The following is a 115,343-nucleotide window of genomic DNA, read 5'->3' as shown; positions in this document are numbered from 1 at the left end:
TCGCTCATGAGAAATGTCGGCAAACATGGGGCTCTCCCCTCAACCTGCAAGCAGGCGGCAGTGGGAAGGCGGCGTCGCCTTGAGCCCGAGAATTCCGGCCGGCAGATACCAATATGCGGCATGGGCTACCCAGGAGCTGGCGCGTCCTGCTTTTGCCTTTCGCAGCGCGAACCAGGCGCCGAAAGCAACGATAATGCCGATAAAGATATGCTGGCTGAGAATGCCCCAGGTGAAGGGGATGATCATCCCGGCAAACTCGTCGATGGTCCAGAAGCCGATCAGCTCCGGATCGTCGAGCCTGCGCGGGATGATATAGGGGTCCTTCATGGCGATGCTGCCTTCCCGTGCCCGATGCGTCAGATGACCGCAGTCACGACCGAGGTGACGATCGGAACACCAGTGCCGACACCGATGCCGACGCCCACCGGGACAGCGACCTGCCCGAGCGAGAAGCGCCCCGAGGCAAGGCCGATGAGGCCGCCCGCCAGGCTGAGGACGGTGATGATCTTGCCGCCCGAGCCTTCGAGGAAGTTGGTGAACTGGGTGAGGGCAGGATCGAAGGTGGTGTCGGCGCCGGCATAGGCTGCGCCTGCCGCGAGGCAGGCGATGAGCGCAGGGATGCCAAGTGCCATGGCCCGGTCGAACTTCGATGCGCGCTGAGCGGGTGCGGCAGCGCGCCGGGGGAGGGTGAGGGACTGCATAAGAGAACTCCGTCTGGGAGGGTGGATCAGCGTTCTTGCGTTCGCTGTGTGTTCTCTATGCATCTAGGAAATGCGTGTAGGAAGTCTGGCGTGCTCAGACTGATCTGCTCCGGACATATATGGACGCTTCGAACTGGGCCTGGCCAGATTCTCCAACAGGATCAGTGGCTATGATGTGGACGATGGTCGATACACATCGTTCAAGCTGTCGGCATCCATCGACGAATCGTGTCCTATGATGAGCTATCCTAGAAACGAGATGTTCTATCTATGTTCTTATTTCTTTCTTATGCGCCGCGTGCACGATATGCCTTCGACTCACATGCTCAAAGACAGGAGTCGTCGCCATGCATCAGTCTGCCCATGATACGAATGCCAGCCTTGCGCGCGTCATCACGCACGCCATCGAAACTGCCGACAAGCCGAAGCACCAGATCGCGAGCGAGGCCGGGATCCACCGCGAAACCATGTTGAAGGTCATGCGCGGTGAGCGCGCGATCAGCATTGACCGCGCTGTGCGTCTATTCGAGGCCTGCGGGGTTTCGCCCCATGCCGTCATCCTGCTAACCTTGGTAGGCGAGGAGGCGCTGGCCTGTGAGTGGATGCACCGTGAAATGGGAGCTTTCCTCGATGAGTTCATCACCAGCCTGCCCGGGCAGCTCGATCGTACTCTCGGACGCCGGGTGGATGACCTGAGGCCGCGTTGGGCTAGCGGCACCTCGCAGCTGGTGGCCAAGCTGCTTTCCCGGCATATCGACGACCTCGCCAATCGAGATATTGCCATGTCACTGACGCGCTAAAGCGGTTCAACTCGGAGGGGGCCAGGCAGACAATTTGACAGGACAGGTCAACGACCGTGAATACTGAACAATCAGCAGGCCAGCCCCCGCGCCTCTTGCGGCTTCCTGAAGTCATGGACAGGGTCGGCTTGCGCCGGTCCGCAATTTATCAGCGCATGAGTGAAGGACGCTTTCCCAGGTGCCGGTCTCTCGGGGCTAAATGTTCTGTCTGGGTAGAGTCCGAGATTAACGAATGGATTGGGTCTGTTGTCGGGACTGAAGATTAGCAGTAATCTGTCAGTGGGCTATAGGATCGCATGTTAATCACTATCCCGCCGACCAAGTTTCTTGGTCGATCACGCGGCGGCTTTACAAGCAAAGCATAAACCCGCCGCGACAGTCAGTGACTGCTTCTCGGCTCCGTCCCGACCGGCAGGAAGACTTTAGATTACGCCGCAGCCGAGCCGCCGATGAGATCCCGGTCGCATTACGCAAGGCGACGCCGGCTGACAAAAGCGATCACGGTAACCGCTTCCGTAAGAGCCTTCTGATCCCGGGCATTCTGCCGATCGTCGAACTCCGCTCAAGCGGCAACGCGCCCGGGCATGCCGATTGTCGCCGCTACCGGGGCCGCAATCGCTTCGTGCGGATTTTCGGCAAGCTCAAGCAATAGGGCCATATAGCTACTCGCTCCGACCTGCCCATCTTCCTTTCAGAGCGTCGTCGACATCGCCGGCCCGCGCCTATGGCTGAAGCCCATGTACACAGCCTGCCCGTGTGAGCACGAAAATCTAACTAGTTCAATATTGGTATGGCCCGAGTTGTGCTGGCCCGCCATTGTCCTGATACGCCATCCTAAAGCAATCTGAGGCATCGATGCACCTGACACGACACCTGCTGTTGCGCCTCGGCATGCTGGCGTTGGGAATGCTTGCGCTCGCGGAGGGGCCCGCTGCCCACGCTGACAGCGCCTGCGGGGCTGGCCAACGAATGGTTGGCGAACAGACACTGGTCAGCGCGGCTGGAACCACCCGTATCCCCGTTTGCGCGCCAGACGAGACGAGCATGCCTGCCGGACAGGCAGCCGCTCCCGAGATTCCCAATATGCCGCTAAATGCCGCGCTGGCCTGGGGCAATTTGCCCGATGGAACTCCGGCCTATTTCTATGTCACGGCACGGCTCAATTCATGGGGTGCAATGAAAGAGGCGGTCGCTGGTTGCGAAGCCTATGGCGCGCTCAACTGCCGCGAAGGGCTGACCGTTGCCAATGGCTGGCTTGGTGTCAGCAAAGCGGCAGACGGCAGCTACTTCGCCGCCTTCGCGCGCAAGAAATCGGAAGCTCATAAGGCCGCCATCGCCCGCTGCGCCCGTGAAGCGAGCGGCTGCTCCGTTTCAGAAATAATCCGAACGAGTTGATGGGGTGAGCGTTTTTCCTGAGAAGTTCATGCGAAGTCTCGGCCTTGGGCTGGCATTGTTAGCCATGCCGGCCATGGCACGCGCTGATATTGGGTGGGTCGAAATCGATGTGACCGGGGCCGCGCCTGAACGGGTTGTGACTTACATGGATCTCGGTAGTCTCAGGCTGCAGCACACGATCCAGCAGGCAGATCTGCTCGCTAATGCTCCGGCTGACAGTAACACCGCCGCGCTGAGCCGGGAACTCTCGAAGACCAACATCTGGGTCTTCAACGTCATGCGTGTGTTCGAAGGCAATCAGCGTACTGTCGAGCTGCGCGACATACATGACATGCGGATGACGATTGATTGCGCCAGCGGCGCGCTTTTCACAATTCGTACTGATCGGATCCGCAAGGAATCGGACTCCTCGAAGCCACCTGCCAATCGGGCGGAAAGCTTCACACGGATCGAGGAGAACCGTTCGGTGCCGACCGGAGAGCGGTGGCACAGTGTCGTGTTCAAGAACGCTTGCAACCAGATGCGCTGGCGTTCCGTCGGAACAGGGCGCACCTGCCTTGACTGGCAGATGGAGCCGTTGGGTATGGAATGCATCGGGATACCGGATCTGGATTATCTTAGGATGATGGCCGGTTACGCGATGAACGATCCGGCACAAAATAAGCGCGTTGGCCGATAGTAATGCGGGCCCCATTGCCCGCCGCTGTGGCTGCGATGCTGCTGTGCCCAGCACGGAAGATAGCGTTTTGAATTTGTCGCTGATCGAGTTGTTGTAGCTCACGCGCAACTTCGGTGTCCTCCGAACGACCGGTGCTTTTGATTTCGGAGGAGTTGCAGAAGGTCAGAATGAACCGGCTGGAGAATAGAGACTGACATGACCTTCCTTTTGAACCAGAATGCCCGCTCCAAGATGGCAGCCGCGACGGTCTTCGCGCTTGCATCCTGTGATGCTGATAATCCGCAATTCGCTGCCGAGCCCACCGATATGATAGTAGCGGCACCGAGCCCGGCTCGACAACCGAATACAGCAGGAGCTGATGGTGCCGATGACCGGCACATTGATGCAGTAACGGAGTCGGATCGCTTGAGGCTCGAGATGGCGGCCGGAGCGTGTCGGAACAGGGATTTCCATGCGTTCTTTCAGGCCTTCGCCGGTTCATCGGCTGTTCGCGCCATTTATACGGCGACCTCAATCAGGTTCGGCGAGGTCGGAAAATCCCGCGTGATTACGCGCAAGCAATATCAGGAGCAGAAGCATTTTCCGCTAGCAACGATCGACAATTACCTGGTTACTTCTGAATCGGCCATGCTGTTCAATATGGAGGGCCAGGATCCTTCAGCTCTTCGCTATACGCAGGTTGAGATCAACCAATCTGACGATAGCCGGGTGCGCGTGGATTGGCTCCCCGGCATCTTCGAGACGCATCTGACCCCGCCGCCTGAAGACTTGCAGGAGGGCCCTGGCGACCTAGTCCAGGAGACGGGATCGGGCGGCTATCTGCTCTTTCGCCCGGCGTCACAGTGCTGGGAAATGATCGAAGACATCAATAATCCGCCGCTCCAGTTCTGATTGGCGAAGGCGCCTCAGGGCCAAACGAAGCGCGTGGCGGTCTTCTCCAAGCCATGTGGCCCACGCCACGATCAAAGGCTGTCAGGTTTCACCCGGTTCGAGGCCAAGATTGTTGACATGACGCCGCACATGAGAAGAATCTTTCTTGTGGCAATGCTTTTGCCGACCGGATTGAGCGCGTGTTCGGCAGATTCAACTTCTGAAGTGAGAGATGAAGTGGATGGCTATCTCACGCCGGACATGAATCGCGAGCAAGCCATTCACGCGGTGCGCCAGGCGGGTTTTGAATGTTTGAAGGCGTCAGGATCAGGCGACGAGGTCTCGGAAACGCGCTGCAGCCGCACCAAGTCCCATCGCCTGCTCGCATCCTGCGTTCAGCACGTCATGCTGCTTCGATCAACCGATCTGGCAAAGGGCCTGGTTGTCATAGTGCCCGAGCCTGTATGCACCGGCCTCTGAACATCTCCGGTCAGTGGCGCGACAGACTTCATGAACCCGATCCGACGCCAGGCATCGGCGTCTCGCGCGCCTCGCCTTCTAGACCCCAACCAGTCGCTTCGTCTCAACTTCTGAGCTTACCGTGCCATTCCCGGCGCTGACTTTCACCGTTGTCGTCAATGTAAAGTTACCGCGCGCCAGATCCGCAAATTCGGACATCAGATCCTGTCAGGCATAGCTGCTCGAAGCTCGTTGCCCTGGGCCTGTCGACAAGTGGTGGAATTGGGAAGATGCGAGACCGGCTGCGCGTACCACCACCCCGCGCGCCGCTCAAGATCTTCGCCAAGGCGCCGATCGGCGGCAGGGCTTGTCGGTATGAAGCCGACAAAGTCCTTGGTGGCTTCGGCAGCCTTCGTGGTTCCGATCTGCCCTTACGCCCTCCTCGTCTGAGCCGGTCAATCGCCAGAGTCTCCCGGCAATTGAGCGTCGTCCGTTTCGGCTTCACCCAACTGCCTGACGTCGAGCCGATAGGTGGTGATGTAGTCGTAGCTGCCTCGGCAAGGATACATGCTCGCGAAGTGAACGAGCCTGAATTTGCCGTCGACCCATACGAATTCTGACACTTCGCCGCAGTCGGCCAATCCTCTCCCACGGCCAAAACTGACCAGCCGACGCTCCTCCTCGCTCCAATCGAGGTCGGGCAGTTCGGGGCGGTTTGCCATATTGTTACCCGGATAAGGCCAGAACTCCGCCTCGCGTGCATCGCCGCTTTCATCGATTACGAAGGGCATCCGCAAGGGGTTGTAGCCCCCACAGGAGGTTGGCAGGATCAGGAGGGTCTGGTCGGCATCGAGGCGAAAAAACCTAGGCGGTTCCTGGGCCGACATCTGTGTGTACCTCTGGCAGGGATCGAGCGCGCGCAATGCCTTGAGGTCGTCATCAGAAAGGATCACAGGTGGACGCGGCGATGGGGGTTGAACCACGATGGTCGGACGTGGCGGTATCGGTGGTGCTATGCTGTAGTCCCATCGTCTATCCCCGGGTGCGGCCATCGAGGATACCGTACCCGTACGATACTGCTCGGCGTCGATGTAGGACGCGGCGGCTCGCCATCCGCGAAGCGAGGCGGAAGCTATGTCCTGACCCTTATCGTCGATCAGCGCGATCCTGGAAGCGATGCGCGCAGCGTCTACGATCTTCTGCGAGGCGACTGCATCAAGATTGACCAGACCATCCGAGCCTGAAACCGGAATGCCGAGGTTCCTGCCATCGATGGCGATCCCGGCGATCCTGGCGGCCGCGCGACGATCAGCTTCTCCGACCAGCGCCATTTGGACCACGGGTGCACTTCGGGGGGCTGGCAACGCCTTAATCGATACGGAAAGGGTGCCATCGCCGATAGGACCCTCGAGGCTGCCATCAGGGCGTTCCTCAGGCAATGACGTGGCATGGCAGGCTCTGTGATTGTCACAGCCCACCACCCAGTCGCCGAATTCCTTCAGGTCGCCCACGGCAAAGGGTGCCGGAGCACTCATTCCGAGTAGGACGGATGCCAACACCAAGTCACTTCACCTCACACCACGTCGGGCTCGGCGCGAGCACCTATTTGTAGTAAGTCAATCAGACGGTTGAGACGCGCGTGCGCAAGAAACTTTGTTCTTGCTTGGAAACAAACAAGTCAGCGCGGTACCTGCACCGCAGTCTGCCAGAAAGGCTTCATTCGTTCGATTCACGGAAGTCGGGACCGCAACACAGCAGCCCGTTTTTTCAGCCCTTCGGAATTCGGTTCGATAGCAAGTGCGGCAACGATGCTCGCATGAGCAGCGTGGATATCGCCACGAGCTTCCTGCGCGTCGGCCAAGCTATCGAGAGCATTGGCAGAACGAGGAAAGGCCAATGCAGTCAGAGAAAATACTGTTTCAGCTTTGTCAGTGCTTCTCTGATTGAGGTAGGCGTAGCCAATGCTATTCAAATCAGATTCTTCGATACTGTAGCGTCTCGGGATCGCCGACATCTCCTGTTCAAACCAACTTTTGACGAGCGCGATGTCTTCAGAATCAAGTTTCTCAACCAAATCCCATCCAATTGGAGCCATAATTGGCGAAACCTCGCGTCCGAGGGCGATCTTTGCCAATGCAGATACGTTGGTATCAACACTATCGTCTTCGCTGTTATTGGTGAGCTGGATCACGGTGACGCGGCTATCGGGAAAATAGGAAAGGTCTGACTTGAATGCCCTCCAATGACCCGCATGGGAAATCCTTCGCATGCCAACAGCGTCGGGCTTCAGGCTGAAACCAAGCCCATACGGCACTTCTTCGCCGTTCAGAAGTCGAGCAGGTGTTGTTGCAAGCTTGTAAAGCCGACGTGGGATGACCCGTCCATCATTCAAGGCATTCTGCCACTTCAGCAGGTCAGACGCCGTAGAATATATGCCTCCTGCTCCGCGAAGGAAGAGCCTGGGCAGCTGATCAACAACGCGGCGGCTGCCATCTGGTGCGGGCTGAAATCCCCATGCTCGACTAGTGCTGAAGTCTGCATTGTCGGGCGTGCGCAGGAATGTGCTTTTCATGCCCAGCCGCTTGAAGAAAGACTGTTCGAGATAGACGTCAAACGGTTGGTCAGCCACATGCTCGACCAAGGCAGCCAATACAATATATCCGGTATTGCTATAGCTATAGCGAGTGCCCCGCGATGATTCTGCTGGCAGGTTGCCTTGTGCCAGCACCGAAATGACATCGCTTCCGGTGATTGGTGCACCATCTGGAGTGCGACGCAGCTGACTGGAGTAATACGGCAGGACTTCGGGAATTCCCGAAGTGTGCGACAAAATGTCTTGAATGGTCACACCATCGTAGGGGAACGTGGGGAAATGGGTCGTGACCTTGTCGCTCAACGAAAGCCGACCTTCAGCTACCAGCTTTAAAACCGCCACGGCCGTGAATTGCTTGGATATTGAGCCAATATCGAAACGGTCGGTCACCTTCAGTGCTGTTGCCTGCTCGTCGCCCGAGTCTCCGACTGCGCCTTCGAAAACAGCTTCTCCATTGCGAGCCACAAGATACACGCCGTTGCAGACGTGCGCCTTGTGGCAATCGCTGAGGTACTCAAGATAGGCTTCACCGCGTTTGGCGTGATCTGGAGCGGCAGAAGCCCCGGCTGTCGCGACTAAGGTCGCACCGACACCCAATAGGAATACGACTTGCAGACGTTGCATTGGTAACCGCTCTTTTTTGTAGTTGAGTGTAAAAAAACGAATAGATCCGGACCGTCGATCAGTATAGGGTAGGGACGAGGCATCGCATCCCTTTCTTCTCCCTAGGCCTTAGCTGCACCCTGTTTGGCTATGCAGAAAAATGACGCCGCTTGATGAAGGCCAATCCCGCGATCGGACATTCTTGGTGTGCTCTAGAGGACCACTTTTTTCGGCTTTTCGCATCGAGGATGGGATCCGAATTTACGATCCCGGTCCACGTCGACCCAATGCAGCGTCAGCACCGTTTCCTTGCCTAGCGGCGCGATAAGCACTCCACTCTCGCCCGGCTGTCGATTAATGAACCGAGCATATTTCGCATTAAGTGCCTGGTTGAGTTCGCCCCGTTCCGACGGACGCTCCATGCCCGAGTAGAGCCGACTTATGCTGGTGACCCGCCATATCATCCTCTCGGGCATTGATGTCGGTAGAAGTGAAACGGTGACTATGGTCTTGTGGCCACCCTCAGAAATGAATGTGCCTCTGAGTCCGTTTGGCGCACAGGCGGCGGTAACGCTCGCCATGCTACCAATGAGTTCGCGGTCGAACTCCCCGACGATAAGGTAGCTGGGTACACCATCTGTACCGAAGCCAGGGAACACTTTTGCGCGACGGGCTCTGTCTTCCTTACGGATCCGGTTCACCCTCTCGGAAGTGTAGGCTACAGTCTGCCAGTCGATCGCGCGGAGTTTGTCCAACCCGTCGCCAATGCACACCTCCTGCACGCAAGGGTGATCGTCAGCAGGCTGCGACACCGCTTGAGATGCCGAGAACATTGCCGCTGATCCGAGTGCGATCATGGTCAGACTTCTCTTCATGTTGCTTCGTTCCAAGTTAGTTTCATGTATCGACACGCAGCGGTTGGCGTTGCAGCGCTATTGCGCTGCAACGCATCCTCTGAAGCTATTGCTGGCGCTTCTCTCCGTTGGTTTTCCGAAGATCAGGAGCAGCCGGCCAGAGACTGTGCCTCATACAACTTTTGCCGGATCTCTGCGAATTGTGAGGTGATCGAGGAAAGGTCGGTGCCAGCCAGCCGAGCTGCAGCTTCCATCCGTCGCTGATTTGCCCCGAGATCTGCCGAATACTTGGCGAGCTGAGTGCAATCCATCGCGGACACGTCCTTTTCGCCAGTGCCCGGCGACAGACCCAGCATACCCGGGTCAAGTGACGCGCAAGCGCTCAGGCTCAACGCGGCCGATGATGTCAGTAATGCAAAAAGTATCTTTCTCATGTGTCGCTCCCGTCCAAAAAAGGGGGTTGGGGCGATACAATTGCACCCTTTGGGTCCCAAGGCATGCCAACAAGTGTACTAGTTCAATGATGCCTTGCGAGAAGAAAAAGCTATCCGCTAATGAACTTTTCATTAAGCTGAGACTATGGTGCCGGCAGGAAACGTATAGCATTCACGGCGATACAAAGTGTCGACATCTATCAAGCTGTGGCGCTGAAGAAGGGGCAAAGTACCAGAAAAAAGCGACGTTTGTGATCCCTCTATAGCACCTATCAAATGAATCTCCTCTCCCTCGACAGGGCTATTAGGACAATCCTGATGAGATCAATCGCGCCACTTTGTGGAGGTTAGGCGGAGGTTGGCCTTGCGAAACGTAAGGTCCAGGCAATGACTGTGACCGCGACAACGAAACTGGAGACAGCAAGCGGTAGGCCGCTGGGTAGCGCACTGCCGTCAAGGCCGGGAAGAAATGCGCTGAAAAAGTCTGCCTGCGTATTCAAAAACAAATGCAGTGCAACTGCGGGAAGAACATTGCCATTTGCCGCTTTCGTGACCATCGCCAAAATCACCGACCATGCGCAAACCCACAGCATATAGCCCAAGAAGGGCGCTGCTCCGGCAAACACTGTATCCCAGAACAAGGGCAGGTGCCAAAGCGTCCAGATCGGTCCGAGCGCCAACCCTGCGAGCCATGTCGGAAACAGCCGCTCGAACTTCGCCAGAAGATAGCCGCGCCAGCCAAACTCTTCCGCAAGCGGCCCAGTCGACAGGTTGAGGAGTGTCAGGCTCCCAAGCCAGATCATGAGGTCAGGGCGCCCGCGTCCCATCAGATCCTCAGGGTGAGAGGCAAAAGTCAGCAGCCCGGCCGCAATTGGAGTGCCCAGCACGAGGAGCAGTGCCTTGGGATCAAAACGGGCCAGAACGGTTCGTTTTGCAAATTCTCCGAGGCCAACAGATCCACCCTCGACATAGCTAGCCGCAAACCCACCCAGACTAACTCCGGCAGGTAGCACAAGAAATGCTAAGGTCGCGGTCAGCTGGTCTCCGCCATCGGCAATCTGCCGTATGACAACCCACCCTCCCCAAGGTATCGCGAAGGCGAAGATGATGAACGTGGCTATTCCGAGCGAATTGCGATCAGGATAGGGTACGCGTTTTTTCAGGAGCGTGGGGACGATCATAAGCGCCCGGCTAGACGACAGCAGGGCAGCAGGAAAGCTATCTGGTGTATTAGTTCAATCACGTGATGGTCGCCCAACGCGTTGCCTGTGTTGCACGAAACTTGGGCAAGCTGCCATTGCCATGCCTCGCCACCAGCAGATGGAGGGCTGCAACCAAGACAGAGAGGCAATTGTGTTTGCGGGCGTCACCGCTGCGTCTCTTGGCCACTTGAACGCGCCCAGTTTCGTTGTTTCTTAATGACCGGCCATTCCCCCAGTGTTGGCGAATCATGGCATGAAGATAGACGAGAGATAGACTTGCACTCTGACATCGTGCGCTACCTGACGACCTAGCCCGGGCATTGATTTAGGTCGCGTTGACAAAAGATTTCAGCCATAGGCGGGCGGCGGCGAGGTTGAGGAAGCTCTCGAAGGAGAGGATGGTCTTGTCGTAGCGGGTGGCGATCCGACGCTGCTGCTTGAGCTTGCCGAACATGCGCTCGACGCGGTTGCGATCCCGGTAGCGGCGATAGTCAGGATGCTCGGGCACCTTGCGGTTCGAACGGGGCGGGATGATCGGCAGGATGCCCCGGATCAGCAGGCTCTCACGGAAGCGATCACCATCGTAGCCTTTGTCTGCCAGCAGCGCCTTGTGCGTAGTGACCGGGATCTCCATCAGCGGCTCAGCAGCGGTGTAATCGGAGGCCTCGCCGCCGGTCAGGATGAAGCCGAGAGGCAGTCCCTGATTGTCGCAGCGGGCGTGGATCTTGCTCGTAAAACCGCCGCGTGATCGACCAAGAGCGTTCGTACAAGCCCCCCCTTTTCCGCCCGCTGCCGAGACATGGCCGCGAACGCTGGTGCTGTCGATCATGTGCTGCCAGTAGTCGGTCAGCCCGAGATCGACCAGCGTTTGCAGCAGCGCATCCCAGACGCCCTGCTCAGCCCAGCGCCGGAACCGGACATAGACCGAGTTCCACTTGCCGTAGCGCTCGTGCATGTCGCGCCAGGGGCAGCCGACCCGCAGCACGTGGAGCATGTCGTTGAGAAAGCGCCGATTATCCCCAGCGGGACGCGCCCAGCGACCACGCTCAGCCGGCAGCAGCGGCCCGATCAGTTCCCACTCCGCATCCGACAAGTCTCCACGACCCATGACTGCTCCTCAAAAAGCAGTCTTGAATCAGAACTCGGGCCAAATGGGAATCCCTTTTGTCAACACGGCCTACCAACACTTTGGTTACGCGGTGTCTTCGCCTTCTTCGCGCTTCCCTCGAGCCTTACGCTTTCCGTCCGGGTCATAGGATTTGATGCACTAGGCCGATCGCGATGTGGAACAAGGCGGAATTCGCTTTTATTTCTGGGTGTATGAAAATGCTTCCTCTTATTGGCCTGACAACACTTATTGCTTCGGGAGCTGCGACGCCCGAGGTGTACTTGTCACCAGCGACTGTTGTTGCGGAAGCCTCGGTTGAGATTCGCGATGATCAGGCAATCCCGGAGTTGGATGCTGCCGTCCAAAACGCCCGCTTTGTTCTTCTTGGCGAACCCTGGCACGGCGATGGAGGAGCGATAGCCTTGCGCTCTGACATCGTTCGTTACCTGTCGACCAGGCATGATTTTGATGTGATCGTGTTCGAAGCTGATTTCTTTGCGATGCATCGCGGATGGCAGGTGGTAGTCAATGGAGGCGGCTTAAAATCTTACGCAGATGAGAATGTTTATTCTTTCTGGAGTCAATCAAAGGCCGCTGAAAATCTCTGGTCCTTCGTCGATGAGCGGCGTAGGAATGGGCACCGAATAGATCTTGCAGGAATGGACACTAAACTTGTTGGTAAATGGAGCCGCGAATTGCTTCCGCAAGAGTTGGTCGAGCAACTGAGCAGGCTTCCTGAAAGCGATCCTCAGGAGGCCGCAAATGCTGGCAGCACGCTGCGCCGGTTGCTGCATCCACATGAGAAACCGCCGGTCACGGAGGATGCATTCTCTGATCTGGTCAAGCACGTCGATACGCTGGCTGCAAACCTTAGAGGGGAAGACGAAGCGACACTGTTCTGGCGACAGGTCGCGGAAAGCCTTAAACGCAACCTCTCGGGCGAATACCGCGATCCGGGAATGGCGGACAACCTCATCTGGCTTGCAGAAAAACTTTATCCCGACCGCAAGATCATCGTGTGGCTTCACAACAATCACGGGTTGACGGACAAATGGTCATTCTACGATAGTGATGATCCCACCATAAAAATGCTAGCAAAGTCTGAAACTAGGCGTTCTATTGGTGAGCGCACCTATGTCGGCGAGGCACTGCGTCGATATTACGGGCCGAAAGCGGTTTATTCGATTGCGACTATATCTTACACAGGCACGTACAGCCGCGACATAATTCCAGCTCTCGTCGGGCAGGCTGCAAACTTTGCCGACCTTGCGGCACTTCCGGCAACGCGACCCGATGCTCTTGAAACGGCTTTGGCTGCGCTAGGCAGAAGGCGAGCGTTTGTGGATCTGCGGAAATTCAAGAATCTGCAGCCTGTCGCCAATCGTGCGATTGATTATTCGCAGTTACCCGAAATAGCGTTTAGACTGCAGGATGGCTATGATGGCCTACTTTTCGTCCATACAACGCATGGACTGAACTCTCAGTAAGCGATAGTGAGCTGATGCCGCTCGCGGTCAGTCGCGGGTTCGTTCGCGCAAGCCCAAAAAGAGCGTGCTGCACAAGGAGGTCGGTATTAAACCGCGATCCGAAGAGGTTTCCAAATCGTTGCGTATGCTGGCCTTACACGTTGAACCCTGCCGCTCGTAGGTTTGCAAAGGTGTTGGCTAGGTTGCAATAAAGATCGCCGTTGTAGGTAAACGAACCTATGTTGCAGGCCGAGCAAAGCTGTTTTTACCTGCTTTTCGATAAGATCGCCCGATCGGGACAACCTGGCCGTCGTCGAGCAGCACTTGACTGGCGCGCTGCTCTACAATCCGCTGACGGTTGACGATGCAGCTGCGGTGAACCCGAATGAAATGCCTCGCTGGAAGCTGCGACAACAACTCTTTCATCGTGATGGTAGCCAACAAAGTTTGATCACCGGCACAAACCGCCACATAATTGCCTCGCGCGTGGACGCAGGTGATATCGTCGAAGCGGAAACGCCGCATGGCGCGATCAACCTTCAGCACAATCTCTTTTGGTTCTTCGCATGCGTCCGGGTTAGTGAGGATACGCCTGCGACGGACCTTGGCAATAGCCTCGGCGAACCGAGCAGAACTCACTGGCTTCAACAGGTAGTCAATCACGTCAAGTTCGAAACCTTCATAGGCGTGCTCCTGATGCGCGCTGACAATAATCGTAAGAGGTGGATTGTGGACGCCGCGCAACAGGTCGAGTCCGCCAAAGACCGGCATGCGGATATCCAGAAGCATCAGGTCGACCGTCTGCTTCTCCAACTGGGTGAGGGCTTCGGAGGCATTCAGGCAATGCGCAACGATCTCGATATCGCCTTCGCGCTCGCATAGGTGCGCCAGCACATCGTGCGCTAGCGGCTCATCGTCGACGATCAGCACCTTCAACACAGAACCAGCTCCAGTTGAAGCCGCGCGCGCCATTCCCCCTGATCCGGTCCGCTGCTAAGTTCGAAGTCAGGACCACAGAGCAGTTCCAGCCGTCGACGCAAGTTTGCAAGGCCTGTGCCCGGCGCGCTGTCCTGAGGTTCACTCCGAAGAGAATTGATGCACTCGAAACAGAGTGTCCGTCCCCGAACTTCCGCTCTGATTTGCACCGTACATGGTCCATCGAGCGGCTCCACCCCGTGCTTGAAGGCGTTTTCGACGAGCATGATGAGTAGCAGCGGCGGCAGGCCGAGCCTGTCCCGTGAAAGAGGCCAGCTGGTTTGCAAGGTGCAGCGGTGCCCGAACCGCAGTTGCTGCAAATCGAGGTAGTTCGTGATATAGGCGATCTCCTCGTCGAGCCCGACGCATTTGGCCTGGCCGCGATAAACCACATAGCGCAACAGATCGGACAGCTTGACGACGGCGCTTGCGCTCTCGGTCCGGTTTCTGAGGCACAGCGCATAAAGAGTGTTGAGGGTGTTGAACAGGAAGTGCGGATTGATCTGCTGCTGCAGCAAGTAGAGTTCGGCCCGTACCGTCTCATGCCTGGCGCTGGCTTGAGTCTGTTCGGCCTGCAGCCGCTCGACTATCAACAGAACCGGGATCAGGATGGCCGTCAGCCAAATGGTGAACCGGTAGTTGATCGGATCGAAGGGATTGTGGCTTTCGGACGGGGTTAACGTCCATTCTGGGATGTTAAGTGGCATAGCGATGCCAATGGTGGCTGCCAATGGCGTAGCCAAGACCACACATCCGACCAGTGCAAACGCAAAGGGCACAATACCCAGCTGCCGCAGCACACGCTGCACCATAATGTAGCGGCACACCCAGTACCATCCGAACAAGACGCCAGCCATTACAGTGAGCTGCGTCATATACCACAAGGTCTCGCCAGGTTCGGACAGGATACGCTGCCCGTCAAACCAGGTGTCCAGCGGCTGGTTGCGCACAGCGTCTGGGGTAGATGCAAAAAGTGAGGTGCAGATCAGCACCCACAAGATCAGCAAGATGCCGATCGTGCCGTCGAGCGTGATCGGCACCCGAAGTATCGGTGGCCCGGCTGCAGTCGATCTGTCGCCGCGTGTTCGCGCATCTGGGTGCAGCGCCAGGAAAATGAGGCTGCATCCCGCCACCAGGCCCCATTCCCATGTCGCGAGGTTAAATTTGGGCGCGACTATGCCGAGAATTGAGGGGTAAGCCAGTAGGCCGGCCAGCCAGATGAATATCGCAGGCCATAGAGGCCAGCGACAGGCCGCAATATGAGCGCTCAAAGCCGGTAAGAGGAGCGCTCCGGTTTGGCCGGTATGTTTGGCGAATGCGCTCCATGACACGTCAGCGGCGGCCAATTGATCAGCCAGGCTCACTATCAGCCCCGCCGATATCACAGGCAACGAGAGAAGCAGGAAACGGCTACGCGTCAGATCTCTGAACTGCTCCACGTGCCTTCCCCGATGCTCCCTCGTTGAGCCTTGGTCATAGAGCTGTCGGAACGGAAGCCAAAGATGACGAATGGGGGAGTTCTGCTGATAAACTGCAATCGCCGGTAGCTGGCGAATGTTTGTCACGGCAATGCCGCCATCGATCACTGTGCCGTTGCGTGGACCTCAAGCCGCAGGCAGCGAACTTGCTGCAAAGCGGAGGATAAATGCAGGAGTCGCTCCTACTTGGTGAGGCCTGTTGTGGCGGCGTTGAAGCGCTGGACGGGACCGATTTGCTGGCTGGAAACTTCGGCCTTGCCGGTTCCAGATTGCCAAGCAAGTTCACGCTGGTACGCCCCCTGGCGTCAGACCAGGCACCCGACCTTGGCATAGGCCCGCTCGACGCAATCGATCTTCTGACCAACCCCGTTGCAGTAAGCTCCAGACCGGATCCCTGTCTTGCAAAGGGGCCGGCGCTTCCGATCAGGCCTTGGCGGAAACCGTCGTGGCACTGATGCTCGGTCGGCGCCACGGAAATCAGGGGCCGTATTCGTCCATGGCCCGGGAGGCCGGTTTTTGCTCATGCCCCCCGTCGACGCCGGAGCAGTCTTTCGGATTGCCGCTCCATCCTGCAGGCGTAACCCACGATTCTGGCACTCAGCCTTCTTCGCACAGCGCGGACAGCCTTCACGTGGAGCTTGTGGCGTTAGCCGAGACGCTGCCGCTGTTCCGTGATGCCCTTACGCAGTTGGTGGAGCGTGTGTGCCCTGGTGCGAAGGTCTTCCACGCCGATTCGATGACCGACTTGGCCGGTCTGGCCGAACGGGGCTTTCACCCTGATCTGTTCCTCATCGATCTGGCCTTGCCCGGAATGATGGCCGGCCTTGCTCTATCTCAATTGCGCAAACAGCATCGCAGGGCAGCGATCGTCACGTTTGCTGCCGATGACGATATCACTTTGATCATGCAGGCGATGCAATCGGGCAGTGACGGGTTCGTTCACAAGGGTGCGGCACGCGAACAGTGCATTTCAGCGATTGGCCGGATTCTGGCCGGCGAGTTCGTTATCGCGCAGAAGGGCAATGCGAGCGGGCTCGCGGCGCACGCGGAGAAGGCCCCGATCGTGCTTACCGCTCGTCAGAGCGAAGTTCTTGCGCTGCTGTCCGAAGGGGCCTCCAACAAGGTCATCGCCCGGGCGCTCGGCATCTCTCATCTCACCGTGCGCCTGCACGTCTCCTCTCTCCTGCGGATCTTCGGCGTCAGTCGCAGAGATGATGTGGCGCCCAAGGCACGTGCGATCGGCATTTTCGAGCATCCGTGATGCTTTAGGCGGGCTGCGAAGGCCGTTGGAGCCAGACGATCATTGATCTGCATGCAGGCCGGATTCGCCCCCCAGGTCCCAATCCGTCACAAGCGATGCAGCTTTAACTTAACGTCGTAAATTGCCCGTCACCGCTTCATTTTGCGACACGCTTGCGGCCATCACAGATGGTCTGAGGTCCGAGCCTGCGAATGGCACTGCGCTTATTCATCCACCTCGACCAGATCAGTGGTCAACATCGGCGATAACTCGGCATTGCCTGCGTATGTCCCGCTGGTTGCAAATTCGTCGCCTAGCCCGGCTCGCAGGCACCCGCCGCTTCTGCTGACCTATTGGAAGCCTCGACCTCTTATGAGCGGCATGCAACCACAGGATAGGTGTCCCTCGCCGCACGCCCGGCGAAGAGCGGGCACTCACGCCAATCTGCCTCAGTCGAATACACAACCAAGACCGGTGAGCTGATCCTCGAGCGGGTTAGACGATAGGAAGAGCGCGGCGACCTGCTTGCGCATCGAGGGCACGACATTGGCAGTGATGGCGCTAGTGAACTCAATGGACCTGGCAGGCGTACGGGTCGCTTTGCTTCGGTCTGCCATACTCTTGAGCGCGTCAATGAGAGGCTTGTCGCCAAACCTTGACCGGGCGCAGGCGAACACAAGCGTGGCGCGCGAATACATGTCTTCACTGGCTTCCGCATCGATTAGCGGGGCAACAGGCTGATCCGCTTCGAGTCTCGCCTTCCGATAGCGATCCCGTTCAAACCGGACCAGCGCCTCCATTGCTCGTTTGCCATACCGGCGCTCGATCATCACAAGTTCAGCGTACTTTGCCAGCGACTCGACCAGAAAACCGCGTTCCTCGGCGACTCCGTGTCCGAGCAGATGTCCGAACCATTGGTGCGCGGTCTCATGCGCGGCGCGGCGATAGACCTGGCTAAACCCGGCACCAGGTTGTGGCTCGGCGCGAAAGCCGAGGCGGTGCGATATCTCCATGATCTGGGGATAGGCATAGCCGCTTGGCCCAATGTCAGGAATGGCGACAAGTCGCAGGGCATTGCCCGGATAGGGTGCGATGTCACGCCCCAGCCAGGCCAGCGTGTCACGCATTGCCAGAAGATTGGGATCATCGTCTTCGAGGCTCTCGGGCGAATAGGTCTCGATCGTCAAGGCGCCGGCTGTCCAGACCTGCGGCTTCCATGGCACGGCGTAGAACACCGGAAGGTTCCGGATCGGCCCGGCGGTCCGATAGTGGAAGGTGCTGCGTCCTTTTCCTTGACGGCTGCTGACGCGATCACCCTGCGCGACAACGTGATATTGGCTGTCGGTCATGACAATTGTGTCAAGCCTGACGAGGTCGCGCGTAAGCGAACCGGCAGGCGGAGAGGGCAATGCCGACGGGGGGAGCAGCCTGAGCGGAGCGAGGCCCTGTTGCTGCCGCGTGACGGGATCACGGAGCGTCAGTTCGCGCTTGAAGCCGACCACTGGCAAAATGGCGTGGATGGGCACGCTGCTGAACGACGGGCGCAGGACAAATGGGAAAGAGGCGCCTTCAAGCCCCGACTGGGTCAGCTCCGTTTCGAAGTCGAGATCGACTGTGTCACCTGGTGCAAGCGGAAGGTGCATTCGATAGATCGTCTGGCCGAGTACAACATCCCGGCGAAGGATCGATGCATTCGCAAGCCTGACGGTGCTGCCCTGATCGAAAGGGTTCCGGCCGACCAGGATCTCGGAAACCGGGCCAGCGGTACGATTGATGAGGCGAAGCCGCGCGCGGATGCTGACCCGACCTTCGCGTTGCCGGACATCAATCTCGGCGCCGATGTGTTCGATTTCCGGCTGCGGGCGCTGCAGCCACGCGGCATAGCGCCGCTCGTAATCGGCACGTTGCGCTATCCGCACGTCCGACGGGACCAGCAGACCTTCATTCCGCAATTTTTGATCGATGAGGGTGCCTTGCCAGGCAGCGAACCCCAAGAATGCAGCAGCGAGCAGTCCCGCAGGTTCGCGCAGGACGCGGCGGCGCGATGGCTGGCGCATCGGAAGGGTCCGGTGATGCCAGGCCGTCGCCAGGCAAACTACAGCAAGGCATGCTGGCAACCAGAACAACAAGTATTGGATGTGTCCGGACAGGCTCCCTTCGAACCCCCAGTAATGGTCCGGCTCGGCTAACGGGGTGAACAGCGGGCGCCAGAGCGGGTGCTCAAGCCCTAACCGGGGGGCGAGACTGGTGAAGCCCAGCACGGCCAGAAGCAGGCACGCGAGGTTTGCCACAAACCGCGGGCGCACAAGAGCATGCAGGGCCGCGAAGGCTGCGGCCATCAGCAGCCAGACAGGAAGCGTAAAGCCTAGCTGGCGGGCGAACTCGATGGGCTGAATGGCGGATCCCTTGAGCCATTGCGCAATGACTACGCTCGTGCCGGCAAGGGCCAGGAAGATGGCGGCTATGCACCACAGGCTTGCGATCTGGACGAGCATGAGACGCGCCGGTCGATGCGGTGTGGCCGCGTAAAGCTCGTGCATCCGCGTGGCCGGGTACATCCGGCAGGCCCTGTCGGCCACATAGAGAAGCAGCAGTGCCCCTGCGAAAGGCACCACATCCCACATCACTCGGTTGAGCGCATCGCGGCTGTCCGGCAGAACGCGCGACAATTCTTCGGCGTAATCCGGCCCGGCAAATGCTTCAGGAAAGATCATGGCAAACCAGCCTGCGATCATAAGCACGAAAATCCGATCGCGCAGGACGTATCGCAAATGAAGTGCAAAGCTGCTGTATTCACGGTGGTTGAACCAGCGGCTGCGGAACTTGCCAATGCACTTTATGGCCTGGACTATGGGCCCGCTGGCTTTGGTGTCTTGCTCGGCCTGGTTAGGCCTGTCTCGGATCCCTCTGAGCATAAGAAGGCAGATCGTCAGCCACACGGCCCTGCCCAGCGCCAGATTCACCTCGCGCGATTGCAGGAACCCACTTCGGGGCATGGCGCTTGTCATTGTGGTGGCGCCATAGGGATCGAGGACCAGCATCGCTTGCCACAGCCCGGGGAATACCATTTCGCTTCCCGCGATGAGCGGCAGGCCGATCAAACTGGCGACCGCCAGATAGGCGATCCAACCGATGGCGGCCGCAGCGTACAGGAACCCGCTTCCCCCCGTGCGGCATGCCACCCACGCCAGCGTGCTCGCCCAGACGAGGCAAGAGGGAAGGTGCAGCGCCAACAGCCACAAGGCCGAATGGCCCATCATCGACGACACATGCCCCGGATGCTCGCCTGCAAGTACCACGACAAAGGCGAACTGCGCGATCAGGCATGCGCCCACAAGGACAATGGAAAAGTTGCCAAGACGCATGGCCAGCCACTGGCGCAATGGTATCGGATAGGCCCCGAACAGCTCCGCCATGCCGTGATCACTCTCTCGCAGGTAGTATAGCGGGCCGAGCGCGCCGGCGAGGAACGGCAGGATAAAGGCGGGAATGAACAGATTCGTTCGCAGCAGCGCTGCAACGGCAGGCGTACCAGGGTCTGCCGGGCTGCCGTCGGCGATGACCAGGCTAAAGCCAGCCGTGATCGCAAGTGCGATCCAGACGAGCGGGTTGCGTGATTGCAGGCGCCATTCGTTGCGCCACTGTAACTGATTTAGCATGATGCCGCCTGCGCCCGGCGCAGCTCGTCAAAATAACGATCCTCAAGGGTAGGCTTTGCCGCAGAAAATCCGTCGCCCGGACAGGTCATGCTTCGATAACGATGTATCGGAGCCCCGCGACGGAAGGCGGAATTGAGCAGCACGGCATCCGATACGGGATCTGCCAGAGATGGTCCTTCCCAGATGAATCCGGTTATGTCTCCGACCAGCGCATCGGTGGATCCACGGGCAACGATCCGGCCCGCATGGATAATGGCGACTTCACTGCACAGTTGCTCGATGTCGTCGACGATATGGGTAGACAGCAGCACAATGCGCTCATTGCTGAGCTGGCTGAGAAGGTTGTAGAGGCGCAGCCGTTCTTCCGGGTCGAGCCCGGCGGTGGGTTCATCGAGAATGAGCAGGTCAGGATCGCCCAGCAATGCTTGTGCGATGCCAAAGCGCTGGCGCATCCCTCCAGAGAACTTCGTGACGGGCCGCGACGCATGGGCCGTCAGATTGGTGAGTTCGATAAGGCTGTCGATCTGACGCGTGGTCGTGGCGTCATCCGGCAATCCCTTTAGCACGGCCATGTGGCGCAACAGGGCCCGGCAGCCAATATAGGGATAGGCTCCGAAGGATTGGGGCAAATAGCCTAGCCGCCTGCGCAGTGCGAATGGGTCGGCAAGCACGTCGATGCCGGCAAAGCGGATGCTCCCGGCGTCAGGCGGCTGCAGGCCGGCGAGAGTACGCATGAGTGTGCTCTTGCCCGCGCCATTGGGACCGAGCAGGCCGAACATTCCGGGCCCCAGGACCAGATCGATCCCATCAAGGGCACGCAGATTGCCGCGGTACGTCTTTCTCAGCTTGCAAATCTCAAGCATGGGTACTCCGCCACCAATTGTGCTGGGCTGATTGCTCTCGCCGATGACGGGAGCAAGCGAACGATGACGACAGGGTTATGAACAGTGATGAAGCGCAGTTCTCGGCCCGTTTGCAGGCAATCGGCCCATTCATCATCGCATTCGCGCTGTTCGTCATTTGGTGCATCGAAGGACTGCCTCCCTTCCGCCAGACCAGCTCCTAGTCAAAAATGGCAGGCCACGTGGACGGCAACTGACCAGACATCCCGATGCTGATCAGATGGGCTGTCGTAGCCAAGGGCACCGCATTATGGCCGCGGCGCCAGAGGAGGCGGCGGTGATGCAGGGGCCGACGCATCCGTTTCGTCATCAGGGAGCCAGGCTTCAAGCGAGAGAACGATTGGATCGGTTGGATTGAGCGCCCGCGCCTGCCCGAGCCAGCGCCGCGCGGCATCAACACCCAGATTGGGGTGCGTCGGCTTCGGAACATAGCTAGCCATCGCGGCACCGGCACAGCTCGCAGCCGAACCTAGCGTGCAGCCCTTCGCGAACCAGTGAAGGCCGAGCAATGGCTGTTCGGCGGTTTCGAAACCGATGAGATGCATCAGTCCAGCGTTGTAACATGAGGGGCCCGAGCCAAGCTCACAGCCCTTTTCGAAAAGGCCGATGGCCTCGCGCGGCGCACCCGCCTGCTTGACGCCTTCCTGAGCGAGGTTCCCAAGTCCCCTGCATGCTGCCCCGTCGCCGGCCTCACAGGCCTTCCGGTAGAAAATCGCCGCTGTCGCTGGCGGTTCGGCTCCCAGGCGATGATCGAGCGTGAGGACCGCGAGGTTCGTGCAGGCAATCCTAGATCCGCGCTTGCACACCTGCTCGAGAAGCCCACTCGCGATATCCAGATTGTCTGGCACTTCCGGCAAGCCTGCAAGCGCAACCGCAAGGTTGATACAGGCCTCGTCGGAGCCGCGGCGGCATCCTGTCCAGTAATAGTAGGATGGGCCGACTGAAGTTTCGTCCCGAACCTGTCCCTTGTCGAGCATCAGTCCATAATTGAAGCAATTCGAGGCGGGTCCGTCGGAATGACATGCTTCATAGAAGAGAGCCGCCGCCTTCGGCAGATCGACATCGACGCCTTCACCCCGATAGTATATTTCGGCAAGCTCGCCGCAGGCTTCGGGCTCCTTCGCTTCGCAAGCCGAGTGGGCGAGCGTGCGCGCCCTGCCGAGGTCCTGAAGCCCGTAGTCAGGAGATCGCAAATAGTGGATCAGTTTGGTGCAGCCGAGCTGAAGCTCCAGGTCACAGGCAGCGGTGTAGCCTTCAATGATGGTCACGATCATGCTCGGATCAGGTGACCTCGGAGCAGGCTGGGCATTCAGTTGGTCAACGATCATTTGCGCAACATTGAAACAGCTTCGCGGCTCCTGCTTCTGACATCCTTCCCGGAACATGCGGATCGCAATGTCCTCGCGTTCGGCAAACAGTGCTGCGTGGCCTCTCAAGTAGGCTTGGGCAGGTTCGGCAGTTGGGGAGGTTATGTCGCCTCTAATGAAAGGCGGAGGAGGGTTCGACGGCGATTCCTGCCCTGCTGCTGCCCCGGCAGTGCAGACGGCGAGCGCCGCAAAAGCGATCGCGAGAAGCTGTCGAGTTGAGAGAAGGTACATCGTTTCTCGATCCGCGATCGGTTCGTTCCGGAATCAGCCAGGCCCGGCCTTACCGCCCTGCGTGAAGTCGTGGACGAACTGTCCGGTTCTTCGGGCATCGAACTGCGCCTGAAGGGTGCATTTGACCCTGGCCTTCGTGCATTTTCCTCGAACTGCCTTCATTGCCCGCGCTGCGGTTGTCTCGGTCAGCACCCCATGTTCGTCATTCGAGCGGTAGGCCTGCAACACGCCATCGGCCGCAAACTCGATGACGGCACATTCACGTCCGTCCGTCGCGATCTGGCAGGCATTGATGGCCTTGTCCGCAGCCGCTGCGTAGGTCAGCTCGCCGCTCGAGATGTAGAGTTTGCCGTCGTACCCTTCCGCGCCATTGACCCAGGCCGCGGCAAGGTAGCGTTTACGGGCTTCGCTGCCGGGAAAATGTTGTCGCGTGCCGGACCCGTACTTGAACACCTGCTCGCAAGGAAGAAAGGCGTCGCTACGGCACGCCTTCTGAGCCGTTGCGATGCTTTCCTCGTCATACGTCCACGCCCAGAACAGGACACCGCGTGCACTGCGAAAGACCACCATCGTGGAGTTGCCCCAGCCACCCCCGGACCGGCAGCCACCTCCCATCACATGGTTGCATCGTTCTAGCGAGATGCGCTCTCCGGAATGGCGCGGCCCGGTATATCGCCCGTCGACCCAGATATCCGATGCGTCCTCATGATAGGCGAATGCGGCGTGGGTGCCCCGTGACACTGCGGTGGTCGGAGCTCCTGGAGCTGCGCCAGGGATGCACAGCGGGACCGTAGCCCCGCCCGGTTCGGTCTTGACTGCCACCATTTGTTCGCCGGGCGCGCCTGTGCAGGGCACCTGCGCTTGGGCAGGCGACGCCATCCCGAGGAACGCAAGGGCCATCGCCGACAACATAGCGAAGGGCCCCAAGCGAAAAAGGACCATGATGCCTCCAAAGATGACGCAGCAATCTAGTCGAGGTGCACCGGTCGGCAATCGGCATGATGCACTGCTACATGATTGCCGATGGCGGGCGCGTTCGCGGCAGTAGCCCAAATATGAACTAGTTCCTGCAGCCGCTTATGAAGGCGGCCTTCTCTGGGTACGAAGTTGCACACTGAGGCAGTCTTATGTTGGGGAGTTGGGCGAGGTGGCGACTTGGCGGAAGCATCGCAAGCAGGGTTTGAGTGTCCTTTCGCGCTCCATTTGGAAAGCCGCGGCTGTGGGTGCGCTAGGCATCGTCTCAATCACTGTAGCACCTGCCAGTCCGGCCCAGGCACAGTCTCCGTGCAGCGGTGCTCCGGGCGAGCGGATGGTCGGCACGACGCAATCCGGCAACGGCGTTGCCGGCACGCCGCTCTGCGTCATCGATGGGTCCGCCGCGCCGGATTCGCGTGCCATTCGGGCCAGGGTCAAGGCGCCGCCGCCGCCTAACGGATGGGAGCAGCGGTTTGGCGCCTTCATCTGGTTCCCGACGTGGGTCGGCATCAACCAGCACTCTGATGGCGAACGCTATGGCTATGCGCTCGTGATCAACTATCCGACCGAAGCCGACGCGCGGAAGGCGGCCTTGCAACAGTGCTTGCGCGAAGTTGCGCCGGGCAAGGAGCAGGCCTGCACCGAGGGCATGATCACGCCGATATCCAAACCGTTTTTCAGGATCATGTTCAGTCCGCCGCGCCAATTTTCGATGGACGAATACACCAAGTTGCAGGCCCTTATCGATGCCCGTCAGGGGTTCGTCTTCCGGAGCGGAGGCTATGTGAAGTGCAACGTGTCTGCTGGCACTGCCGCGGGCTGTACCGATGCCCTTCTCGGGTTGGGTCGCAACGGCGTTCACAAGCAGCCACTTGAACCCAGTGCGCGTGCTTTCGTGGCCTGTCCTGCCGGTCCGATGGGCGGGGAGATGAAGGTCGTCGGTAGCGACGGCGCATCGGGCGCGCCGGTGCCGCTGTGCGGGCCTGACTGGGATGTGATCGAGCCGCGTCTCCACCGTGATCGCTACGATGGGTTTGCGGTGCATCCGCTGCTGAAGGGACCGCCCTTTGCGAGTGGCGGCCATCTGGATGCAGCCACTGCGGAAGCCGCCGCGCTGGCGCTGTGCTCGGGTGTGTTCGGCGCAGGCTGCCGGGCCATGGGCTTCCACGTCAATGGCTACTCGGCCGTCGCCGTTAATGACCGTGGCGAGATGTTCCTGGGCAAAGGCGATGACCGAGCTGGTGCTATCGCCGACGCGCATCGCCTGTGCGATCGCACGCCCGGCCAGATCATCCCGTGCCCCGTGCTTTCGCTTCGCCTTGCCGGGGCGCACGGCGACCAGACGGCGACGCTCTATTCGAACAAGGCGGCCTTTGGGGCGGTTGCTGCTCCAGGCGGCAGGGTGGTGCAATCCGGGAGGGCTTGGTTCAGCCGGGGCATGCCGAGCCGGGAAGAGGCAGAGCGCTATGCCCTCCAACATTGCGCACAGGCCAATCCCTCCAAGGCCAAGTGCCAGATCATGGGCAGCGGCGTCAGCATTTTGATGACCAGCTGGGTGGGGCTGGACGGAAGTGCCGGTGTGTTCGTCAGGTATTCCGAGAGCGGGAACGATCGGCTCGATGAACTTCTCAAGGCGATATGCGCAAGCCGCGGGACCCTCTGCAAGTCGACTGATTCTTTCTCATCGGACGTCATGGCGCCCGATGTAAGTACATTGAGGATCGGCAGCTTCGGCGGCGACTGATCGGTTTAGAGGCATTGGCTCCCTCTCCGGACGCCGGTCCGCCGCACGCCGCCTGCGTCGAGCCGACCGTATCAACAGTCCGCGGGGGTGGTAAGGGGTTAATCCCCGGCCGAAAGCGGCTCCGATGCAAGTGCCTCCCCAAACAAGTTCGTGGATTGCCGCAGGGGCATGCGGTCGATGACGAGACACCTAATGACTTTGGTATGAGCGTTGCTGGTGCAGGGTGCCACCAAAGGATCTTGCGCGCGGATTGCGGATCTTGAATCTCGCTGATCGGCTTTAGATGCCGCCTCTGCTACGCACTGATGTCGCGAGCGGGCTAGGGGGAGGTCGCCCTGTCGCCGTTCCGCCTCAACAGCATGCTCGTTTACGATCGAAGCTTCATGGTCAGCCTCTCCAGCGAAGTACCTTGTGTAGGGAGGACCGGGCATGAGAACAGGGTCATCCATGTTGTTGCCATGCGAGCTTCGCTCAAGGCTTTACAGGGCACGTCTCGCTCTCCGCCGCCCTTCTGCCGTCCTTCGCAGGGAGTACGTCACCAACAAGAGCAGCCATTGTTCGACCTGGTTCTTCCAAGGGCACCTGATGAGCCGAATTCCGGAATTCGATCCATTTCTTCCAAGGCGCGCAGACTCGGTCAAAGTAGTTCCGTGCCATGTGGGTCGGCGTTTGCCAGTCATGCGAGCCCTGCATGACGATCCAGGGCACTTTGAGCTCACTTCCGACACTGCCTTGCGCTGTCCAGCCGCGCGCCGACCTGAAGACATCGCGCATGTTTGTTTCGTAGGTCGCATCCGGGAGGAGGAGAGCTGCCATGTCCGAAATTTCGGCCGTCGGTGAAAATAGGGCCATCATTGGAAAGGCGAGCGAACTGCCGTCGTCACTGTGCCAAGAATGTCCGGTCTCCCTTACGGGGATTTGCAGGATCCAGTCTCGCAGCTCATCGAACTCTCCTGACCTGGGCGGAGGCCCAAGCCGCTCCATCTGCGCGAACGTGTCGATGTCGCCCATCTGCCGCGCCTCTTCCATGAGCAGCTTGCGCCGTTCGGCCCAACCATCCTCCCACGCCACGACCTGCCCAGTCGTGACCAGTGCATGCAACAAGTCCGGGCGGCGGTGGGCGATTTCGAGACCTACCAGGGAGCCCCATGAGTGTCCCATGATGAAGATCTTCCGTTGGCCGAAGCGATTGCGAAGATATTCTGACAGTTCTATTCCGTCGCTGGTGATCTGGTCTCTGGTGACCGACCCGGCGAGCTTACGTTGATCGATAGCTGAACGCCCAAAGCCGCGCTGATCCCATTGGACAACTGTGAAGTAGTCCTCCCAGGGGCGCTTGAAAGCGTAGGCCATGTCAGAGACCGTGTCACCAGGACCACCATGCAAGAACAGCAGGACGGGTTGCGACCGGTCCTGCCCGCGCACCGTGATCCACTGCCTGACGCCGCCGACCGTGACATAGCGCGCCTCGTCGATCCCGCTTGGCGCAACGATCTTCTGGACAGACGCACTCGCCTCCTGCGCCTTGCTCCTCACGTAGAGCGCACCGCAGACTGCGGAGACCGATAACATAATGGCCGCGCCGGACAGCAAGCTAGCGTATTTGAAGATTTTGCGAGGCTTGCCTTGAAGCGACACGAGTATCCTTATCTTTCGGCCGACCGGTACTTGTTCGGGGCGCTGCAATGTTGACCATATCGATCAGCTCGGCTCATCCGATGTTCCGCATACATGCTGAATTTCGCACTTTAGTATGGTTTCAGGGAGCAGCCGGACAGCGGCGCAACACTTCTACGTTTTCCGGATTGCCCGAAGTGCGGAACGCTGCATATGGATCTGGCTCCCAATCGGAATCCCCGGAGGCGCGCTCGATCTGGCCGAGGCTCAAAACTGTTAGTGTCTTGTTGTCCCGCGACAGGCGCAGGACGCGGCGTTCATCGAAGGTGCTGCCAGAGATTGACATCGTTGCGTCCATCACAATCTCCCGTTCAGTCCCCGCAACTGGCTCGACCAGCAACGTTCGCTCCGCGATTTCGGGATGGATGAAGCCGCGGGGCGTCATCCAAGTGCTTGCGTAAGGCAGACCGCAATCCTTTGCGTCGGCCGCCCACTCGCCGACAAACGCAGCAGGGACAGGATCCGCACAACGCCACAGCCGGCTCGGCAACTCGTTGTTGCCTTCGAGGTCAGCAAGATCCATTGCGAGCCGACGCGGATCGGTGGTCAATCGCATGATTGCGCGCGACCGGCCACCACCCCCAGAAATCTCGACCAGCGCATCGTAGGTGATGGGAGATTCGGCCACCCACGTGAGCGAGAGTATTTCAGCGGCGCCCTCCTCGGTCACCATTCCATATTCCGATATCTGCCAGAGAGCGGAAGCAGACGGGTTGGCATGACAAAGTCCCGGATCGCTAACCCACTCACCGCGAAACTCCTCCGGGAGTCCGGGGCCACGCGGCTGCTCAGGGTGCGATGCAGTTTGGCTGAGGGCAAGCAGGCTGGCAGCGAGAAGGGGAGGCATGGGAAATCTCTTGTGCGCAAGTCGGGCGAGCAGCGTAGACAGCCATACTCTGCGTCCGAACCAACGATGAGGTACTAGTTCACTGCAGTTCGGCACGGTCAGGCAGGCCGTGAAAAATTCTCAAGATCGGCTTTGCGTTCGAAAGCCAGATATCTGGCGTACGCCTGCCAGTTCGCTGCTCGTTCCGTTAGATCTCGTTCTCCGGGCTATCGGGATTGGCGCAGCGTTAGTTGTATGGCTCCGGGGGGGAAACGAATCGCGCCGTTGCGTGTGCGCCGCGTTCTCAGTGCTCTACCTGGCGTGCGCCCTGTCGGGCGCGATGTACGGCATCCTGCTATTGCACCTGACCATTGCTCCCGGTGCCCCCTCCGCCGCGGAGCTGTCCTCATCCCGTAGGTTCGTGCATCTATTGGGGCTGGCTACCGGGGCTGAATTCGTGGACAAACTGTCCAGCCTTTCGCGCATCGAACTGCGCCTGAAGGGTGCATCTGACCTTGGCTTTCTTACACCTCCCTTGCGCGGCCTTGATGGCGCGTGCAGCAGTTGTTTCGACCAGGGCGCCGTCATTGGCGTCCGAACGAAAGGTCAGCAGGATGCCATCGGCGGTATAGTCGATCAGCGTACATTCGGGCGCGCCGGTCGCAACCTGACACGCCATTATCGCCTTGTCGGCAGCAGAGCGGAAGGTAGGCTCTCCGCTGGCGATATAGAGTTTCCCGTCATACCCTTTTTCACCAGCGACCCAGGCCGCGGCAAGGTAACGCTTGCGGACCTCCAGCCCTGGAAAATGTTCGCGTGTGCTCGATCCAAATTTGTAGACCTGCTCGCAAGGAAGGAACGCGTTGCCCTGACAATCCTTCCGGGCTTTCGCCACGCTTGCCTTGTCGTAAGCCAATGCCCAGAACAACACGCCCCGCCCATTTCGGTAGACGACCAGCGTGGCATTCCCCCAGGTACCGCCGGACTGGCAACCACTTCCCATTGCACGGGTGCACTGTTCCAGCGAGGTGCGAGCCCCGAAGTGGTTGGGCCCGACGTAACTTCCGTCGATCCAGATATCCGATGCATCCTCATGGAACGCGAACGCGGCATAGGTCCCCCCGGGCGATGAACTGGAAGCCTGGCCGGGAGCTTCATTGATACACAGGGGGACAACCACCGGCCCCTGCATGGTTTGGCCGACCTGACGTTCGCCCGCAGCCCAAGTGCAAGGGTAGGGCGCGTACTGAGCGCCGGCCGGTGCATTTGCGCCTAATGCTGCGAACAGCAGAACGATACCGAAGCGGATGCGAAACAGCATGAATGGACATTCCACGTGATAGAGGCGCTCCCATGCTAGTCCAGCAGGCCGCAACGGACTTTCGTTACAATGTAGTAGTGCATCACGGCCGTTGCCGGCAGGTGTGCCCCGGCTAGTCTGCAGCTCATGCAGTCGGGCAAATTATCGACCTCCCTTCGGATGTGGTGACAGAAAAAGGTCAACGCGGCATGGTGCATCGAGTTACTATCATGTCTGCCATGGTGGTGTTGGTGTGGGCCGCGCCCGTCCTCGCGCAGTCAGCCTCCAGTTCTTCCGGACACGTCTTTTTGCCAGCCGCCCCTTCTTCGGCTGAAGCACCATCACAGCTGGATCGCCTTGCGCGCGCGAGGGCCAACCTCATAGCCTTGAGGGAGGGCAGGCTTGCCATCGGCGCGCTATTATCTCAGGATCTGCAGGACGTCATTGACCTTGATCGCCTGATCCGGGGGGATTCAGTGGATAGGCGATCTCCACGTCAGAAATGCGTTGATCGCGAGGTGGAACGCTTTGCGGGACGTCCGTCCAGATTGGAATGGAGCGTCATTGAATTGAGATGCCGATGAGATTGAAAAAAGGATTGGGGGGCGGACCTATTTCTCGGCGCCATTTTCGCAGCTGTGGCCACTCCCAGTTCAACGCTCGTCAATCCAGAAATCCGACGACGCTTTATCATTTGCGAACACGGCACGCCTGCGAGCGCGACGGAAAGTGTGATGCGGTTGCCCGTGGCCATCTCCAGGTTCCTTCGCTACTCAACCTGATCATCGGACACGTGCTGGGCCAACACCTTGGCGCTCCTCGCCGCCCACTCAAGCCATGCAATCTCCCGCTCGATCCCGAGTTGAAGACTTAGATAGATGCACAGCTTCCAACGGGGCATCTGATCGGGCGGCTCAGCATAGTGTTCGCTCTCCACTTTCCTTAGGGCAGCAAGGGCCTGCTCGTGCTCAACGATCGACAGGCTCAGCTGGCGGGCCAGTTCGTCAGTACGTTCGCCGCCAGCAAAAAACTTGATCATCAGAGGGTCGTGCGCGCGCGGTGTCCGGGTGGGTGTGGCAAACCATGCGTTGAACTCATCGATACCTGCCCGCGTGATCGAATAGACCTTCTTGTCAGGCTTCCCGCTTTGTTCGACGGCTTTGAACTCCACGTGCCCTGTCTTCGTCAGCGCGGAGAGCTCGCGATAAACCTGCTGATGCTTCGCTTTCCAGAAAAACCCAGCCACCAGATCGAACTCCTGTGTGACTTGGTAGCCTGAAGACGGCTCCTTGAGCAGGACGGCGAGGATGAGGTGACGAAGCGACAAGTCCGGACTCCCTGGCAGATATGCACACTATTGCATAACGCGATGATGCTGGCTACCTGATATGCATCAAGTTGCATAAGGACTAAGCTAGTCATGTCGATTTCCGCCTGGCGTTGGGCCGCACTCGCGGGTGGCGCACTCGCTGCCTGTTATAGCAATGGTATGACGGGAACCGCCTTGGGCGCATGGCTTGCTCCTGCACTTTTGCTTGTCTTTGTAATGACTACGCGCGTCTGGATCGGCGTGCTAGTCACGGCAGGCGTCTGGTCGGTCGCGGGCTACCTCATGTTTCGGGGCGCCCTGCCTGTGCCAGAAGCCGAATACATCGCGCTGAGCGTGATCGGGGGACTTGTATCGACCGTGCCGTATGCCCTCCACCGGCTTGCCGCACCCCAAGTCGACCGCTTCACGGGCACGCTGGTGTTCCCGGCTGCCGCAACGGCTCTGTCATACATTGCTGCCTCGGGCGCTCCGTTCGGTACCTGGGGCAATGAAGCATACACCCAGCTCAATGTCGGTCCGCTCGCGCAGCTTGCCTCGGTTATGGGCATATGGGGCATTACCTTCCTGATCGGCTGGTGCGCCAGCATCTTTGCCTCGATGTTGACCAGTCCCGCACCGAGGCCGTCCTTTGCTGCCGTGGTCTTCGCCCTCTGTCTGGTCGGTGTGCTCGGATATGGTCTCGTGCGCCAGCAGATGTCGTTCGAGGATTCGCCCAAGGTTCGCGTAGCGGCGCTCAGCAACCCTGCCGACGTTGCGGATAAATTCTTTGAAGGTTGCAACGACCGCGCGGATGTTCGTTGCCGCAACCTGAAGGCGCGGGGCCGCTGGGGCAAGCTGTTCGAACGTTCGCGCCAAGCTGCCGAGGAGGGAGCGAAGATCATAGTCTGGTACGAGTCGGCAGCGCAGTACGACAAGCCGATCGAGGAAGTGTTCATTGCCGAAGCAAAGGCCTTCGCGAAGGCAACCGGTGTCTACCTGATTGTCGGTGCGGCCGTGGCACCGAGGGATCCTGAAGCGCCGCTCGAAAACAAGGCCATGGCCTTCACGCCTAAAGGCGATCTCGCCTTCATCTACCACAAGGCCAAGCCGGTGCCGGGCGAGCCGATCCGGGCAGGCGATGGCATGATCCCGACGCTCGATACACCTTATGGACGACTTGGTGCCATGATCTGTTTCGACGCTGATTTTCCGGCCCTCTCCCGCCAGGCTGCCGCGCGAGGTATCGACGTTTTGGCCATTCCGGCGAATGACTGGCCGGAGATTACCCCGCTACATGGAGAAATGGTTCGCTTCCGCGCTATTGAAAGCGGCTTCTCGGTTGTTCGTGCGACCAGCAACGGACTGTCAATCGTCATCGACCCGATTGGCCGCATCCTCAGGCGCGTGAATTCCTTCGAGGATAGGGGGGGTATCGCGATAGCCGAGGTTCCGTCCCGGCAGATCTCGACCATTTATGGCCGAGTTGATGATTTGTTTGCGGGGCTATGTCTGCTGGTTACTGTCGGCCTAATTGTGCTTGCTACGCTCCGAGCTCTGCTTCGAAGGAGGCGTGAAGCAGTTCAAGCAGGCCTGGTCACTGGCTGAAAATCTTGTTCGCTGTGCGTGACCGAGACTCTAGCATGCAAACCCATAGTGCCTCAGGCTTTGAGAGAGCCTGTCGGCACTCGCCAATTCGCTATCGGCATCGCAAGCGCGGAGGGGTCGTGAAGAAGTCGGCCGGGATGGTTTGAAGCCTCTCCGCCCGACACGCAGGTGGCCTCAGATCCCATCGACAATCCGACGGTGCGCTGCAGCTGTGGCCGCTTTCAACCAATCTGGAACGCGTCGATCCAGGCCAGCACAAGCTGGTCGTCACGTCGAAAAGCAGTTCGATCCAGCCGCCGTTTTCGAAGGAGGCGCCGCAAGAGGACAGGTCGGGCGGCTCTCCGGCCTCGCTGGCGGACGGCAGGTCACGTTGAGCTCGGGCAGGAAGTCCGCGATCTTCCTGATATCGTCCCGACGTCCGCGCGCCTTGCCGTGGCTTCTCCCTCTCGACCAACCACCGGCATCAGCTTGATGGCGAGCCGCTTACCGCCGAAGATGTGTCCTAGGTCATCGCCGACTGGGCCACTCGACATGTCACTGAGCCGAGTCCGGAGATCCATTGCGCAGCCTTTGGCGGGGTTGATCTTGCATCGCAGCCAGCCCGAGCAGGCGAGCTTTACCGATAACGTCCTGCCGCCGCGTCACGCCTAGAAGCCGAAGCAATGACGAGACATGCAGCCGCACGGTGAGATGCGATATGTCAAGTTCGCGTGCAATGACCTTGTTCGACGCGCCGCCCTCGAGAAGATCCAGAACGGCCCTCTGCCGGGCCGTCAGGGTAAGCTGGCTGCCTGCCGGCAGCTGAAAGGACGTGGGCGACGACTGGCCCTCCTCGATCACATATTCACCATCGAGCACAGCCCTGATTGATCTGATGCAGCGCTCCCTGTCGGCGGCCTTGTTGACAAATCCGTCGGCACCCGAACGGAGCGCGAGGGAAACGATAGCCGGATCATCGAGCATGGATACCAGCAGGATCGAGGCAAAGGGAAATCGGCGTCGGAGTTCGGGTAGCGATATCGAGATCTCCATGCCTGGGAACATGATGTCGAGCAAGAACAGCTGCGGCGCCTCACCGCACAGCGCGTGATCGAAAACCTCCTGCAGCGTGCCGAAGGATTCAACCGATGCGGAAGGAAACATGGAGGCGGCAAGCTGCGCGAGGCCTTCACGATAGAGCGGATGATCGTCTCCGATGACGATCCGTGCGGGATCAGCTGAGTTCTGCATGTTCGTGGCCAGGGTGGCCTAGCGCATAGGGTAGCAAGGTCAACCGGCAGGCGACGAACTGCAGCGAGTCCATCACATCTTTCAAATGACTGCTGGGCGCTTGACTGCACGTCACCCGCAGCTTGGTCGAAAAACGGCGGGCTGTCTCTCTGGCAAAGCAACGGGCACTGGAAAATCACAGCCTGACCATCGCAATTGCCGATCGCAGCTGCGCCCGGGTGACAGGCTTCTTCAGGACATATTGGCGCTTGCCATCCATCGATGCGACGAGCGGCTTTCGGTCATGACCCGTGAGGATGATCGCCGGAACGTCGACACCGCTCGCAGCCCTGACCCTGTCAATTACATCAGCACCGGTTGCACCCCTGCCCAGATCGAAATCGGTGATGATCACGTCGCATTCGCGCGGATTTTCGGGCAGCGACGCAAACGCCTGGACCTCGCAACCCCAGGATGTCAGCAGGTCTCGGGTGCTCTCAAGGAGGTCGGGATCGTCTTCGACCAGGATGACCCGTAAACCTATTAACGGACTTGTAATTCGTGCGGCTGTGGGCTTGCCATCAGATGCCGAGGGTGAGGCGGTCTCGAGGCCATGAACAAACGCGACGGTTCCGTGCCCTAGCCGGGATCTGAGCTCTGCCTGGAGCCCCAGCAACTTTGTAAACTGGTCGACGACAGCCAAGCCCAGCCCGATCCCCGAACGATCCGCATCTCCGTCTCGACGGATCTGGTAAAACTCTTCGAAAACGTGGCGCAGATGGATGTCCTCAATGCCCGGACCGCGGTCGGCCACTACAAGGGATATACGACCATCTTGACGCTTGCATCCCACCACAACGCCCGAGTCGGGCGCATACTTGATCGCATTGCTGATCAAGTTCTGAAGTATTGTGCGGAGCAGGACGGGGTCCGAGAGCACGTGCAGCCCGGTCGGCACAAAGCGCAGTCGCAGCTGATCAGGGAACAGTTCGCGCAGTGCATCGAAGACGGGCTGAACAGCCATGACTTCAAGATGTGGCTTTACCGATCCGCTGTAGATCGCTGTTATATCCAGAAGCGTGGTGAAAAGGCTGTCGATGTTCCCGACGGCCCTTTCCAGTCGTGAGACCACGGCCACCTGATACTGGGTAAGCAAGGTCTGCCTCAGGTCGCCCACAAACAACTGCATGGCATGGAGCGGCTGCCGCAGATCATGGCTGGCCTGCGCAAGCAGGCGTGCGCGAGCAGCAGCTATCTGCGCTGTTTCCTGTTCGGCTTTCTGCTTGGCGCGTAAGAGTGAGTAAGAGAAAGCTGGAACCACGAGAGCAGTAAGTGCCAGCGTAAATGCAAGTTCAACATCCGAGCTCCATCGCGGCGACGACACAAAAACCAGCCACAGGAATGCCTGGCACAAAATTGACCCCGCAATCAAATAGGCGAGGCCGAAGCGCATGCCATTACCCAATGTGATCCACACAAGAAAAAGGTATGTCGGGATCATTATATAACTGTTAATAATCAGACCTGCACTTGCAGTGGCGAAATCGAGCGTCATGCCAGCTAGCCTTCGCACAGGGTAGTGTCCGGGATAACGGACAGTAAAATAGCGAAGGACAATCGAGCCTATGGCATATGAGATATATACCGCGAGGATTGGAATAGAAAAACTTGATGTAAAAAAGCTCCCGTAATGAAAATTACTTGCGAGCATACCGTACAAAGCCAAGAAGGATGCCGCAGGGATACGGATTCTTGATTGCCTTATCTCTGCTTGGTGCTCGGAAGCATTGTCATTCACAATCTTCCATCCCGGGAAAATCATGAGTTCAGATGCTTGCGGTGAGGGGCAAAGGGGCGGCGTCGGGCATGCAAGATCCATGTCGGCGAGGGCGGCTCAGCTGCGGCGCCAGGGGAAAATCAGGCAAGCAAACGCGTTGCGCGATCTCGCACGGGTGCTGAGCGGCACCTTGTGCCCGCGCTCCGTACGCCTACAGCAGGAACCATGGTTCCGCCGAGGCCATACAAAGTACTAGTGCTCCATGTTGGCACCCATTTCCCGGCCGGAGACGGCGCGCGGCGAGAAGGCGGCTGCGAAGAGGCAGCGTGACGATGATCAAACCGTGCGTTGCCAAATAGAATCCGCTTGGCTCCCGGCCATATCCGATCTCCCGCACAGATCTGAGCGCGGCTGACCAAGCTTGGGCTGCGAAAGCGTGCGCGCGGCCAGCATGGAAATGCTGGCAATGCCATTCCGAACTTGGATCGAGGCATCAATTGCCGTCGCACCTAGGAGCGTAGCCGACTCAATGGCAGCCAGAATGTTGCCGCCGGCCTTCCGACACATCCTGCAGTGTTACCAATGCGCGCGCTCTACCACGTGCGCTGATCCGGTACCGAAGCGCGCGGCTTTGGAGGCCTTGGTGAAGGACATGCTGTCAACGTGTCTCTGCTGTTCCCGGAGATGCGATTTGCTGCCTGGCTCGGGGATCATGGCACACTTGCGGGCGCCACCAGATTGCAGCTCGTCTCAAAAGTCGCGACTTTTCCTTGAAGCTGGCGGCGAAGGTCAGGAATTGCGCCGATCTTGTTCTGCAGCTGCGCAATCTCAAGGCGCCCGCGGAACATAAGCCGACTTGATCCAAAGGTGTCCGGTGATGACCTCATCGCCCACCCCAGTGCGTCCCGGCCACTTCCGAACGCCAGCAGATCATCGAGAGCTATCACTGCCCTAGTGGATGCATTGCCGTTCGCGAACTTGTCCCAGAGCATCTGGCTGACCAGGCTAGTTGCGCTCGAGCCCGGGTCTCGCGCGCTGGGCCAGTTCCTGTAAAGATGCAGCCAACTGACGGGCGGGGGATTGAGCTCATGCCCAATTTCCGCTGCATCGAACCTGAATGTGATGTCAACCGCGACTTCGTTCAAGGCGACACCTCGCCAATTCTTTCTGCCGCCGGGAACGGTGTAATCGAGACCATAGGTCAGTCTTATGCCTGGCGCGACCTGTACAGGCTCTTTCAGTTTCCATTCGTAGCGATCACCCGATGCGCGTGTCGTTTCTTTGATCCGGGTGATGATCGTCGAAGCCACCCATCTTCCGTGCGCGTCTTCCAATGCGACAATGCAGCTGCGTTCCTGAGCAGCGGCGGGCGCGGCTGGGAAGCATAAAGCTGCGACTGCCAACAGGATGAGCGGTCGTATTACGCTCATCGAATGTGGGTGGCTGCGACGTGCCCGCGGGTTATCACGTAGCGCTTGGTCATGACTTCTGCAGTTCCGGACGTTGCCTTGAGCTCCCCGGCAAGCGCGATTGCCTCGGCCGCTCGAATGGTTTGCACGTGAGGCGCTATCCTGGCGAAGGGACTGTCCAGCATACATATCCCGGTCCCGAAGCTCTCATGCGGAGCAGGTCTGTGAAAGAGCAGGCCGGGCGGTATGACCTAAAGGGGGATGCGCCCGACCTGCGCCGTCAGGCCTCTGCGCCGCCTGATCAGCCACCCCCATGTACAACGCCATTTGCAAAAATGCTCGTCACGCCATGTACTGGTTCATCGCGGCTGCAGCCGAACAAAGGTGGTGGCACCGCGACGTTATCGGATCGCGGAACTCGCATCCGTGGCTGTCTCCCGAAAACTGAAGAAAATGCTCCTTGCCGGCAGGCGCTAAAGACCAGCTCTCGAAGGCGGCGATTCAAATCGGCAGAGAACTCGGCCCTCGATGATCGCTGATGCGGAAACGTGCGCCAAGGTTGTGGGCCCCGCAGGAAAGAAGTGCAGGTCGGGCAGGTGTCATGAGAGAGGGCGCCCGACCTGCGCCGCCAGGTTTCGGGGGCGGCTCCTGAGCGGCAGCCTTGCATAGGCAGATTACATGACTTTGGCGCGGCGCACGGTGAACTAATGCAAACGGGGACCCTCCGCAGTTTCCGTGCACAATCAGTTCCTCAGGTGATCGGCCCGGGTCCCGTGATACCTCGAAGGCAAAGAGGGGTAATCCAAGGCAGTAAGGCTGCCTTTCATCGCCGGATATTCGAACAGAGCCGAGCTCTGGGATGGCCATCGTGCGGGAACCGAGCAGGCCGCGGCAAACCAAAACAACAGGGCACTTGCCAAATATCCTTCGCGTAGCGTGCCCAATCGTTCATCGCGCCCGTGGGCGTCCGCGCGGTCCACGGAAACGCTCAGACCTTGGTCAGATATCCAGGGTTCGCTGGCACTTTGCGCAACCACTCGATCCGCTTGCGCACAGAGGTGACGAGGCAATCGTCTTGGATGATGTCGGCGGCGGTTCCGCCCCTGAAACCGGAATTCTCGGCCTTCAGTTGACAGTCATAGTCGCGGCGCCAGATCCACGCGCGCTGGGAGTTCACAAGGCGGGAGCGAAGCTCCTTTGACCGGAGCTGCTTCATCACCGATCTGTAGGTCGCATTCAGCTCGCGGTCGAGACGATTGTACTCTGCGTGAAGGCACGCCCTCATTTCTGAGGTGATCCCGTCGCTGGCTTTCATGCATTGCGAGAAGACCGACGATTCTGCGGTTGGTCCGTTGTCCGCGCGGGCGATGCTGACCGAGGCAGATGCGAGGTTTGATAGTAAAATCGCCAACGATGGTAAGAGAATCCTGTGCTTCACAGCGTGCCGATCTTCAGCTTGGTTCGAGAGTGCAGCTACTGGGGCAAGCTTATCGGCTGTGCTCCGCGAAACACCATGTGACGAGATGTACTAGTCCTCTTTTGCGTTTCGGCTCGGTCCCGGAAATGCAGTAGCTTAATCGTCCGTCCCGCGCTGGGAAACGTTATCCGCGCCGCACGAGGGTGCGCTGCCGTATCGCCTTTTCCTCTCAGCGAATGGATCGTTCCCTTCGTATCTGAAGGCTGTAATTGAGCGGAATTATCATGAGTGCCGCCGCCGCGATGAATTACCGGTCCGTCTTCAGGGGGCTTGCCGTTACCCTCGTTTCGGCCGCCGCGTTCTGGGGAGTTTTTGCAAGCGGTGCAAATCCGCCGGCGCACTTTGCAGTGGCCGTAAACCCGGCCTTCGTGGGCTACTTCATCACAAGTGGCGAGCATAGCAGCGCATCAGCTCGCAAGAAGGTGCTCCAGCAGTGCAAGAGAGCGACTGGAAGGGATTGTGAGATCATCATGGCATCGCAAGGCGGCTTCCTTGCATTGGGTTACAGTCCCGCGGGGAATCTGCGGCTGGTCGTCGAGAGCACCAAGGAAAGAGCAGCCATAGCATTCGACGAGGATTGCAATGCGGAATACGGAGGAACGTGCGCTCTCGAGCAGTTGCTCGATCTGTCGTCCCGGCGTCAGATAAGTGAAAGCGGCGGGCCCCGGCGGTTTGCGGCTTTGGCTTTCGGCGCGAAGGACGTTAACGGCGGGCAGGACGGACGCGTCTGGCTGGCTGCCGGTAGGACGACCGAGGCCGATGCTGTATCAACAGCCATGCAGCGTTGTGCCGCTGCAATCGGGCAGGCCGATTGTCGAAGCTATTCGACCAGCGGCCAGACGCATATCGCGCTTTACCGTAGCTCCGATGGCCGATCGGGCGGAATGCAGATCAACCTGTCGCAGCAACTCGTCATCGCCGCTGTGGACAGGACCTGCAAGCAGGACGGCGTGCGCTGCGAGATTGTTGCCCTTGCTGCCACACAAGACCTGCGCGATGAGGAATATGATCTCTACAGGATGAAGGGAGTGCCGCTGTGACAGGTGAGCTGAGCATCCCTCGCCACGTTGCGCGAGCCAGCCAGTGGACGATGAGCGTCAGGGTTGCGGCCAGCTTCCCGCTTCTCACTGCAATCTGCCTCATCGCAGTCCTGATCTGGCCACAGCCTGCCAGCGCCTGCGCCGGCCCTGCATGCGATCCCAATTGGGCGTTCCAGAACCAGATGCTTGCGCAGCGCGCGCAGGAAGAGCAGCAAATGGAGATGCACCGCCGCCAGATGGACATGTACTACGCTGGCTCGGACGGAAGCGCCGGTTCGCCCGCTGCGGTTGCGATGCGTCCTCCGCCGCAATACCGGCCTCCTCCGCCGCCAAAAGGTTGGCAGCAACGCTATACCGGCTTCGTGAGCTTTAAAGTAAGCGAGGACGAGGACCAGGACGAAGCGCGTTTCCGATACGATTACGCGATCGCGATGAACTACCCGAGCCCCGATGAGGCTAAGGCCGCCGCCGCGCGGATGTGCCGCGAACGTGTCCTGAGGAACTGGGAAGCCTACGACATCGATTACAAGTGCGAGCAGGAAGCTTACGTCTATGGCGACGCCTACGTCTCGCTGGTGACGTATTGGAACGGCAAGTTCGGCATTTATGAACAGCCCACCCTCGATCTTGCCGTCAACCAGCATGGGCGGGGCGTCGAAATGGCGGGTCGGACGTATTATTGCTCCGACCTGTCCCGTCCGACGCCCGACACGTGCCAGGCATGGTTGTTCGGCGTCGGGCGGAACGGCGTACATCGCGAGGCCGGCAGGCCCAGTGACTATCGGCTGTTCACCTGCCCCGGTGGCGCGCCGGGCAGCCCTTACAAGATAGTCGGCGTGGACCGGCTTTCCGGTCAGGAGGTTCCGCTATGCGGCCCGGATCCGGCTGCATTTGCCATGCAGGATCGTGCGGGTCGCTGGGACGCATATGCCACCCACCCGCACTACGTGATCCCCTTCGCGGCGGGCGGTTTTAGCGATCTGCCGACGGCCCGCCTTGCCGTACTCGATATGTGCAACCGTTTCACTGGAGGCGGGTGCGTTGCTGCCGGCGAAGCGCGGGACGGCTTTGCTGTGTGGGTCCGCAATGAAGAGGGGCAACTGTTCCTTGGCACGGGTGTGGACGAAAGCATGGCACTTGCCGACGCGCGAAGCAGGTGCGAGCCGCAATTGCTGCTACCCTGCAAGAAGGTGATGTCCCGTATCGCGGGCGATCTGCGCGTATATGGGCCGCGCGTGAAGCTGTACGATCGCCGATATTATGGCGCCGCCGCGCTGCCGGGAGGCAAGGTCGGATCGGACCGCACGGCCTGGGTTGCCTACAACATGGACACGCAGGCCGATGCTGATCGCTATGCGACCGAGGCCTGTCAGCGTGAGAATTCAGGCAATCGGCCGTGTCAGGTGGTTGGCCGCGGCCTGAGTGCCAATTTTTATGGCTATTCGGGACTTGATGGTTCGACCGGCATCTTCACGCTCCTGGTAAAAGGATCGAACAAGCTCATCGATCCCGAGAATCGCGAAGCTGCGATGCTAGAGGCAATCTGCAAAAGCAAAGGCACACATTGCAAGAGTGTTGGTGCGCTGGGTGCGAGCGACGAAGGCGTAGGTGCACAGGCTGGTATTGCGACACTGAAATGGCCGACGGACTGAGCCTCTTGAGCGCAGTCGACCCCGTCTTTTCCATGCGTTTCCTGTAAGCCACAGCCGATACCCTGGCATCTTCGGACGCCACCACTTTCATCAAGGACAATGTATGGTTTCCCTGCGCATCGCTCTTCTCGCACTCGCCGGCTTTTGCTCTGCGCCTGGCTGGGCAGCGGCGCAGGAGGTAAAGATGTCCAGCGATGTCTTCGATCTTTCTTCTGCAAGGAAATATGAGTTCCGGGATGTTGCGGGCAGGCCCGCGCTCTGCCTTGATGGCGTGGCGCTTCTGCGCGGCCTGTCTATCAACGATGGTTCGGTCACCGTCGACGTCGCAGCGTCCCGCGATCGCCAGTTTGGCGGGATTGCATTCAGGGCACAGGATGCGCTCTCTTATGAAGAAGCGTATTTGCGGCTGCACAAATCCCGTCAGCCTGACGCGGTGCAATATGCCCCGGTTTTGAACGGCGAGGGCCATTGGCAGCTGTTCGGTGGCCACCAGATCTCTGTAGATTTTGGCAGCTATGACTGGATCACCCTGCGTGTCGAGTTCGCCCTCGACCGGGCGACTGTCACCGTGTTCGGGGCTGACGAGGCAGAGCTTCGGATCAACGATCTTGTCCTCGACGAGACTGGAAAGCGGGCAGGGCTCTCCAGCATCGGAGGCGCGTGCTTTTCGAATCTACGCGTGAGCGACCAATCTTCCTATCCTCGCGAGCGGCTTGCGGCACCCGCGGATGCGCAGACCGGCACGATCAGTGAATGGGTACTGTCTCCTGCATCGAACTTCGCCGGGTTTCCCGCGCGCGCGCCTGAACAGGCGTCAGATTGGACGCCTGCCCGCACCGAGCGTGACGGCCTTCTGCTGATCTCCCGCTATCGCACAAAGCAGGTGAAAGAGGGCGGCGGCAGTAATAGCGAGACTGTCGTCTATGCAGCAACCACCGTCCAGAGTCCCGAAGATACGCTCGCAGTGGTGGAATTTGATGCCAGCGACAAGGCCCGTGTTTACCTCAACGGAGGCCCACTCGCGGAATTCGACAACACCTTCCGAGCGAAGGGTCCGACCTTTCGCGGCGATTTCGGCGCGGAACGTCAGCGGGTGTTCCTGCCGCTGAAGGCCGGCGACAATGAATTCGTTCTCGCGGTCGCGGACAGCGGCAACGGCTGGGGCCTCAAGGCGCGAATGATCTCCGACGTTCCGCCTCAAAGCAGGGCTTCCGAAACGACGGTTCGGGTGAAAAACTGACGCAATGCGCTGTCCCCGATCTCAACAGCGATGAAGATTTGAAGGATGTAGTGCAGTGGAATTGGTCGGTGCGTGTTTCTGACAAAGCTTTGCCTCGCTCCCTATCGTCCAGAACATGTTCTGAACGAGTGACCGGCGTGCAGCATCTGCGGGCACACAGGCCATAGCCGATCAGAGCACTGGAATCGACTCTAGTCTTGTGGGCGGTCGTTGCCGCAAGATGGCAGCAGCAATGTCAGCATCGCAACAAGTCGGGGGTGCCCCGTGACGATATCGTTCCGCGCCTCGAAGAAGCCAGTCGCCCGCAATTCAGAATAGCCGTGGACCATGGACCACAAGGCCGTTCCGAGCGTTTCGATATCGATTTCTCCCGAGGGGGCATTTGACCTTGATGATGCAAGCGCCTGAAGGAAATCCTGATATGCATCCTCGCAGACATTGAGAAATATTGGATCCTCCCAGTCGATCAGGTCCTTGCGCCACAGGATGCTGTACCGCCAGGGGTGTGCCTGCGAGAAAGTGTGCAGCGCTATAAGGTAGGCTCGGCCGCGGTCGGACAGCACAGCGTGCTGGCGCTCAACCTCGGCAAGATACTGGCTGAAGATCACGGTGGCCAACGAGGTCATCAGTTCCCGTCGATCCGCAAAATGGTTCACTGGAGCGGCGTGCGATACACCGGACGCTCGGGCGACAGCGCGGATAGTCACGCCGTCGGGCCCGGCCTCATCGAGGATCGCCAGCGCGTTTCCAAGAAGAGTATCTCGCATCGACCTGCGGCCTGCGTGGGAGGTGTTTGTCCGCTTCATCGCATTCACATTGACAGCGTCAATCCCAATTGTACATTGACACTGTCAATCAGAAACGCAGGACATATCGTGCTTTCCACGCTCTTTTTTCGTCGCGCCGCCCTAACGGTCGCAGTCTCCGTGCTCGGCGTGCTGGTGCCATATCTCGAGTACAGTCCGACCCACATCTTCAATCCGGACTGGCCCGGCCACGCGAAGCTGCACGACGTCTGGCAATTGCTGACAAACTCGACTTTCGCCGCTGCTGCAGTCTTTCTGACATGGACCAGGCCAGATCTCCGGCTTGCCGCGCGACTGGGCCTCGTTGCCCCCGCGGCGTTTCTGATCTCGTTCTTCACTATGGATCTCTACGGCGGGTCGATGGTCAACAGCGACGGGACGGAGCTGCGCTTCGGATCGGTCAACGCATCGCTGGTAATGATGCTGATCGTCAGCGCAGTACTCGGCTACCTCGCGATTGCACGCGACAATTCACAAGGCATGGAGTCTGGTCGATGAGTGGCGCTCCACTGCGGGTCGCGCTACCACCGCCCTCGGCGGTGCGTCCTCTGCTTCCCTCGCAGGAGTTACAATCTGGGATCTGTTTCAGCCCGCGGATGTCAGCGAAAGGAGATACAGATGCTGCGCCCGAAATGGCTGTACCTGTCTCACGAGGCGGAAGAGTGTGGCCGCAACTACAGTGTGTGGCAATCGCCGAAACACTGCCGCTATACCAGGACGCCTTGATCAGGCTGACAAGACTGCAAAGCCCTGGTGCGGCAATCATCAAGGCCGGCTCGATCGATGAACTGCTGGAGCTTGGTTCGCGCGGGATCGCTCCTGACCTATTTCTGATCGATCTGTCCTTGCCGGGGACAGGTCTTGACATCGCCCTGCCAGATCTTCGAAGGCAACACCGCACGGCCGCGATAGTGTCTCTTGCAACCGATGATGATGCAGCGACGATTATGCAGTCGCTGCATTTTGGCAGTGATGGCTTCATTCACAAAAGCGTACCCGGCGAACGATGCATCGAAGCAATCGGCAAAGTGCTGTCCGGTGAATTCGTGGTCGAGCGCAGGCACGACAATGCAACGCCGCAGTCACAACACCACGAGAGCGTGATCAGGCTGAGTGGGCGTCAGGGCGAGGTGCTCGACCTGCTGGCACAGGGTGCATCCAACAAGGCAATCGCGCGCGAACTGGCAATTTCGCATCTCACCGTCCGGCTCCACGTATCGTCCTTGCTACGAATTTTCGGCGTCAGCCGGCGACAGGACGTTGCACCGAAGGCCCGGCTCATCGGTGTGCTCGCGAATTGCGGCACGTAGAAGGCCTTAGCCCGATGCCGGTCGACTTTTGAGCGGAAAACCGGCGTTTTAATCGTTGAACGGGCCCAGATTCACAGCTTGCGACGTGTCACTCTCACAACCGACTGCTGCGGTCTGCGCTCGTCCCCATCGCGCTCTGCACGGTGACCCTTGTTCCAGCGCCCGGGGCTGAATCGACAATCGTGAACCGAAGTCCACCGGCGTCGCAAAGCCGCTGGACGATAAGAAGGCCAAGCCCGCCGCCGATCGCCGGACCTTCACGATCCGTTCGTTCTTTGCTGCGGTCCGTCATTTCCATACCCACCCCGTCGTCAGCGATCGTCAATTGGTCGTCGGCGAAGGTGATGTCGAGGCGATGCGCCCTTGAATGCGCGAAGCTGTTGGCAATCAGATTGTTGATGATGAGTTGGAAGAGCGTCCTGTGCGCGACGATTGCAGCGTCAGGCTCGACGGATATCTTCGTCTCGATCGATGTGTCGGGAAATCGCTCGCGAACATCGTCGACGGCCTGCACAATGATCGGGCGCAGCACAACACGTTCGCGCGCGGTGCCCGCTTCTTCACGCGCAAGGGCGAGAAGCAGGTCGAGCGTGTTGACCATGTCCTGCGTTGCCGTGTCGATCCGGCGAAGTGATGCGACGCTGGCAGCGGAAAGGCCGGCCTCAAGGGCGACGATCTCGGCTGAGCCGCGTATCACCGCGATAGGCGTGCGCAGCTCATGACTAGCTTCGCGCGTGAAGGCCTGTTCGCGCGCGATGAAACCACTGATGCGCTCAAAGGCTGAAGACAGCTGGCTGGCAAGCATGCCGATCTCATTGCGCGGATAGCGTGTGGAATCGATCTTCGGCACGGGCATGTTCGCGCTTCCGACTTGTGACGCAAGTTCCTCGAGCGGCGCGAGCGCACGGCGCGCAAGAACAAATCCGAGCAGGCCGGTAACGAGTGCGATCGACCCGCCAAGGAGGGCCATGAAGGTAAGAATGAATCCAAGAGCAGGCCTTATGAAGAGATAGCGGCTGACTTCCGCGACCGCGAATGCCGACGTCGCGGCCTCATCGGGCGCCAACCGGAACCGCGCGACATGATAATGTCTTCCCTCCAGACCACGAAATTCTATTTGTTCCCGCTCCGCCCGGACTTGGTCTTTCAGGTCTGACGGAAGATCGCGAGAGCTGCGGTAGATGGATATGTAGCTGAGCCCCGGATCGGTGACTGTTCCGGTTCGTGCCCAGTTGGCCTGCTGCCGCGCAATCTCGTCATCCAGAGCCTGAACGAACTGGCGGTCCTCTACGGCATAGGCGATGCCGAGAGCGACAATTGCGAACACTGTGCTGTTGGCCAGAACTGCCGCCGCAATCACAAGTCCGATCCGGCGATGCAGCTTGAAGCCGGAACCGATCATTCCGGAACCTTCAGTCGGAAGCCGACGCCGTGGACCGTCTCGATGAGCGGCATCGCAAACGGTCTGTCGACAACCTGACGAAGCAGATGCATGTGTGCTCGAAGCGCATCAGATGGAGGAGGTTCTTCACCCCAGATCTGCAGAGTGAGGTCGTTGCGGCTGACGGGATTGGGTGCCCTCTCGGCGAGGGTCAGCATAATATCCCAGAGCACAGGCGATAGATGCAACGTTTCTCCGTCGCGGGTCGCTGTTCTTGCCTGTCTGTCGATGCGCAAGGGTCCGATGGCCAGCAAGTAGGGCTGATTGAGCTGCCTGCGCTGTCCGAGCGCCCCGATCCGGGCGAGAAGCTCGGCCAGCGAGAACGGCTTCACAAGATAATCGTCCGCGCCGTGCGCAAAGCCGGCAAGCTTGTCATCCAGCGTGTCGCGAGCCGTCAGCATCATGACCGGCACCCGCCGGAATGCGCGCCTGCGAAGCTCCGCGCACAGATCGAGACCATCACGGCAGGGGAGGGAAAGGTCGAGCAGGACCACATCGAAATCCCGGTAAAGTGCGTCGCGCAGGCCTGCTTCTCCATCGGCAGCATAGTGCACCCGATGATCGTGCGCCTCGAGGTACGCAATTATCGTGTCCGCGAGATCGGCATTGTCCTCCACAAGCAGAATATCGAACCCATTGGCCATGATCGTAGCTCCCGCGTGCGGCTGAAAACAGTTCGCGCAGATCCGGCGTCAAAATTCCGTCAAAGCCATCATGGCATTAATTTGAGCCGCAGCAAGCCAAGCATGTGTCGAAACCACCATTGGGAGATTTCGACATGCCAAGATTTGCGCAACAATTGATTGCGTTCCTGCTCATGCTTGCTTCGGCCCTTCTTCCGTTACCGGCAACCGCTGCGGCACCAGCCGGCAAGGTCTTGCTTGTGATTAGCAGCCACGGCGCGCAATCGGGGCAGGAACGTCCCGGCTTCGAGATGGATGAGCTCAGCCAGGCTTACGCGGTATTTGCCGACAACGGCTTCGATGTCGAAATCGCCAGCCCGCAAGGCGGCGAGCCAGTCGCAGACGAATACGATCCTCGAAAGCCCTATAACGCGCGCGCTCTGAGCGATCCCGATTTTCTCGCGAGCTTTCGCCAGACCCGCCGCCTCATGGATGTGAAGTCCGAAGCTTACCGTGCCATTTTTGTCATCGGCGGCAAGGGAGCCATGTTCGATCTTCCCATCAACACGGATCTCAAGCAGCTGATTGCCGCCACATACGAAGCCGGAGGGGTCATCGGAGCTGTTTGCCACGGGCCGATGGCGTTCGCCAATCTGCGGCTATCGGATGGCAGTGCTCTCGTTGCAGGCCGGAACCTGACTGGCTTCAGCAACGAGGAAGAGGCGCTGTTCGGCAAGCGCTGGGTCCCGCATTTTCCGGTCTTCCTGGAAGATGCTCTGCGCGGAGCGGGCGGACAGTTCAGCAAGGGCGCGATCATGCTGGATCATGTGGTGACCGACGGTCGGCTGGTTACCGGGCAGAACCCCTATTCCACGGCGAGAACTGCTGAAGCGGTCGTGGCGGCGGTAGGACTGCCTGCCGCGCCGCGTCAGCCCTATCCCGACGAGCGCAGTGTTGCAGCCATTCATTCGCTGCTTGAAGGGGCGGGGACCCAGGTTGCCGAAGCCATCGCATCCGACCCCGCTGGGTACGACATACCGCTGATCGCTGTCTGGGGTTATTATCGTACGCTCCAGGCAGGCACTGATCGCGCTATGCTGGTCCAGGGGCTTGCCGTGATGGAGCTTGCCGAACCGCATTTCGCCGATCCTGAATTCAAGCGCACAATGGGAGAGGTGCGCCAGCGCCTCGCAAGCAGCAAATGAGGGGCGGCATTACACGCAGGACCGCTCTGGGAGGCGCGGCCGGCTTGCTCATGGTCGGAACTGGAGCGGCGGCGCTGTTTCCCAAGTCGCCAAAGCCTGCTGCTCGGTTTAACCGCGAACAGCTCGTCTACGATCTCCGATTCTGGCGCCACGAAGTTTTCGCGCGCCACCCCCGCTACGCCGGTCTTGATAGACTTGAGCCTGAAACCGAGGCGGCCTTCCTCGATGCCATTGCGGCTTGCCGCAACGGGACTTCGCGCCAGGAGGCGTTCCGACTCATTGCAAGCGTGAACCCGTTTTTCCGCGATGCGCATACACTGCTCCTGCCTTGGATCTCGGGCAACGAACCATCGGATGACGACCGGAAGGTCCAATTCCCTTTCGGGATAGACGTAGCACCCGGCACCGGGATGCTGTTGCGCAGTACATGGAGGCACACTGAAACGGGTCAAATGCTGCGCAAGGGCACGCCACTGGCACATATCAACGGTGTGTCAGCAAGGCAGCTGATCGCTCAGCTGGAGCCGTTCAGCCACGGCGAAACACCCCTGCTGCGATCCCACATGTTGTCGGTCATGTTACCCGGGTGGTTGGATTCGGTCATGGGGTGGCGCGGTGCGTTCGACATCGGCTTCGGTCCTGCTTCCGGTGGATCCGATATTCGGTGGACCCCCGGCAAGGAATGGGAACCGCAGGAATCGGGACCGCGTGATTTGCCTCGGCTGAGTTGGCCGCAACCCGAAATCGCCTTCCTGAAGGTGCCGACATTCGACGTCGACGAGGATCCATCGACCTTCGAGAAGGCAATCGAGGCTGCCTTCGCCACGATCCGCGCACGTAACGCCGCAGGCCTCGTAATCGATGTCCGCGGAAACACGGGTGGCCAGAGCGATGCCGGAGCAGCGATCATCCGTCATCTGCTCGCTCAGCCGGTGGTTCAGGTTTCCCGTGCGCGCGAACGACTGAACGAGAACAACAATGGACTGCTCGGCTATCGTGGCAAGCCCGGCGAGATGCTGGAGTTCGACCTTGGCGACAAGGCAATCGAGCCTGTGGCCCCGGCGCAAAGATATCGCGGTCCGGTTGTGGTTCTCATGGATGAGCTCACCTATTCAGCTGGCATCCTGTTTGTGACTTCGGTTCAAGACCATCGCCTTGCTCTGCTTGCTGGCAGGCCGACAGGCGGATTTGCCAACCAGACCGGCAATATGATGCCGACGGTTCTACCGAATACCGGCTTTACGGGGTTCATAGCCACCCGTGAGTTCGTCCGCCCGAGTGGCGACGTGCGGCAGCAGCCGGTGACCCCCGACATTGCTTTTGACGGCGAACCGACAGCGGCTGACCTTGCCAGTTTGCTGGGCGAAGCGCGGCAACGCCTTGGTCGAGCGGTCTTATGGCCTTGACCAATCCGGCACGCCTCGTGGCCCGCTCGACTGCCATCGCCGACGCTGCTGGCCGCGAAGATGGCCTCCCCAAGACGGCTTTGCGGTGTCGCAGTATATTAGTTGACTGGCGATCGGTCCAGAAGGTGGTGATCGGCGAAACATTGCCGCTTTACCGTGACGCTCTCGCCGAGATGATGCAGTCGCTCTGTCCCGCTGCCGCCATCACACGAGCGAGATCGATAGGTGATGTGCTGAAATTAGCATCGAGCCGCGTTTCTCCCGATCTTTTCCTGATCGATCTGGCGTTGCCGGGCATCGATTTTGGGATGGCCCTGCCGGAACTGCGCCGGCAGAATCCCAAAGCGGCAATCATCACGCTTGCGACGGATTTCGACATCGCGAATGTGGCGCTGTCGATGCGTGCGGGCAGTAACGGCTTCATCCACAAAGCCGTGACGCGAAGGCGCTGCATCGCGGCTATCGGCAAGGTTCTGGCAGGCGGATACGTGATCGAGCGCGACGAGGGCCTGCCCGCCAACCCCGGTCATGCGGGCATCGTCCTTACCGCGCGTCAAAGCGATGTGCTGACGTTGCTGGCGCTGGGCGCTTCGAACAAGGCCATCGCACGCGAGCTCGGAATTTCGCACCTCACCGTCCGTTTGCATGTGTCCGCTCTGCTTCGCATTCTAGGAGTGACCCGCAGAAGCGAGGTGCCCCCCAAGGCGCGCATTCTAGGAATCCTGAAGTGACGGGCCCCGAGGGCTGGCTCGTTGCATTCCTCCCAATCACGCCTGCTGAAGGGGAGCATCGCCAGGCTTGTGGCTCGGATCGCCACTCGACGGTGTACCAGTGCATTGCCGATGTATCTGTCAAATCAACGCTGAAGCTATAGGCAACGGCCCGGCGCGCCTTTCTCGCTCACCTGTCGGGACCAATATGGAAGTACAACAAAAAAGGAAATCTCGTGTCCACGTCGATCGCTGATCTTATAGAGGAATCGCTGAGCCACCGTGCAGTCAATCATCCTTATCTGCGAGCGCTGTCAGATGGCGAACTGCCCGATACAAGATGGGCACTGACCGACTTTGCACGACATTACTATGGCTACTCCCTCCATTTTCCTCGCTACCTCACGACGGTGATCTCCAAGCTTGAGATCGCCGCACATCGCAACAGCCTGCTCGAAAATCTCACCGAAGAGTCCGGGGTCTACGGTGAAGAAGAGTATGCGGAACTTGCAGCTGTCGGCATTGAACGGGAGTGGATCGAGGGGATACCCCATCCCAAGTTATTCCAGCGGTTCCGTGAGGCAGCGGGCATCACGACGCCCTATGCGCAGGACGACGAGGCCATTGAGCTGGTCTGCTGGCGGGAGTCCTTTCTCGGCACTCTGACATATGGTTCGGCCGCCGAAGCGCTAGGCTCGCTTGGCCTTGGCACGGAAAATATCGTGAGCACCATCTACGTGCCCTTCGTGAAGGCACTTTCAAGAACGAACTTCGCTCCGCGCGATGCGGTCTTCTTCCCGCTGCACACGGCAGTGGACGATCATCATCAGGCGGCGCTTGAGGAAATTTCCCTTCACTTTGCAGCCTTGCCTTCAGGCAAAGGTGATCTGCGCAGGGGCATGATCAAGGCCCTGTCGCTTCGTTCGAGCTTCTGGGACTGGATGTACGAGCGGGCGCTGGCTTGCGCCGACGAACCGAGATTTGCTCTGGTCTCCTGACCCGCATTCCCGTCGATAACCATTCAGATAAAGTAACGAGCTGAGAGACGACATTACTCATGACGCCGGAACTCAAGACGATTGTGCAAAACATCGAAGAGCGCCAGCCGCTGGCTCGCGGAATTTTGGCCGAGAAATTCCACGCGGATCCCGCTAAAGATCATCGCAGCATCTATCGAAATCGCAATGACAAGCTGGGTATCGACTTTTCAGTAGACGTTCTGGATTTTCCTGGTGCGCAAACCTTCGACACGCGCATTGTACGAATAGCTGCGGGCTGCAAAAATGAATTGCACAAGCATGCGCACGAGTCCCTATTCTGTGTGATCGACGGCGAGGCGGAGGTCCGCATCGGCGATGAGTTCCTGAGGTTGATGTCCGGCGAACTCGCGTTCGTGCCGAGGTGGGTATTTCATCAAACCAGAAATGTGTCTGCCTCTCATGAACTGGTTCTGCTTGCCATTACGGATTTCGGGCTGACCAAGGCTGTGCTCGGCAATTATGACAAGCGGACAAGGCTTGCGGCAAATGGCGCTGACGCCATGACGCCGATTACGTGATCGAGTTTCCGGAGGGCTCGGATGATGGTGCTGAACGGCCTGCCTGAAGAATGGCCAGGCTGTGGAAACAGCATATGATCTGCGTTTGCACCTTACCGTGTCTTCGCCGCCGGTAATTCAGCTCCCAACTGAACATTTGCAAGGACGAGACCCATGCTCGCCATCGAGGCAAGGCAGCTGACCAAGCACCTCGGAGACACTGTGATTGTGAACATGCTCGACCTGAGTGTTCCTGAGGGCAGTGTCTATGGCTTTCTCGGACCGAATGGTGCCGGCAAGACGACGACCATGCGCTTGCTCCTCGGACTTCTTCGTCCGGACAGCGGATCCGTGCGCTTGCTAGGCCATGATCTTGCCCGAGAGCGCCGCAGGGCACTTTCGGCGGTAGGGGCCTTCATTGAAAGCGCGTCGCTTTATGAGCACCTCAGCGCCCGAGAGAACCTCGGGCTGACCCAGAGGCTGCTGGGCTTGCAGCCGAACGAGATCGATCGCGTGCTTGAGGTGGTCGATCTGCTGTATGCTGGCGCGAAGCGCGTACGGGATTATTCGCTCGGCATGAAGCAGAGGCTTGCGCTTGCCCGTGCCCTCCTAGGGGCGCCGCGGCTGCTGTTGCTTGATGAGCCGACCAATGGGCTCGACCCGGACGGGATCATTGCCATGCGGGCCCTCATTCGCGAACTGCCCGATCGTATCGGTGGAACAGTGTTTGTCTCCAGCCACATGCTTTCCGAAGTCGAGCAGACTGCCAAGGATGTATGCCTGATCCGTAAGGGCTCGATCGTATTGCACGGCCGGGTATCGGAACTTCTGAACGGCGATGCGGAGGTTGAGATCGCCCTTGATCAACCAATGACCGCTCTTGCGAGACTTGCCGCGGCGGGGATGCGTGCTTGTCTGGGCGATAGCGACACCATCCGACTGAAATGTTCCCGGGGAGATCATTCCACCGCGATCGAGGCCAACAGGCTTCTCGTGAGTGAAGGTTTCGCGGTCCGATCGATAGTGCCGTGCAAGCGCAGCCTTGAGGATCTCTACCGGACCACTCTGACGGCCAGCGTAGTGGACAGCCATGGCACACCAAGGGTGGCAGCATGATCACGCTGATCAGGAATGAACTGCAGAAGCTTAAGGGTTCCCTCGCTTTGCTCGTCGCTGTTGCCGCACCGGCGCTTCCGGGGCTGCTTGTGATGCTCGGTCTCGTTTCGAAGGACTCGCCGGCTAACTGGTCGGACAGCTACAAGTTGGCATTGCCACTTTGGGCATTGTTCCTGGGTCCAATGGTGATAGCGGCATTCACCGCTCTGACCGGCCAGATCGAGCATCGCGGGCGGGGCTGGGATCATATCCTTGCCTTGCCAGTGCCAAGGTGGCGGATTTTCGTCGCAAAGATTGTCGTCACTTACGGCGCCCTTGTCGTCATGACTGCCCTTGTCATCGCCGGTGCCGGTCTGGGTACCTTGGCTGGCGGAGCCATGGGCGGCGGTGTGCCAGTCGAGACCTTCCCTTGGGAGAAGTTGCTGAAGACCAGCCTGCTTGTCATGGCTGCAATGACCACTCTGGTCGCTATCCAGATTTGGGTCTCATTGCGCTTTGTCAGTTTCGTGGTGCCGCTCGTTACCGGAATTGGGGGCGCCCTGGTCGGACTGTCGGTCCTGATCACCGGGACGCAGAAGGCCGAGTGGTTTCCATGGGTTCTGCCCTTCAACGCCATTGTTTCGCCCGACCCCTATCCGTTCGCAATGACGGGGCTGTTCTGTGGTTTGGCCATCATTGGCATTATGGTGCCGCATCTCTCGAGGCACCAGTTCCGCTGACAAGGATTTCCGTTCACGCCTTAATGCGGATTTGGGAGGGCACCATGGGTAAGCCCATGAAAGCATTCAAACAGAAGGTTGTGGCGAACCTCCTCGATGCGCCGCTCCAGAGGTCAATCAAGGCGGGCGCCGCGCTGCAAGTAATGTCAGCTGCACGGGCACAGAGCCGCTCGGCCAAATTGCCTTAATGAAACAGATGCACATGAGTGATGTTATGCACTCGGTTGCATAAGAGTTCTTGGCTTGGTATATATGCACTATGTTGCATATCAGAGCAGTCTGGCATGACCGGACCAGATCGACACAGCATCCACTGTGAGAACCGCGCTGATGCCCGGCAGCCGTAGATTTCTTGAGCGTGCCGTGCATTCCGGCGGCGGTTCGCTGGAGCTGGCGAGCGGTTGCAGTCCAGCTTGGCCGCAGGTCGGTTGCGTGCTGATTGCCGATGCGGTGCCGCTGTTCCGCGACGGACTGGCGCGGCTCGCGGAGGCTTCCTGCTCCGGCGTGCGCGTAATTCAGTCTGGCAGCATCGGCGACATTTGGCGGCTTGCCGCACAGGACCGGTTGCCGGACCTCTTTCTTGTCGATCTAGGCCTGCTTGGCCTCGAGCTCGGTTTCGAGCTTGCTCGCCTGCGCAAATGCTATCGCAGCGCATCGATTATCGCCATGGCGCACGATGCCGACGCCGCGACCATCACCGCTGCCATGCGTTCTGGCTGTAACGGCTTCATTCACAAGGGGCTGCCCCGAGAGCAATGCGCTTGGGCGATCGGCAGAGTGTTGGCCGGCTTCTGTGTGGTGGAGCACAGCGAGGCCGATCCTGCGGACTCGCGACAGATCCAGATTGATAATAAGAGCGCTCTTACGGCGCGTCAGAGCGCCGTACTCGGCCTCCTTGCCGAAGGTGCATCCAACAAGGCGATCGCCCGCGAACTTGGCATCTCCCACCTCACAGTCCGCCTTCACGTCTCCAGCCTTCTGCGCATCTTCGCTGTCAACCGCCGAACCGAGGTCGCACCCAAAGCGCGCATTCTCGGAATGCTGACACCTGCCTGATCTGCGCGCTTTGCTGCGGATCCTTGCGACACCTTGGCGGCGTTTTGCAACTAGCGGTCCCTTTGTTGACGCCTAGTAATGCAAGGCGTAAGCTCGCCATCATGAACGCCGAAATGCTCAAGGGTCATCTCGACAACATCCTGCTCGCGGCTCTCCGTTCGGGGCCGGCTCACGGTTACGGCCTTATCGAAGTGCTGCGGCAGCGCAGCGGCGGGCATTTCGACTTGCCGGAAGGCACGGTCTATCCGGCCCTGCACCGCCTTGAGCTTGCCGGCCTCATCGAGAGCAATTGGGAACAGTCACCTGGTGGCAGGCGTCGTCGCGTTTATATGCTGACCCGGAAGGGCAGCACGTCACTTGACCAGAGGCAGTCCGACTGGGTCAGGTTCTCAGAGGCGATCAGCCACTGTCTGAGCGAAGCCAAGCTGTGTCACAGCTGATTCAGGAATACCTGCTGAGCATTGAGCGCAAGCTTGATTTCGACTCAGGACTGGCGCTGCGTGCTCGCGAGGACGTGGAGGAATACCTTCACGAGTTTGCCGCGGACCGGCATCTTGGAGCGCAAGACGCTGTGCAACTTGCGATTGCAGGCTTTGGAGATTCCGATTCGGTTGCGAGACAGTATGCAGCCTCGGGGCTGGGACGACAGATCAGTCAGACATGGCTCACCCTCATTCTGGCAATGGCGGGTGCATTCGCCGCCATGCGCCTTCGCGCCATGACCTTCGGCGTGGAGGTGAACGAGCTGTTCAGCGCACTTCTCTGGCTTGATCGCTTCGCCTTGGCCACATGCCTTTGCTTCGCGGCGATCGGCCGTTTAGGTTTCTCCTTCCGCCTGCCACTGCAAGTCTGTTCCCCGCGCACAGCTTTCAGGATTGCGATGCTGGCCATAGCCTGTTCGGTGGCCTTCGGGCTCTCCCGTGCGGCGCTCGCAAACGCGGTGAATTTGACGGGCTGGCCTGCGTTGATCGTCATTGCCACCGCCGCTGCCGAGATAATCGCGGTCGCTTTTGTGGGTATACGTGTGCGCAAGATGGACAGATATTTCTTTCGAGCATCCGCTGCGGGCTGAGAGCTCTTCGAGTTTCTCTCCCCCCTGAATTTTTGTCCGGCAGCGCCTCGGCATAGCACAGGACTCATTTACTCACGGCATTCACGATCGCAGAAAATGCCGCCTTGTCGAGCGCGTGCGTCTGAATCGTGTCGCCTGCCGGATTGGCCGAAAGTTTCACGATCACCACATTGTGCTTCGGATTGATCACGAGGTGCTGACCGAACAGCCCTTTCGCCTCGATGGATCGGTCGGCATCGCCGGGAACCCACCATTGGTTGCGGTAGCTGTAACCGGAACGGATCGAAGCTTGCACCGATTGGGCGAACGCATTCCGGGCAGAGCCGTCATGAAGCACGTCGATCGAAGACCTGCTGAGAACTGCATCCGGACGACCTCCCTTGTCGATCACCGCCTGTCCCAGCCGGGCGAGGTCGAGCGGTGTGGCCACCAAGCCTACGCTGCCAATGTTCAGACCATAGGGGTCTACGATGTAATAGGCGTCGTCCTGTGCTCCGATCACCGACCACAGTTGCTGCGACACCATTTCGGAGAGCGATGTGTCGGAGGTGCGCTGGAGAATCCAGGCAACGACCTCGGTGTCGGCAGACATATATGCGAATGCCCCGCCATGCCCTGACCCTGCGCTGATCGTCGCAAGATAGTCATACATGTTCCGGGCGACAGGAAGATCCTTTGGCGGGGCGAGCAAACCTGCGGCGAAAAGATATCTGAAAACGTCGGCCTTGGGGTCCGAGAAGGATTCCCGATAGGCAATGCCAACCCGCATATCGAGGGCGTCTTGCAGTGTCGCGCCTTCCCAGCCGCTGCCCTGAAGCTCGGGGAGGTAGGCGGTGATCTGCTTGCCACGATCAAGTCTTCCATCCTCGATCGCCTTCATGGCAAGTAACCCTACGATCGACTTGCTCATCGACCACAGGGCGTGAGGGGTCCGCCCGGTCATGCCGGGATCATACTGCTGATAGACGATTCTGCCCTTGTGCAGCACGACGAGCGCGTCGGTGTGAGTGCGTTTCTGCCATTCGGCTAGCGACAGCGTTTCCTCACCTGCGGCGACAAACTCGATCTTCGCGAGGTCCCTTTGCTTTCCGACAATAAGTGAGCTTGCTCTCTCGGGCCGTCTCACGGTTTGCGTAGGGTAGAGTTGGCGCAGGTTGCGGAACGCCCAGCGCAGATTTTCCGGCCTGAGGATATTGGCCTTGCTCACCACCGTGTCAGCCGCCGGAGGAAAACCATTCATCCTCGCCTGAGATGAAGTTGCAACGGGTTGGTCAACACTCGGCTTGTCCTGCCATGCCATGACCGGACCGCTGAGCAATAGCCCTCCTAAGCTTGCACAGGCGAGAAGAACTGGGGCACGTCTTTTCATTTTCGAGTCCTTTGTGTCGGGAGGGTTAGATGGCTGGGTGCAGCCGTCACGCCGCGAGCGGCCTGCGGGCGGCGCGGCGCGCGAGAAGGCGCAGCGCTACCGCAAGAAGAAGAAGTGCGACCGGGATGATGTAGAACTCACTGACCGGAATACGCTTGGCATTCGAGAGCACGAAATTGCCCCACACAACCCAGACGGCGAGCGTGTGGAACTGCTTCCAGCGGGCGGGCCCCAGCTTCCGCACGGCGCCGTCAAAGGATGTGGCGGCCAGAAGGGTGATGAAGAGATATCCGGTGCCGCCCAGAACCAGGTTGATAGTTTTGACCATCGACCAGAAAGTGACAGGGTCGGCGTTGAGGAACATGACCAGCAGCAGGGCGTGCATGAGGTGTGAAAAGGCAAAGCTCAGCCCGAACCACCGCCTGTTGCGAACGAGGAAAGCTGTTGAAGAGCTCGGCCACAGCTTTTGCAGCGCCGAGGCACAGAAGGCGATAAGGAACAGCGCCAACGAAAATCGCGCCGTCAGGCGCACAGCGAACCGAATGGATTCAACGCTGAAGGTGCCAGCATAAAGCACCCCCATGACCACTACACCGATTGCCGACGCAATCAGCAGGAACAAAATCCGCCCCGTGATCGCCGGGGTTGTGGCATTTCGCGTCGTCATCTCGGGTCTCCCGCATTACCTAGAATCGCTAGGTATTCGAGAATACCTAGCTATGCAAGATTAATCCGGGATCTTGGCTTCGAGCTTGTCCTCGGGCATCGGGCAAAACACGTCGGGTCGGGAGTGGACGGAATATCGATGATTGGAGTCGGTCACGTTGATATTGACCGATTCCCGGAGCCCTTGAGCATCTCTACTGCTGAGGCCGCCCGTCGAGTGCGTGTCTCTGGCTTGTCACCCGAACCAGCAAGCGACCCATCGGTCAGCTCGAATACGTCGACCGACCCGATACCCGTCGTTCCGTTGTGGCTATAGTCAATAAACCACTGCCCTCCGGTCTGCCGCGTTGTGGCAGTACCGTGGTCTTCGAAATCAGCAGCCCCGAAAGAACCGCCGTCGATGTCGCCAATGCCTCCGTTTCCAGGAATGGCTTGGCAGTCGGAGATGTTGATGGTGACCGTTCCGCCGGCCGCAACCGTGGCGGCCTGGGCCGGGCATTCGCCCGAGGTGTGTTGTGCATGAGCGGGGCTAACGGCGAGCAGATGCCCGCATAGCAGCAAGGCAGCTCCGACTGCCTTCCGAAGCGAATTCCGTATGCCGCCGCCCATTGCGATACCCCTGACGTTCGATCGCGACAAACAATGGCGAGTCTGGGGCGCGCGGATAGCACTGGCGCATTATTTTATAGTATTCAGCGATGTACTAGTACAATCTCGTTGGTGTTGTCAGCTTTGGAGCTATTGACAAGTGACTGCTGTCGGTACCGGAAATATGTCATAACCAAGTATATGGGGCACGCCACCAGAGCATGCGGACAAATATTCATTGGAGCAGTGCACCGGAAATGGATTGCCCACTAACGATTGCCGGGGAGGGACTGGCCTCGCCGCTTATTTGCTGAAAAGGCCCACGAGCCCGCGATTGTGCATCGCAAGGCCGTCCCGTCATCGAGCGGCGCGCGCCTCGGGCGTCGACCGCCCTGCGGATTGCACTGGTGCGCCGGAACTGTTCCAAAGCCTTAGGTCGAGCGGCATGATATCGTCTGGATCTGGCCGGCAACTCGTTCGCCCGACGGTGCTTCCGATGTCGAGCAGCCACATTGCGGAAGGCAGCCATCATGCTTCTGACATTTCTTGCAGCCGCGACAGGCACCGCAGTCGAACAATCCGACATGCAGGGCGCACGCCTTGAAGCGGGGGAGATTTGCTATTCCATTCTCGCAGGAGGCAAGCCTGTCGGGACGACGCGTCAAATCATCACGCCACGGGAGGAAAATGGATTTCCGGTATGGGATATCGTGGTGCACCAGCGAGCAGGCGGCGGTGCCTTTGATATGCGCGACCACTTCGTTCTTGTGCGGGACACGATGCTGCCGCTCCGCATGGAAAGTGCGCGCGGGCGTGAACGGAGCGAGCGTGGCTGGCACCGGGTCAACATCACCTACTCCGACAACCGTATCAAGGGAACGAAGGAAACAGCTGCCGGAGTCACTCCTTTTGATGTGCCGCTCTCGGACCCTGTTTGGGACGGCAACCTTTGGGGTGCCGCATTTGCAGCATTGCCGCTTGCCGAGGGCGGGCGCTATGAGATCCCATTCTGGCAATACGACAAGGGCTTCGGTTCCTTCACGGTACGCGTCGTCGGCACCGAGGACGTCGAAACTCCTGACGGCACCCTTTCAGCATGGATTGTGGAAGCAGGGGATCAGCCAGAAGCGTTGCTCCGATACCAGATCGCAAGAAGCCCACGGAAGGAACTCGGTTACCGATCCGCACGCGGTGCGCAGCAAATCGATAAAGGCTGCGATTAAGCGCCACTTAAGAGCTAAGTACCAGATATCGGTACTTGGAGATGCAGGGCGTCAAGTTCACCATGCCGAGCATGGCTCAAAGCGAACTTCCTCCTGGCAGCGGCAGGCACGCTGCGCTCGAACGACTTACCGATCGCGAGAAAGAGTGCTTGCTGCGGCGGCTGCATCATCAAACCGCCAAGGAAATGGCGATCGACATGGGGCTGTCATCTCATGCCATCGAAAAACGTCTCAAGATGGCTCGGACCAAACTTGGTGTTTCGTCGTCGCTTCAGGCCGCCCGCCTGCTGGCGGCAAGTGAAGGGTACCAGATCACAGGACCCCTGCCGACGGACCTCGACGAAGCGCAAACCTCGGCCAAAGCTCCTCATCTCCAAACAGTGCTCACCGGAGCATGCCTTATGTTTGCAGCTGTTATTGTCGTCATGTTGGTAGCCGGTCCTGGTGCCGAACCCTTCGCCCTTCCAAGGCCAGGCGAGATTATCGTCTCGGGCCCTTCGACGTTTGATGAACTCGATAAGGACAGGAGCGGTTTCCTCGAAGGCGAAGAGGCTCCTGCGCTTGCTCAGTTTGGTGGAGACGCCGAGTATGAGCAGCTCCCTGACGGTAGTGTACACTTAAGTGGTGATTACGTTACAGTTATCGAAAGCAGCGGGCTTCGGGACAGATTTTATCTTGAAGCCGATGCTGATCGTGATGGGAAGGTTTCAGCCGCCGAATTCAGTCGCTGGGCCGGGATAAGGACCACGGTGCAAGAGCCTGCCGGCTGTGCGGAGCGGACCGAAAGCTGTCCTGCGGGTCAAAGCAGGGGCTGAAACTCTATTGGAATGCATCGCACCGGCAAGCCGCACCGACATGCCCAATCCCTTCGGTGCGACCAAGGCTAGTCAATCGTCACAGCCGACAAGGCGTGTGGCATGGGGCGGGTGACGCGCGCAGACCGGACGCCGATTCAGACGTTTTCGCCGTGAAAGCTAGCGTTCGTTGCCCGCCCCGAACGTGTCGCCCTCTTTTACTCGCTCGCGTTGCTACATCAAGCCGAGGGCGGGTGCCTTTTACCTCGCGAGAGGAGCTCCTGAAAGCCGCCGTTCGCAAATCCGCCCATCACCGGTCATGAGCGAGCTCGATGCACGGTCCTTAAAGCAGCATGGCGGGTTTTGGCGGAAGCGGACGTTCATTGCCCTTACTGGGAATGCCCGTCCCTGAATCGAGAGCTGCCGACGTTGAGTGCATGATCGGACGGTGGGGGTATTGCAGGGGATATCATGGAGGTCGCAGTCTAAGTTTTCGTTCTAAATCAACTGCGATTCGTTCGCTAAATGCTCCTCCTCTGCTACCAGCGGTATCCATCCACTAGCTTCCACAATCCCTTTCGTTTGCGCCCCGTCGAAAACAAAGTTCGCGGTGGCGAAAGGCGAACTGACCCAAGCTTGAATGCGTGCCGACTTTCGCCGAAACCAATCAAATAAACTGGGGGCATTGTTGGGGGCACAAGTTCGGAATTGCGCATGTTTAATGACTTTAAATCAACGAGATAAAGGACGCAGTAGGATCCCACCCTCTCCGCCAAGCATCTTTATTGCGAATTTCCAGTTCCGAGCGGTGCCGCCGCTAATCCGGGATCCAAGTCCTGCCTCGATGCACCAAGCATCGTGTGGGAGCAGATATCCCAGCCAGCCGCTTCGAATGACCGTGCTTGGGACTTTGCGGACAGTCACGTGTTTTGTGCAAGCGGCCGCTCTCCTGCCGCAACCGATGGTCGACACGCAGCCCACCACGCGGCTGATCGACCTTGCATGACCTCGCAAATTGCAGCAGCGCCTCTCCCATACGGAGCCTCGACCCATGCCTGATGCCGACCTGACCACGCCTCAAGCCGCTAGCGATACCGGCCACATCGCCATGCTCGAAGCGATCGAGCAGCGGCTGCGCTGGCTGTCATCGTGGACGGTGCACAATGCGAACAATCTGCGTCTCAAGCGTGACGGGCTGAAGGTCGGCGGGCATCAGGCATCGTGCGCCTCGATGACCGCGATCATGACCGCGCTCTATTTCCATGCGCTGGGGCCGAAGGACAAGGTGGCGGTGAAGCCGCACGCCGGGCCGGTGCTGCACGCGATCCACTATCTGCTGGACGAGCAGACGCGCGAGAAGCTTGAGGCGTTTCGGGGGCTGGGCGGGGTGCAGTCCTATCCCAGCCGCACCAAGGATACAATTCCCGTCGACTTCTCGACCGGCTCGGTCGGCCTCGGGGTGGCGGTGACGGCGTTCAGCAGCCTCGTGCAGGATTACCTCGTCGCGCACGGCCAGCTCGCCGAAGCCGACACTGGCCGGATGATTGCGTTGATGGGCGATGCCGAGCTGGACGAGGGCAATATCTACGAATGCCTGATCGAGGGCTACAAGCACGACCTCCGCAATTGCTGGTGGATCGTCGACTACAACCGCCAGAGCCTCGATGCGACCACGGCGGACCGGATGTTCCGCCGCTTCGACGATATCTTCGAGACCTGCGGCTGGCGGGTGGTGACGCTGAAGCACGGCAGGCTCCAGCGCGAGGCGTTCAAGCGGCCCGGGGGCAAGGCGTTGGAGGACTGGATCGAGAACTGCCCCAATGCCGACTTCGCGGTGCTGACCTATCTCGGCGGCGCGGCGTGGCGCGAGCGGTTGGAGCGGGATCTGGCGGGCGTACGGGGCGTGGCCGAATTGCTGGCCGATCATGACGATGCCGCGCTTGCCCGGCTGATGACCAACCTTGGCGGGCATTGCCTCGAAACGCTGACGCAGGCCTTCGACAGCGTGACCGACGACAAGCCGACGCTGTTCATCGCCTATACCGTCAAGGGCTACGGCTTACCGCTGGCCGGGCACAAGGACAATCACTCCGGCATGATGAACACCGCGCAGATCGAAGGGCTGCGCGCCGAACTCGGGATCGAACCGGGGCAGGAATGGGACAAGTGGGCGGGTCTCGGCGACAATCTCGCCGCGCGGCTCGAGGCGCTGGTGAAAGACAGCCCGATTGCCCGCAAGGCCGCCGAACACCGCGCGCCTGCCGTGCCGGTGCCGGCCTTGCCGGTGCCGGAAGGGGCGGTGCAGTCCACACAAGCAGCCTTCGGGCGCATCCTCTTCGATCTCTCCAAGTCCGATGCGCCGCTCGCCGACCGGATCGTGACCACCGCGCCCGATGTGACCCAGACCACCAACCTCGGTGCCTTCGTCAACCAGCGCGGGCTGTTCCGGCGGCAGGAACTGGCCGACGTGTTCCAGAAGGCCAAGATCCCTTCCGCGCAGAAGTGGTCTGCGCACACCGCCGGCCAGCACATCGAGCTGGGGATCGCCGAGAACAACTTCTTCCTCGCGCTCACGTCGCTGGGGCTGGCCGCGCCGCACTTCGGCACGCGGCTGCTGCCGGTGGGGACGGTCTATGATCCCTTCATCGCGCGCGGTTTGGATGCCCTCAACTATGGCTGCTATCAGGATGCACGCTTCCTGCTGGTGGGCACGCCTTCAGGCATCACGCTGGCGGGCGAGGGCGGGGCGCACCAGTCGATCAACACGCCGCTGATCGGAATGGGCCAGCCGGGGCTCGAGAGCTTCGATCCTGCCTTCGCCGACGAGGTCGCGCTGCTGATGCGCTGGGCGTTCGAGCATATGCAGGCCGAGGGCGGCAGCTCGGTCTATCTGAGGCTCACCACCCGGCAGATCGAACAACAGGCGCGCTCCGACGACAGCTGGCAGGCAGGTGCCGTCGCCGGGGCTTACTGGCTGCGCGAACCCGCCCCCGGTGCCAAGGCCGCGATCGCCTATAGCGGCGCGGTTGCCCCCGAGGCGCTGTCTGCGTGGGAGCAGCTCACCGACGACATCCCCGGCCTCGGCCTCCTCGCCGTGACCTCGCCCGACAGGCTGCACCGCGACTGGTCGCGGTCGCGCGCTGCGCGCTGGAACGGGGGCACGCGCCAGCCGAGCCACATCGAGACCCTGCTCGGCCGGCTTGCCCCCGATGCCGGCCTCGTCACCGTGCTGGACGGATCGCCTGCGGCGCTTTCGTGGCTCGGCGGGGTGCGCGGGCACCGTGTCAGCCCGCTCGGCACCGACCGCTTCGGCCAGACCGGAGACCTCCCCGATCTTTACCGCACCTACCGCCTCGACGAGGAAGCAATCTTCGAAGCCATGGCAGAGCTGTTCCTCGGCTGATCGGGTCCCTAGTCGCTCGACAGCTTCACGCTCAAGGCCGACAACCCCGACGCCCTGCCGGCCAGCAGGCGGCGGCGTGAAGCACGCCGGAAATGAGGGCTCGCAAATTTTGTCCTTCCACGATGCGCGACAGATGATATGAGATAACATCATACATCAATCCCGGAAGGCTGGAAGATGAAATCGATTGCCCTGGCAACAGGCTTGCTGTGGGCAAGTTCCGTCTCCGCCCAGGACCAGACACCCCGGCAAGAAGACCGTGAGGCAACGCCCGAGAAGAATGGGGCGAGTCAGCCGACCGATTTGCCGGACACGCAAACGGATCCGTCGCAGCGCGGCGGCCCTTCCAGCATTGCGCTGGTCAATCGCTCCGAAGAGAACGTCATCACCCAGGCATCCGATGCCTTCGGGACCAGCGTGGGCGATGAGACCATCGGTCTCTACAGCGGCGGCAATGTGCGGGGGTTCTCCGCTTTCGCCGCGCAGAACGTGCGGATCGAAGGGCTCTACTTCGACAACCAGGGCCCGCTCAGCGATGCAGTGCGCGCCGGATCGACGATCCAGGTCGGCATTTCGGCGCTCGGCTACCCGTTTCCGGCGCCGACGGGGATCGTGGATTTCGCTTTCCGGCGCGTGGGCGAGCGGCCCGTGGTCAGCGCCCGCACCGGATTCGGTGATTTCTTCGCGCCCTTCGCCACCGTCGATGCCGCACTGCCGCTGACCGGCAGTCTCGACCTCAATGTCGGTGCCGGGGTCGAGGAGTTCATCTACCCCGATGGAGCGGATTTCTGGTTCGTGCGTTACGGCGGGGTGATGCGCTGGCGCCCTGCCGACGGCGTGGAGCTGACCGGATTCTACAGCCGCTACGACTATTTCGACGAGGAGACGACACCGGTGATCTTCACCGCCAGTGCCTTCCTCCCCCGCCGTGTCGCCCGCAACCGCTTCGTCGGTCAGGACTGGGCCGACTGGGCGGGCCATTCGCAGAATTTCGGCGGCATGGCGAAGGTCACGCGCGGGGGCTGGCGGATCGGGCTGGGGCTGTTCTCCTCGCGCTTCACCATCGACCGGTTCGGCGCGAATTTCTTCGCCAGTACGCGGGCCGATGGCAGCGCCGAACGGCAGGTCCTGCTGGGCCGCGATCAGGTGTCCCAATCCTATTCGGGCGAGTTGCTGGTCGAGCGTGAATTCGCCGAAGGTCCGCGCCGCCATCGGCTGCTGGCTTCGGCAAGGTTCCGGCGGGTTGATGACGACCTTGGCGGCTTCGCTTTTCGCAGCCTCGGCCCCGGCACGATCGACGTCGCCGATCCGGTTACCGAGCCCGCCGTCGCCTTCGGCGCGCTGACCCGCGACGAGATCGGGCAGGAGACCGGTGCGTTGGGCTACGAGATGCAATGGCAAGGGCTGGGCGAATTCAATCTCGGGGTGCAGAAGACCCGCTATCGCAAGGAAGTGCGCGCGCCCGGTCTTGCTCCGACCGCCAACGAGGACAGTCCGATCCTGTGGAACGCCTCGGCCGCGATCACGGCGATCGAGGGGCTGGCGATCTATGCCGCGACCACGCGCGGGCTGGAGGAAAGCGGCACCGCGCCGTCCTTTGCCGCCAACGCCAACCTCACTCTACCCGCCTTGCGCACCCGGCAGGTCGAAGCCGGGGTGCGCTGGACGCTGGCCAAGGACGTCAAGCTGATCACCGGGCTGTTCGACGTGCGCCGCCCCTATTTCGAGCTCGATACCGACAACGTCTTCCGCGTGCTGGGCGACGTGAAGCACCGGGGCGCGGAAATCTCGCTGACAGCGAGGCCCGTGCCGGGGCTCAATGTGGTGGCAGGAGCGGTCCTGATGCGTCCGCGCGTTACCGGCGAGGCGGTGGAGCAAGGCTGCCTGGGCGAACGACCGCTGGGCCGGGTGGGCACGACACTCGACCTCAGGATCGATTATCAGCCACCGGCCTTCGATGCCCTCTCGGTCGATCTCGGCATCAACTACACAGGTGACCGAGCCGCGCGCATCGACAACACGCTGTTCATCCCCGAGCGCGCGCTTGTCGATCTCGGCACGCGCTACCGCTTCAGGCTCGGCCGCACGCCTGCCGTGCTGCGCGCACAGATCGCCAACCTGACCAATGTGTTCGGTTGGAACGTCACGGGCGGCGGGGGCTTCCAGTTCATCGCCTCGCGGCGGTTCAACCTGTCGTTTTCGGCTGACTTCTGAAGCCACCCCTTGGCGGTCATGGGCGGGGCCGCGCCGCTGTCCGGCTGTTCGTGGCGGTGGAGATGCCTGATGACACCGCGCGCGGCGCCATCGTCTGACACGGGGAGTTCTAGGGCTGGTGCAGCTTCATCTGCCCGAGCAGCGCCAGAGCTTCCTGCGCGGAGCCCGGCGGGGTGGTCCTTGACATCTCAAGCATGACTGCGCCGTGGAGGGTCGACCAGACCAGCGTTTCCATCGCCAGCGCGCGGGCTCTGGGTATGCCCCGCGCGATCAACTCCGTGCCGTAGACCGAGAGCGTCGCCCGCGCCCGCGCCACCGCCGCGCCCAACGCCCCATCGCCGCTGTCCTCCTGCTGATGGACTTCGAACATCAAGCGGTAGGTGTTCGCATTGGCGAACGCGAAGTCGATATAGGCCCGGCCCGCCGCCATGGCCTTGGCTGCGCTGCCTCCGGGCGTGTCGGCATAGGCCTGCTCGAGCTCGGCGGCGAAGGCTTCGAAGCCCCGGATGCGCACCGCCGCGAGGATCTCGTCGCGGCTGGCGAAATAGCGATAGGGGGTCATCGGACTGATCCCCATGGCCCCGGCGATCTGGCGCATCGAGACGTTCTCCGCGCCATGCTCGGCAAACAGGCGTGCGGCCACGTCGCACAGCTCGGCCTTGAAGCGGGCAAGATCATCCTGGCTCAACGGGCGCGACACGGACATCCTCCAATCCTTGCGCCAGGAGCGTAGCGGGCAGGGATTGACCGTTCAATCTTACACTGTAAATTTACAGCGTAAATAAGTTCCGGACGAGGGCCGATTCGATGAAGACCATTGCCACCGATTATCTCGTCATCGGCGCGGGTGCCGTCGGCATGGCCTTTGCGGACACGATCCTCGAGGAAACCGACGCGCATGTGACCATCATCGACCGGCAGGCCCGTCCGGGCGGCCACTGGAACGATGCCTACTCCTTCGTTGCGCTGCATCAGCCCTCGGCCTTTTACGGCGTGAACTCGCTCCCGCTGGGCGAGAACCGAAAGGACAGCCACGGTGTCAACGCGGGCCTTTACGAGCTTGCGTCCGGGCCGGAGATCAGCGGCTATTACGAAAGGGTGATGCGCCAGCGGCTGCTTCCGTCGGGCCGCGTGACCTATCTGCCGATGTCCGAACATCGCGGCGAGGGGCGCGTCGTCTCGTTGATGTCGGGCGAGGAGGTGCAGGTGAGCGTGCGCCGCAAGGTGGTGGAATCGGCCCACAACAGCCCGGTCATTCCCGCCAATCACACACCGCGCTTTGCCGTGGGCGAGGGCGTCCGCATGGTGCCGCCGGGCGCGCTGCCGCGGCTGTGGCTCGCTCCCGAACGGCCCGAGCGCTTCGTGATCCTCGGCGCGGGCAAGACCGCGATGGACGCGATTGGCTGGCTGCTTGCGATGGGCACACCGGCTGAGTCGATCCAGTGGATCAAGCCGCGCGAAAGCTGGCTGATCAACCGCACTTGCACCCAGCCCGGGGCGGAGTTCTTCGACGCCGTGTTCGGCGGCCAGCTCGCCCAGATGCGCGCTTTTGCGCAAGGCACCTCACCCGATGATATCTTCGCCCGGCTCGAAGCGGCAGGCATGATGCTGCGGATCGATCCGGCCGTGACGCCCACGATGTTCCACTACGCGACGATCTCGGAAGGCGAGGTCGCGGCTCTGCGCACCGTCACCAACGTCGTGCGCAAGGGGCGCGTGCAGGCGATCACGCAGGCGGCAATCACGCTCGAGCAGGGCAGCGAGCCTGCCATTCCCGGCGCGCTCTATGTCGATTGCACCGCCTCCGCAGTCGAACCGCGCCCGCCTGTGCCGATCTTTCAGGGCGACCGGATCGTGCCGCAGCTCGTGCGCGTGCCGCAGCCCTGTTTCAGCGCCGCGCTGATTGCCTTTGTCGAGGCGCATTATCCCGACGATGCGGCGAAGAACGCGCTGTGCCGCACAGTGCCTTTCCCGCACGATCTCAAGAGCTATCTCACCACCAACATCGTCAACATCATGAATCAGGGCGCATGGTTTGCCGACGAGCGGCTCGGCGCATGGATCCGCCGGAGCCGCCTTGACGGTTTCGGCAAGATCGCGGCCGCGGTGGACCGCAGCGATACGGCAAGGGTCGCAGTGTTGCAGGAGCTGCGGCAGACCGGACCTGCAGCGGTGCAGAATCTGATGCGGCTCGCCGCGGCCTGATCAGCGCAGCAGCTTGAGCGCCCCGGTCAGGGAGCGCACCCATTTGTCCGGTCCTGCAATCCCCATGCCGAGCAGCGGCTCGGAGCCAAGGTCGCGGACCGAGAATGCATCTGCATAGGCCGCGAAGTCGTGGATCGTCCGGGCGAACTGCGGGAAGGGCACGAGGACGGCGCCCTCCGGTGCGGCCGCCGCCTTCCCGAGCAGCGTCGCAAGCGTCCCGGCCGAGGCCTGCAGGACCGGGATCGGACGGTCGGCGCTGTTCAGGTAGGCACGACCTGTGCTGTCGACCAGCGTCCTTCCTCCAAGCGCTGGCATGGCCGCCCCGAGGCCTGCGGCGAGCACCGCTACGGTGTTGGCGAGGAGCCCCAGCGGCTGATCGGGGTCGATCACGATGGCGACCCGCAGCGCCTGTGTGCCGGCATCAGTCACGGCTGACCGCCGAGCGCGCGAGCAGGAGGGCGTTGCGCGGGTTCTCGCCGATGCGGCGCACCGCGTAGGGCCACCAGTCCGGGCCGAAGGGAACATAGAGGCGCACCCTCTCGCCCTCCCGGGCCAGCGCCTCGGCGACATTCGTGCGCACGCCGAGCAACATCTCGAACTCGTATTCCCCCGGCTGCCAGCCATGGGATCGCGCTTCATGGCGGGCGTGGTCGTGGAGGGCCGTGTCATGCGTGGCGATGACGGGGTAGAAGCCGGCAGACTTCGCTTGGGGCGAGAGCATCAGGCTGATCAACTTGCGGTAGTTGGCCTTGATCTCCCTTTCCTTCTGCAAGGCCAGCGGCGGGCCTGCCGCAAAGGCGCCCTTTACCAGCCTAACCCGCGCTCCCGTTTCGATGGCGCGGCGCAGGTCCTCGAGCGTTCGGTGGCGATAGGCCTGAAGGGTGAGCCCGACCGGGAGGCCGGCACGCGCCATGGTGTCATGAAGGGCAATGGTTGCGTCGGTAACGCTGGCATCTTCCATGTCGAGCATCAGCATGTGAACGCCGCTTCGCCCGGCAGCCGCGACGCGTATCGCGTCGGCGATCGCCGCCATCCGGGCCTCGGCGCCTTCGGGATCGAACAGATAGCCAAGCTGCGTGGGATCGACCGAGACATGGACGTCGATACCCGCCTCACCGGCGAGCCGGGCTGCGGCGATCTTCGCCTGGAAGTTGCTTTCGGCCAGCTGCGGCGTGTCCACATACTCGCCGAGATGGAACAGCGAGGCGGCGATCGCGCAGCGCGACAGCAGTTCCCTTGCGGTGTTCACCGCCTCGGCCGCGTCGGCACCACCGACATACTGCCGGGCGAGGGCCGAGCTGCCAATGGTCCGCTGAGCCAACCTCTTGGCGACGGGGCTGCGCGCGAGCGCGATCATGGTCTTCTGCCAGGCATTGGTCATGGCGGTGGTGTAGCAAGACCGTGGTGAAAAAGGTTTGCGAATTGCCGCGCCGCGAGCCAGATCATGCCCGATCTGTTTCATGAACAACCTGGATTGCGGAATATCATGCCGGATATGGGGATCGACGCGGGAGATTTGCGGATTCTGAAGGCACTTCAGGCCGATGCCCGGCTGACCGTGCAGGAACTCGCCGACAGCGTCGCGATGTCGACCTCGGCGGCGTGGCGGAGGGTCAAGCGGCTCGAACAGGCCGCGATCATAAAGGGCTATAACGCCACGCTCGATCGGCGCGCGTTGGGGCTGGGCGTGCTTGCCTTCATCCGTGTGACCATCGACAGCCACAGCCGCGACGAAGCCCGCCGGTTCGAGGAGCAGGTGCTCGAGCTCGACGCCGTGATCGCCTGCTGGTCGATCGCGGGCGAAGCGGATTTCCTCCTGCAGGTGGTGGCGAGCGATCTCGACAGCTATGCCGACTTCGCCATGAACGTCGTGCGGCGGTTGCCCGGCATCAAGGAGATGCACACGATGTTCGCGCTCAAGGAGGTGAAGCCGCTTTCCGGCCTGCCGCTTCAGCTCTCGGGCAGCTCGGCGACGTAGACCTGTGGGCTGCTCCCCGGAGCGATGCTGGCGGGCGAAAGGTAGAGCCTGCCGCTGCGCTCGATGGCGGTGCTGAAGGAGGTGGCCGCGCCCTCCACCGCGACGAGGCGCGGGGTCAGTTTCCGGCCGTTGCGGGTAATCTCGACAAGGCAGGGCAGGGATTGCGGCTGCGGACGCGCGCCGGCAGGGAGCCACGCCAGCAGGCGGCGCACCGCGGGATATCTTGCAGTTCCGTCGACGATGGGCGAGCGCGGAGAGAGCAGCGTCACCCAATAGCGTTCGGGCCGGTCGGAAGCGCGGACGTTCCCGGTGAAGCCGGGCAGGCCGGTGAGTTCCGCCATCCGTTCGCCCGTGGGCGAGAACAGGCTCACCCCATAGACCGCGCTCTCGGCCACCAGAAACATTCCGTCAGGTGTCGCGGCCAACCCGTTGGTCATGGCAAGGTCCCTGGCGAGCACCCGTGCTTCGCCCCGTGCGGGATCGTAGCGCAGCAGCAGACCCGAGCTGCGATGTTCGAGCACCTCGAGATAGAAGTCGTCGAGACTTCGGCCCGTGGCGGTCGTCGTGAAGGCGATGCTGCCGTCCGGCATGGCGGTCACGTCATTGGTCCACGACAGGCGTCGGGCTCCGACCTTGTCCAGCACGCTGCGCAGCGAGCCGCCGGGCTGTGCCCGGAGCAAGGCGCCGGCCCTTTCGTCTACCGCATGGATCGCCTCGCCCGGGCCATAGGCGAGTCCGGTCAGAAACCCGCCGCCTTGCGCCGCTATGGACCACGTGCCCGTGCCGGGATCGACAGCGGCCACCTGCCCGTTCGCCATCGCGACGAGCAGACGGCCGGCATCATCGAAAGCGAGGCCGTCGGGCTTGCCGGGCAGATCGCTCGCCAGCACCTTCGCGGTGACACGCGGCGCCGAGGAACAGGCCTGGCCATCGGCAAGTGGCGGGGGCGCGTTCCATGCGACCGGGTCGATCGGGCTGAAGGCGACGAGACCCGCGACGCCCACGCCAAGCATTGCAAGGCCGGCAATCCCCCACTTCATGCAGGCATCGCGCCGATGTTCTGGAGCAGCGCGAGGCGATCATAGATCACTTCCTGCACCATCACCCTGCCGTTGCTGATCCGGTAGCGAGAGGCATAGGTGCCCGAGATGCGCGCGCCGCTCGGCGGAATTGCCGTCCCGTCAGGCAGCACAAGCGGACCGGTGTGGACGCCGCTCATGGTGCAGAAGTCGATGATCTCCTCGCCATCGACAAGCCGCGCATGGGTCTGGACGTCGTTCTCGCTGAAAGCCCCGAGCCAAACCTGCTCGGCCATGATCCGGGCCGGCTTTCCGGTCGTCGAGACCCCCGGGGCACCATAGACCACATCATCGTGCCAATGCGCGGCGATGGCGTCCAGATCGCCGTGGCGAAACGCTTCGTGCATCGCATCGACCACGGCGGCGGGGGACAGGTGGGTGGCAGTATCGGTCATCGGGTCCTCCCTCAGGCTGGTTCCATCTGGTTTGCGCGCAGCCAGGCGACCGTATCGCGCACGGTCTCGGCCACCGGGCGGAAGGTGAGACCGAGCTCGCGTTCCGACTTGGCGTGGTTGAAGCGGGTGCGGCCCGCCTCGCGCTGAAGCGACTTGACCGCCGCCCAGCTCAGCAGCGCAGGCTTGCCGGTGGTGCGCGCAAGCAGCTCCTGCACGCCGGCGACCGCATACATCAGCGGCAGTGGCAGAGGGCGCGTGGGTGCCTTGATGCCGGTCTCCTCCTCGAGAACGGCGAAGAGCTCGGCCAGCGTCATGCAGCGTCCCGCAGCGAGGTAGCGTTCGCCCCTGCGGCCTTTGGCGAGGGCGGCGATCTGCGCTTCGGCCACATCGCGCGCGTCGACGAAAGACATGGTTGCGGGCGGCACGCCCGGCAGGCGCTGGTGGAGGAAATCGAGCGCGGTCTGCCCGGCCGAGGTCGGCCCCGCATCGCCCGGCCCCCACATCCAGCCCGGCATCACCATCACCGCGTGGAAATCCGGATAACGCTCGAGCGCCTCGAGCACGGCCCGGTCTGTCAGGATCTTGCTGCGGTAGTAATCGTCGGCATTGTTCGTGTCGCGCAGCATGGTTTCGTCGATCAGCGCGCCCGGCGGGCCATCGAGGAGGGCGATCGAGGAGGTGTGCACCATCCGCCGCACACCGGCCGCACGCGCCGCCGCAATCAGGTCGCGCGTGCCGATCACGTTGATGCGTTCAAGCATCGGCCAGTGCGACCCGCCCTTGTAGCTGTCGCGGAAATAGGCGGCGGTGTGAAACAGTGCGTCGACGCCTTCGAGATGGCGGGCGAAACTGGCCACGTTCTCCATGTCGCCGGTCACGATCTCGAGGCGCCTATCCCTGATGTCATCGAACTGGGCCGCCGCCTTGGCGCGGCTGCGGGCCAGCGCGCGCACTGTGGCGCCGCGCGACAGCAGGGCTCGGACGAGGTTGTTGCCGAGCAGACCGGTCGCCCCGGTCACGAAGAATGTCTGACCCTGCATTGCCCGTCCCTCGACTCATTGCGTTCGGTATTTAAATACCGATTGGTATTTTGATTGCAAGTGGTATCGGAAGCTATGGCCCGCCTGACCCGATCCGAAAGCCGGCAGAAGACGCGCGAGCGCCTGCTCGATGCCGCAAAAGATGCCTTCACGCGCGAAGGATATGCGGGTGCTTCGGTCGATGTGATCGCCGAAGGCGCCGGCTTTTCGAAGGGCGCCTTCTATTCGAACTTCGAGAGCAAGGAGGCGATCTTCCTCGAACTGCTCGAACGGCACATGAGCGAGGAGGTCGCGATCAGCAGCGGCTTTGCCCCTGCGGAAGCTTCGGCAGAGGAGGCGATCGAAAGCATTGCCGAGCGATATGCCAGCGACCCGGTCGACCTCGACTGGTGCCTGCTTTCGATCGAATTTGCCTTGCACGCCACACGCTCGGCCGCCTTCGCTGCGCGCCGCACCGAGCTTTTCGCGCGTCATTACGATGCGGTTGCCGAAATCATCACCGCCATCGCCGCCAAGGCGAAGGCCGAGGTGGCTGATCCAGCCCGATCCGCGGCGATCTTCATCGCGCTGCGCCAGGGAATGGCGCTCGAGCGCAGTCAGCCAGAACCGGCAATCAGCGCCGACGATGTAAAGAGCACCTTGTCACGCTGGATGCGGGAACTGATCGGATTGCCGTCACCGCAACGGGCCAATGATCCGGCGCGATAGCTCGTAACTCGCCTGACGACCGTTACCGACGCCCATGCGACGACCAGAGGGCCTGTTCTGCAACAAACCTATCCGGCACAATGGCTGGCCCGGCGATCAGGCGTCCGGCGATCCGGAGAAGAACTCGAGCCCGGCCGCGACCGTCACTGCACGTGCCTCTTCGACTGCATCGGCGTATCGTGCCTTCAGCTCCGGATCGAGATGCAGGCTCTCCTGCCGGTAGAAATCGAAATAGGAGCGCCACTGCTCGCCCGTCGGCTTGTTGAGGTGGGTCACGAACATCATGCCGAAACCGAGGGACACGGCCAGCCTTGCCGCCGGGACGAGCTGGTCGATGTTCGACCGGCAGGCGACGAAATACCAGCCCAGACGGGGCTGCGTGACGCCGGCCAGGGTCTTCTCCCGGTTGATGGCGGCGATGCCCGACATCACCTTTTCGAGCGTTCCGCCCTTGTGGAGATAGGCATAGGTCTCGGCCTCGGTCGCATCGATCGAGAGCATGATCTTGTCGACCCCGAGAGCCACCAGCTGCCGCGCCTTCTCGTCGTCGATCAGCTGGCCGGTGGTGTTGAACATGAAGCGGCAGCCATTGGCCTTGATCTCGGTCACCATGTCGATGAACCGCTTGTGGAGCATGCATTCGCCGTTTTCGTGCCCGATGACTTCGAGCGCCGTCCGGAACAGCGGGCGCACCTTGTCGAACACCGCGTCGGGCATGTGGCCGAGGCCGTACTGCATGTCGGAATGGTAGACGAAGCACTTCTGGCAGCGGATGTGGCACTTGGAGCTCATGTCGAGCACCAGGACGATCGGGCCGGTTTCCGGCGCGATCTGTCCGGCCTGCCATGAATCGTGCACATCGTAGTAGTTGGCGACCTTGTCGTAGCCGAAATCGCCGCCGATGTTGCGGCCGAAGCTCGTCAGGTGGTCGATCGTCCGGCTGCGCGCGGCATGGCAGGTGCGACAGGCGAGGTTGAGGTTGGTCTGCGTCGCCACCGCCGAGCGCACGTTCTGCATCGCCGCCCCGTTCCACAGATCGCGGATGTCCGCATAGGTCTCGAGCGATCCGAGGTTCTGCGGCCCGCGGATGCAGGGGCGGGTCACCTTGCCGTCCCATTGCACGTAGAGGGTGGTCCAGGGCTGGCTGCAAAAGGGGGCGGTCTGTTCCTGCATGAAGCCAGAATAGGTCACGCCCCGGGCAAGGCAACCTGTTAATTTTCCACCGCTAACATGAGGGGCTCCGGTTCCCGCCCGGCGGGATGCCGACGATTCCTCCAGCTCGCCGCTGGTCATCGACGAGTGATCGGGTAAAGCCGACCAACCTGCATTGTGCGGGTCGGATCGCGCTGATAGCACTTGGGAATGCGGGGCGGCATCTTCGAAGCTTCCCGCCACGAGAGGGGCGCGTTCGGGGTGGCAGGGAAAAACACAGGTCTTACCACGACATCCCGCCATGCCGCGCCGCGCGCGAGACACGCCTGCGCCGGTCTTGCCGCTCTGCTGGCGCTCCCCATGCTTCCCGCCTGCACCGGGCTGGGTGCCGACCCGCCGCCGATGGCGAGCGTCCAGCCGGTTCCCGAACGCTGGGTGCTGGCCGAGCCGGGCGCGACCGAGGTTCCGCTCGATCGCTACTGGCTGATGCTCGACGATCCGCTGGTCGCCGAGTTCGTCGACCGGGCGCGCAGCGAGAACCTCGACATTGCCCAAGCCGCCGCCCGCCTGCGCGCCGCGCGGGCCGCCCTGCGCGCCGCGCGCGCCGACCGCGTGCCCACGGTCAGCGCCAGCGGCGGTGCACGCCGCGATGTCGGCGATCTGGCGAGCGACGATGTGTTCCTCTCGCTCGGCGCCGACGCCTCGTGGGAGGTCGACCTGTTCGGCCGGATCGACGGCTCGATCGATGCCGCCCGCGGCGACCTTCAGGCGGCAGGCTATTCGCTCGGCGATCTCGAGCGGGTGATCGTCGCCCAGGTGGCGAGCCAGGTGGTAAGCGCCCGGGCGCTGGCCGCGCAGCTCGCCATCGCGCGCGAGACGCTGGCGATCCAGGACGACACGCTCCAGATCACGCGCTGGCGCAACCAGGCGGGGCTGGTGAACAGCCTCGATGTCGAGCAGGCCCGCACCCAGCGCGCCCAGACCGCGGCCTCGATCCCGCAGCTCGAAAGCAATCTCGCGGCGGTGGCGAACGCGATCTCGACCCTGATCGGCGAGCCGCCTGGCCGGGTCTACCGCGCCCTCACCGAAACACCCCGCGCCATCCCCGCGCCGCCCGCCGGCATCGCGCTCGACGTGCCCGCCGACACCCTGCGCCGCCGCCCCGACGTGAGCGCGGCCGAGGCGCGGCTCGCCGCCGATCTCGACCGTGTCGGCGTGGCGCGCACCCAGCTCTACCCGCTCGCCCGCCTCTCGGGCACGATCGGCACCAACGCGCGCAACGCGGGCAGCCTGTTCGACCTCGTCACCGGCAACATCTTCGCCAGCCTCTCGCAGCTGATCTTCGACGGCGGGCGGGTGCGCGGGCGGATCGAGGGAGCCGAGGCCGCCGCCGACGGATCGCTCGCGGCGTGGCGGCAAAGCATCCTCACCGCGCTTCAGGAAGTCGAGAGCGCGGCGGTCGATCTCGAGGCCAATGCCGATCAGGTCGCCTCGCTCACCGAGGCTAGCGAGGGCGCGCAGAACGCCGCGGTGCTTGCGCGCAGCCAGTATCAGGCGGGGCTGATCGACTTCCAGCGTCTGCTGGTCGCGGAAAGCCAGCTGCTCGGCACGCGCAACGCGCTCGCCAACGCCCAAGGCGCGCGGGCGATCGCCTTCATCAGCCTCGCCCGCGCGCTGGGCGGCGGCTGGTCGGTGCCCGATGGCGCGGGTTTGGAACAAATTGCGGCGAGGGAGCCCGGCGAGTGAACGAAGCGAGCAATCCGGCAGAAGCGCCGAACGTGGACGAATTCCTCGGCAGCAAGCCGCGCCCGCGCTGGCGGCGGTGGATGAAGTTCTGGCTGCCGGGCGTGGTGCTCGTCCTGCTGGTGCTCGGCATCGCGCGCTGCACCGCCGATCCGCCGCCGCCCGATTACATCACCGAGGCCGTCACGCAGGAATCGCTCGCGCTGTCGGTCACCGCGACCGGCAACCTGCGCCCGACCAACCAGGTCGAGGTCGGCGCCGAAGTCACCGGCCCGGTCGATACGGTCGCGGTCGACGTCAACGACCGCGTCACCAGGGGGCAGGTGATCGCGGTGATCAACACCGAGATCATCGACCAGCAGATCGCCCAGTCGCGGGCCAACCTCAATGCCGCGCGCGCGGCGCTTGGGCAGGCGCAGGCGACGCTCGATATCGACACGGTGCAGCTCACCCGGCTCGAGGAAGTGCGGCGCCTCTCGGGCGGGCGGGTGCCCTCGCAGATCGAACTCGAACAGGCCGAGGCCGCCGTGCAGCGCGACAAGGCCACCGTCGCCTCGGCGCGCGCCAACATCGAGGCCGCCTCGGCGCAGCTCAAGGCCAACCTCACCACCCGTTCGCGTGCGGTGATCCGCTCCCCCGTCAACGGCGTGGTCCTCGCCCGCCGGATCGAGCCGGGGCAGACCGTGGTCGCCGCCTTCAACACCGTCACCTTGTTCGTGATCGCCGAGGATTTGTCAGAGATGCAGCTGCGTGTCGCCATCGACGAGGCCGACGTGGGCCAGGTCGCGGCCGGGCAGGAGGCGAGCTTCACGGTCGATGCCTATCCCGGCCGGCGCTTCCCGGCGCGGCTCCAGCGCGTCGACCTCGCCTCGCGCAACACGGTCGAGAGCCAGTCGGGCGGGGCCGGCGCGGCGGCGGCTGCCGGCGGCGGGTCGGTGGTGAGCTACGAGGCGCGGCTCGAGGTGCAGAACCCCGATGGCCTGCTGCGCCCCGGCATGACCGCGACCGCGAGCATCGCCACGCAGAACACCGGCAAGGCGCTGCTCGTGCCCAACGCCGCGCTGCGCTTCCGCCCCGAGAAGGAGGAGGAGAGCGGCGGCGGGGTGTTCCAGCCGCAAATCGGGCTCGAGCGCGACAAGCAGCAGGCCAGTATCGGCGAGGGCAGCCGCCAGCAGGTGCAGGTGCTCCAGGCCGACGGCACATTGAAGGCGATCGAGGTGATCACCGGCCGCAGCGACGGGCGGCGCACTGTGGTCCGCTCGAACGACCTCAAGCCCGGCATGAAGGTCGTCACCGGGGTCAAGGCGGCAACCCCGTGACAGCCGGCCGGCCAGCGACGGGCGAACCCCTGATCCAGCTTGAAGGGATCACCAAGACCTTCGGCAGCGGGGCCGCCGCGTTCCAGGCCCTGAAGGGCGTCGACCTCGCGATCATGCGCGGCGAGTTCGTCGCGGTGATGGGGCCTTCGGGGTCGGGCAAATCGACCACCATGAACATCCTCGGCTGTCTCGACGTGCCGACCAGCGGGGTGTTCCGGTTCCGCGGGGTCGAGGTGCAGAAGCTCGACCGCGACCAGCGCAGCCTGTTGCGGCGCCGCTATCTCGGCTTCGTGTTCCAGGGCTTCAACCTGCTCGCCCGCACCACCGCGCTCGAGAATGTCGAACTGCCGCTGCTCTATCGCGGCGAGAGCAAGGCGCAGCGCCGCGCGGCAGCGATGCGGGCGCTCGACCAGGTCGGGCTGGTGCCCTGGGCCGACCATACCCCGGCGGAACTTTCGGGCGGCCAGCAGCAGCGCGTCGCCATCGCCCGGGCGCTGGTGACCGAGCCCGACGTGCTGCTCGCCGACGAGCCGACCGGCAACCTCGACAGCGAACGCTCGGTCGAGATCATGCAGCTGCTCCAGCGCCTCAATGCCGAGGGCATCACCATCCTGATGGTCACCCACGAGGAGGACATGGCGGCCTATGCCGGCACCATCGTGCGCTTCCGCGACGGGCTGGTCGAACGCATCGAGCGCGGCGCGGTGGGCCATGCCGCCGAGAGAGCTGCGGGCTGATGCTGGGCACGAGCATCCTCCTCGCCCTGCGCGAGATCCGGCGGCACATCCTGCGCTCGATCCTGACGACGCTCGGCATCATCATCGGCGTGGCCGCGGTGGTGACGATGGTGACGCTCGGCAACGGGGTGACGGCCTCGGTCCAGGAGGAGATTTCCTCGCTCGGCGCGAGCAACTTCATCGTCTTCCCGGTGCGCACCACCCGCGGCACGATCCGCCCCTTCGACGATGCCGACGTGCGCGCGGTCGGGCAGCAGATCGCCGGGGTCGAGATCGCGGCGGGCAATGTCTCGGCCAATGCCACCGCCTTCTACAACGGGCAGGACTGGGACACGCGCGTGCAGGGCGTGACCAACAAGCTGCTCGAGGCGCAATCGGTCAAGATCGACGAGGGCCGCGCCTTCACCCGCGACGAGGAGGAATCGGGCAAGAACGTGTGCCTGCTCGGGCTCAAGGTGCGCGAGGCGATCTTCCCGCCAGCCACCAGCCCGGTGGGGGCGCGGATGCGGCTCGGCGATGTCTCGTGCGAGGTGATCGGCACGGTCGAGGAGCGCGGGCAGGGCGGGGGCGGCGCGGACGACGACGATGCGGTCTACCTGCCGCTCAAGAACGTCCAGCGGCGCTTCCGCGGGAACGAGAACCTCGACTATTTCGTGGTCAAGTACGACCCCGCCTATGCGGCGGCGACGGTGCAGGATTCGCTCGTCGCCCTGCTGCGCGAGCGGCGGCTGCTGCAGGATGCCGAGCCGAACGATTTCAACGTGATCGACACCGCGCAGGTCAATCAGGCGCTGGGCGCGGCGACCGGCGCTCTGACCGCGATGGTGGCGGTGATCGCCTCGATCAGCCTGCTGGTCGGCGGCATCGGGATCATGAACATCATGCTCGTCAGCGTCACCGAGCGCACGCGCGAGATCGGCATCCGCCTCGCCATCGGGGCGCTGGCGCGCGAGGTGCGGCTGCAATTCCTGACCGAGGCCGTGGTGCTGTGCGCGCTCGGCGGGCTGGTCGGCATCGCGCTGGGCTTCGTCGCCTCGATCGGGCTCGCCGCGGTGATCGACGTGCCCTACGTGTTCGATCCGGCGATCAACATCGTCAGCTTCCTGTTCTCGGCGATCATGGGGATCGTGTTCGGCTACTACCCTGCCAGCCGCGCATCGAAGCTCGACCCGATCGACGCGCTGCGCCACGAGTGAGGAGGCCGGCTCAGGAGCAAGCCGCTCCCATCACGGCCATGGCCTCGGCCTCGGAGATCACTTCGGCATACTTGGCCTGAAGGTCGAACAGGTTTGCCTCGTGCGGGGCGGGGTGGCGGTCGGCACAGGCCTCGCGCACCACGAGGGGCACGAAGCCGTATTGCATCGCATCGAGCGCCGAGGCGCGCACGCAGCCCGAGGTCGAATAGCCCCCGATCAGCAGCGTATCGATGCCCTCAGCATGGAGGGTCTCGGCAAGGCCGGTGCCGAAAAAGGCGGACGGGTATTGCTTGGTGACAACGCGGTCGCCGGCTTGCGGCGTCAGCCCGGGCGGGAAGGCGCCGAGCGGGGAACCCTCGACGAAGGCCCTGAGCACCGGAGCCTTGCGCCAGAACACCCCGCCGTCCGATCCGTCGGGCTTGTACTGCACTTTGGTGAACACCACCGGCACCCCCGCCGCCTGTGCCGTCGCCGCCAGCCGCGCATTGCTGGCGAGCGCGTCGGCGGCGGTGTCCATGAACAGCGGCGAGCCTTCGGTCAGGTAGGCCGCCACGACATCGACGATCAGCAGGGCAGGGCGGCTGCCCGGCTGGAGCCGCCCCTCATAGACCCCGGCGTAATTGTCGGCTGCCGAGGGGCCGGTCATCAGATGATCCCCGCAGCCGCCAGCCGCTCGAGCTCGGCGGCATCGAGGCCGAGGCGCTCGGCGAAGACCTCGGCATTGTCCTGCCCCGGCGCGGCGGGGGCGGGGCGGCTGATGGTGCTGGGGGTCCTGGACAGCTTGGGGAAGGCGTTCTGCATCCTGATGCGCCCACGCTTCTGGGTCTCGACCTCGATGATTGCCTCGCGCGCCTGGAAGTGCGGGTCGGCGAGCATATCGGGCGCGCGGTAGACACGCCCCGCCGGGATCGAATATTCGATCATCAGCGCATCGACCTCGTCGACCGTGAGCGTGCCGGTCCAGGCATTGACCAGCGCGTCCAGTTCGTCCTGATGGATGCCGCGCGCGATGTGGGTGGCGTAACGCTCGTCGGTGGCGAGTTCCGGGCGGCCCATCGCCTGGCACAGCCGCGCAAAGATCGCATCGCCGTTCGCGCCGATCATGTAGCTGCCGTCCTTGCAGGTGTAGACGTTGGAGGGCGCGATGCCCTTCAGCACCGAGCCGGAACGCTCGCGGATCACCCCGTTGCGGTCATATTCGGGGATCAGCCCCTCCATCACCTGCAGCACCGCCTCGTAGAGCGCGGAGTCGACCACCTGCCCCTCGCCGGTCTTCTCCCGGTGGTGGAGCGCGGCGAGCACGCCCATGCAGCCATAGGTCGCGCACAGGGTGTCGCCGATCGAGATTCCCATGCGGCTCGGCGGACGGTCGGGCTCGCCGACGATGTAGCGCCACCCGCCCATCGCCTCGCCGATCCCGCCGAAGCCGGCACGGTCGGAATAAGGGCCGTCCTGCCCGTAGCCCGACATTCGCGCGATGATCAGGCCGGGGTTCATCGCGTGGAGTTCGGCCGGGCTCATGCCCCAGCGTTCCAGGGTGCCGGGCTTGAAGTTCTCGATCAGCACATCGGCCCCGGCGATCAGCTTCTTGGCGAGCGCCTGACCCTCGGGCACGCGCAGGTTGCAGGTGACCGAGCGCTTGTTGCGGGCGATCACTTCCCACTGCACCTTCTCGTCGCCCTGACCCCAGTTGCGCATCGGATCGCCCGCGCCCGGCGGCTCGATCTTGACGACGTCCGCGCCCATGTCGCCGAGCAGCTGGCCGCAGAAGGGCCCGGCGAGAAGCTGGCCCATCTCGACCACCTTGATCCCCTGGAGCGCGCTCATTCCGCGGCCTCCCTGAGCGTCGTCCAGACAGGCTGGACGGGGGCGGGGAGGCCGGTCTCGGCCTCGCAGTTCGCGCGCAGCGCATCGATGCCGGGGCCGTAGTCGAACAGCGGAAGCTCCCCGCGCGCGGCCTCGATTTCCGCGCGCAGGGCCTCGGTCGCGGCATAGTCGACCGCGCCCGCGGCATCGGCCACCACGCCATAGGCGTGCGCGCCCTCGGGGGTGACGAGGCCCTGCCGGATTTCGAGGCTCACCAGTTCCGGGTCGCGCGCCAGCGGGTCGCCCCAGCCGCCGCCGCCCCAGGTGATGAAGTGGAGGAGGTCGCCCGCCTTCACCGCGACACTCTCGACCTTGTTGCCGACGATCGCGGTGGTGCCGTCGGCGCATTCGAGCACCTTGCGCGCCCGCGCGCCCGGGTGCCCGCCATTGACGCCCCAGGGCGGCACGAACCAGCGGTCGTCATGGATCGCGATCTCGCCGTCGGCGAGGAAGCGGTAGGTCATGTGGATGCCGTTGCCGCCGCGATGGAGGCCCGCCCCGCCGCTGTCCGGCGCGGTCGAGTAGCGTTCGATCCGCAGCGGGAAGTAGCGCTCGAGGAACTCGTTGGGCACGTTGGTGAAGCCCGGCCACAGCGAGTGCCCGTCCGGCCCGTCGCCGAGCGGCCGCCCGGGGATGCCCCCGAAGCCGATCTGGAACAGCTGGAACCAGTCGCGGGTGCCGTCCTCGCGGCTGTCCCAGCCCGAGTAGAACAGGTGCGGCGAGGAGGAGAAGCCCGCTGCGTTGAGGAACTCCGGCGTCTTCTGCCCGAGCAGCCCGCCGAGGATGTCGAAGATCCGCCCCAGCGCATGGGTGCGGCCCGAAAGCGCGGCGGGGAAGTGCGGCTTCAGCAGCGAGCCTTCGGGGATGCGCACCTCGATCAGATCGTAGAACCCGTCGTTGAACAGGATCTGCGGGTCGAAGACCATGATCATGTAGATGCCGAAGAACATCTTGAACATGTTCTCGTTGAGGAAGAAGTTGATCGAGGCGGCCGACTGCGGATCGGTGCCCTCGAAATCGAGGATCACGCGGTCGCCCTCGCGCCACATGGTGCAGCGGATCTTGTAGGGGCCGTAGCCCTTGCCGTCGTCGCAGATGTAGTCCTCGAAACTCACCGGCTCCTCGGCCACGGCCATCGCCAGCAGCGACTTCATCGCGCGGTGGTTGCGGGCGAGCAGCTCCTGCGTGGCCGAGACGTAGACATCGTCACCGAAGCGGTCAGCCATCTCGATCACGCGGCGCGCGGCGACACGGCACGAGGCGATGAGGGCGTTGAGATCGGCCTGGCACCAGTCGGGCTTGCGGGTCTGGTGCATCACCAGCTTCATCAGGTCTTCGTTGTATTCCCCGCGCTTCCAGATCTTCACGGGCGGGATGCGCACGCCCTCCTCGAAGATCGAGGAGGCGCCGATGGGCATCGAGCCGGGGACCGAGCCGCCGATGTCGCTCTGGTGGCCGAACATCGCGGTGTATGCGATCAACCGCCCGTCCTTGAACACGGGGAGCAGCACCAGCCAGTCGTTCGAGTGGCTGATCGCCCCGGCGCAGGAATAGGGATCGGACAGGAAGATCATGTCCCCGTCCTCGATGGTGCCGTCGTAGCTTTGCAGGAAGCCGTCGATGAAGCTGCCGAACTGGCCGACGATCATCTTGCCGGCGGGGTCCGAGATCAGCGGGAAGGCGTCGCCCTGTTCGCGGATGCCGGGGCTCATGGCGGTGCGCACCAGCGTCGCGTCCATCTCGATGCGCGCGTTCCTCAGCGCGTTCTCGATGATGTCGAGCGTCACCGGGTCGATGGCGACGGTCTGGAACGGGGTGGTGTTGGGTTCGATGATGCGAGCCGGCATGGTCTTAGCCCTTCGCCTTGAGAGTGATGAGAATGTTGCCGACAGCGTCCACAGTCGCGCGGCAATCGTGTTCGACGAGGGTGGTCGAATCCATCTCGGTGATGATCGCCGGGCCTTCGATCACGTCGCCCTGGCGCAGCTTGGCGCGGTCGTAGATCACCGCAGGGCGTTCCTCGCCGCCGATCCACATGACGTGGTCGCGGATCTTGGCAGATGACGGATCGCCGTCGCCCTTGGGCAACTCGGCGGCGGGGAGGGCTGGGGCCTGTCCCATCGCCACGGCGCGCAGGTTCACGATCTCGTGGGGGGTATCCATGTTGAAGGTGAAGAGCCTCAGGTGCTCCTCGTCGAAGCGGGCGAGGATGCCCTCGATCCCGTCCTTCTCGAGGATATCCTGCGTGATCGTGAGCGGCACCTCGAAGGCCTGCCCGGCATAGCGCACGTCGATCTCGAACAGCGAGGTGATCTGCTCCTCCGGAATGCCGTCCGCGACCAGCTCGCCGCGGGTCTGTTCGGCCATGTCGTCAAGCACCTGCACCAGATCGGCGATTGCCGTGTCGCGGGCGAGGCGCGAAAAGCTGCGCGCGGTCTCGGTGCGCATCCGGGTGGTCGCATCGCCCAGCGCGCAGAGCACGCCCGGGGAGACGGGCGAGATCGCGGGCCAGCTCCCCATCAGCCGGGCGACCGCGTTGACGTGCAGCGGGCCCGCGCCGCCGAAGCCCATCAGCGCGAATTCGCGCGGGTCGTAGCCCTGCTGGACCGAGATCATGCGCAGGGCGCCGAACATGTTCTCGTTGACTATGTCGATGATCCCGCGCGCCGCTTCCATCAGCGTGACGCCCAGCGCATCGGCGATGGTCTGCACCGCCGCCTTGGCGCCCTCGCGGTCGAGCTTGAAGCTGCCGCCGAGGAGGTCTTCGGGAAGGTAGCCGAGCACCACATTGGCATCGGTCACTGTCGGGAGCGTGCCGCCCTTGGCGTAGGCGACCGGCCCGGGCACCGCGCCCGCGCTCTCCGGCCCGACGCGCAGCGCGCCGGTGAGCTGCGGCACGTGGGCGATCGACCCGCCGCCCGCGCCGACGGTCTTCACGTCGAGCGCCGAGGCGCGCACCGACAGGTGCCCGACTTCGGTGGTGCGCTGGCGGCGCGGCTCGAGGCCCTGGATCAGCGCCACGTCGGTCGATGTGCCGCCCACGTCGAGCGTCAGGATATTCTCGAAGCCCGCATTCTTCGCCACCCACAGCGCGCCCGTCACCCCGCCGGCAGGGCCGGACATGAGGATGTTGACGGGGTGCTCCTCGGCCTTCTGGCTGCTCATCAGGCCCCCGTCCGAGCGCAGCAGCGAGAGGCGGCCCTTCAGCCCTTCGGCTTCCAGCTTGGTGCGCAGGTTGGAGACATATTTCGACACCACAGGCCGCACCGCCGCATTGGCGACGGTTGAAAGCGTGCGCTCGTATTCCTGCATCTCGGGCAGGACTTCATGGGAGAGCGAGACGGGGATGCCGGGCAGTTCCTCGGCGGCGATCTGGCCGATCCGCGCCTCGTGCGCGCCGTTGAGATAGGCGTTCATCAGGCTGACGGTAAGCGCCTCGATCCCGTCGCCCTTCAGCTTGCGCAAGGCGGCGCGCACCGCGTCCTCGTCGAGCGGGGCGACCTCGCGGCCTTGCGCGTCCATGCGCCCCGGCACTTCGACGGTGTGCTCGAGGCGCGCCAAGGGCTGGGGCTTGGGCCACACGATCCACGCCGCGAGGCCCCCGGGCACGTAACTGCGCGCGATCTGCATGATGTCGCGGTAGCCCTGCGTGGTGACGAGGCCGACCTTCGCCCCTTTGCCTTCCAGCACGGCATTGGTCGCGACCGTGGTGCCGTGGAGGAAATAGGCGATGTCCGCCGCGGTGATCCCGGCCTTGGCGGTGATCGCCTTCACCCCTGTCAGGATGCCTTCGGAGGAATCATGTGGGGTCGAGGGCGTCTTGTGCCGCCAGAAGGCGCCGCTCGCTTCGTCGAACAGCAGCAGGTCGGTGAAAGTCCCGCCCACGTCCACACCCAGCCTGTAAGTCATGCCGTTTCCCTGTCTTGTGTCATGCCGCGCGGGCGACCGCCGAGGGGAGTTCCCGCCCCAGCTCGCCCGCAAACCACTTGTTCGCCGCGATGGCCGCGTCGAGATCGATGCCCGTGCTCACCCCGGAACGCTGCATCATGTAGACGAGGTCCTCGGTGGCGATGTTCCCGGTCGCGCGCGGGGCGAAGGGGCAGCCGCCGAGGCCGCCGAGCGAGGCGTCGAACACCCGCACGCCCGCCTTGTATGCCTCCCACGCATTGGCGATGCCGGTGCCGCGGGTGTTGTGGAAATGGGCGCGCATCGGGATCCTGCCGCCGAGCAGTTCGCCCAGCTTGCCGAACAGTTCCCCCGCCTCGAAGGGCGTGCCGACGCCGATGGTGTCGGCGAGCGCGATCTCCTCGGGGCCATCCTGCGCGATGGCCTCGGCAATGGCGAGCACGGTTTCGTGTTTCACCTCGCCCTCGAAAGGGCAGCCGAAGGCGGCGCTGATGGTGACCTGTGCGCGGATGCCCTCGGCGCGGGCGAAGCGCAGCATCTCGCGGGTCTCGGCGATGCCCTGTTCGATGGTCTGGCCCTGGTTCCTCTGCCCGAAGGTGTCGCTGGCGACCACCACGCAGCCGACCTGATCGACCCCGCGCGCGCCGCCCTCGCGGGTCGCGAGCGCGCGCAGCACCCCGCGCTTGTTGAGGACGAGGCCGATGTAGGTGCAGTCGGCCCGATCAGGCAGCCCCGCGATCACGGCTTCCGCATCCGCCATCTGCGGCACGCGCGCCGGGTGGACGAAGCTCGCGACCTCGAGCCGGCGTGCGCCGTAGCCGATCATGCGGTCGATGAGATCGAGCTTCGTGGCGGTGGAAATAATGTCCGGTTCGTTCTGCAAGCCGTCGCGCGGGCCCACCTCGACGAGTTCGATGGAGTCGACAGACATGGGGCCTGACATGATGAATCGCCTGTTGCTGCTGACGGGGCCTGCGAAAGTCAGATAGCCGGTTTGTATACAATTGCAATCATGCTTGGTCCGCCGCGACAGGCTGGAACCGGACGGGATGCAGCGCGTTGTTATGCGTCTTTTGCAAGTCTCTCGCCGGCCGCGGGGCCGACCGCGCGGGCGAAGGTGTGGAAGGCGCGGCGCAGGTGGCTGCCCATGACGGCGCGCGCCCAGTCCGGGTCGCGGGCGGCAAAGGCGGCGATCAGCTCGTCGTGGTCGCGCGCCGATTGCCTGAGGTCGTCCTGGGTGTAGGTGCGCGCGGTGCGCAGCACCACCGGCGCCTCGACCAGCCGCGCCAGCAGCTGCCCGAGGCGCGGCGAATGGGCGGCGTCGATGATCACCTCGTGAAAGGCGCGATTGGCATCGAGGAAGCGCGCGACATCGGGCGCGCTTTGCTCGACCGCGGCCTTCAGTTCCTGGTTGAGGGCCTCCAGATCGGCGATCTGCTCTCGGGAAAGGCGCTGCGCGGCGCGCTCGGCGGCGTGGCATTCGAGCATCTGCCTAAGCGCGAACATTTCCTCGATATCGTCGCGGCTCCAGTCGGCGACGAACAGGCGCTTGGTGTCCGAACGCACCAGCAGCAGCTCGTCCTCGAGCCGCCGCACTGCCTCGCGCACCGGGGTGCGGCTGACCCCGGTGATCTGGGCGAGCTGGTCCTCGGTGAGCTGCTCGCCGGCCTTCACCGCCCCGCTCAGCAGGTGCGCGCGGATCGCCGCATAGGCCCGGTCGGACGCGCGACTCACCGGGGCGCCGCCGGTCGGGATGGGGAGGGGGCAAGCATCTTCATCATCATCCTATCTGCGGCCGGGCGCGTCATCCGGCAAGCCTGTGCGGCGACAAAAACACACCTGTCGGGGTCCTTTCGCCACATTCGTGCAAAAGGCTTGACGGAGAGGATTTGTATACAATACGCACGCCACCCGGGGCAACAGGCCAAGGCAACAGGCCTGAGAAACAGGGGTGTGGCCGTGCAGCGTTCAGGGGTTCATGTGCCGATCGCGGAAGGAGCAGCCGGTTGCGGCAGCGCCCGCTGCGTCCGCACGCCCGCCGCGCATCATCCGCATCCCCGCCCGTCATCCACGCCATCGCGCCGGCGCACCCGCGCCCGGCCGCCCGCAACCTCTCGATCCCACTTCAGGAGAGCCGCCTTATGAATGTCCGTCTGGTCCTAGCCTCTGGCGCGGCTCTCGGCGCCATCGCCTTCGCCGTTCCCGCCGCCGCGCAGCAGGAGGCCCCCGCCGCCGAGACGCAGGAGGAGGGCGGCATCATCGTCACCGCCCGCCGCCAGTCCGAAAGCCTGCAGGACGTGCCCGCCGCGGTCACGGTGTTCGGCGCCGAGACGCTCGCCAAGACCGGCGTCCAGCGCGCCGACGACTTCGTCCAGCTCACCCCCGGCGTGACCATCGTCACCGGCACCGCCGAGGCGGGCGACACCCAGATCAACATCCGCGGCATGAACGGCGCGCGCGACGCCGAAAGCTCGGTCGCGCTGGTGGTCGACGGCATCCTCAAGACCAACACCGCCCAGCTCAACCAGAACCAGGGCACGCTGCGCCAGGTCGAAATCCTGAAAGGCCCGCAGGGCGCGCTCTACGGGCGCAACGCCGCCGCGGGCGCGATCGTGCTCCAGACGCTGAAGCCGGGCGACAGCCTCGAGGGCGGCATGATCGTGCGCGCCGCCGAGGACCAGACCTATCTCGCCAACGGCTTCATCTCGACCCCGATCGGCGACACCGCGGGGCTGGTGGTCTCGGCCAACTACTTCCGCACCGACGGCTTCTTCCGCAACCGCTTCCTCGGCAATTCCAAGACCATCGACGACCAGGAGATCTTCGGCATCGACGCCCGCTTCGTGACCGAGCTGGGGCCGAACACCGAGCTCGACGTGAAGGCGCGCTATGCCGATCTCAAGGGCGCCTCGATCAACTTCAACGCGAGCTTCCACCTGCCCAATTTCGCCGCCGTCGATCCGGCCTTCTTCGAGGACGTCAACGAACACCCCTTCGACTGGTATTCGAACATCCGGCCGACCAACGACCAGACCACCTTCGAGGCCTCGGCCAAGGTCGAGCACGAGTTCGAGGGCGCGACGCTGACGGCTTGGCTGCTCTACAGCGATGTCGACCAGGCGCTGGTTGCCGACGGGACCTCGGCCGATTTCGCGCGCTTCACCTTCCCGGGCGCGACCCCCGCCTCGGTCGCGGCGGCCAATGCCTGCGCTGCGAGCACCGCGGCGCTGACCGGCTATCCGCTCAACGCCCCGACCTTCATCGGCCGCAGCCCGATCCCCTTCATCTTCAACCCCGCCACCGGATCGACCTTCGGCGCCTACAGCCCGACCACCTGCGACGGCACCCAGTTCCAGGTGCGCCAGCAGGAGGACATCTCCGGCGAAATCCGCCTTGCCTCCAATGGTGACGGCCCGATCAACTGGCAGGTCGGTGCCTATTACCTCCACATCGACCGCGAGGTGGGCGTCAGCCTGGGCGCCGATCTCGGGCGCGGGGTGATCCGCCAGCTTTACAATGCGCCGGGCAGCGACAACCCGACCACCCAGCTCTACAACGACGCCTTCACCACCGATGTCTACGCGGTCTTCGCCTCGCTCGATGCCGACGTGACCGACCGCTTCAACGTCAGCCTCGCCGGGCGCTACGACATCGAGGACCGGCAGGTGGCGAGCCTCGTTCCGGCGGTGCGCGATCCGATCACCGGCGGGCCGATCAACCCCGGCCAGCGCGTCGTGAACGGCGCGGTCCAGCCGATCGCCCCCCAATCGGCGACATTCAAGCAGTTCCAGCCCAAGATCTCGCTGCGCTACGAGCTGACCGACGACATCAACCTCTACGGCAACTGGGGCATCGGCTTCAAATCGGGGGGCTTCAACAACCAGGGCTCGGCCGCGATCGTCGATCAGGCCTTCAACCAGTTCATCGGCACCAATGTCGATATCGACGACCAGTACAGGAAGGAAGTCTCGAGCGCCTTCGAAGCCGGCGTCAAGGGCAGCCTGATGGACGGGGCGGTGACCTTCGACCTTGCGGGCTACTACACCAATGTCGAGGACATGCAGTTCTTCGAGTTCTTCGTCGGTGGCTTCGGCCTCTTGCGCGTGGTCTCGAACATCGACGAGGTCGAGCTCTACGGCGCCGAACTGAACGTGACGGTCGAGCCGGTGCGCGGCTGGAAACTGTTCGCATCGGGCAACGTCACCGAAAGCGAGATCCTCGCAAACGCCTCGCGTCCGGTGACGGTCGGCAACAAGTCGCCGCACACCGCCGATTACACCATCAACCTCGGCACGCAGCTCGATCTGCCGGTGTCGGGCAGCATCGATTTCGTCACCCGCGCCGATTACCGCATCACCGGGCCGACGTGGTTCCACACCCTGCAGGACGATCCCAACCCGACCCTGTTCAGCGGGCTGCTGCCGATCTCGGCGCTCCAGCTGCCGGGCTTCGTGGGCAATGCGGACTATTCGGTGACCCGCCGCGACGCCTTCGGGGTGATGGACCTGCGCGTCGGGTTCGAGAGCGAGACCTGGTCGATCACCGCCTATGCCGAGAACCTGTTCAACGAGAAGTATCTCAACGAGGTGATCACCGCGGTCGAGTTCGGCGGATCGTTCATCTCGCCCGGCGGCCTCCAGCGGTTCGGGGTGGAGCTGGGCTACAAGTTCTGATTCCCGAGCCCTTCGGGTCCCGTGTCCAGCGGGAGCGTATGATAACGGGAACAGAAGGAAGCGCGCGAAAGGTCGACCCGCCTTTCGCGCGCTTTTCCTATTTCGCGGCAGGCGCGCTCCACCACGACAGGGTCTGGTTGTCGTGGGCCGAGGTCCACACCCCCTTGGGCGTCCAGCGCAGCGCGCCGCTGCCCACCGCCGCCCCCATCCGGGCGCGGATCTTGAGGCTGGCGGGGTCGATCACCACCATCGTCTGGTCGTCGGTGGTGCGTAGCCACACCGCGCCCCCCGCCGCGTCGATGTCGCCCCACTTGAGATTGTCGCCGACCTTGGTGCGCCCCGCCACGGCAAGGCTTGCCGGATCGACCTTGGCCACGGTGCCGTCGCCCTGTTCCTGCACCCACACCGCGCCTTCGCCGGCGGCAAGGAAGCCGGGCGTGTCGCCGAGCGCCGCCGTGCCGGTCACGGCATTGGTGGCGGTGTCGATCTTCTGGAGCAGCTTGCCCTCGCTCGACACCGCCCAGAGCGCGTCGAAGCCATAGGCGAGATACCAGGTCTCGGGCACGACGGTGACGGTGGCGGCGACGGCGTTGGTGGCGGGGTCGATCCGCGCGAGTTTGCCCGCCGGATCGCTCGGCACCCAGACCGCGCCCGCGCCGGCGACCACGTTCGTCTCGCCCTTGGGATTGGCGAGGCCGGTGGCGATCTTCGCCTGCACGGCGGCGGTGGCAAGGTCGATGCGCCACACCTCGCCGCCCTTGCAATTGGCGACCCACAGCGAGCCTGCGGCGATCGCCATCGTCCCGCAGGGGCGGGGCACCTCGACCGCGGCGAGCTTTCCGGCCGGGGACCATTTCTCCACCCGGCCATCATTCGTCACCCACACCGCATCGCCATCGACCGCTAGGAAATCGGCAAAGCCGGGCACCTTGAGCGCGGTCTCGACCAGATCGGGCGCGGGGCCGACCGCGTCGTCGGGCGGGGGCGTGTCGTCGGCACAGGCGGTGGTGGCGAGCGCGGCGGCGGCGGCGAGAACGGCGAGCGGGCGGGCAGCAGGTTTGCGGATCATGGCTGTGCGTCTCCATGCCTGGGCAGGGGGAGAGGAGGCCCTCGTCAGGGCGCAGTTCCTGCCACGGTGGAGCCAATCTCGCCCATATTACGTTTCCAATCAATCGTAATAATTCATGGTGGACAAACGCCCCGAAGCGGCGGATGTTCGCAGGCGCAACATAGGGGACGAATCATGCTCCAGCTGGCCCGCCGTGCCGCCCGCTACCTCGCAATGGCCTTCGCCGCGCTGGCGCTGGCGGCCTGTTCGGGCGGGGAGGAGGACACCGCCGCCCCGCGCACCGAATTCGCCATCGGCTGGTCGATCTATGCCGGGTGGATGCCCTGGCCCTATGCCGAGCAGGCGGGCATCGTGAAGAAGTGGGGCGACAAGTACGGCATCACGATCAGGTTCGTGCAGGTCAACGACTATATCGAGAGCGTGAACCAGTACACCGCGGGCAAGCTCGACGGGGTGACGGTCGCCAACATGGATGCCCTCACGATCCCCGCGGCGGGCGGCAAGGATACCAGCGCGATCATCCTCGGCGACTATTCCAACGGCAATGATGCCGTGCTGCTGAAGGGCGCCGACAGCGTGGCGGGGATCAAGGGGCGGCAGGTCTATCTCGCCGAGCTTTCGGTCTCGCACTACCTGCTCGCCCGCGCGCTGGAGACCAGCGGAATGAAGCTGACCGACGTGAAGACGGTCAACACCTCCGATGCCGACATCGCCGCCGCCTTCGCCTCTCCCGAGGTCACCGCGGCGGTGGCGTGGAACCCGCAGGTCACCACCATGAAGGGCGTTGCGGGGACCAAGGCGGTGTTCACCTCGGCCGATATCCCGGGCGAGATCCTCGACCTGATGGTGGTCGACACCAAGGTGCTCGCCGCCAACCCGAACCTCGGCAAGGCGCTTGCCGGCATCTGGTACGAGACCATGGCGCTGATGGCGAAGCAGGATGCCGAAGGCGCGGCGGCGCGCGCGGCGATGGCGAAGCTCGCGGGCGCCACGCCGGAGGCCTTCGAGGGGCAGCTGTCGACCACCTTCCTCTACACCGATCCCAAGGCGGCGGTGGCGGCGATGGCCTCGCCCGATCTCGTCACCACCATGACCCGGGTGCGCGATTTCTCCTTCGCGCAAGGCCTGTTCGGGCAGGGCGCGCGCTCGGCCGACGCGGTGGGGATGAGCTTCCCCGGCGGCAAGACGCTGGGTGATGCGGGCGCGATCACGCTGCGCTTCGATCCGACCTACATGCAGCTCGCCGCCGACGGGAAGCTCTGACCGGTGCGGTGGGTCACCGCCAATCCGGGGCGGCGCGGCAACCTGCTGCTCGGCGCGGTGCCGCTGCTGGTTCTGGCGCTGGCCTATGTCATCGCCACCGCCGCGCGCCATGCGGACAACCCGGCCGACAAGATCCTGCCGCTCCCCGGCGCGATGGCGGCGGCGATGGCGGGGCTGCTGTTCGAACCCGATCCGCTCTCCGGCCAGTACCTGTTCTGGGCCGACACCATCGCGAGCCTGTGGCGGCTGGGGCTGGGGCTGGGGATCGCCACGACCGCCGCGTTGCTGGTCGGCCTTGCTCTGGGGGCCTTGCCCCCGGTCAGGGCCGGGTTCGGCCCCCTCGTGACCGCCATCGCCGTGATCCCGCCGATCGCACTCCTGCCGATCCTGTTCATCGTCTTCGGTCTCGGCGAGACCGCCAAGGTGGCGCTGATCGTGGTCGGGGTGGCGCCTTTCATGATCCGCGACGTCGCCGGGCATATCGGCGCCCTGCCGCGCGAGCAGGTGATCAAGGCGCTGACCCTGGGCGCAAATTCCTGGGGCGTGGTGCTTCGGGTGGCGCTGCCGCAGGCGTTGCCGCGGCTGTTCGAGGCCCTGCGCCTCTCGCTCGGCCCGGCCTGGGTGTTCCTGATCTCGGCCGAGGCGATCGCGGCCGACGTCGGCCTCGGCTACCGCATCTTCCTTGTCCGCCGCTACCTCGCGATGGACGTGATCCTGCCCTACGTGGCGTGGATCGCGCTGCTGGCGGTGGTGATGGACCTCGTCCTCTCGCGGGCGAGCCGCCGCCTGTTCGGCTGGGCGCACTGAGCGCGATGCTGAGCCTGCGCAACCTTTGGGTGGAGTATGGCGAGAAGGTCGTTCTCGAGCGCATTTCGCTCGATATAGCCGAGGGGAGCTTCGTCTCGATCATCGGCCCCTCGGGGGCGGGCAAGAGCAGTCTGCTGCGCGTGATCCTCGGCCAGGAGAAGCCGACGCGCGGGACGATCACCCTCGACGGCGCCCCGCTTCCGGCGGAGTGCGGGCCGGACCGGGGGGTGGTGTTCCAGCGTTATTCGGTTTTCCCGCATCTGACGGTGCTCAGCAACGTGCTGATCGGTGTCGAGTTTTCCGCCGCGCCCCTCACCGCCCGCCTGTTCGGCGGCGCGCGGCGCGCCGCGATCGCCGAGGCGGAGGCGATGCTGGAGCAGGTCGGTCTCGCCGATGCGCGCAGCCTCTACCCCGCGCAGATGTCGGGCGGGATGCAGCAGCGCCTCGCCATCGCCCAGGCCCTGATCAAGCGGCCGCGCATCCTGCTGCTCGACGAGCCCTTCGGCGCGCTCGACCCTGGCATCCGGAGCGACATGCACGCGCTCATCACGCGGCTGTGGCGCGAGCACGGGCTGACCGTGATCATGGTCACCCACGACATCAAGGAGGCCTTCACCCTCGGCACGCGGGTGCTCACGCTCGACAAGCGCCGGCACGATCCGCACGCCCCGCACCGCTACGGCGCAGGCGTGGTCTATGACCTTGCGCTGACCCGCAAGCAGGCCGGGGAGGCGCCCGCCGACCTGTCCGATATTACGATTGACGCGAAAGTTAATACCTGAAATGGTCGCCCCATGAGCCCCCCCGAACCCTCCCGTCTCGCGCGCCTTTCCATGAGCCTTCCGGCCGAGCTGTTCCGCCAGCTCGACATGATGGTGGAGGAGCGCGGCCTGCCTTCGCGCTCGCAGCTGATCGCCGAACTGATCCGCCATGCGCTGGCCGAGCACGAGGCGCTGACCCGCCCGGACGAGATGCTCGCGGGCACGGTCACCATCGTTTACGCGGGCGGGGCGGGGCGGGTGCGCCAGCAGCTGGCCGAAACGCAGCTCGAATATCTCAAGGAGGTGATCTCCTCGCAGCACGTCTTCCTCGAGGAGGACCAGTCGCTCGAGGTGCTGCTGGTGCAGGGCCCGGCGGTGCGGCTGAAGCAGCTGTGCGATGCCCTGCGGGCGATCCGCGGTGTGCAGCAATTGCAGCTCGTCACCACCACCGCGCTGCTCCCGCCGCTCCACGAGCAGGATGTTCCGCCTGCCAAAGAGGCCGCCGAATGAGCGCGACCGCCGATCCGAAATCCGCCCGCGAACATGCGCGCGCGCAGGGCGGCACGCGGGTCGAGATCATGCCCATCCTCCCGCCCGTGGCGGATGACCTGCCCGAGTGCGTGGATCCCGGCGACCTTGTGTGGGAAGAGACGGTAGCCCCCGGCGGATACACCTCGCGGCGGCTCGCACGCGGCACGCGGCTGCGGCTGATCGACAAGGCGGGCGATGCCTGCGCTTCGCTCAACATCTTCAACGCCGAGATGCCGACCGAGCGCCTCAACGTCGCGGACACGGTCAAGGTCCAGTGGAACGCCTATCTGGGCACGGGCAAGCTGCTGCTCAGCGACATGGGCCGGGTGCTGATGAGCATCCTCGCGGACGGAGCGGGAACGCATGACACCTTCTGTGGTGTCTCAAATGCGGCCGGTAACGCACGGAAATACGGGGAGGGCCGCAATTCGGGCGCCTTTCCCAACGGGCGTGACCGGCTCATCCTCGGCGCTGCCAAGCACGGGCTCACCCGGCGCGATGTCCACCCCTGCGTGACCTTGTTCAAGGGCACCCGGATCGAGGCGGATGGCAGTATCACCCCGATCGTCGGCCCCTTCGCGCCCGGGCGCGAGGTGCTGCTGCGGGCCGAGATGGAGGTGGTGGTGGTGATCGCCAACTGCCCCCACGTGCTCGACCCGCGCCCCGCATACCATTCGGGCCCGCTGCGCCTCACCGCATGGCGCGGGCCGGTGACCTCCGAAGACGATCCCGTGCGCAACGCCACGCCCGAGGGGCTGCGCGCCTACCTCAATACCGAGGACAACTATCGCCGCTAACCCTCTCCACCGGAACCAGAACATGAACAGCGATCCGGCCCTCTCCGGCCTCACCGGCAGCATCATCCACGACGAGATCGTGCCCGCGCGCGCGCCGTGGCTGCACCATGTCCGGGCCGGCGAGGTGCTGCGCATCGTCGATGTCGAGGGCAACCAGGCGGTCGACTTCCTGATCTATTCCGCCGCCGACGATGCCGAGCGTTATTCGGCGCAGGACACGGTGGCGGCGCAGGGCAACCTGTTCCTGCGGACCGGCACGGTGCTGCTCTCGAACGAGGGCAATCCGCTGATGACCATCGTCGCCAGCGCGGTCGACTACCACGACACCATCGGCGGCGCCTGTTCGTGCGAAAGCAATACCTTGCGCTACGGACATCACACGAAGCATCAACACGCCTGCGTCGACAATTTCCTCGAGGCGAACCTCACCGAGGGGCGCGGCAAGCGCGATATCGTGTCGAACATCAACTTCTTCATGAACGTGCCGGTCGAGGAGGACGGCACGCTCGGCATCGTCGACGGCATCTCGGCGCCCGGCCTGACGGTGGACCTGCGCGCGGAGATGGACGTGATCGTGGTCGTCTCAAACTGCCCGCAGATCAACAACCCCTGCAACGGCTTCAACCCCACCCCGGTGCGGATGATCGTGGCGCGGCCGTGAGCTTCGACACCGTCCTCATCGCCAACCGGGGCGCGATCGCGACGCGGATCATCCGCACCGCGAAGGCGATGGGGCTGAGGACGGTGGCGGTCTATTCCGAGGCCGATGCGGGATCGCTCCACGTCGGCGCGGCCGATGTGGCGGTGTGCATCGGGCCGGGCCCTGCGGCGCAGTCCTATCTCGATGTCGCGGCCATTCTGGCGGCGGCGAAGACGACCGGAGCAGGGGCGATCCACCCCGGCTACGGCTTCCTTGCCGAGAATGCCGACTTCGCGGAAGCCTGCGCGGCGGCGGGCGTTGTCTTCATCGGGCCGACCCCCGAGAACATCCGCACCTTCGGCCTCAAGCACTCCGCCCGGGCGCTGGCCGAGGCCAACGGCCTGCCGCTCGCCCCCGGCACCGGGCTGCTGACCGGCGCGGACGAGGCGGCCGAGGCCGCCGCTCGGATCGGCTATCCGGTCATGCTCAAGGCCACGGCCGGCGGCGGCGGCATCGGGATGCGCGTCTGCGAGAGCGAAGCCGCCGTGCGCGAGGGCTTCGCCACCGTGGTCCGCCAGGGCGAGGCGAGCTTCGGCGATGCGGGCGTCTTCCTCGAACGCTACATCCCCCGCGCGCGGCACATCGAGGTGCAGATCTTCGGCGACGGCAGGGGCCGGGTCATGGCGCTGGGCGAGCGCGACTGCTCGCTCCAGCGCCGCAACCAGAAGGTCGTCGAGGAGGCGCCCGCGCCCAATCTCCCCGAGGCCAAGCGCGCCGCGCTGATCGCCGCCGCCGTCAGGCTTGGCGAGGCGGCGCGCTATCTCTCGGCGGGCACGGTCGAGTTCCTCTACGATGCCGAGCGCGAGGATTTCTTCTTCCTCGAGATGAACACCAGGCTCCAGGTCGAGCATGGCGTCACCGAGGAGGTGATGGGCATCGACCTCGTCCAGTGGATGATCCGGGGCGCGGCGGGCGATTTCGCGATGCTCGATGCCCCCGCGCCCGTGCCGCACGGCCATTCGGTGCAGGTTCGGCTCTATGCCGAGGACCCGGGGCAGGACTATCGCCCCACCACCGGCACGCTCACCAACGTCGCCTTCCCCGAAGGCATCCGCGCCGAGACGTGGGTGATGGCGGGCACCGAGGTCAGCGCCTTCTACGATCCGATGCTGGCGAAGCTCATCACCAGGGGAGCGACCCGCGCCGGGGCGATCGCCGCGATGCAGGCGGCGCTGGACGCCAGCCGCATCGACGGGATCGAGACCAACCTCAGGTGGCTGCGCGAGGTCGTGCGTGCGCCGGGCTTCACCAGCGGCGCGGTCTCCACCCGGATGCTCGACAACGTCGCCTATCACCCGCGCGCGGTGCGGGTGATCGCGGGCGGCACGGCGACCTCGGTGCAGGACTGGCCCGGGCGCCTCGGGCTCTGGAACGTCGGCGTCCCGCCGAGCGGCCCGATGGACGATCTCTCCTTCCGCCTCGGCAACCGCATCCTCGGCAACCCCGAGGGCACGGCGGGGCTGGAGGTCACCGCCAGCGGCCCGACGCTGCTGTTCGAGGCCCCTGCCACCATCTGCCTCACCGGCGCGGATTTCGGCGCGACGGTGGACGGCGCTCCCGTCCCGCGCGGGGAAGCCCTGCGCATCGCCGCCGGCCAGACCCTCGCGATGGGCCGCGCCTCCGGCGGGGGGATGCGCGGCTATGTGCTGTTCGCCGGCGGGCTCGATGTTGTCCCCTATCTCGGCTCGGCTGCCACCTTCACCCTCGGCCGGTTCGGCGGCCACGCCGCGCGCGCGCTGGTGGCGGGGGATGTGCTGCACTTCGATCCTCCCCGGCACGGGGAGGGGGACCATGCGAAGCATGGTGGAGGGGCGGGCGCGACAGCTCGAGACGGCGAGAAGTTCGGAGCAACGGCACCTGCCCCTCCACCACCTGCGGTGGTCCCCCTCCCCCAAGGGGGAGGATTGCTCCCCGAACTCGGGCGCGAATGGCAATTGCGCGTGCTCTACGGCCCGCACGGCGCGCCCGATTTCTTCACCGAGGGGGACATTGCCCGCTTCCTCGAAGCCGAATGGCAGGTCCACTACAACTCGAACCGCACCGGGGTGCGGCTGGTCGGCCCGAAGCCCGAATGGGCGCGGCGCGACGGCGGGGAGGCGGGGCTTCACCCGTCGAACATCCACGACAATCCCTATGCCATCGGCGCGGTCGACTTCACCGGCGACATGCCGATCATCCTCGGCCCCGACGGGCCTTCGCTGGGCGGCTTCGTGTGCCCCTTCACGGTGATCGCCGCCGACCGCTGGAAGATCGGCCAACTCGCCCCGGACGACCGGGTGCGCTTCGTGCCGGTGAGCATCGACGACATCACGGCGCCCCGGCCCATCGCCGACCTCTCCCCGATCCTCGCCGAGACCCCGGCCGACGGCGCGCGCCCGCGCACCACCTACCGCCAGCAGGGCGACCGCAACATCCTCGTCGAGTATGGCGACATCGTGCTCGACATCGAGCTGCGCATCCGCATCCACGCGCTGATGCAGGCCCTTGAGACGATGGACCTGCCCGGGGTCATCGACATCACCCCCGGCATCCGCTCGCTGCAACTGCATTTCGACGGCACCACGCTGGGTCAGGCGGGGGCGCTTGCCGCCCTGCAGCGCGCCGAGGCGGCGATGGGCGATCTCGCCGGTTTCAAGGCCCCCTCGCGCATCGTCCACCTGCCGCTCAGCTGGCGCGACCCTGCGATCACCGAGACCATCGCCAAATATGTCGGCACGGTGCGCGACGATGCGCCGTGGTGCCCCGACAACATCGAGTTCATCCGCCGCATCAACGGACTGCCCGACGCCGCGGCGGTCGAGGCGCTGATCTTCGATGCCAGCTACCTCGTGCTCGGCCTCGGCGATGTCTACCTCGGCGCGCCGGTCGCCACGCCGGTCGATCCGCGCCACCGGCTCGTGACCACCAAATACAACCCCGCGCGCACCTGGACCCCGCCCAACGTGGTCGGGATCGGCGGGGCCTACATGTGCATCTACGGGATGGAGGGGCCGGGCGGCTACCAGCTGTTCGGGCGCACCGTGCAGGTGTGGAACACATATCGCCATTCGGGGGAGGGGCAAACGCAGGACTTCACCGGCGGCAAGCCGTGGCTGCTCCGCTTCTTCGACCAGATCCGCTTCTTCCCCGTGAGCGCGGAGGAGCTTGCCGAGTGGCGGCGCGATTTCCCGCAAGGGCGGCGTGCGCTGCGGATCGAGGAGACGACCTTCCGCCTCGCCGATTACCGCAAATTCCTTGCCGACAACGCCGCCGGCATCGCCGCCTTCGAGGCGACCCGTCAGGCCGCCTTCGATGCCGAGCGCGCCGCGTGGGAGGCTTCGGGCGAGTTCGACCGGGTGAGCGCGCTGCTCGGGGCGGAGAGCGATGCGGGCGAGGCGGCGGCGATCGCCGTGCCCGAGGGCGCCGACCTGATCGAGGCGCCTTTCGGCGGAAGCGTCTGGAAGCTGCTCGTCCGTCCCGGCGACACCGTGGCCGAGGGCGAGGTGATCGCGGTGATCGAGGCGATGAAGATGGAGTGCCCCTTCGAGGCTCCGGCGAGCGGCACGGTGGCCGCGGTCTATATCACCGAAAGCCAGTCGCTCGCCCCCGGCGCGCCGATGCTGGCGCTGCGGAGGGGAGCGTGATGGGCCGGCGCGACAACCTCCGTTCGTGTCGAGCGCGTCCGAGACACTTTTGCGAGGCCTCTCGACTTCGCTCGAGGCGAACGGGACTGAGGGGTAGGCTGGCATGACCGACTTCACCCGCCTCTCCGCCGCTGCCATCGCCGCCGCGGTGAACGCCGGAACCACCACCGCGCTCGCGGTGCTGGAGGAATCGCTCGCGCGCCTTGCCGCCTATGATGCGCATCAGCCGCAGGTCTGGATCAGCCGCGCCGCGCCCGAGGCCCTGCGCGCCGCCGCCGCCGCCGTCGATGCGCGCGTGGCCGCCGGCGAGCGCCTGCCGCTCGCGGGCGTGCCCTTCGCCGCGAAGGACAATATCGACGTCGCCGGGCTGGAGACCACCGCTGCCTGCCCGGCCTTCGCCTATGCCCCGCAGCAGTCCGCGACGGTGATCGGGAAGCTGAAGGTGGCGGGCGCGATCTGCGTGGGCAAGACCAATCTCGACCAGTTCGCCACCGGCCTCGTCGGCACGCGCACGCCCTACGGCATTCCGCGCAATGCCTATAACCGCGACTATGTGAGCGGGGGGTCGTCCTCGGGCAGCGCGGTGGCGGTTGCTGCCGGGCTGGTCGCCTTCGCGCTCGGCACCGACACGGCGGGGTCGGGCCGCGTGCCGGCGGCGTTCAACCATCTCGTCGGGTTCAAGCCCAGCAAGGGGCGGTGGAGCACGTGCGGGCTGGTGCCGGCCTGCCGGACGCTCGATTGCATCACCGTGTTCACCGACGCGCTGGCCGATGCGGCGCTGGTGGACAGCGTGATCGCCGGGTTCGATGACGGGGATGCGTGGTCGCGGCCCCTTCGGGACGTGCCGCTCGCGGGGCGGCGCATCGGGGTGCCGCGCAAGGCGCAGCGCCAGTTCTTCGGCGACGTGGAGGCGGAGCATCTCTACGGGCGCGCGCTCGCGGCGCTGGCGCGGGAATGTGCCATCGTCGAGATCGACATCGACCCGCTGCTCGAGGCCGCCCGGCTGCTCTACGGCGGCCCCTGGGTGGCCGAGCGCACTGCCGCCATCGCGCCGTTGCTGGAGAGCGATCCGCTCGCGATCGACCCGGTGGTGCGCGAGGTGGTGGCCCCCGGCGCGGCGATGTCGGCGACGGAGCTGTGGAACGGCATCTACCGCCTCGCCGAATTGCAGCGCCAGGCCGAGGCGATGTGGGGCGAGGTCGATGCGCTCGCCTTCCCGACGACCGGCACGACCTACCGCGTGGCCGAACTGCTGGAGGCGCCGGTGGCGCTCAACAGCAACCTCGGGTTCTACACCAATTTCGTGAACCTGTTGGACATGGCCGCCATCGCCGTCCCGGCGGGGGCGAAGTCCAACAGCACCGGCTTCGGCATCACCCTCATCGGCCCGGCCCATACGGACAAAGCCCTGATCGCGCTCGCGGGTGCCTATCTGACCTTAGCCGCCTTGCCGCCCCTTCCTCCTCTCGACCTCGGAGACCGCATGGACACCGTCAAACTCGCCGTCGTCGGCGCCCATCTCGAAGGCATGCCGCTGCACTGGCAGCTCACTAGCCGCGCGGCGAAGTTCGTCGGGGCCTTCACCACCGCGCCCACCTACCGGCTCTACGCGATGGCGGATACGGTGCCGCCCAAGCCCGCGCTGGTCCACAGCGCGGAGGGCGCGGCGATCGCGGTCGAGGTCTACGAGCTGGGCCTCGCCGAGTTCGGCAGCTTCGTCGCCGAGGTGCCCCCGCCGCTCGCCATCGGCACGGTGGAGCTTGCCGACGGGTCGAGCGTCAAGGGCTTCGTCGCCGAACCGCGCGCCCTGACGGGGGCCGAGGACATCACGCATCTGGGCGGCTGGCGCGCCTATATCGCCTCGCGGTGAGCCGATGGCGGGGCGGCTGACGACATGGCTGCGGCGCGAGGGCGGGGAGAGCGCCGCGTCTGACGGCGACGAGATCGCCCGGCTGCGCGCGGCGAGGGATGCCGCCGAGGCCGCCAACGAGGCCAAGACCCGCTTCCTCGCCAGTGTCGCTCACGAGATCCGCTCGCCGCTCAACGCGATCTACGGCTATGCCCAGCTGCTCGAGCGCGGGGATGCGAAGGACACGCTCGCCGCCGCCCGCGTGATCCGGCGCAGCGCCGAGCATCTCGCCCACCTTGTCGAGGGGCTGCTCGACATATCGCAGGTCGAGGGCGGGGCGATGAAGCTCTCGCGCGAGGCGATCCGTTTCCCCGAGTTCCTCGACCAGCTGATCGCCATGCTCGACCTCCAGGCGCAGGCCAAGGGGCTGGCGCTGGTGCTGGAGCGGCCCGAACGCCTGCCCGAGTTCGTCCACGCCGATCCCAAGCGGCTGCGGCAGGTGCTGATCAACCTCGCGACCAACGCCATCAAGTTCACCGATCACGGCACGGTGACGCTCAAGGTCGAATACCGCAACGAGCTGGCGACCTTCACCGTCATCGACACCGGCATCGGCATCGCGCCCGAGGATGCGCAGCGCATCTTCGCGCCGTTCGAGCGGGTCGGCGGTCCGGCGGCGGAGCGGCCCGGCGTGGGGCTCGGCCTCGCGATCACGCAGGCGCTGGTGCACATCATGGGCGGCGACATCCGTGTCGAAAGCAGGCCGGGGGAGGGCTCGCGCTTCACCGTCCGGCTGATGCTCTCCCAGCCGCTCAGCCCCCCGAGCGAGCCGGCGCCCGAGGCGGGAGCGGTGACGGGCTACCTCGGGCGCGAGCGCTGGGTGCTGCTCATCGACGACGATCCGGCACATCTGGCCATGGTGCGCTCGCTGCTCGAGCCGCTGGGCTTCCAGGTCCGCACCGCGAGCGACGGGGACAGCGCGCTAGCCCTCGCGGCGCAGGTTCAGCCCGATCTGGTGCTGTGCGACGTGATGCTGGCAGGCGAGAACGGGTGGGACATCGCCCGCCAGCTGCGCCGCCGTCACGGGGCGTCGCTGCGGATCGTGATGCTGTCGGGCGAGGCGCCGGACTCGGGCAATCCGCCTGCCGACGGGCCCGCCAACGACACCTTCGTGATGAAGCCCTTCGACTTCACCGTGCTGCTCGATGTGATCGCGGGCCAGCTCGGGGTCGAATGGGTGCGCGCCGCCGGCTTGCCGCGCGGCACCGCTCCGGCCGAGGCGGCCATGCGCCTACCGGTGACCGTCGCGCCCCAGGCGGCGGCGCACTGCGCCGAGATCGAGCGGCTGGTCCGCATCGGCCATGTCCGGGCGATCGAGAGCGAGATCGACGCGCTCGCCGCGCTCGCGCCCGAGGCCGGACCGCTGGCCGAGCGGATGCGCGCCGCACTCGACAGATTCGACCTCAAGGAGCTGGCGCGCCTCGCGCAGGCGGGAGTGTCCGATGCAGCGTAGGGACACGATCCTCGTCGTCGACGACAATCCGGAATCGCTCCGCTTCCTCGTCGACACCCTCGGCGCCGAGGAGATGACCGTGCTGATCGCGCGCAGCGGCGAGGCGACGCTGGACCTGCTCGCCGAGGTGCAGCCCGATCTCATCCTGATGGATGCGATCATGCCCGGCATCAGCGGGATCGAGACCACGCGGGCGATCAAGCGCGACCCGGCGACCGCGCATATTCCGGTGATCTTCATGACCGGGCTGAACGATCCCGAACACGTCGTCGCCGCGCTCGGCACGGGCGGGGTCGATTACGTGCGCAAGCCCGTCGTCATCGAGGAGCTGCTGGCGCGCATCCGGGTGCACCTCGCCAATGCCCGGGGCGCCTATCGCTCGCGGCTCGCGCTGGGCCTTGCGGGGCGGAGCCTCGTGGCGCTGGACGATGAGGGCGCGGTGATCTGGTGCACGCCGCAGGTCGAGACGCTGTTCAATCGGCTCGATCCCGATTGGACAGCCGACCGGGGCACGCCCCCCGGCCCGCTGGCCGCCCCGCTGCGCCAGCTGCTCGCCGATCAGTCCCATCCCCATGCCGGCGGCAGGATCGAGGTGGGCGGCTTCAAGATCGAACTCGCCGCGCTCGAATCCGACCGTCCCGGCGAAACCCTCGTGCGCGTGAGCGAGGAGCGCGAGGACGGCAAGATCGCCGTGCTCCAGAAGCAGGGCGGGCTGACCCGGCGCGAGGCCGAGGTGCTACTCTGGGTGAGCTATGGCAAAACCAACAAGACGATCTCCGAAATATTGGGTATAAGCCCGCGCACGGTGAACAAGCACCTCGAACAGGTGTTTCGCAAACTCGGGGTGGAAACCCGTGCTGCGGCGACGGCGATCGCTGTCAGACTCATGACCGATTGATTTGTTCAGTACGCTATAAATTCAGGCACTTGCTACCAGGTCGCGCAGTACTACGTCATTTGGCCACTTCCTCGCTCGGGTGAGGGCGTCATGGCTGATCGGCGCGGAATTCCGACAATCTCTCGACTGGAGTGGGCCATGGCCGGAGTACAGGTGGGCAAGCGTATCATCGGGGCGGATGCGCCCGTGATCGTCGGCTGGGAGAATATCGGCAAGGTCGAGGGCGGGCCGATCAAGCAGTTCGTCTTCACCTATTTCCAGCCTGCGATGCTGCTGCTGGCGATCCTGTTCTGGTACTACGCCCCCAACTGGCTCGCCGTCGCCTCGACCGCGATCGCGATCCGCCTCGGCTGGACGATCCTGCTGCTGGTACTCGAATGGGTCAACCCGCGCTACGAGAGCTGGCAGCTGACGTGGAAGGAATTCGCCACCGACGCCTTCTACGTCGCGCTCGGCATGACCTTCCTGCGCATGGTCGACAGCTACATCGGCGACGGCGTGATCATCGAGGCGGTGCAGGGCGCTTTCGATTGGGACAAGTTCGCCTGGTTCACCGGCCTGCCGCTGCTGGTGCAGGCGGTGATCATCTCGATGATCTTCGATTTCGGCCAGTACTGGATGCATCGCGGGATGCACAACTGGTACCCGCTGTGGCTGACCCACGCGCCGCACCACTACATCACCCAGCTCAACATCAACAAGGGCGCGGTCGGCAATCCGGTCGAGCTGTTCCTGATCGGGCTGGGGATCGGCGGGCTGTTCGACTTCCTGCCGCGCGCCTTCTTGCTGGCGGGCGCGATCGGGATGACGGTATCAGTCTACCAGCACATCAACGTGCGCTTCAACACGCCGCGCTGGTGGCGCTTCATCTTCAACACGGTCGAGCACCACAGCGTCCATCACTCGCAGGACTACGAGGCGACCCGCAGCAACTACTCCGGCACCTGGATCATCTGGGACCGCATCTTCGGGACCTGCGTCGATGGCGAGGCCGAGGTGCTGGGCATGGAGGGAGGGCGCCGCATGGATATTGCCGAGACGATGATCTTCCCCTTCCGTGAGGGCTGGCGCTCGACGAAGGCCGCTCTGGCCCGACGCTTCGTCAGCAGGACTGCAGTTTCGGCCCAGCTGGAACCGGCGGAGTGAGCGGGGCGGCGGAAAGCCTGTCTGCCGGACGCATCGCCATGCCGGGACTCAGCCTGCCGCTGATCGACCACATCTGGCGCGTGCGCGGCGCGGTGCCGATCGACCCTGCGCTGTCCGCCGCGGACGCCTTCGACCGGCTCGGGCCGCTGCTGCAAACTCCGGGCACGACCATGTCGACCGAGGGCGATGCGCTGGTCTACCGCAAGCACAACCCCGCCGCGCAGGACAAGCTCGCCACCTTCACCCGCGGGCGGCTGTGGATCGAGCGGGCAGGCGCGGGCGCGGTGCTGCGCTTCGACCTGTTCAGCCACGCGCTGCTGTTCGCCTTCCTCGCGCCCCTGCTGTTCCTCGGCTTCGCGCAGCTCGCCGTGACGATCAACGCATGGGAGGCGGCTTCACCCGAAGCTGCCGAAAAGGCCGAGAAGAAGGACGAGAAGCCCAAGCCCGTGAAGAAGCTCAATCCCGTCGATGAGTTCCTCGGCGCCCCCGCGCCCGAGGATCCGAACAAGAAGAAGGACGAGAAGAAGGACGAAGGCCGCCATTCGCCCGACGAGGGCTATTTCATGGCGGGGCTTTTCGCGCTGATCTATCTGGTCGGGCGCTGGCTCGAGCCGTGGCTGGTTCGCCGCCGCTTCCGCCGCGCGCTTGCGCAGCCGCCAGCGGCCGAAGCCACGGCTGGGGCGGGCTGAGACGCGCAGGCCGGCGGCAGGCCTATGCGTCTGCGAAGAAGCGGCGATTGGGCGGGGGCCATTTGAATACTGTAACATAGAAACGTGAATAGCGTTCTCTAACAGTCGTTTGCTGCCAGAATAACGTCACTTCATCACATAAATGCAACATAAGTCAAATGGCGCATAGCGGAGGCTGTGCGCCACCTGCATCACTGTTTCCACAGTGCGGCAGAAGGGGATGCTGCGCACCTATCCGGGGAGTCTGGTGCGGATAATGACGCCAGCCCGCCGAAAGTCAGGGGAGGAACGACTAACCCAGCTTTTCGGGGGCAAGATAATGATCGTGTTGCGCAAGGTTTCCGTCCGTCCGGCTCTTCTCTCCACCACCCTTCTTTCCGGCCTCGCTCTCCTGCATCCGTCGGTCGTCTCGGCCGAGGCGGCGGAGGCCGCAGCCGCCAGCGAGGCGGCGGTGACGCTGGAAGATGCCATGCTCGCCGCCGAAAGCGCCGCGCCCGGCGAGGCGATCGTGGTCACCGGATCACGGCTCAAGCGGGATTCCAATCTCGATTCCCCCTCTCCCGTGGTTTCACTCGACGCGCAGGAGCTGCGCGGCGAACAGGACGTGGTCGATGCCCTGCGAACCCTGCCGGCGCTCTCCGCCTCGGTCTCCTCGGCCCAGTCGATCGCGCCGGGCGAGCTCGGCTCGGGCGGCGCGGTGGGCGCGGCCACGCTCAACCTCCGCGGCCTCGGGGCGCAGCGCACGCTGGTGCTGGTCAACGGCCGCCGCCACGTCGCGGGCGTCGCCGAGACCTCGGTGGTCGACATCAACTCGATCCCGACCGCGCTGATCAAGAATGTCGAAGTGCTGACCGGCGGGGCCTCGGCGGTCTATGGCGCGGACGCCGTCACCGGGGTCGTCAACTTTGTGCTCGACCGCGAATTCGAAGGCATCGAGTTCGGCATGACCGGCGGCCTGTCGGACAACGGGGACGGGCTCAACTTCGACGGCTTCGTCAAGCTCGGCAAGAATTTCGACGACGGGCGCGGCAACTTCACCATCGTCGGCGAATACAACCGCGACGATGGCCTGCGCTTCGGCGACCGCGCGGGTTTCCGCGACGGCAACATCTCGACCAACGGCCCCAACCCCGCCCTGCGCTTCCAGCGGGGCGAGCTGGGCGCGAACACGCCCAACTTCAGCAACTTCTTCAGCCTCGCACGCGGCCGCTACCCCTACGGCTTCGTCATCCCCACTCCCGGCACCGCGCGCTACAACCAGATCTTCCGGGCCGGCGTCACGCCGACTGCGGCCGAACAGGCGCTTATCGACCGTGCGGTCGCCGCGCCGACCCGGGCGATCGGGCCGAAATACGGCTTCCAGATCACCTCCGCTGGCGGCGTCGTGATCCCCGCCGACTTCGCCGATCCCTTCTCCGACATCGACCGCGATGGCCGCAGCGACTGCACCGAAAGCTTCACCGGCTTCAACGGCCTGTTCGACTATGCCGGCTTCGGCGCGCTCGGCGGGTGCTACATCGTCACCGCGAACGGCGTGAAGGTGCTGGAGGACGACGGCCAGATCGCCGGCAACTTCAACGCCTTCGGGGGCGAAGGCAACATCTTCGACAACAACGGCTTCCTGATCCCGCAGACCGACCGCTTCGGGATCAACGTGCTGACCGATTACGACATCTCCGATGGCCTCAACGTCTTCTTCGAGGGCAAGTATTTCCGGCAGGAAACCACCTTCGGCACCAACCAGAACTCGTTCTACGACCTGCTGACGATCGCGCCCGACAACCCCTTCATTCCGGCCGTGCTCCAGCCCATCGCGACCAATGCCGGCGGGCTGTTCGTCACCCGTGACCCGACCGACCTCGGCCCCAACATCGACACCAACATCGCCGAGACCTGGCGCTTCGTCGGCGGGATCCAGGGCGATGTCACCGACGACATCACCTTCGAGCTTTCGGCCAACTGGGGCCGCTACGACCTGAAGGCGATCAACCGCAACAACGTGCTGCTCGACCGCTTCTTCGCCGCCATCGACGTTGTGCGCGGGCCGAACGGCAACCCGGTCTGCCGCAGCGAGATCAACCCTGCCACCCGCTCGCCCTCGACCGTGTTCGGCATCCCCACCGGCGAGTTCGGCTATCTCACCTTCGTGCCGGGGCAGGGGCAGTGCAAGCCCGCCAACATTCTCGGCGGCATCCCCTCGATCAGCCCCGAGGCGGTGGACTTCATCACCACCACCACGATCAACACCTTCCGCACCGAGCTGTTCGAGCTGCACGGCCTCGTCTCGGGCGAGACCGGCATTCTCGGGCTGCCCTATGACACGATCCAGTTCGCGCTGGGTGCCGAATACCGCGAGGAGAAGAGCCGTTCGGTGTTCGACCCGCTGGTGCGCGGCATCCTGCCGGTCACCACGGTCGACGGCAAGGCGGGCGATTTCGTGGGCGATCTCGGCTTCTCGCAGACCTCGCTGGCGACGCCGTCCGACGAGCTCGCGCAGAATTCGGGCGGCGGCTACGACGTGATCGAGATCTTCGGCGAAATCGGCACGACGCTGCTCGAGGGCGTGCCCGCCTTCGAGGAACTGCGGCTGGAACTCGCCGGACGCTATTCGCACTACAGCACGGTCGGCAACGTCTTCACCTATGCGATCAACGGCTTCTGGTCGCCGATCGAGGACGTCCGCTTCCGCGGAACCTATTCGCGCGCGGTACGGGCGCCGAACATCTCCGAGCTGTTCGCGCCCCCGCAGGCGGCCTTCTTCCGGCCCTTCGACCCCTGCGACCAGACCGAGATCGACCGGCTGCGCAACGAGGGCTTCGCCAACATCCAGAACCGCATCAACAACTGCCGCGCAGACGGCATTCCCGAAGGCTTCTCCGATCCGCTGAGCGCGCGCTTTGCGGGGACCATCTCGGGCAACCCGAACCTGCGCGAGGAAACCGCCGACACCTACACCGCGGGCGTGGTGCTGCAGCCGCGCTTCATCTCCGGCCTCGCGATCACGGCGGACTACTACCACATCAAGATCGACGATGCGATCAGCACCGTGGCGGCGCAGGACGTGGTCAACAACTGCTACGACAGCACCACCTTCCCCAACGACTTCTGCAACTCCTTCACCCGCAACCGTGACCGCACCTCGGCGCAGTTCCTCGGGTTCAACTCGCTGACCTTGCAGACCATCAACTTCGTCGGGATCGAGACCGCCGGGGTCGATGCCTCGATCGCCTACAACACGACCATCGGCGAGCACCGCCTCGGCCTCAACGCCTCGGGATCGTGGGTCGACAAGCTCAACTTCTTCTTCGACCCGACCGATCTCACCCGGATCGATCCCGAGCTGACCGAGATCGGCCGCCCCGAGTGGTCGGGCCGTGCCACGGCCACCTACGGTATCGGCGAGTTCAATCTCAGCTACACGCTCAGCTATTTCGGCAAGATGGCACTGCGCGGGGTCGAGATCGAGACGATCGACGCCCAGTTCGGCCCGGCCGGGATGGTGGACGAGACCTGGACCCACGACCTGGCGGCGAGCTACACCTTCACCGATTACAACCTCGAGCTGTTCGGCGGCGTCAACAACCTCAGCGACGTGAAGCCCTTCGTCACCGAGCGCGCCTATCCGGTGAGCCCGATCGGGCGCTCGTTCTTCCTCGGCTTCCGCTGGACGATGTGACGGGCGAGAGCCTCACGCGAGGCGGGCGAAGTTCGCGACCCCCGGCGCAGGCGTGCGCTGGGCGAGGGGCTCGCCCGCCGGGGGAACCGCTCCGGGGACGAGCTGCGCTATTGCCGCGGTGACGCCCGCCAGCTCCTCGGTCGCGAGAGCGTAGAACACCAGCTTGGCTTCCTTGCGCGTGGCGACCAGCCCCGCCTTGCGCAGCACGCCCAATTGCTGGGAGAGGCCCGGCTGGCCGATCCCGGTCGTCTGCTCGATGTCCCCGACATTGCGTTCGCCCGCGGCCAGCGCGGACAGGATGCGCCAGCGCAGCGGGTGGGCGAGCGCCTTCAGGGCCTCGATCAGTGCGTCCTCGGCCATCAGCGCGGCTCCTCGGCATCGCGCAGGAACCACGCGGTGGCTTCCTCCGCGTCGAACACCGCATCGAGATCGTGGGAGGGCGATTGCAGCAGCGGTTCGCCCGGCTGCCAGTTGGCCGGCGCCAGCGCGCCCCTTGCGTCGATCGCCTGCAACCCGTCGAGAATGCGCAGCATCTCCGGGACCGAGCGGCCGAGATTGGCCGGGTAGCAGGTCATCGCCCGGATCACGCCGCGCGGGTCGATAAAGAAAGTGGTGCGCACCGCGGCGCTATCGCTGTCCTGCGCCGAGACCATCCCGAAGGCGCGGCCGATCACCAGCGTCGGATCCTCGATGATGGGAAAGCGCACCTCGACCCCGAAGCGGTCGCGGATCATCCGCAGCCACGCGAAATGGGCGAACAGGCTGTCGACCGAAAGCGCCATCAGCCCGCAGCCGCGCGCCTCGAAGGCGGCGGCCTCGCGGGCGAGGGCGACGAATTCGGTGGTGCACACGGGCGTGAAGTCCGCCGGGTGCGAGAACAGCACCAGCCAGCGGCCGCGATGGGCGGAAAGCTTGACCGGGCCGAGCGTGCTGCGCGCCTCGAAGTCGGGGGCCATGTCGCCGATCCTGAGGCCGGCGCAGGGGGGCAGGGCGGTGTCCTTGGCGTTCATCCGCCCTGCATACCACTTGACAGTTATATTGCAATACATATACACGATTTATGAAAATGAATTGGAGGGATGACATGCCCACTGACGATGCCGTGCTGCAAGCCGCCGCCGCGCAGGCCCTGCATGCTGCCGAAGACGCCGCGCTCCGCCCTGAAATCGCAGGCTTCTTCGATCCGGCTACCTTCACCGTCACTTACGTCGTCCACGATCCGGCGACGCGCGAGGCGGCGATCGTGGACTCGGTTCTGGACTTCGATCCGAGCTCGGGCCGCACCGCGACGCTCTCGGCAGACAAGGTGATTGACTATGTCACTTCGCATAATCTGAAAGTGATATGGCTGCTCGAGACCCACGCCCATGCCGACCACATCTCGGCTGCGCCCTATCTGCAAGAGCGGCTCGGCGGGAAGATCGCCATCGGGGCCGACATTACCGCGGTCCAGCAGGTGTTCGGCAAGCTGTTCAACGCCGGCACCGAGTTCGAGCGCGACGGATCGCAGTTCGATGCCCTGTTCGGGGACGGCGACACCTTCACCATCGGCAACATCCCCGTCACCGTCATGCACGTCCCCGGCCACACTCCGGCCTGCGTCGCCTATGTCGTTGGCGAGGCGGTCTTCGTGGGCGACACCATGTTCATGCCCGACTACGGCACCGCGCGCGCCGACTTCCCCGGCGGCGATGCGCGGACCCTGTTCCGCTCGCTGCGCCGCATCCTCGCGCTCCCGCCCGCGACGCGCCTGTTCATGTGCCACGACTACCTGCCCAAGGGCCGCACGACCTATGTGTGGGAAACCACCGTCGCGGCCGAGCGCGCGGGCAATATCCACGCGCATGACGGGATCACCGAGGACGAATTCGTGATGATGCGCGAGGCGCGCGATGCCACGCTCGACATGCCGCGCCTGATCCTGCCGAGCGTGCAGGTCAATATGCGCGCCGGGCACCTGCCGCCGGCCGAGGACAACGGGGTGGTCTACCTCAAGCTCCCGGTCAACGCGGTATGACGCTGCCCGGTTTTCCCGATGCCGCACCCCTGCCGGGGCTGATCGGCGGGGTGCTGATCGGCCTTGCCGCTGCGCTGATGCTGCTGGGGGCGGGGCGGATTGCCGGCGTCTCGGGCATTGCCGCGCGCGCCTTCGGCATCGCCGAGAGTTCGCTGCCGCGCGCAGGGGCCTGGGCCTTCCTGCTCGGCCTGCCGCTCGGTGCGCTCATCGTCACTGCGCTGACTGCCGCACCTGCGCCCGCCTTCGCCTCGCCGGTGACGCTGGCGATCGCGGGGCTTATCGTCGGCATCGGCACGCGGCTCGGTTCCGGCTGCACCAGCGGGCACGGGGTGTGCGGCATGAGTCGCCTGTCGCAGCGCTCGCTGGTCGCCACGGCCACCTTCATGATCACCGGCTTCGCCACGGTCGCGGCGATGAACGCGCTCGGGCTGGAGGTGCTGCCGTGATCCGCGCAGGCCTGGTCCCGCTGGCGGCGGGGACGATCTTCGGCGCGGGGCTGACCGTCGGCGGCATGACCGATCCGGCGCGGGTGCGCGGCTTCCTCGACCTGTTCGGGGCATGGGACCCGACGCTCGCCTTCGTCATGGGTGGGGCGGTGCTGGTGATGGCGCTGGCCTGGATGCTCCACCGCCGGATGCTGCGCCCCTTCTTCGCCGAAGGCTTCGCGCTGCCCGACCGCAACGACCTCACCCCGCGCCTCGTCGGCGGATCGGCGCTGTTCGGGGTGGGCTGGGGCATCGCCGGCCTGTGCCCCGGGCCGGGCTTCGCCGCGCTGGCGATCGCGCCGGGCGAGGCGGCGATCTTCCTTGCGGCGATGGTGGCAGGGATGGGCCTCGTGCGCCTGATCGAGGGGCGGGCGGGGTGATCGACACCCTGCATCTGGCGCTCGGCACCCTGTCGGGGGTGCTGGTCGGCTTCGCGCTCGGTCTGGTCGGCGGCGGCGGATCGATCCTCGCGGTGCCGCTGATGGTCTATCTCGTCGGCGTCCAGAACCCCCATGTCGCGATCGGCACCAGCGCGCTCGCGGTCGCCGCCAATGCCGCGACCGGCCTTGCCCAGCACGCCCGCGCAGGCAACGTGCGCTGGCGTTGCGGCCTGGTCTATGCCGGTTTCGGCGTGCTCGGTGCCCTCGGCGGATCGACTCTGGGCAAGAGCGTCGACGGGCAGAAGCTGCTGTTCCTCTTCGCGCTGCTGATGCTGGCGGTGGGTGCGCTCATGCTGCGCAGCCGCAAGGCGAGCGGCACGCCCGGCGTCAGGCTGAACCGCGAGAACGCGCCGCGCCTTATCGCCTTCGGGCTCGGGACGGGCGCCTTCAGCGGCTTTTTCGGGATTGGCGGCGGCTTCTTGATTGTCCCGGGGCTGATCGCCTCGACCGATATGCTGATGCTGAACGCGGTCGGCACCAGCCTCGTGGCGGTGACGGCCTTCGGGCTCGCGACGGCGGGCAATTACGCGGTCTCGGGCCTCGTCGACTGGGTGCTGGCAGGCGTGTTCATCGCCGGCGGGGTCGCGGGCGGGCTGGCGGGCACGCGCCTGTCGCAGCGGCTTTCGGACGGCGGACAGCTCAAAACCGTGTTCGCGCTGCTGATCTTTGCCGTGGCCTTCTACATGCTCTGGCGGAGCGCCCTTGCGCTCTGGACGTGACGCGAACGGCCCTTGCAACCCTTTCCGCGTCCGACCGTATATCAGGTGCAGCCATTGCAATTGATCGCTGCCGCCAGAGGATTAGCTGCCGATCATGCTTGAGAACCTCGACGCCCTGTTGCTCGCGCGGATCCAGTTCGCCTTCACGGTGAGCTTCCACTTCTTTTTCCCGGCCTTTTCGATCGGGCTGGCGAGCTATCTTGCGGTGCTCGAGGGGCTGTGGCTCAAGACCGGCAAGAGCGTCTACCTCGACCTGTTCAAGTACTGGTTGAAGATCTTCGCCATCGCCTTCGCGATGGGCGTCGTCTCGGGCATCGTCATGTCCTACCAGTTCGGCACCAACTGGTCGGTGTTCTCCGACGTGGCCGGGCCGGTGATCGGGCCGCTGATGGCCTACGAGGTGCTGACCGCCTTCTTCCTCGAGGCGGGCTTTCTGGGCGTCATGCTGTTCGGGATGAACAAGGTGGGCAGGAAGCTGCACTTCGCCGCCACGCTGATGGTGGCGCTGGGCACCTTCGTCTCGGCCTTCTGGATCCTCAGCGTGAACAGCTGGATGCAGACGCCGACCGGCTACCTCCTCGGCGACAACGGGCAATATCTGCCGGGCGAGAGCTGGACCGCGATCATCTTCAACCCGAGTTTTCCCTATCGCCTCGTCCACACGGTGATGGCGGCTTACCTGACGACCGCCTTTGTGGTCGGCGCGGTGGGGGCGTGGCACCTGCTCAAGGACAAGGCCAACCCGCATGCGCGCACGATGTTCTCGATGGCGATGTGGATGGCGGCGATCGTCACCCCGGCGCAGATCGTCGCGGGCGACATGCACGGGCTCAACACGCTCGAGCACCAGCCCGCCAAGGTCATGGCGATGGAGGGGCACTTCCAGTCGCACCCCGATGGTGCGCCGCTGATCCTGTTCGGCATCCCGGACAGCGAGGCGAAGACGGTGCGCTACGCGATCGAGATCCCCAAGGCCTCGTCCTTCATCCTCAAGCATGACTGGAACGCGCCGCTCGCCGGGCTCGACACGGTGCCCGACGACATGGAGCCGCCGGTGCCGATCGTCTTCTGGAGCTTCCGCATCATGGTGGGCATCGGCTTCGCCATGCTCGGGATCGGGCTGTGGAGCCTGTGGGGGCGAGTGCGCGGCACTCTCTACGACCTCCCCTGGCTCCACCGCGCCGCAGTCCTGATGGGGCCTTCGGGCTTTGCTGCGGTGCTCGCCGGCTGGATCACGACCGAGGTCGGGCGCCAGCCTTTCGTGATCTACGGCCTGCTGCGCACCGCCGATGCCGCCAGCCCGCTCGACGCACCCGCGGTCGCGGCCTCGCTGCTCGCCTTCATTCTCGTCTATTTTACCGTCTTCGGGATCGGCGTGTGGTACATCCTCAAGCTGATGGGCAAGGCCCCGCACCCGGGCGAATACGGCGTCAAGCGCGGCGATGTCGGCCCGATCCGCACCGCGGGCATCACCCCGGGTCCGACGCAGAACCCGGGCGGGGAGGAACCGCTTCCCTCCGCCAGCCCCGAAAAGGAGCCGGTGTGATGGACCTCACCGTCATCTGGGCCTTCATCATCGCCTTTGCGGTCTTCGCCTATGTGGTGATGGACGGCTTCGATCTCGGCATCGGCATCCTCTTCCCGACCTTCGCCGCAGGGCGCGAGCGGGACCGCGCGATGAACTCCATCGCGCCGGTGTGGGACGGGAACGAAACCTGGCTGGTGCTGGGCGGTGGGGGCCTGTTTGCCGCCTTCCCGCTCGCCTATGCCGTGATCCTGCCCGCGACCTATCCGCTGATCATCGCGATGCTGCTCGGCCTCGTGTTCCGCGGGGTCGCCTTCGAGTACCGCTGGCGCGACCCGGGGCACCAGAGGTTCTGGGACATGGCCTTCACCGGCGGCTCGCTGGTCGCGGCCCTGGCGCAGGGCATGACCCTCGGCGCGTTGTTGCAGGGTATCGAGGTCGTTGACAGGTCGTATGCGGGCAGTTGGTGGGACTGGCTCACGCCGTACACGCTCCTGACCGGGCTCGGCACCGTGGCGGGCTATGCCTTGCTCGGGAGCACCTGGCTGATCTGGAAGCTGGACGGCGCCGAGCAGGATCACGCCCGCAAGCTCGCCATCTGGGCGGGCGGTGCGACGATCGTGCTGATGGGGGCGGTGAGCCTCTACAACATCGCGCTGAACGAGGAATATGCCGCCCACTGGCTCGCCGCGCCGCAGATATACTGGGTCGCGCCGGTGCCGATCGTCACGGCGGTGGTGTCGCTCTCACTGCTCCACGGCATCCTCAACGCGCGCAATTCCAAGCCTTTCTGGCTCTCGATCGCGCTGTTCTTCCTCGGGATGAGCGGGCTGGGCGTCACCATCTGGCCTTATGTCGTGCCCCCCGGCCTCACCATCTGGGACGCCGCCGCGCCGGAGCGCAGCCAGATCTTCATGCTGGTGGGGGTCGCCATCACGATGCCGCTGATCATCGCCTACACCGCCTGGGCCTACTGGGTGTTCCGCGGCAAGGTGGCGGACGAGGGGTATCACTGATGCTTGCGCCTCCCGAGAGGGAGCCCGAAGGCCCGCTGTGGAAGCGTCTGCTCTGGATGGCGGGCATCTGGGCGGCCAGCGTCGCGGTGCTGGGGGCGGTCGCCTACATCATCCGCCTGTGGATTGCGCCGTGAGCGTCAAGGTCTGGTACGACGGCGCCTGCCCACTCTGCCTGCGCGAGATCGCGGTGATGCGGCGATTGGACCGGGGCGGACGCATAACCTTCGTGGACGTGGCGCAAGGAGCCGAACCCTCCTGTCCCCTCGACCGCGCGACATTGCTAGCCCGGTTCCATGCCGAGGAGGACG

The 115,343-nt window shown here is 63.4% G+C and carries 102 protein-coding genes (2 of these 102 only partly in view); 58 read left to right on the top strand and 44 right to left on the bottom strand.

The window, feature by feature from the left end:
• The 3 genes in view from CBR61_RS14255 to CBR61_RS14245 are tightly spaced (at most 29 nt apart) and all read right to left on the bottom strand, a layout consistent with a single transcriptional unit that may run on beyond the window.
• Positions 1-27, bottom strand: partial view of a type IV conjugative transfer system protein TraE gene (locus tag CBR61_RS14255; protein WP_088914972.1) — the beginning only. The gene continues 546 nt to the left of window position 1, outside the view; 27 of the gene's 573 nt are visible here — the first part of the coding sequence; its start codon is at positions 25-27; its stop codon lies beyond the left edge, outside the window.
• 12 nt (positions 28-39) lie between these two features.
• On the bottom strand, positions 40-327 hold the full coding sequence (gene traL, locus CBR61_RS14250) for a type IV conjugative transfer system protein TraL (protein ID WP_088914971.1): 288 nt from the start codon (positions 325-327) through the stop codon (positions 40-42).
• A 29-nt stretch (positions 328-356) separates the two neighbouring features.
• Positions 357-701: a hypothetical protein gene (locus tag CBR61_RS14245; RefSeq protein ID WP_088914970.1), complete on the bottom strand. Its 345-nt coding sequence runs from the start codon at positions 699-701 to the stop codon at positions 357-359.
• A gap of 347 nt (positions 702-1,048) precedes the next feature.
• Here CBR61_RS14245 and CBR61_RS14240 point away from each other — a divergent pair, with 347 nt between their 5' ends.
• From CBR61_RS14240 to CBR61_RS16930, 6 genes are all read left to right on the top strand, one after another.
• A complete protein-coding gene (locus tag CBR61_RS14240) occupies positions 1,049-1,501 on the top strand; it encodes a helix-turn-helix domain-containing protein (RefSeq protein ID WP_088914969.1) in 453 nt (150 codons plus the stop codon).
• Positions 1,502-1,557: 56 nt separating this feature from the next.
• Entirely contained in the window at positions 1,558-1,767 is a 210-nt protein-coding gene (locus tag CBR61_RS14235) for a helix-turn-helix transcriptional regulator (RefSeq protein ID WP_088914968.1), read from the top strand.
• 589 nt (positions 1,768-2,356) lie between these two features.
• Positions 2,357-2,896: a DUF4189 domain-containing protein gene (locus tag CBR61_RS16935; protein WP_157696621.1), complete on the top strand. Its 540-nt coding sequence runs from the start codon at positions 2,357-2,359 to the stop codon at positions 2,894-2,896.
• Between the two features lie 4 nt (positions 2,897-2,900).
• Positions 2,901-3,575, top strand: coding sequence for a hypothetical protein (locus CBR61_RS14230; protein ID WP_157696620.1), 675 nt, complete (start codon positions 2,901-2,903; stop codon positions 3,573-3,575).
• A gap of 195 nt (positions 3,576-3,770) precedes the next feature.
• A complete protein-coding gene (locus CBR61_RS14225) occupies positions 3,771-4,466 on the top strand; it encodes a hypothetical protein (RefSeq protein WP_157696619.1) in 696 nt (231 codons plus the stop codon).
• A gap of 33 nt (positions 4,467-4,499) precedes the next feature.
• Complete coding sequence (locus tag CBR61_RS16930; RefSeq protein WP_157696618.1) at positions 4,500-4,925, top strand: hypothetical protein; 426 nt, start codon at positions 4,500-4,502, stop codon at positions 4,923-4,925.
• 434 nt (positions 4,926-5,359) lie between these two features.
• Here the strand turns inward: CBR61_RS16930 and CBR61_RS14220 are convergent, their stop codons facing one another.
• From CBR61_RS14220 to CBR61_RS14200, 6 genes are all read right to left on the bottom strand, one after another.
• On the bottom strand, positions 5,360-6,415 hold the full coding sequence (locus CBR61_RS14220; RefSeq protein WP_157696617.1) for a DUF1176 domain-containing protein: 1,056 nt from the start codon (positions 6,413-6,415) through the stop codon (positions 5,360-5,362).
• A gap of 218 nt (positions 6,416-6,633) precedes the next feature.
• Entirely contained in the window at positions 6,634-8,121 is a 1,488-nt protein-coding gene (locus tag CBR61_RS14215) for a serine hydrolase domain-containing protein (protein WP_088914964.1), read from the bottom strand.
• A 191-nt stretch (positions 8,122-8,312) separates the two neighbouring features.
• Positions 8,313-8,957 carry a hypothetical protein gene (locus CBR61_RS16925; RefSeq protein ID WP_157696616.1) on the bottom strand — a complete coding sequence of 215 codons (645 nt, stop codon included), beginning with the start codon at positions 8,955-8,957 and terminating at the stop codon, positions 8,313-8,315.
• A 140-nt stretch (positions 8,958-9,097) separates the two neighbouring features.
• Positions 9,098-9,388 carry a hypothetical protein gene (locus CBR61_RS14210; protein ID WP_157696615.1) on the bottom strand — a complete coding sequence of 97 codons (291 nt, stop codon included), beginning with the start codon at positions 9,386-9,388 and terminating at the stop codon, positions 9,098-9,100.
• A gap of 347 nt (positions 9,389-9,735) precedes the next feature.
• A complete protein-coding gene (locus tag CBR61_RS14205) occupies positions 9,736-10,569 on the bottom strand; it encodes a CPBP family intramembrane glutamic endopeptidase (protein ID WP_088914962.1) in 834 nt (277 codons plus the stop codon).
• 346 nt (positions 10,570-10,915) lie between these two features.
• The gene (locus CBR61_RS14200; protein WP_088914961.1) at positions 10,916-11,698 is read right to left on the bottom strand and encodes an IS5 family transposase; all 783 of its coding nucleotides are present in this window, start codon (positions 11,696-11,698) and stop codon (positions 10,916-10,918) included.
• Between the two features lie 173 nt (positions 11,699-11,871).
• Here CBR61_RS14200 and CBR61_RS14195 point away from each other — a divergent pair, with 173 nt between their 5' ends.
• Positions 11,872-13,185, top strand: coding sequence for an erythromycin esterase family protein (locus CBR61_RS14195; RefSeq protein ID WP_088914960.1), 1,314 nt, complete (start codon positions 11,872-11,874; stop codon positions 13,183-13,185).
• A gap of 216 nt (positions 13,186-13,401) precedes the next feature.
• Here CBR61_RS14195 and CBR61_RS14190 read toward each other — a convergent pair whose 3' ends face one another.
• Complete coding sequence (locus tag CBR61_RS14190) at positions 13,402-14,094, bottom strand: LytR/AlgR family response regulator transcription factor (protein ID WP_233996974.1); 693 nt, start codon at positions 14,092-14,094, stop codon at positions 13,402-13,404.
• A gap of 2 nt (positions 14,095-14,096) precedes the next feature.
• Positions 14,097-15,725: a sensor histidine kinase gene (locus CBR61_RS14185; RefSeq protein ID WP_157696614.1), complete on the bottom strand. Its 1,629-nt coding sequence runs from the start codon at positions 15,723-15,725 to the stop codon at positions 14,097-14,099.
• A gap of 346 nt (positions 15,726-16,071) precedes the next feature.
• On the opposite strand from CBR61_RS14185, the gene CBR61_RS14180 reads away from it, so the two are divergent.
• Entirely contained in the window at positions 16,072-16,878 is an 807-nt protein-coding gene (locus CBR61_RS14180; RefSeq protein ID WP_088914957.1) for a LuxR C-terminal-related transcriptional regulator, read from the top strand.
• A gap of 428 nt (positions 16,879-17,306) precedes the next feature.
• Here CBR61_RS14180 and CBR61_RS14175 read toward each other — a convergent pair whose 3' ends face one another.
• The 4 genes from CBR61_RS14175 to CBR61_RS14160 form a co-directional block, all read right to left on the bottom strand.
• Entirely contained in the window at positions 17,307-20,516 is a 3,210-nt protein-coding gene (locus CBR61_RS14175) for a hypothetical protein (RefSeq protein ID WP_088914956.1), read from the bottom strand.
• Positions 20,510-21,379 (bottom strand): ABC transporter ATP-binding protein, encoded by an 870-nt coding sequence (locus CBR61_RS14170; protein ID WP_088914955.1) that lies wholly within the window; start codon positions 21,377-21,379, stop codon positions 20,510-20,512. Before CBR61_RS14170 ends, CBR61_RS14175 begins: the two co-directional genes overlap by 7 nt.
• A gap of 287 nt (positions 21,380-21,666) precedes the next feature.
• Complete coding sequence (locus CBR61_RS14165; RefSeq protein ID WP_088914954.1) at positions 21,667-22,692, bottom strand: tetratricopeptide repeat protein; 1,026 nt, start codon at positions 22,690-22,692, stop codon at positions 21,667-21,669.
• Positions 22,693-23,049: 357 nt separating this feature from the next.
• The gene (locus CBR61_RS14160; RefSeq protein ID WP_088914953.1) at positions 23,050-23,586 is read right to left on the bottom strand and encodes a hypothetical protein; all 537 of its coding nucleotides are present in this window, start codon (positions 23,584-23,586) and stop codon (positions 23,050-23,052) included.
• A gap of 739 nt (positions 23,587-24,325) precedes the next feature.
• On the opposite strand from CBR61_RS14160, the gene CBR61_RS14155 reads away from it, so the two are divergent.
• A complete protein-coding gene (locus CBR61_RS14155; protein ID WP_088914952.1) occupies positions 24,326-25,735 on the top strand; it encodes a DUF4189 domain-containing protein in 1,410 nt (469 codons plus the stop codon).
• Positions 25,736-26,206: 471 nt separating this feature from the next.
• Here the strand turns inward: CBR61_RS14155 and CBR61_RS14150 are convergent, their stop codons facing one another.
• The 4 genes from CBR61_RS14150 to CBR61_RS14135 all read right to left on the bottom strand — a co-directional run bounded on the left by CBR61_RS14150 (position 26,207) and on the right by CBR61_RS14135 (position 30,865).
• The gene (locus CBR61_RS14150) at positions 26,207-27,421 is read right to left on the bottom strand and encodes an alpha/beta hydrolase (RefSeq protein ID WP_157696611.1); all 1,215 of its coding nucleotides are present in this window, start codon (positions 27,419-27,421) and stop codon (positions 26,207-26,209) included.
• Positions 27,422-27,494: 73 nt separating this feature from the next.
• Entirely contained in the window at positions 27,495-28,085 is a 591-nt protein-coding gene (locus CBR61_RS14145; protein ID WP_088914950.1) for a hypothetical protein, read from the bottom strand.
• 580 nt (positions 28,086-28,665) lie between these two features.
• On the bottom strand, positions 28,666-29,559 hold the full coding sequence (locus tag CBR61_RS16920; protein ID WP_157696610.1) for a hypothetical protein: 894 nt from the start codon (positions 29,557-29,559) through the stop codon (positions 28,666-28,668).
• Between the two features lie 748 nt (positions 29,560-30,307).
• Positions 30,308-30,865, bottom strand: coding sequence for a PadR family transcriptional regulator (locus tag CBR61_RS14135; RefSeq protein ID WP_088914948.1), 558 nt, complete (start codon positions 30,863-30,865; stop codon positions 30,308-30,310).
• 93 nt (positions 30,866-30,958) lie between these two features.
• Here CBR61_RS14135 and CBR61_RS14130 point away from each other — a divergent pair, with 93 nt between their 5' ends.
• Positions 30,959-32,452: an apolipoprotein N-acyltransferase gene (locus tag CBR61_RS14130; RefSeq protein WP_088914947.1), complete on the top strand. Its 1,494-nt coding sequence runs from the start codon at positions 30,959-30,961 to the stop codon at positions 32,450-32,452.
• A 534-nt stretch (positions 32,453-32,986) separates the two neighbouring features.
• On the opposite strand, the gene CBR61_RS14125 is transcribed toward CBR61_RS14130, so the two are convergent.
• The 4 genes from CBR61_RS14125 to CBR61_RS14115 form a co-directional block, all read right to left on the bottom strand.
• The gene (locus CBR61_RS14125) at positions 32,987-33,682 is read right to left on the bottom strand and encodes a LuxR C-terminal-related transcriptional regulator (RefSeq protein WP_088914946.1); all 696 of its coding nucleotides are present in this window, start codon (positions 33,680-33,682) and stop codon (positions 32,987-32,989) included.
• 175 nt (positions 33,683-33,857) lie between these two features.
• Positions 33,858-35,216, bottom strand: coding sequence for a hybrid sensor histidine kinase/response regulator (locus CBR61_RS14120; RefSeq protein ID WP_172835973.1), 1,359 nt, complete (start codon positions 35,214-35,216; stop codon positions 33,858-33,860).
• A gap of 932 nt (positions 35,217-36,148) precedes the next feature.
• Complete coding sequence (locus CBR61_RS16915; protein WP_157696609.1) at positions 36,149-36,748, bottom strand: hypothetical protein; 600 nt, start codon at positions 36,746-36,748, stop codon at positions 36,149-36,151.
• Between the two features lie 1,087 nt (positions 36,749-37,835).
• Positions 37,836-38,285, bottom strand: a complete 450-nt coding sequence (locus tag CBR61_RS14115) for a lysozyme inhibitor LprI family protein (RefSeq protein ID WP_157696608.1) — start codon at positions 38,283-38,285, stop codon at positions 37,836-37,838.
• A 263-nt stretch (positions 38,286-38,548) separates the two neighbouring features.
• On the opposite strand from CBR61_RS14115, the gene CBR61_RS14110 reads away from it, so the two are divergent.
• From CBR61_RS14110 to CBR61_RS14100, 3 genes are all read left to right on the top strand, one after another.
• Entirely contained in the window at positions 38,549-39,364 is an 816-nt protein-coding gene (locus tag CBR61_RS14110) for a DUF4189 domain-containing protein (protein ID WP_088914943.1), read from the top strand.
• The gene (locus CBR61_RS14105) at positions 39,361-41,016 is read left to right on the top strand and encodes a hypothetical protein (RefSeq protein WP_157696607.1); all 1,656 of its coding nucleotides are present in this window, start codon (positions 39,361-39,363) and stop codon (positions 41,014-41,016) included. Before CBR61_RS14110 ends, CBR61_RS14105 begins: the two co-directional genes overlap by 4 nt.
• 103 nt (positions 41,017-41,119) lie before the next feature.
• Complete coding sequence (locus CBR61_RS14100; protein WP_088914941.1) at positions 41,120-42,256, top strand: hypothetical protein; 1,137 nt, start codon at positions 41,120-41,122, stop codon at positions 42,254-42,256.
• 191 nt (positions 42,257-42,447) lie between these two features.
• Here the strand turns inward: CBR61_RS14100 and CBR61_RS14095 are convergent, their stop codons facing one another.
• Positions 42,448-43,023: a TetR/AcrR family transcriptional regulator gene (locus CBR61_RS14095; RefSeq protein WP_157696606.1), complete on the bottom strand. Its 576-nt coding sequence runs from the start codon at positions 43,021-43,023 to the stop codon at positions 42,448-42,450.
• Positions 43,024-43,131: 108 nt separating this feature from the next.
• Here CBR61_RS14095 and CBR61_RS17020 point away from each other — a divergent pair, with 108 nt between their 5' ends.
• The gene (locus tag CBR61_RS17020; protein ID WP_172835972.1) at positions 43,132-43,560 is read left to right on the top strand and encodes a DUF6640 family protein; all 429 of its coding nucleotides are present in this window, start codon (positions 43,132-43,134) and stop codon (positions 43,558-43,560) included.
• A 185-nt stretch (positions 43,561-43,745) separates the two neighbouring features.
• A complete protein-coding gene (locus CBR61_RS17015; protein WP_172835971.1) occupies positions 43,746-44,372 on the top strand; it encodes a LuxR C-terminal-related transcriptional regulator in 627 nt (208 codons plus the stop codon).
• Between the two features lie 94 nt (positions 44,373-44,466).
• Here CBR61_RS17015 and CBR61_RS14085 read toward each other — a convergent pair whose 3' ends face one another.
• Both CBR61_RS14085 and CBR61_RS14080 read right to left on the bottom strand, forming a co-directional pair.
• Positions 44,467-45,774 (bottom strand): sensor histidine kinase, encoded by a 1,308-nt coding sequence (locus CBR61_RS14085; protein WP_088914938.1) that lies wholly within the window; start codon positions 45,772-45,774, stop codon positions 44,467-44,469.
• Positions 45,771-46,457 (bottom strand): response regulator transcription factor, encoded by a 687-nt coding sequence (locus tag CBR61_RS14080; protein ID WP_088914937.1) that lies wholly within the window; start codon positions 46,455-46,457, stop codon positions 45,771-45,773. Before CBR61_RS14080 ends, CBR61_RS14085 begins: the two co-directional genes overlap by 4 nt.
• Before the next feature lie 119 nt (positions 46,458-46,576).
• On the opposite strand from CBR61_RS14080, the gene CBR61_RS14075 reads away from it, so the two are divergent.
• The 10 genes from CBR61_RS14075 to CBR61_RS14030 all read left to right on the top strand — a co-directional run bounded on the left by CBR61_RS14075 (position 46,577) and on the right by CBR61_RS14030 (position 55,257).
• Positions 46,577-47,641: a type 1 glutamine amidotransferase domain-containing protein gene (locus tag CBR61_RS14075; RefSeq protein WP_157696605.1), complete on the top strand. Its 1,065-nt coding sequence runs from the start codon at positions 46,577-46,579 to the stop codon at positions 47,639-47,641.
• A 50-nt stretch (positions 47,642-47,691) separates the two neighbouring features.
• Entirely contained in the window at positions 47,692-49,047 is a 1,356-nt protein-coding gene (locus CBR61_RS14070) for a S41 family peptidase (protein ID WP_233996972.1), read from the top strand.
• Complete coding sequence (locus CBR61_RS14065; protein ID WP_088914934.1) at positions 49,038-49,778, top strand: LuxR C-terminal-related transcriptional regulator; 741 nt, start codon at positions 49,038-49,040, stop codon at positions 49,776-49,778. Before CBR61_RS14070 ends, CBR61_RS14065 begins: the two co-directional genes overlap by 10 nt.
• A gap of 215 nt (positions 49,779-49,993) precedes the next feature.
• Positions 49,994-50,755, top strand: a complete 762-nt coding sequence (locus CBR61_RS14060; RefSeq protein WP_157696603.1) for an iron-containing redox enzyme family protein — start codon at positions 49,994-49,996, stop codon at positions 50,753-50,755.
• Between the two features lie 59 nt (positions 50,756-50,814).
• Positions 50,815-51,315: a cupin domain-containing protein gene (locus CBR61_RS14055; protein WP_088914932.1), complete on the top strand. Its 501-nt coding sequence runs from the start codon at positions 50,815-50,817 to the stop codon at positions 51,313-51,315.
• Positions 51,316-51,468: 153 nt separating this feature from the next.
• The gene (locus CBR61_RS14050) at positions 51,469-52,410 is read left to right on the top strand and encodes an ABC transporter ATP-binding protein (protein WP_088914931.1); all 942 of its coding nucleotides are present in this window, start codon (positions 51,469-51,471) and stop codon (positions 52,408-52,410) included.
• Positions 52,407-53,129 carry an ABC transporter permease gene (locus tag CBR61_RS14045; RefSeq protein WP_088914930.1) on the top strand — a complete coding sequence of 241 codons (723 nt, stop codon included), beginning with the start codon at positions 52,407-52,409 and terminating at the stop codon, positions 53,127-53,129. The genes CBR61_RS14050 and CBR61_RS14045 overlap by 4 nt, the downstream gene beginning before the upstream one ends.
• A gap of 330 nt (positions 53,130-53,459) precedes the next feature.
• Positions 53,460-54,185, top strand: a complete 726-nt coding sequence (locus tag CBR61_RS14040) for a response regulator transcription factor (protein ID WP_088914929.1) — start codon at positions 53,460-53,462, stop codon at positions 54,183-54,185.
• A 101-nt stretch (positions 54,186-54,286) separates the two neighbouring features.
• Positions 54,287-54,625, top strand: a complete 339-nt coding sequence (locus CBR61_RS14035; protein ID WP_088914928.1) for a PadR family transcriptional regulator — start codon at positions 54,287-54,289, stop codon at positions 54,623-54,625.
• Entirely contained in the window at positions 54,613-55,257 is a 645-nt protein-coding gene (locus tag CBR61_RS14030) for a hypothetical protein (protein WP_088914927.1), read from the top strand. Before CBR61_RS14035 ends, CBR61_RS14030 begins: the two co-directional genes overlap by 13 nt.
• 64 nt (positions 55,258-55,321) lie before the next feature.
• On the opposite strand, the gene CBR61_RS14025 is transcribed toward CBR61_RS14030, so the two are convergent.
• Together CBR61_RS14025 and CBR61_RS14020 are read right to left on the bottom strand one after the other, a co-directional pair.
• Positions 55,322-56,626 (bottom strand): serine hydrolase domain-containing protein, encoded by a 1,305-nt coding sequence (locus tag CBR61_RS14025; protein ID WP_088914926.1) that lies wholly within the window; start codon positions 56,624-56,626, stop codon positions 55,322-55,324.
• A gap of 46 nt (positions 56,627-56,672) precedes the next feature.
• Positions 56,673-57,293, bottom strand: coding sequence for a ferric reductase-like transmembrane domain-containing protein (locus tag CBR61_RS14020; protein WP_088914925.1), 621 nt, complete (start codon positions 57,291-57,293; stop codon positions 56,673-56,675).
• A 1,117-nt stretch (positions 57,294-58,410) separates the two neighbouring features.
• Here CBR61_RS14020 and CBR61_RS16910 point away from each other — a divergent pair.
• The 4 genes from CBR61_RS16910 (at position 58,411) to CBR61_RS14005 (ending at position 65,514) form a co-directional block, all read left to right on the top strand.
• The gene (locus CBR61_RS16910; protein ID WP_157696602.1) at positions 58,411-59,103 is read left to right on the top strand and encodes a hypothetical protein; all 693 of its coding nucleotides are present in this window, start codon (positions 58,411-58,413) and stop codon (positions 59,101-59,103) included.
• 41 nt (positions 59,104-59,144) lie between these two features.
• Entirely contained in the window at positions 59,145-59,918 is a 774-nt protein-coding gene (locus tag CBR61_RS16905; RefSeq protein WP_157696601.1) for a sigma factor-like helix-turn-helix DNA-binding protein, read from the top strand.
• 1,030 nt (positions 59,919-60,948) lie between these two features.
• Positions 60,949-63,300: a transketolase gene (locus CBR61_RS14010; protein ID WP_088914923.1), complete on the top strand. Its 2,352-nt coding sequence runs from the start codon at positions 60,949-60,951 to the stop codon at positions 63,298-63,300.
• Between the two features lie 303 nt (positions 63,301-63,603).
• Entirely contained in the window at positions 63,604-65,514 is a 1,911-nt protein-coding gene (locus CBR61_RS14005) for a TonB-dependent receptor (RefSeq protein WP_088914922.1), read from the top strand.
• Positions 65,515-65,623: 109 nt separating this feature from the next.
• Here CBR61_RS14005 and CBR61_RS14000 read toward each other — a convergent pair whose 3' ends face one another.
• The gene (locus CBR61_RS14000; protein WP_088914921.1) at positions 65,624-66,220 is read right to left on the bottom strand and encodes a TetR/AcrR family transcriptional regulator; all 597 of its coding nucleotides are present in this window, start codon (positions 66,218-66,220) and stop codon (positions 65,624-65,626) included.
• 101 nt (positions 66,221-66,321) lie between these two features.
• On the opposite strand from CBR61_RS14000, the gene CBR61_RS13995 reads away from it, so the two are divergent.
• Entirely contained in the window at positions 66,322-67,719 is a 1,398-nt protein-coding gene (locus tag CBR61_RS13995; RefSeq protein WP_088914920.1) for an NAD(P)-binding protein, read from the top strand.
• On the opposite strand, the gene CBR61_RS13990 is transcribed toward CBR61_RS13995, so the two are convergent.
• A complete protein-coding gene (locus CBR61_RS13990; protein ID WP_199797437.1) occupies positions 67,720-68,148 on the bottom strand; it encodes a DUF2000 domain-containing protein in 429 nt (142 codons plus the stop codon). It abuts the gene before it with no gap.
• A complete protein-coding gene (locus tag CBR61_RS13985) occupies positions 68,141-69,181 on the bottom strand; it encodes a proline dehydrogenase family protein (protein ID WP_199797436.1) in 1,041 nt (346 codons plus the stop codon). Before CBR61_RS13985 ends, CBR61_RS13990 begins: the two co-directional genes overlap by 8 nt.
• Between CBR61_RS13985 and CBR61_RS13980 the strand changes: the two genes are divergently transcribed.
• Positions 69,164-69,697: an Lrp/AsnC family transcriptional regulator gene (locus tag CBR61_RS13980; RefSeq protein ID WP_324616818.1), complete on the top strand. Its 534-nt coding sequence runs from the start codon at positions 69,164-69,166 to the stop codon at positions 69,695-69,697. The genes CBR61_RS13985 and CBR61_RS13980 overlap by 18 nt on opposite strands.
• On the opposite strand, the gene CBR61_RS13975 is transcribed toward CBR61_RS13980, so the two are convergent.
• From CBR61_RS13975 to CBR61_RS13965, 3 genes are read right to left on the bottom strand one after another with little or no spacing between them, the layout of a single operon-like run.
• Positions 69,670-70,737 carry an SMP-30/gluconolactonase/LRE family protein gene (locus CBR61_RS13975; RefSeq protein ID WP_088914916.1) on the bottom strand — a complete coding sequence of 356 codons (1,068 nt, stop codon included), beginning with the start codon at positions 70,735-70,737 and terminating at the stop codon, positions 69,670-69,672. The genes CBR61_RS13980 and CBR61_RS13975 overlap by 28 nt on opposite strands.
• The gene (locus CBR61_RS13970) at positions 70,734-71,171 is read right to left on the bottom strand and encodes an ester cyclase (RefSeq protein WP_088914915.1); all 438 of its coding nucleotides are present in this window, start codon (positions 71,169-71,171) and stop codon (positions 70,734-70,736) included. Before CBR61_RS13970 ends, CBR61_RS13975 begins: the two co-directional genes overlap by 4 nt.
• An 11-nt stretch (positions 71,172-71,182) precedes the next feature.
• On the bottom strand, positions 71,183-72,211 hold the full coding sequence (locus CBR61_RS13965) for an SDR family oxidoreductase (protein ID WP_088914914.1): 1,029 nt from the start codon (positions 72,209-72,211) through the stop codon (positions 71,183-71,185).
• 75 nt (positions 72,212-72,286) lie between these two features.
• Between CBR61_RS13965 and CBR61_RS13960 the strand changes: the two genes are divergently transcribed.
• Positions 72,287-72,919: a TetR/AcrR family transcriptional regulator gene (locus CBR61_RS13960; RefSeq protein WP_088914913.1), complete on the top strand. Its 633-nt coding sequence runs from the start codon at positions 72,287-72,289 to the stop codon at positions 72,917-72,919.
• 96 nt (positions 72,920-73,015) lie between these two features.
• On the opposite strand, the gene CBR61_RS13955 is transcribed toward CBR61_RS13960, so the two are convergent.
• Positions 73,016-74,110, bottom strand: a complete 1,095-nt coding sequence (locus tag CBR61_RS13955; RefSeq protein WP_172835970.1) for a radical SAM protein — start codon at positions 74,108-74,110, stop codon at positions 73,016-73,018.
• A 321-nt stretch (positions 74,111-74,431) separates the two neighbouring features.
• Between CBR61_RS13955 and CBR61_RS13950 the strand changes: the two genes are divergently transcribed.
• Genes CBR61_RS13950 through CBR61_RS13935 form a run of 4 tightly spaced genes read left to right on the top strand, consistent with a single transcriptional unit; the run spans position 74,432 to position 79,066 of the window.
• On the top strand, positions 74,432-75,817 hold the full coding sequence (locus CBR61_RS13950; protein WP_088914911.1) for an efflux transporter outer membrane subunit: 1,386 nt from the start codon (positions 74,432-74,434) through the stop codon (positions 75,815-75,817).
• Positions 75,814-77,133 carry an efflux RND transporter periplasmic adaptor subunit gene (locus tag CBR61_RS13945; protein ID WP_233996745.1) on the top strand — a complete coding sequence of 440 codons (1,320 nt, stop codon included), beginning with the start codon at positions 75,814-75,816 and terminating at the stop codon, positions 77,131-77,133. The genes CBR61_RS13950 and CBR61_RS13945 overlap by 4 nt, the downstream gene beginning before the upstream one ends.
• Positions 77,130-77,870 (top strand): ABC transporter ATP-binding protein, encoded by a 741-nt coding sequence (locus CBR61_RS13940; protein WP_088914910.1) that lies wholly within the window; start codon positions 77,130-77,132, stop codon positions 77,868-77,870. Before CBR61_RS13945 ends, CBR61_RS13940 begins: the two co-directional genes overlap by 4 nt.
• The gene (locus CBR61_RS13935; RefSeq protein ID WP_088914909.1) at positions 77,870-79,066 is read left to right on the top strand and encodes an ABC transporter permease; all 1,197 of its coding nucleotides are present in this window, start codon (positions 77,870-77,872) and stop codon (positions 79,064-79,066) included. Before CBR61_RS13940 ends, CBR61_RS13935 begins: the two co-directional genes overlap by 1 nt.
• A 10-nt stretch (positions 79,067-79,076) precedes the next feature.
• On the opposite strand, the gene CBR61_RS13930 is transcribed toward CBR61_RS13935, so the two are convergent.
• From CBR61_RS13930 to CBR61_RS13905, 6 genes are all read right to left on the bottom strand, one after another.
• Positions 79,077-79,712, bottom strand: a complete 636-nt coding sequence (locus tag CBR61_RS13930) for an isochorismatase family protein (protein ID WP_088914908.1) — start codon at positions 79,710-79,712, stop codon at positions 79,077-79,079.
• On the bottom strand, positions 79,712-80,893 hold the full coding sequence (locus CBR61_RS13925) for a CaiB/BaiF CoA transferase family protein (protein WP_088914907.1): 1,182 nt from the start codon (positions 80,891-80,893) through the stop codon (positions 79,712-79,714). The genes CBR61_RS13930 and CBR61_RS13925 overlap by 1 nt, the downstream gene beginning before the upstream one ends.
• Positions 80,890-82,779: a hydantoinase B/oxoprolinase family protein gene (locus tag CBR61_RS13920; protein WP_088914906.1), complete on the bottom strand. Its 1,890-nt coding sequence runs from the start codon at positions 82,777-82,779 to the stop codon at positions 80,890-80,892. Before CBR61_RS13920 ends, CBR61_RS13925 begins: the two co-directional genes overlap by 4 nt.
• Before the next feature lie 4 nt (positions 82,780-82,783).
• The gene (locus CBR61_RS13915; RefSeq protein ID WP_088914905.1) at positions 82,784-84,841 is read right to left on the bottom strand and encodes a hydantoinase/oxoprolinase family protein; all 2,058 of its coding nucleotides are present in this window, start codon (positions 84,839-84,841) and stop codon (positions 82,784-82,786) included.
• Between the two features lie 19 nt (positions 84,842-84,860).
• Positions 84,861-85,769, bottom strand: a complete 909-nt coding sequence (locus CBR61_RS13910) for a hydroxymethylglutaryl-CoA lyase (RefSeq protein ID WP_088914904.1) — start codon at positions 85,767-85,769, stop codon at positions 84,861-84,863.
• Positions 85,770-85,900: 131 nt separating this feature from the next.
• The gene (locus tag CBR61_RS13905) at positions 85,901-86,572 is read right to left on the bottom strand and encodes a GntR family transcriptional regulator (RefSeq protein WP_088914903.1); all 672 of its coding nucleotides are present in this window, start codon (positions 86,570-86,572) and stop codon (positions 85,901-85,903) included.
• 407 nt (positions 86,573-86,979) lie between these two features.
• On the opposite strand from CBR61_RS13905, the gene CBR61_RS13900 reads away from it, so the two are divergent.
• Entirely contained in the window at positions 86,980-89,511 is a 2,532-nt protein-coding gene (locus CBR61_RS13900) for a TonB-dependent receptor (RefSeq protein ID WP_088914902.1), read from the top strand.
• 97 nt (positions 89,512-89,608) lie between these two features.
• On the opposite strand, the gene CBR61_RS13895 is transcribed toward CBR61_RS13900, so the two are convergent.
• Positions 89,609-90,580, bottom strand: coding sequence for a DUF6923 family protein (locus CBR61_RS13895; protein ID WP_420705667.1), 972 nt, complete (start codon positions 90,578-90,580; stop codon positions 89,609-89,611).
• Positions 90,581-90,754: 174 nt separating this feature from the next.
• Between CBR61_RS13895 and CBR61_RS13890 the strand changes: the two genes are divergently transcribed.
• From CBR61_RS13890 to CBR61_RS13830, 13 genes are all read left to right on the top strand, one after another.
• Entirely contained in the window at positions 90,755-91,843 is a 1,089-nt protein-coding gene (locus tag CBR61_RS13890; protein WP_088914901.1) for a putative urea ABC transporter substrate-binding protein, read from the top strand.
• A 3-nt stretch (positions 91,844-91,846) separates the two neighbouring features.
• A complete protein-coding gene (locus CBR61_RS13885) occupies positions 91,847-92,650 on the top strand; it encodes an ABC transporter permease (RefSeq protein WP_088914900.1) in 804 nt (267 codons plus the stop codon).
• Positions 92,647-93,432, top strand: a complete 786-nt coding sequence (locus CBR61_RS13880) for an ABC transporter ATP-binding protein (protein WP_088915638.1) — start codon at positions 92,647-92,649, stop codon at positions 93,430-93,432. Before CBR61_RS13885 ends, CBR61_RS13880 begins: the two co-directional genes overlap by 4 nt.
• 51 nt (positions 93,433-93,483) lie before the next feature.
• Positions 93,484-93,921, top strand: coding sequence for a CopG family ribbon-helix-helix protein (locus CBR61_RS13875; protein WP_172836019.1), 438 nt, complete (start codon positions 93,484-93,486; stop codon positions 93,919-93,921).
• Complete coding sequence (locus CBR61_RS13870; RefSeq protein ID WP_088914898.1) at positions 93,918-94,739, top strand: urea amidolyase associated protein UAAP1; 822 nt, start codon at positions 93,918-93,920, stop codon at positions 94,737-94,739. The genes CBR61_RS13875 and CBR61_RS13870 overlap by 4 nt, the downstream gene beginning before the upstream one ends.
• A gap of 22 nt (positions 94,740-94,761) precedes the next feature.
• The gene (locus tag CBR61_RS13865) at positions 94,762-95,400 is read left to right on the top strand and encodes an urea amidolyase associated protein UAAP2 (protein WP_088914897.1); all 639 of its coding nucleotides are present in this window, start codon (positions 94,762-94,764) and stop codon (positions 95,398-95,400) included.
• Positions 95,397-99,062, top strand: coding sequence for an urea carboxylase (gene uca, locus CBR61_RS13860; RefSeq protein ID WP_088914896.1), 3,666 nt, complete (start codon positions 95,397-95,399; stop codon positions 99,060-99,062). The genes CBR61_RS13865 and uca overlap by 4 nt, the downstream gene beginning before the upstream one ends.
• A 103-nt stretch (positions 99,063-99,165) precedes the next feature.
• On the top strand, positions 99,166-100,932 hold the full coding sequence (atzF, locus tag CBR61_RS13855; protein ID WP_088914895.1) for an allophanate hydrolase: 1,767 nt from the start codon (positions 99,166-99,168) through the stop codon (positions 100,930-100,932).
• Positions 100,933-100,936: 4 nt separating this feature from the next.
• On the top strand, positions 100,937-102,424 hold the full coding sequence (locus tag CBR61_RS13850; RefSeq protein ID WP_088914894.1) for an ATP-binding protein: 1,488 nt from the start codon (positions 100,937-100,939) through the stop codon (positions 102,422-102,424).
• Entirely contained in the window at positions 102,414-103,322 is a 909-nt protein-coding gene (locus CBR61_RS13845; protein WP_088914893.1) for a DNA-binding response regulator, read from the top strand. The genes CBR61_RS13850 and CBR61_RS13845 overlap by 11 nt, the downstream gene beginning before the upstream one ends.
• A 138-nt stretch (positions 103,323-103,460) precedes the next feature.
• Positions 103,461-104,468 (top strand): sterol desaturase family protein, encoded by a 1,008-nt coding sequence (locus CBR61_RS13840; RefSeq protein ID WP_088914892.1) that lies wholly within the window; start codon positions 103,461-103,463, stop codon positions 104,466-104,468.
• The gene (locus CBR61_RS13835) at positions 104,465-105,157 is read left to right on the top strand and encodes a hypothetical protein (RefSeq protein ID WP_199797435.1); all 693 of its coding nucleotides are present in this window, start codon (positions 104,465-104,467) and stop codon (positions 105,155-105,157) included. Before CBR61_RS13840 ends, CBR61_RS13835 begins: the two co-directional genes overlap by 4 nt.
• A gap of 319 nt (positions 105,158-105,476) precedes the next feature.
• Positions 105,477-108,833: a TonB-dependent receptor domain-containing protein gene (locus CBR61_RS13830; RefSeq protein WP_172835969.1), complete on the top strand. Its 3,357-nt coding sequence runs from the start codon at positions 105,477-105,479 to the stop codon at positions 108,831-108,833.
• 12 nt (positions 108,834-108,845) lie between these two features.
• Here CBR61_RS13830 and CBR61_RS13825 read toward each other — a convergent pair whose 3' ends face one another.
• Together CBR61_RS13825 and CBR61_RS13820 are read right to left on the bottom strand one after the other, a co-directional pair.
• A complete protein-coding gene (locus tag CBR61_RS13825; RefSeq protein ID WP_088914890.1) occupies positions 108,846-109,193 on the bottom strand; it encodes an ArsR/SmtB family transcription factor in 348 nt (115 codons plus the stop codon).
• Entirely contained in the window at positions 109,193-109,843 is a 651-nt protein-coding gene (locus CBR61_RS13820) for a peroxiredoxin (RefSeq protein WP_088914889.1), read from the bottom strand. Before CBR61_RS13820 ends, CBR61_RS13825 begins: the two co-directional genes overlap by 1 nt.
• A 74-nt stretch (positions 109,844-109,917) precedes the next feature.
• Between CBR61_RS13820 and CBR61_RS13815 the strand changes: the two genes are divergently transcribed.
• The 8 genes from CBR61_RS13815 to CBR61_RS13780 all read left to right on the top strand — a co-directional run.
• Entirely contained in the window at positions 109,918-110,850 is a 933-nt protein-coding gene (locus tag CBR61_RS13815; protein ID WP_233996744.1) for an MBL fold metallo-hydrolase, read from the top strand.
• Positions 110,847-111,296 carry a YeeE/YedE family protein gene (locus CBR61_RS13810; RefSeq protein ID WP_088914887.1) on the top strand — a complete coding sequence of 150 codons (450 nt, stop codon included), beginning with the start codon at positions 110,847-110,849 and terminating at the stop codon, positions 111,294-111,296. Before CBR61_RS13815 ends, CBR61_RS13810 begins: the two co-directional genes overlap by 4 nt.
• Positions 111,293-111,715, top strand: a complete 423-nt coding sequence (locus CBR61_RS13805) for a DUF6691 family protein (protein WP_088914886.1) — start codon at positions 111,293-111,295, stop codon at positions 111,713-111,715. The genes CBR61_RS13810 and CBR61_RS13805 overlap by 4 nt, the downstream gene beginning before the upstream one ends.
• Complete coding sequence (locus CBR61_RS13800) at positions 111,715-112,494, top strand: sulfite exporter TauE/SafE family protein (protein ID WP_088915637.1); 780 nt, start codon at positions 111,715-111,717, stop codon at positions 112,492-112,494. The genes CBR61_RS13805 and CBR61_RS13800 overlap by 1 nt, the downstream gene beginning before the upstream one ends.
• A gap of 94 nt (positions 112,495-112,588) precedes the next feature.
• The gene (locus CBR61_RS13795) at positions 112,589-114,040 is read left to right on the top strand and encodes a cytochrome ubiquinol oxidase subunit I (RefSeq protein ID WP_088914885.1); all 1,452 of its coding nucleotides are present in this window, start codon (positions 112,589-112,591) and stop codon (positions 114,038-114,040) included.
• A complete protein-coding gene (cydB, locus tag CBR61_RS13790) occupies positions 114,040-115,035 on the top strand; it encodes a cytochrome d ubiquinol oxidase subunit II (RefSeq protein WP_088914884.1) in 996 nt (331 codons plus the stop codon). The genes CBR61_RS13795 and cydB overlap by 1 nt, the downstream gene beginning before the upstream one ends.
• The gene (locus CBR61_RS13785) at positions 115,035-115,169 is read left to right on the top strand and encodes a DUF2474 domain-containing protein (RefSeq protein ID WP_088914883.1); all 135 of its coding nucleotides are present in this window, start codon (positions 115,035-115,037) and stop codon (positions 115,167-115,169) included. The genes cydB and CBR61_RS13785 overlap by 1 nt, the downstream gene beginning before the upstream one ends.
• Positions 115,166-115,343, top strand: the 5' portion of a protein-coding gene (locus CBR61_RS13780) for a thiol-disulfide oxidoreductase DCC family protein (RefSeq protein WP_088914882.1). The gene runs 167 nt beyond the window's last position; the window shows 178 of its 345 coding nt (coding positions 1-178); the start codon lies at positions 115,166-115,168; the stop codon falls past the right edge of the window. The genes CBR61_RS13785 and CBR61_RS13780 overlap by 4 nt, the downstream gene beginning before the upstream one ends.

The organism is Porphyrobacter sp. CACIAM 03H1, from assembly GCF_002215495.1.
Lineage (GTDB): Bacteria > Pseudomonadota > Alphaproteobacteria > Sphingomonadales > Sphingomonadaceae > Erythrobacter.
This window is presented reverse-complemented; position numbering and strand designations above follow the sequence as displayed.

Bases quoted from the DNA above. Each gene is read 5' to 3' on its own strand.
- traL (WP_088914971.1), bottom strand. From the start codon at position 327: ATGAAGGACCCCTATATCATCCCGCGCAGGCTCGACGATCCGGAGCTG.
- CBR61_RS14245 (WP_088914970.1), bottom strand. From the start codon at position 701: ATGCAGTCCCTCACCCTCCCCCGGCGCGCTGCCGCACCCGCTCAGCGC.
- CBR61_RS14240 (WP_088914969.1), top strand. From the start codon at position 1,049: ATGCATCAGTCTGCCCATGATACGAATGCCAGCCTTGCGCGCGTCATC.
- CBR61_RS16935 (WP_157696621.1), top strand. From the start codon at position 2,357: ATGCACCTGACACGACACCTGCTGTTGCGCCTCGGCATGCTGGCGTTG.
- CBR61_RS14225 (WP_157696619.1), top strand. From the start codon at position 3,771: ATGACCTTCCTTTTGAACCAGAATGCCCGCTCCAAGATGGCAGCCGCG.
- CBR61_RS14215 (WP_088914964.1), bottom strand. From the start codon at position 8,121: ATGCAACGTCTGCAAGTCGTATTCCTATTGGGTGTCGGTGCGACCTTA.
- CBR61_RS16925 (WP_157696616.1), bottom strand. From the start codon at position 8,957: ATGATCGCACTCGGATCAGCGGCAATGTTCTCGGCATCTCAAGCGGTG.
- CBR61_RS14210 (WP_157696615.1), bottom strand. From the start codon at position 9,388: ATGAGAAAGATACTTTTTGCATTACTGACATCATCGGCCGCGTTGAGC.
- CBR61_RS14205 (WP_088914962.1), bottom strand. From the start codon at position 10,569: ATGATCGTCCCCACGCTCCTGAAAAAACGCGTACCCTATCCTGATCGC.
- CBR61_RS14200 (WP_088914961.1), bottom strand. From the start codon at position 11,698: ATGGGTCGTGGAGACTTGTCGGATGCGGAGTGGGAACTGATCGGGCCG.
- CBR61_RS14195 (WP_088914960.1), top strand. From the start codon at position 11,872: ATGTGGAACAAGGCGGAATTCGCTTTTATTTCTGGGTGTATGAAAATG.
- CBR61_RS14180 (WP_088914957.1), top strand. From the start codon at position 16,072: ATGCTCGGTCGGCGCCACGGAAATCAGGGGCCGTATTCGTCCATGGCC.
- CBR61_RS14175 (WP_088914956.1), bottom strand. From the start codon at position 20,516: ATGCTAAATCAGTTACAGTGGCGCAACGAATGGCGCCTGCAATCACGC.
- CBR61_RS14170 (WP_088914955.1), bottom strand. From the start codon at position 21,379: ATGCTTGAGATTTGCAAGCTGAGAAAGACGTACCGCGGCAATCTGCGT.
- CBR61_RS14165 (WP_088914954.1), bottom strand. From the start codon at position 22,692: ATGATCGTGACCATCATTGAAGGCTACACCGCTGCCTGTGACCTGGAG.
- CBR61_RS14160 (WP_088914953.1), bottom strand. From the start codon at position 23,586: ATGGTGGTCTTTCGCAGTGCACGCGGTGTCCTGTTCTGGGCGTGGACG.
- CBR61_RS14155 (WP_088914952.1), top strand. From the start codon at position 24,326: ATGGTCGGCACGACGCAATCCGGCAACGGCGTTGCCGGCACGCCGCTC.
- CBR61_RS14145 (WP_088914950.1), bottom strand. From the start codon at position 28,085: ATGGTGACCGAGGAGGGCGCCGCTGAAATACTCTCGCTCACGTGGGTG.
- CBR61_RS16920 (WP_157696610.1), bottom strand. From the start codon at position 29,559: ATGCTGTTTCGCATCCGCTTCGGTATCGTTCTGCTGTTCGCAGCATTA.
- CBR61_RS14130 (WP_088914947.1), top strand. From the start codon at position 30,959: ATGTCGATTTCCGCCTGGCGTTGGGCCGCACTCGCGGGTGGCGCACTC.
- CBR61_RS14125 (WP_088914946.1), bottom strand. From the start codon at position 33,682: ATGCAGAACTCAGCTGATCCCGCACGGATCGTCATCGGAGACGATCAT.
- CBR61_RS14120 (WP_172835973.1), bottom strand. From the start codon at position 35,216: ATGACGCTCGATTTCGCCACTGCAAGTGCAGGTCTGATTATTAACAGT.
- CBR61_RS14110 (WP_088914943.1), top strand. From the start codon at position 38,549: ATGAGTGCCGCCGCCGCGATGAATTACCGGTCCGTCTTCAGGGGGCTT.
- CBR61_RS14100 (WP_088914941.1), top strand. From the start codon at position 41,120: ATGGTTTCCCTGCGCATCGCTCTTCTCGCACTCGCCGGCTTTTGCTCT.
- CBR61_RS14095 (WP_157696606.1), bottom strand. From the start codon at position 43,023: ATGCGAGATACTCTTCTTGGAAACGCGCTGGCGATCCTCGATGAGGCC.
- CBR61_RS14085 (WP_088914938.1), bottom strand. From the start codon at position 45,774: ATGATCGGTTCCGGCTTCAAGCTGCATCGCCGGATCGGACTTGTGATT.
- CBR61_RS14080 (WP_088914937.1), bottom strand. From the start codon at position 46,457: ATGGCCAATGGGTTCGATATTCTGCTTGTGGAGGACAATGCCGATCTC.
- CBR61_RS14070 (WP_233996972.1), top strand. From the start codon at position 47,692: ATGGTCGGAACTGGAGCGGCGGCGCTGTTTCCCAAGTCGCCAAAGCCT.
- CBR61_RS14065 (WP_088914934.1), top strand. From the start codon at position 49,038: ATGGCCTTGACCAATCCGGCACGCCTCGTGGCCCGCTCGACTGCCATC.
- CBR61_RS14055 (WP_088914932.1), top strand. From the start codon at position 50,815: ATGACGCCGGAACTCAAGACGATTGTGCAAAACATCGAAGAGCGCCAG.
- CBR61_RS14050 (WP_088914931.1), top strand. From the start codon at position 51,469: ATGCTCGCCATCGAGGCAAGGCAGCTGACCAAGCACCTCGGAGACACT.
- CBR61_RS14045 (WP_088914930.1), top strand. From the start codon at position 52,407: ATGATCACGCTGATCAGGAATGAACTGCAGAAGCTTAAGGGTTCCCTC.
- CBR61_RS14040 (WP_088914929.1), top strand. From the start codon at position 53,460: ATGCCCGGCAGCCGTAGATTTCTTGAGCGTGCCGTGCATTCCGGCGGC.
- CBR61_RS14035 (WP_088914928.1), top strand. From the start codon at position 54,287: ATGAACGCCGAAATGCTCAAGGGTCATCTCGACAACATCCTGCTCGCG.
- CBR61_RS14025 (WP_088914926.1), bottom strand. From the start codon at position 56,626: ATGAAAAGACGTGCCCCAGTTCTTCTCGCCTGTGCAAGCTTAGGAGGG.
- CBR61_RS14020 (WP_088914925.1), bottom strand. From the start codon at position 57,293: ATGACGACGCGAAATGCCACAACCCCGGCGATCACGGGGCGGATTTTG.
- CBR61_RS16910 (WP_157696602.1), top strand. From the start codon at position 58,411: ATGCTTCTGACATTTCTTGCAGCCGCGACAGGCACCGCAGTCGAACAA.
- CBR61_RS16905 (WP_157696601.1), top strand. From the start codon at position 59,145: ATGCAGGGCGTCAAGTTCACCATGCCGAGCATGGCTCAAAGCGAACTT.
- CBR61_RS14010 (WP_088914923.1), top strand. From the start codon at position 60,949: ATGCCTGATGCCGACCTGACCACGCCTCAAGCCGCTAGCGATACCGGC.
- CBR61_RS14000 (WP_088914921.1), bottom strand. From the start codon at position 66,220: ATGTCCGTGTCGCGCCCGTTGAGCCAGGATGATCTTGCCCGCTTCAAG.
- CBR61_RS13995 (WP_088914920.1), top strand. From the start codon at position 66,322: ATGAAGACCATTGCCACCGATTATCTCGTCATCGGCGCGGGTGCCGTC.
- CBR61_RS13980 (WP_324616818.1), top strand. From the start codon at position 69,164: ATGCCCGATCTGTTTCATGAACAACCTGGATTGCGGAATATCATGCCG.
- CBR61_RS13985 (WP_199797436.1), bottom strand. From the start codon at position 69,181: ATGAAACAGATCGGGCATGATCTGGCTCGCGGCGCGGCAATTCGCAAA.
- CBR61_RS13975 (WP_088914916.1), bottom strand. From the start codon at position 70,737: ATGAAGTGGGGGATTGCCGGCCTTGCAATGCTTGGCGTGGGCGTCGCG.
- CBR61_RS13970 (WP_088914915.1), bottom strand. From the start codon at position 71,171: ATGACCGATACTGCCACCCACCTGTCCCCCGCCGCCGTGGTCGATGCG.
- CBR61_RS13965 (WP_088914914.1), bottom strand. From the start codon at position 72,211: ATGCAGGGTCAGACATTCTTCGTGACCGGGGCGACCGGTCTGCTCGGC.
- CBR61_RS13960 (WP_088914913.1), top strand. From the start codon at position 72,287: ATGGCCCGCCTGACCCGATCCGAAAGCCGGCAGAAGACGCGCGAGCGC.
- CBR61_RS13950 (WP_088914911.1), top strand. From the start codon at position 74,432: ATGCTTCCCGCCTGCACCGGGCTGGGTGCCGACCCGCCGCCGATGGCG.
- CBR61_RS13935 (WP_088914909.1), top strand. From the start codon at position 77,870: ATGCTGGGCACGAGCATCCTCCTCGCCCTGCGCGAGATCCGGCGGCAC.
- CBR61_RS13930 (WP_088914908.1), bottom strand. From the start codon at position 79,712: ATGACCGGCCCCTCGGCAGCCGACAATTACGCCGGGGTCTATGAGGGG.
- CBR61_RS13925 (WP_088914907.1), bottom strand. From the start codon at position 80,893: ATGAGCGCGCTCCAGGGGATCAAGGTGGTCGAGATGGGCCAGCTTCTC.
- CBR61_RS13920 (WP_088914906.1), bottom strand. From the start codon at position 82,779: ATGCCGGCTCGCATCATCGAACCCAACACCACCCCGTTCCAGACCGTC.
- CBR61_RS13915 (WP_088914905.1), bottom strand. From the start codon at position 84,841: ATGACTTACAGGCTGGGTGTGGACGTGGGCGGGACTTTCACCGACCTG.
- CBR61_RS13910 (WP_088914904.1), bottom strand. From the start codon at position 85,769: ATGTCTGTCGACTCCATCGAACTCGTCGAGGTGGGCCCGCGCGACGGC.
- CBR61_RS13900 (WP_088914902.1), top strand. From the start codon at position 86,980: ATGAATGTCCGTCTGGTCCTAGCCTCTGGCGCGGCTCTCGGCGCCATC.
- CBR61_RS13895 (WP_420705667.1), bottom strand. From the start codon at position 90,580: ATGATCCGCAAACCTGCTGCCCGCCCGCTCGCCGTTCTCGCCGCCGCC.
- CBR61_RS13890 (WP_088914901.1), top strand. From the start codon at position 90,755: ATGCTCCAGCTGGCCCGCCGTGCCGCCCGCTACCTCGCAATGGCCTTC.
- CBR61_RS13875 (WP_172836019.1), top strand. From the start codon at position 93,484: ATGAGCCTTCCGGCCGAGCTGTTCCGCCAGCTCGACATGATGGTGGAG.
- CBR61_RS13870 (WP_088914898.1), top strand. From the start codon at position 93,918: ATGAGCGCGACCGCCGATCCGAAATCCGCCCGCGAACATGCGCGCGCG.
- CBR61_RS13865 (WP_088914897.1), top strand. From the start codon at position 94,762: ATGAACAGCGATCCGGCCCTCTCCGGCCTCACCGGCAGCATCATCCAC.
- atzF (WP_088914895.1), top strand. From the start codon at position 99,166: ATGACCGACTTCACCCGCCTCTCCGCCGCTGCCATCGCCGCCGCGGTG.
- CBR61_RS13850 (WP_088914894.1), top strand. From the start codon at position 100,937: ATGGCGGGGCGGCTGACGACATGGCTGCGGCGCGAGGGCGGGGAGAGC.
- CBR61_RS13845 (WP_088914893.1), top strand. From the start codon at position 102,414: ATGCAGCGTAGGGACACGATCCTCGTCGTCGACGACAATCCGGAATCG.
- CBR61_RS13840 (WP_088914892.1), top strand. From the start codon at position 103,461: ATGGCCGGAGTACAGGTGGGCAAGCGTATCATCGGGGCGGATGCGCCC.
- CBR61_RS13830 (WP_172835969.1), top strand. From the start codon at position 105,477: ATGATCGTGTTGCGCAAGGTTTCCGTCCGTCCGGCTCTTCTCTCCACC.
- CBR61_RS13825 (WP_088914890.1), bottom strand. From the start codon at position 109,193: ATGGCCGAGGACGCACTGATCGAGGCCCTGAAGGCGCTCGCCCACCCG.
- CBR61_RS13820 (WP_088914889.1), bottom strand. From the start codon at position 109,843: ATGAACGCCAAGGACACCGCCCTGCCCCCCTGCGCCGGCCTCAGGATC.
- CBR61_RS13815 (WP_233996744.1), top strand. From the start codon at position 109,918: ATGCCCACTGACGATGCCGTGCTGCAAGCCGCCGCCGCGCAGGCCCTG.
- CBR61_RS13810 (WP_088914887.1), top strand. From the start codon at position 110,847: ATGACGCTGCCCGGTTTTCCCGATGCCGCACCCCTGCCGGGGCTGATC.
- CBR61_RS13795 (WP_088914885.1), top strand. From the start codon at position 112,589: ATGCTTGAGAACCTCGACGCCCTGTTGCTCGCGCGGATCCAGTTCGCC.
- cydB (WP_088914884.1), top strand. From the start codon at position 114,040: ATGGACCTCACCGTCATCTGGGCCTTCATCATCGCCTTTGCGGTCTTC.
- CBR61_RS13785 (WP_088914883.1), top strand. From the start codon at position 115,035: ATGCTTGCGCCTCCCGAGAGGGAGCCCGAAGGCCCGCTGTGGAAGCGT.